This window comes from Labrenzia sp. ATLA3 (genome assembly GCF_057180185.1).
In genome coordinates, this window is record NZ_JBXUKV010000001.1 from 575,373 (window position 1) to 688,578 (window position 113,206).

The 113,206-nt window shown below is 58.1% G+C and carries 112 protein-coding genes, 1 tRNA gene and 1 pseudogene; 54 read left to right on the top strand and 60 right to left on the bottom strand.

The features are described from left to right. Positions 1-175 precede the first annotated feature (175 nt). The 5 genes from AC2A6O_RS02540 to AC2A6O_RS02560 form a co-directional block, all read right to left on the bottom strand. Positions 176-1,357, bottom strand: coding sequence for a cytidylyltransferase domain-containing protein (locus AC2A6O_RS02540; protein WP_498925607.1), 1,182 nt, complete (start codon positions 1,355-1,357; stop codon positions 176-178). 31 nt (positions 1,358-1,388) lie between these two features. Then, positions 1,389-2,138: a class I SAM-dependent methyltransferase gene (locus AC2A6O_RS02545; RefSeq protein WP_498925608.1), complete on the bottom strand. Its 750-nt coding sequence runs from the start codon at positions 2,136-2,138 to the stop codon at positions 1,389-1,391. Positions 2,139-2,201: 63 nt separating this feature from the next. Next, positions 2,202-3,065, bottom strand: a complete 864-nt coding sequence (locus AC2A6O_RS02550) for an N-acetylneuraminate synthase family protein (RefSeq protein ID WP_498925609.1) — start codon at positions 3,063-3,065, stop codon at positions 2,202-2,204. Positions 3,066-3,309: 244 nt separating this feature from the next. Further along, on the bottom strand, positions 3,310-4,122 hold the full coding sequence (locus tag AC2A6O_RS02555) for a ferredoxin--NADP reductase (protein ID WP_148584268.1): 813 nt from the start codon (positions 4,120-4,122) through the stop codon (positions 3,310-3,312). A 213-nt stretch (positions 4,123-4,335) separates the two neighbouring features. Further along, positions 4,336-4,776, bottom strand: a complete 441-nt coding sequence (locus AC2A6O_RS02560; protein ID WP_498925610.1) for a hypothetical protein — start codon at positions 4,774-4,776, stop codon at positions 4,336-4,338. A gap of 108 nt (positions 4,777-4,884) precedes the next feature. Here AC2A6O_RS02560 and AC2A6O_RS02565 point away from each other — a divergent pair. From AC2A6O_RS02565 to AC2A6O_RS02575, 3 genes and pseudogenes are all read left to right on the top strand, one after another. Then, positions 4,885-5,060: pseudogene (locus AC2A6O_RS02565) on the top strand (helix-turn-helix domain-containing protein); the annotation flags it as partial. Between the two features lie 123 nt (positions 5,061-5,183). Beyond that, positions 5,184-5,729: a LysR family transcriptional regulator substrate-binding protein gene (locus AC2A6O_RS02570; protein ID WP_498925912.1), complete on the top strand. Its 546-nt coding sequence runs from the start codon at positions 5,184-5,186 to the stop codon at positions 5,727-5,729. Between the two features lie 183 nt (positions 5,730-5,912). Next, positions 5,913-6,881 (top strand): GlxA family transcriptional regulator, encoded by a 969-nt coding sequence (locus AC2A6O_RS02575; RefSeq protein ID WP_498925913.1) that lies wholly within the window; start codon positions 5,913-5,915, stop codon positions 6,879-6,881. Between the two features lie 238 nt (positions 6,882-7,119). Here AC2A6O_RS02575 and AC2A6O_RS02580 read toward each other — a convergent pair whose 3' ends face one another. Next, entirely contained in the window at positions 7,120-7,887 is a 768-nt protein-coding gene (locus AC2A6O_RS02580) for a sulfite exporter TauE/SafE family protein (RefSeq protein ID WP_148584271.1), read from the bottom strand. A gap of 38 nt (positions 7,888-7,925) precedes the next feature. Beyond that, positions 7,926-8,702 (bottom strand): substrate-binding periplasmic protein, encoded by a 777-nt coding sequence (locus AC2A6O_RS02585; protein ID WP_498925611.1) that lies wholly within the window; start codon positions 8,700-8,702, stop codon positions 7,926-7,928. Between the two features lie 242 nt (positions 8,703-8,944). On the opposite strand from AC2A6O_RS02585, the gene AC2A6O_RS02590 reads away from it, so the two are divergent. Then, a complete protein-coding gene (locus tag AC2A6O_RS02590) occupies positions 8,945-10,162 on the top strand; it encodes a winged helix-turn-helix domain-containing protein (protein WP_498925612.1) in 1,218 nt (405 codons plus the stop codon). A 76-nt stretch (positions 10,163-10,238) separates the two neighbouring features. Here AC2A6O_RS02590 and AC2A6O_RS02595 read toward each other — a convergent pair whose 3' ends face one another. The 6 genes from AC2A6O_RS02595 to AC2A6O_RS02620 all read right to left on the bottom strand — a co-directional run bounded on the left by AC2A6O_RS02595 (position 10,239) and on the right by AC2A6O_RS02620 (position 16,222). After that, complete coding sequence (locus AC2A6O_RS02595) at positions 10,239-11,645, bottom strand: nicotinate phosphoribosyltransferase (RefSeq protein ID WP_498925613.1); 1,407 nt, start codon at positions 11,643-11,645, stop codon at positions 10,239-10,241. A 56-nt stretch (positions 11,646-11,701) separates the two neighbouring features. Then, positions 11,702-12,766 carry an NUDIX domain-containing protein gene (locus AC2A6O_RS02600; protein ID WP_498925614.1) on the bottom strand — a complete coding sequence of 355 codons (1,065 nt, stop codon included), beginning with the start codon at positions 12,764-12,766 and terminating at the stop codon, positions 11,702-11,704. Between the two features lie 54 nt (positions 12,767-12,820). Further along, on the bottom strand, positions 12,821-13,111 hold the full coding sequence (locus AC2A6O_RS02605) for a hypothetical protein (protein ID WP_498925615.1): 291 nt from the start codon (positions 13,109-13,111) through the stop codon (positions 12,821-12,823). A gap of 90 nt (positions 13,112-13,201) precedes the next feature. Continuing rightward, complete coding sequence (tdh, locus tag AC2A6O_RS02610) at positions 13,202-14,242, bottom strand: L-threonine 3-dehydrogenase (RefSeq protein WP_498925616.1); 1,041 nt, start codon at positions 14,240-14,242, stop codon at positions 13,202-13,204. Further along, entirely contained in the window at positions 14,239-15,426 is a 1,188-nt protein-coding gene (locus tag AC2A6O_RS02615) for a glycine C-acetyltransferase (RefSeq protein ID WP_498925617.1), read from the bottom strand. The genes tdh and AC2A6O_RS02615 overlap by 4 nt, the downstream gene beginning before the upstream one ends. 235 nt (positions 15,427-15,661) lie before the next feature. Next, the gene (locus AC2A6O_RS02620; protein ID WP_498925619.1) at positions 15,662-16,222 is read right to left on the bottom strand and encodes a helix-turn-helix domain-containing protein; all 561 of its coding nucleotides are present in this window, start codon (positions 16,220-16,222) and stop codon (positions 15,662-15,664) included. Positions 16,223-16,647: 425 nt separating this feature from the next. On the opposite strand from AC2A6O_RS02620, the gene AC2A6O_RS02625 reads away from it, so the two are divergent. After that, positions 16,648-18,318 (top strand): formate--tetrahydrofolate ligase, encoded by a 1,671-nt coding sequence (locus tag AC2A6O_RS02625; RefSeq protein ID WP_148584280.1) that lies wholly within the window; start codon positions 16,648-16,650, stop codon positions 18,316-18,318. A 289-nt stretch (positions 18,319-18,607) separates the two neighbouring features. On the opposite strand, the gene AC2A6O_RS02630 is transcribed toward AC2A6O_RS02625, so the two are convergent. Next, on the bottom strand, positions 18,608-19,105 hold the full coding sequence (locus tag AC2A6O_RS02630; protein WP_498925620.1) for an anthrone oxygenase family protein: 498 nt from the start codon (positions 19,103-19,105) through the stop codon (positions 18,608-18,610). A gap of 87 nt (positions 19,106-19,192) precedes the next feature. Between AC2A6O_RS02630 and AC2A6O_RS02635 the strand changes: the two genes are divergently transcribed. The 7 genes from AC2A6O_RS02635 to AC2A6O_RS02665 all read left to right on the top strand — a co-directional run bounded on the left by AC2A6O_RS02635 (position 19,193) and on the right by AC2A6O_RS02665 (position 25,939). Continuing rightward, a complete protein-coding gene (locus AC2A6O_RS02635) occupies positions 19,193-19,810 on the top strand; it encodes a TetR/AcrR family transcriptional regulator (RefSeq protein WP_498925621.1) in 618 nt (205 codons plus the stop codon). Between the two features lie 178 nt (positions 19,811-19,988). Continuing rightward, the gene (locus AC2A6O_RS02640; protein ID WP_148584283.1) at positions 19,989-20,693 is read left to right on the top strand and encodes a corrinoid protein; all 705 of its coding nucleotides are present in this window, start codon (positions 19,989-19,991) and stop codon (positions 20,691-20,693) included. Between the two features lie 5 nt (positions 20,694-20,698). Continuing rightward, positions 20,699-21,367: a DUF1638 domain-containing protein gene (locus tag AC2A6O_RS02645; RefSeq protein ID WP_498925622.1), complete on the top strand. Its 669-nt coding sequence runs from the start codon at positions 20,699-20,701 to the stop codon at positions 21,365-21,367. A 113-nt stretch (positions 21,368-21,480) separates the two neighbouring features. Then, positions 21,481-21,783, top strand: a complete 303-nt coding sequence (locus AC2A6O_RS02650) for a virulence factor (RefSeq protein ID WP_498925623.1) — start codon at positions 21,481-21,483, stop codon at positions 21,781-21,783. Further along, complete coding sequence (locus tag AC2A6O_RS02655; RefSeq protein ID WP_498925624.1) at positions 21,776-22,669, top strand: methylenetetrahydrofolate reductase; 894 nt, start codon at positions 21,776-21,778, stop codon at positions 22,667-22,669. The genes AC2A6O_RS02650 and AC2A6O_RS02655 overlap by 8 nt, the downstream gene beginning before the upstream one ends. Next, positions 22,670-23,626 carry a methyltetrahydrofolate cobalamin methyltransferase gene (locus AC2A6O_RS02660; protein WP_148584287.1) on the top strand — a complete coding sequence of 319 codons (957 nt, stop codon included), beginning with the start codon at positions 22,670-22,672 and terminating at the stop codon, positions 23,624-23,626. A 276-nt stretch (positions 23,627-23,902) separates the two neighbouring features. Next, complete coding sequence (locus AC2A6O_RS02665) at positions 23,903-25,939, top strand: ASKHA domain-containing protein (RefSeq protein WP_498925625.1); 2,037 nt, start codon at positions 23,903-23,905, stop codon at positions 25,937-25,939. A gap of 54 nt (positions 25,940-25,993) precedes the next feature. Here AC2A6O_RS02665 and AC2A6O_RS02670 read toward each other — a convergent pair whose 3' ends face one another. Next, positions 25,994-26,818: a DUF1194 domain-containing protein gene (locus tag AC2A6O_RS02670; protein WP_498925626.1), complete on the bottom strand. Its 825-nt coding sequence runs from the start codon at positions 26,816-26,818 to the stop codon at positions 25,994-25,996. Positions 26,819-26,977: 159 nt separating this feature from the next. On the opposite strand from AC2A6O_RS02670, the gene AC2A6O_RS02675 reads away from it, so the two are divergent. After that, the gene (locus tag AC2A6O_RS02675; RefSeq protein ID WP_498925627.1) at positions 26,978-27,799 is read left to right on the top strand and encodes an enoyl-CoA hydratase; all 822 of its coding nucleotides are present in this window, start codon (positions 26,978-26,980) and stop codon (positions 27,797-27,799) included. Positions 27,800-27,834: 35 nt separating this feature from the next. Further along, on the top strand, positions 27,835-28,269 hold the full coding sequence (locus AC2A6O_RS02680; RefSeq protein ID WP_498925628.1) for a DUF3052 family protein: 435 nt from the start codon (positions 27,835-27,837) through the stop codon (positions 28,267-28,269). A 51-nt stretch (positions 28,270-28,320) separates the two neighbouring features. Here the strand turns inward: AC2A6O_RS02680 and AC2A6O_RS02685 are convergent, their stop codons facing one another. Beyond that, a complete protein-coding gene (locus AC2A6O_RS02685; RefSeq protein ID WP_498925629.1) occupies positions 28,321-29,193 on the bottom strand; it encodes an AraC family transcriptional regulator in 873 nt (290 codons plus the stop codon). Between the two features lie 183 nt (positions 29,194-29,376). Between AC2A6O_RS02685 and AC2A6O_RS02690 the strand changes: the two genes are divergently transcribed. The 5 genes from AC2A6O_RS02690 to AC2A6O_RS02710 all read left to right on the top strand — a co-directional run bounded on the left by AC2A6O_RS02690 (position 29,377) and on the right by AC2A6O_RS02710 (position 32,148). Next, entirely contained in the window at positions 29,377-29,907 is a 531-nt protein-coding gene (locus AC2A6O_RS02690) for a CoA-binding protein (protein WP_148584293.1), read from the top strand. Positions 29,908-29,999: 92 nt separating this feature from the next. Next, complete coding sequence (locus tag AC2A6O_RS02695; protein ID WP_148584294.1) at positions 30,000-30,185, top strand: hypothetical protein; 186 nt, start codon at positions 30,000-30,002, stop codon at positions 30,183-30,185. A gap of 135 nt (positions 30,186-30,320) precedes the next feature. Beyond that, on the top strand, positions 30,321-30,449 hold the full coding sequence (locus AC2A6O_RS02700) for a hypothetical protein (RefSeq protein ID WP_286192622.1): 129 nt from the start codon (positions 30,321-30,323) through the stop codon (positions 30,447-30,449). Positions 30,450-30,584: 135 nt separating this feature from the next. Then, positions 30,585-30,710 carry a hypothetical protein gene (locus tag AC2A6O_RS02705; RefSeq protein ID WP_498925630.1) on the top strand — a complete coding sequence of 42 codons (126 nt, stop codon included), beginning with the start codon at positions 30,585-30,587 and terminating at the stop codon, positions 30,708-30,710. Positions 30,711-30,867: 157 nt separating this feature from the next. Then, positions 30,868-32,148: an O-acetylhomoserine aminocarboxypropyltransferase gene (locus tag AC2A6O_RS02710; RefSeq protein WP_498925631.1), complete on the top strand. Its 1,281-nt coding sequence runs from the start codon at positions 30,868-30,870 to the stop codon at positions 32,146-32,148. 130 nt (positions 32,149-32,278) lie between these two features. On the opposite strand, the gene AC2A6O_RS02715 is transcribed toward AC2A6O_RS02710, so the two are convergent. Further along, positions 32,279-33,373, bottom strand: coding sequence for a COX15/CtaA family protein (locus AC2A6O_RS02715; protein ID WP_498925632.1), 1,095 nt, complete (start codon positions 33,371-33,373; stop codon positions 32,279-32,281). Positions 33,374-33,521: 148 nt separating this feature from the next. Here AC2A6O_RS02715 and AC2A6O_RS02720 point away from each other — a divergent pair, with 148 nt between their 5' ends. Continuing rightward, complete coding sequence (locus tag AC2A6O_RS02720; RefSeq protein WP_148584297.1) at positions 33,522-33,737, top strand: DUF2842 domain-containing protein; 216 nt, start codon at positions 33,522-33,524, stop codon at positions 33,735-33,737. Here the strand turns inward: AC2A6O_RS02720 and AC2A6O_RS02725 are convergent. After that, entirely contained in the window at positions 33,697-34,791 is a 1,095-nt protein-coding gene (locus tag AC2A6O_RS02725) for a polysaccharide deacetylase family protein (RefSeq protein ID WP_498925633.1), read from the bottom strand. The two genes, AC2A6O_RS02720 and AC2A6O_RS02725, sit on opposite strands and share 41 nt — an antisense overlap. 205 nt (positions 34,792-34,996) lie before the next feature. On the opposite strand from AC2A6O_RS02725, the gene AC2A6O_RS02730 reads away from it, so the two are divergent. Next, the gene (locus tag AC2A6O_RS02730; RefSeq protein WP_498925634.1) at positions 34,997-36,166 is read left to right on the top strand and encodes a GNAT family N-acetyltransferase; all 1,170 of its coding nucleotides are present in this window, start codon (positions 34,997-34,999) and stop codon (positions 36,164-36,166) included. Positions 36,167-36,200: 34 nt separating this feature from the next. On the opposite strand, the gene AC2A6O_RS02735 is transcribed toward AC2A6O_RS02730, so the two are convergent. After that, positions 36,201-38,729 (bottom strand): exopolysaccharide transport family protein, encoded by a 2,529-nt coding sequence (locus AC2A6O_RS02735; RefSeq protein WP_498925635.1) that lies wholly within the window; start codon positions 38,727-38,729, stop codon positions 36,201-36,203. A 197-nt stretch (positions 38,730-38,926) separates the two neighbouring features. On the opposite strand from AC2A6O_RS02735, the gene AC2A6O_RS02740 reads away from it, so the two are divergent. From AC2A6O_RS02740 to AC2A6O_RS02760, 5 genes are all read left to right on the top strand, one after another. Beyond that, entirely contained in the window at positions 38,927-39,484 is a 558-nt protein-coding gene (locus tag AC2A6O_RS02740) for a polysaccharide biosynthesis/export family protein (RefSeq protein WP_148584300.1), read from the top strand. Between the two features lie 106 nt (positions 39,485-39,590). Next, the gene (locus AC2A6O_RS02745) at positions 39,591-40,820 is read left to right on the top strand and encodes a glycosyltransferase family 4 protein (RefSeq protein WP_286192624.1); all 1,230 of its coding nucleotides are present in this window, start codon (positions 39,591-39,593) and stop codon (positions 40,818-40,820) included. Next, on the top strand, positions 40,820-42,427 hold the full coding sequence (locus AC2A6O_RS02750; RefSeq protein WP_498925636.1) for an undecaprenyl-phosphate glucose phosphotransferase: 1,608 nt from the start codon (positions 40,820-40,822) through the stop codon (positions 42,425-42,427). Before AC2A6O_RS02745 ends, AC2A6O_RS02750 begins: the two co-directional genes overlap by 1 nt. Further along, a complete protein-coding gene (locus tag AC2A6O_RS02755; RefSeq protein WP_498925637.1) occupies positions 42,424-43,728 on the top strand; it encodes an O-antigen ligase family protein in 1,305 nt (434 codons plus the stop codon). The genes AC2A6O_RS02750 and AC2A6O_RS02755 overlap by 4 nt, the downstream gene beginning before the upstream one ends. A 43-nt stretch (positions 43,729-43,771) precedes the next feature. Then, positions 43,772-43,848 (top strand) — tRNA-Pro (locus AC2A6O_RS02760). A gap of 405 nt (positions 43,849-44,253) precedes the next feature. On the opposite strand, the gene rfbA is transcribed toward AC2A6O_RS02760, so the two are convergent. The 7 genes from rfbA to AC2A6O_RS02795 form a co-directional block, all read right to left on the bottom strand. Continuing rightward, entirely contained in the window at positions 44,254-45,126 is an 873-nt protein-coding gene (gene rfbA, locus AC2A6O_RS02765) for a glucose-1-phosphate thymidylyltransferase RfbA (RefSeq protein ID WP_498925639.1), read from the bottom strand. Between the two features lie 37 nt (positions 45,127-45,163). Further along, a complete protein-coding gene (gene rfbD / locus AC2A6O_RS02770) occupies positions 45,164-46,054 on the bottom strand; it encodes a dTDP-4-dehydrorhamnose reductase (protein WP_498925640.1) in 891 nt (296 codons plus the stop codon). Then, on the bottom strand, positions 46,051-47,133 hold the full coding sequence (gene rfbB / locus AC2A6O_RS02775) for a dTDP-glucose 4,6-dehydratase (protein ID WP_498925641.1): 1,083 nt from the start codon (positions 47,131-47,133) through the stop codon (positions 46,051-46,053). Before rfbB ends, rfbD begins: the two co-directional genes overlap by 4 nt. Beyond that, positions 47,130-47,708 carry a dTDP-4-dehydrorhamnose 3,5-epimerase gene (gene rfbC / locus AC2A6O_RS02780; RefSeq protein ID WP_498925642.1) on the bottom strand — a complete coding sequence of 193 codons (579 nt, stop codon included), beginning with the start codon at positions 47,706-47,708 and terminating at the stop codon, positions 47,130-47,132. The genes rfbB and rfbC overlap by 4 nt, the downstream gene beginning before the upstream one ends. Before the next feature lie 160 nt (positions 47,709-47,868). Then, positions 47,869-48,963, bottom strand: coding sequence for a M24 family metallopeptidase (locus AC2A6O_RS02785; protein WP_498925643.1), 1,095 nt, complete (start codon positions 48,961-48,963; stop codon positions 47,869-47,871). Between the two features lie 93 nt (positions 48,964-49,056). Beyond that, entirely contained in the window at positions 49,057-50,643 is a 1,587-nt protein-coding gene (locus AC2A6O_RS02790; RefSeq protein ID WP_498925644.1) for an ABC transporter substrate-binding protein, read from the bottom strand. Between the two features lie 24 nt (positions 50,644-50,667). Beyond that, positions 50,668-51,342, bottom strand: coding sequence for a cupin domain-containing protein (locus AC2A6O_RS02795; RefSeq protein WP_498925645.1), 675 nt, complete (start codon positions 51,340-51,342; stop codon positions 50,668-50,670). 223 nt (positions 51,343-51,565) lie between these two features. Here AC2A6O_RS02795 and AC2A6O_RS02800 point away from each other — a divergent pair, with 223 nt between their 5' ends. The 5 genes from AC2A6O_RS02800 to AC2A6O_RS02820 are packed head-to-tail and all read left to right on the top strand — an operon-like array spanning position 51,566 to position 55,668. Further along, positions 51,566-52,642, top strand: a complete 1,077-nt coding sequence (locus tag AC2A6O_RS02800) for an ABC transporter permease (RefSeq protein WP_498925646.1) — start codon at positions 51,566-51,568, stop codon at positions 52,640-52,642. Next, a complete protein-coding gene (locus tag AC2A6O_RS02805) occupies positions 52,639-53,535 on the top strand; it encodes an ABC transporter permease (protein ID WP_148584311.1) in 897 nt (298 codons plus the stop codon). Before AC2A6O_RS02800 ends, AC2A6O_RS02805 begins: the two co-directional genes overlap by 4 nt. Continuing rightward, positions 53,532-54,377 carry an ABC transporter ATP-binding protein gene (locus tag AC2A6O_RS02810; RefSeq protein WP_498925647.1) on the top strand — a complete coding sequence of 282 codons (846 nt, stop codon included), beginning with the start codon at positions 53,532-53,534 and terminating at the stop codon, positions 54,375-54,377. The genes AC2A6O_RS02805 and AC2A6O_RS02810 overlap by 4 nt, the downstream gene beginning before the upstream one ends. Then, on the top strand, positions 54,374-55,126 hold the full coding sequence (locus tag AC2A6O_RS02815; protein ID WP_498925648.1) for an ABC transporter ATP-binding protein: 753 nt from the start codon (positions 54,374-54,376) through the stop codon (positions 55,124-55,126). The genes AC2A6O_RS02810 and AC2A6O_RS02815 overlap by 4 nt, the downstream gene beginning before the upstream one ends. A 35-nt stretch (positions 55,127-55,161) precedes the next feature. Then, positions 55,162-55,668, top strand: a complete 507-nt coding sequence (locus AC2A6O_RS02820; RefSeq protein WP_498925649.1) for a GAF domain-containing protein — start codon at positions 55,162-55,164, stop codon at positions 55,666-55,668. 67 nt (positions 55,669-55,735) lie between these two features. Here the strand turns inward: AC2A6O_RS02820 and AC2A6O_RS02825 are convergent, their stop codons facing one another. Continuing rightward, entirely contained in the window at positions 55,736-56,809 is a 1,074-nt protein-coding gene (locus tag AC2A6O_RS02825) for a DUF389 domain-containing protein (protein WP_498925650.1), read from the bottom strand. A gap of 164 nt (positions 56,810-56,973) precedes the next feature. Then, positions 56,974-57,201: a hypothetical protein gene (locus tag AC2A6O_RS02830; protein WP_498925651.1), complete on the bottom strand. Its 228-nt coding sequence runs from the start codon at positions 57,199-57,201 to the stop codon at positions 56,974-56,976. A gap of 237 nt (positions 57,202-57,438) precedes the next feature. Between AC2A6O_RS02830 and AC2A6O_RS02835 the strand changes: the two genes are divergently transcribed. The 3 genes from AC2A6O_RS02835 to AC2A6O_RS02845 all read left to right on the top strand — a co-directional run bounded on the left by AC2A6O_RS02835 (position 57,439) and on the right by AC2A6O_RS02845 (position 61,439). Beyond that, positions 57,439-58,674 carry a cytochrome P450 gene (locus AC2A6O_RS02835; RefSeq protein WP_498925652.1) on the top strand — a complete coding sequence of 412 codons (1,236 nt, stop codon included), beginning with the start codon at positions 57,439-57,441 and terminating at the stop codon, positions 58,672-58,674. 77 nt (positions 58,675-58,751) lie between these two features. Beyond that, a complete protein-coding gene (locus AC2A6O_RS02840; RefSeq protein WP_498925653.1) occupies positions 58,752-59,951 on the top strand; it encodes a glycerophosphodiester phosphodiesterase family protein in 1,200 nt (399 codons plus the stop codon). A 108-nt stretch (positions 59,952-60,059) separates the two neighbouring features. Further along, positions 60,060-61,439 (top strand): hypothetical protein, encoded by a 1,380-nt coding sequence (locus tag AC2A6O_RS02845; protein ID WP_498925654.1) that lies wholly within the window; start codon positions 60,060-60,062, stop codon positions 61,437-61,439. A 25-nt stretch (positions 61,440-61,464) separates the two neighbouring features. Here AC2A6O_RS02845 and AC2A6O_RS02850 read toward each other — a convergent pair whose 3' ends face one another. The 6 genes from AC2A6O_RS02850 to AC2A6O_RS02875 form a co-directional block, all read right to left on the bottom strand. Then, positions 61,465-62,058, bottom strand: a complete 594-nt coding sequence (locus tag AC2A6O_RS02850) for a MerR family transcriptional regulator (protein WP_498925656.1) — start codon at positions 62,056-62,058, stop codon at positions 61,465-61,467. A gap of 20 nt (positions 62,059-62,078) precedes the next feature. After that, positions 62,079-62,393, bottom strand: coding sequence for an integration host factor subunit alpha (locus tag AC2A6O_RS02855; protein ID WP_023003819.1), 315 nt, complete (start codon positions 62,391-62,393; stop codon positions 62,079-62,081). A gap of 141 nt (positions 62,394-62,534) precedes the next feature. Beyond that, complete coding sequence (locus AC2A6O_RS02860) at positions 62,535-63,512, bottom strand: beta-ketoacyl-ACP synthase III (protein WP_498925657.1); 978 nt, start codon at positions 63,510-63,512, stop codon at positions 62,535-62,537. Next, positions 63,509-64,573 carry a phosphate acyltransferase PlsX gene (plsX, locus tag AC2A6O_RS02865; RefSeq protein ID WP_148584322.1) on the bottom strand — a complete coding sequence of 355 codons (1,065 nt, stop codon included), beginning with the start codon at positions 64,571-64,573 and terminating at the stop codon, positions 63,509-63,511. Before plsX ends, AC2A6O_RS02860 begins: the two co-directional genes overlap by 4 nt. A gap of 215 nt (positions 64,574-64,788) precedes the next feature. Beyond that, positions 64,789-65,361 (bottom strand): YceD family protein, encoded by a 573-nt coding sequence (locus AC2A6O_RS02870; RefSeq protein WP_498925658.1) that lies wholly within the window; start codon positions 65,359-65,361, stop codon positions 64,789-64,791. Positions 65,362-65,417: 56 nt separating this feature from the next. Further along, entirely contained in the window at positions 65,418-65,966 is a 549-nt protein-coding gene (locus tag AC2A6O_RS02875) for a ubiquinol-cytochrome C chaperone family protein (protein WP_498925659.1), read from the bottom strand. A 113-nt stretch (positions 65,967-66,079) separates the two neighbouring features. Here AC2A6O_RS02875 and AC2A6O_RS02880 point away from each other — a divergent pair, with 113 nt between their 5' ends. Continuing rightward, complete coding sequence (locus AC2A6O_RS02880) at positions 66,080-66,517, top strand: outer membrane protein assembly factor BamE (protein ID WP_006931570.1); 438 nt, start codon at positions 66,080-66,082, stop codon at positions 66,515-66,517. Between the two features lie 64 nt (positions 66,518-66,581). Here AC2A6O_RS02880 and AC2A6O_RS02885 read toward each other — a convergent pair whose 3' ends face one another. From AC2A6O_RS02885 to AC2A6O_RS02960, 16 genes are all read right to left on the bottom strand, one after another. Continuing rightward, a complete protein-coding gene (locus AC2A6O_RS02885) occupies positions 66,582-68,717 on the bottom strand; it encodes a sodium-translocating pyrophosphatase (RefSeq protein ID WP_148584325.1) in 2,136 nt (711 codons plus the stop codon). Positions 68,718-68,935: 218 nt separating this feature from the next. Further along, positions 68,936-70,159, bottom strand: coding sequence for an MFS transporter (locus AC2A6O_RS02890; RefSeq protein ID WP_148584326.1), 1,224 nt, complete (start codon positions 70,157-70,159; stop codon positions 68,936-68,938). A gap of 501 nt (positions 70,160-70,660) precedes the next feature. After that, complete coding sequence (gene thiL, locus AC2A6O_RS02895) at positions 70,661-71,659, bottom strand: thiamine-phosphate kinase (RefSeq protein ID WP_498925660.1); 999 nt, start codon at positions 71,657-71,659, stop codon at positions 70,661-70,663. Between the two features lie 2 nt (positions 71,660-71,661). Further along, positions 71,662-72,183, bottom strand: a complete 522-nt coding sequence (gene nusB / locus AC2A6O_RS02900) for a transcription antitermination factor NusB (protein ID WP_498925661.1) — start codon at positions 72,181-72,183, stop codon at positions 71,662-71,664. Between the two features lie 5 nt (positions 72,184-72,188). Next, complete coding sequence (gene ribH / locus AC2A6O_RS02905; protein ID WP_148584329.1) at positions 72,189-72,638, bottom strand: 6,7-dimethyl-8-ribityllumazine synthase; 450 nt, start codon at positions 72,636-72,638, stop codon at positions 72,189-72,191. A gap of 157 nt (positions 72,639-72,795) precedes the next feature. Then, positions 72,796-73,407: a riboflavin synthase gene (locus tag AC2A6O_RS02910; RefSeq protein WP_498925662.1), complete on the bottom strand. Its 612-nt coding sequence runs from the start codon at positions 73,405-73,407 to the stop codon at positions 72,796-72,798. A gap of 1 nt (position 73,408) precedes the next feature. Then, positions 73,409-74,533, bottom strand: coding sequence for a bifunctional diaminohydroxyphosphoribosylaminopyrimidine deaminase/5-amino-6-(5-phosphoribosylamino)uracil reductase RibD (gene ribD / locus AC2A6O_RS02915; protein ID WP_498925663.1), 1,125 nt, complete (start codon positions 74,531-74,533; stop codon positions 73,409-73,411). 20 nt (positions 74,534-74,553) lie between these two features. Beyond that, entirely contained in the window at positions 74,554-75,030 is a 477-nt protein-coding gene (nrdR, locus tag AC2A6O_RS02920) for a transcriptional regulator NrdR (RefSeq protein ID WP_148584332.1), read from the bottom strand. Positions 75,031-75,058: 28 nt separating this feature from the next. Then, positions 75,059-76,369 carry a serine hydroxymethyltransferase gene (gene glyA / locus AC2A6O_RS02925; RefSeq protein WP_148584333.1) on the bottom strand — a complete coding sequence of 437 codons (1,311 nt, stop codon included), beginning with the start codon at positions 76,367-76,369 and terminating at the stop codon, positions 75,059-75,061. A 408-nt stretch (positions 76,370-76,777) separates the two neighbouring features. Further along, entirely contained in the window at positions 76,778-77,005 is a 228-nt protein-coding gene (locus AC2A6O_RS02930; protein WP_498925664.1) for a DUF6898 family protein, read from the bottom strand. A 127-nt stretch (positions 77,006-77,132) separates the two neighbouring features. Next, complete coding sequence (locus AC2A6O_RS02935) at positions 77,133-78,437, bottom strand: L,D-transpeptidase family protein (protein ID WP_148584335.1); 1,305 nt, start codon at positions 78,435-78,437, stop codon at positions 77,133-77,135. A gap of 358 nt (positions 78,438-78,795) precedes the next feature. Next, positions 78,796-79,311: a transcriptional regulator LdtR gene (gene ldtR, locus AC2A6O_RS02940; RefSeq protein ID WP_148584336.1), complete on the bottom strand. Its 516-nt coding sequence runs from the start codon at positions 79,309-79,311 to the stop codon at positions 78,796-78,798. Positions 79,312-79,464: 153 nt separating this feature from the next. Further along, on the bottom strand, positions 79,465-80,382 hold the full coding sequence (gene mmsB / locus AC2A6O_RS02945) for a 3-hydroxyisobutyrate dehydrogenase (protein WP_498925665.1): 918 nt from the start codon (positions 80,380-80,382) through the stop codon (positions 79,465-79,467). Between the two features lie 73 nt (positions 80,383-80,455). Next, positions 80,456-80,875: a DUF6163 family protein gene (locus AC2A6O_RS02950; RefSeq protein ID WP_148584338.1), complete on the bottom strand. Its 420-nt coding sequence runs from the start codon at positions 80,873-80,875 to the stop codon at positions 80,456-80,458. A gap of 23 nt (positions 80,876-80,898) precedes the next feature. Continuing rightward, positions 80,899-81,936: an enoyl-CoA hydratase/isomerase family protein gene (locus AC2A6O_RS02955; RefSeq protein WP_498925667.1), complete on the bottom strand. Its 1,038-nt coding sequence runs from the start codon at positions 81,934-81,936 to the stop codon at positions 80,899-80,901. A 53-nt stretch (positions 81,937-81,989) separates the two neighbouring features. Further along, the gene (locus tag AC2A6O_RS02960; protein WP_498925668.1) at positions 81,990-83,129 is read right to left on the bottom strand and encodes an isobutyryl-CoA dehydrogenase; all 1,140 of its coding nucleotides are present in this window, start codon (positions 83,127-83,129) and stop codon (positions 81,990-81,992) included. A 274-nt stretch (positions 83,130-83,403) separates the two neighbouring features. Here AC2A6O_RS02960 and hemB point away from each other — a divergent pair, with 274 nt between their 5' ends. The 3 genes from hemB to AC2A6O_RS02975 all read left to right on the top strand — a co-directional run bounded on the left by hemB (position 83,404) and on the right by AC2A6O_RS02975 (position 86,341). Beyond that, positions 83,404-84,399: a porphobilinogen synthase gene (gene hemB, locus AC2A6O_RS02965; protein WP_205514084.1), complete on the top strand. Its 996-nt coding sequence runs from the start codon at positions 83,404-83,406 to the stop codon at positions 84,397-84,399. After that, complete coding sequence (locus tag AC2A6O_RS02970; RefSeq protein WP_498925669.1) at positions 84,396-85,646, top strand: threonine ammonia-lyase; 1,251 nt, start codon at positions 84,396-84,398, stop codon at positions 85,644-85,646. Before hemB ends, AC2A6O_RS02970 begins: the two co-directional genes overlap by 4 nt. 197 nt (positions 85,647-85,843) lie before the next feature. Beyond that, on the top strand, positions 85,844-86,341 hold the full coding sequence (locus AC2A6O_RS02975) for an RDD family protein (RefSeq protein WP_498925670.1): 498 nt from the start codon (positions 85,844-85,846) through the stop codon (positions 86,339-86,341). Positions 86,342-86,352: 11 nt separating this feature from the next. Here the strand turns inward: AC2A6O_RS02975 and AC2A6O_RS02980 are convergent, their stop codons facing one another. After that, a complete protein-coding gene (locus AC2A6O_RS02980; protein ID WP_498925671.1) occupies positions 86,353-86,838 on the bottom strand; it encodes a TspO/MBR family protein in 486 nt (161 codons plus the stop codon). A gap of 200 nt (positions 86,839-87,038) precedes the next feature. Between AC2A6O_RS02980 and AC2A6O_RS02985 the strand changes: the two genes are divergently transcribed. Both AC2A6O_RS02985 and AC2A6O_RS02990 read left to right on the top strand, forming a co-directional pair. Continuing rightward, positions 87,039-88,871 (top strand): SLC13 family permease, encoded by a 1,833-nt coding sequence (locus tag AC2A6O_RS02985; protein WP_498925672.1) that lies wholly within the window; start codon positions 87,039-87,041, stop codon positions 88,869-88,871. Between the two features lie 45 nt (positions 88,872-88,916). Continuing rightward, the gene (locus AC2A6O_RS02990; protein ID WP_148584346.1) at positions 88,917-89,699 is read left to right on the top strand and encodes an arginyltransferase; all 783 of its coding nucleotides are present in this window, start codon (positions 88,917-88,919) and stop codon (positions 89,697-89,699) included. A gap of 270 nt (positions 89,700-89,969) precedes the next feature. Here the strand turns inward: AC2A6O_RS02990 and AC2A6O_RS02995 are convergent, their stop codons facing one another. Next, complete coding sequence (locus AC2A6O_RS02995) at positions 89,970-90,629, bottom strand: uracil-DNA glycosylase (RefSeq protein ID WP_498925673.1); 660 nt, start codon at positions 90,627-90,629, stop codon at positions 89,970-89,972. 14 nt (positions 90,630-90,643) lie between these two features. Beyond that, positions 90,644-91,237: a LabA-like NYN domain-containing protein gene (locus tag AC2A6O_RS03000; RefSeq protein ID WP_148584348.1), complete on the bottom strand. Its 594-nt coding sequence runs from the start codon at positions 91,235-91,237 to the stop codon at positions 90,644-90,646. A gap of 401 nt (positions 91,238-91,638) precedes the next feature. On the opposite strand from AC2A6O_RS03000, the gene rpoZ reads away from it, so the two are divergent. The 9 genes from rpoZ to recO all read left to right on the top strand — a co-directional run bounded on the left by rpoZ (position 91,639) and on the right by recO (position 99,670). Further along, on the top strand, positions 91,639-92,040 hold the full coding sequence (rpoZ, locus tag AC2A6O_RS03005; protein WP_148584349.1) for a DNA-directed RNA polymerase subunit omega: 402 nt from the start codon (positions 91,639-91,641) through the stop codon (positions 92,038-92,040). Positions 92,041-92,148: 108 nt separating this feature from the next. Then, entirely contained in the window at positions 92,149-94,395 is a 2,247-nt protein-coding gene (locus AC2A6O_RS03010) for a RelA/SpoT family protein (RefSeq protein WP_148584350.1), read from the top strand. Positions 94,396-94,506: 111 nt separating this feature from the next. Next, a complete protein-coding gene (gene pyrE / locus AC2A6O_RS03015; protein WP_148584351.1) occupies positions 94,507-95,088 on the top strand; it encodes an orotate phosphoribosyltransferase in 582 nt (193 codons plus the stop codon). A 29-nt stretch (positions 95,089-95,117) separates the two neighbouring features. Beyond that, positions 95,118-95,732, top strand: coding sequence for a DUF2062 domain-containing protein (locus AC2A6O_RS03020; RefSeq protein WP_148584352.1), 615 nt, complete (start codon positions 95,118-95,120; stop codon positions 95,730-95,732). Between the two features lie 71 nt (positions 95,733-95,803). Beyond that, entirely contained in the window at positions 95,804-96,226 is a 423-nt protein-coding gene (gene acpS / locus AC2A6O_RS03025; RefSeq protein WP_498925674.1) for a holo-ACP synthase, read from the top strand. A 115-nt stretch (positions 96,227-96,341) separates the two neighbouring features. Next, on the top strand, positions 96,342-97,094 hold the full coding sequence (gene lepB, locus AC2A6O_RS03030) for a signal peptidase I (RefSeq protein ID WP_148584354.1): 753 nt from the start codon (positions 96,342-96,344) through the stop codon (positions 97,092-97,094). A 36-nt stretch (positions 97,095-97,130) separates the two neighbouring features. Continuing rightward, on the top strand, positions 97,131-97,841 hold the full coding sequence (gene rnc, locus AC2A6O_RS03035) for a ribonuclease III (protein ID WP_148584355.1): 711 nt from the start codon (positions 97,131-97,133) through the stop codon (positions 97,839-97,841). An 87-nt stretch (positions 97,842-97,928) separates the two neighbouring features. Beyond that, positions 97,929-98,855, top strand: coding sequence for a GTPase Era (era, locus tag AC2A6O_RS03040; RefSeq protein WP_205514086.1), 927 nt, complete (start codon positions 97,929-97,931; stop codon positions 98,853-98,855). A 59-nt stretch (positions 98,856-98,914) separates the two neighbouring features. Then, positions 98,915-99,670 (top strand): DNA repair protein RecO, encoded by a 756-nt coding sequence (gene recO, locus AC2A6O_RS03045; protein ID WP_148584356.1) that lies wholly within the window; start codon positions 98,915-98,917, stop codon positions 99,668-99,670. 16 nt (positions 99,671-99,686) lie between these two features. Here the strand turns inward: recO and lepB (AC2A6O_RS03050) are convergent, their stop codons facing one another. After that, a complete protein-coding gene (lepB, locus tag AC2A6O_RS03050) occupies positions 99,687-100,361 on the bottom strand; it encodes a signal peptidase I (protein ID WP_498925675.1) in 675 nt (224 codons plus the stop codon). Positions 100,362-100,737: 376 nt separating this feature from the next. After that, on the bottom strand, positions 100,738-101,169 hold the full coding sequence (locus tag AC2A6O_RS03055) for a hypothetical protein (RefSeq protein WP_498925676.1): 432 nt from the start codon (positions 101,167-101,169) through the stop codon (positions 100,738-100,740). 457 nt (positions 101,170-101,626) lie between these two features. Between AC2A6O_RS03055 and parC the strand changes: the two genes are divergently transcribed. Continuing rightward, on the top strand, positions 101,627-103,879 hold the full coding sequence (gene parC / locus AC2A6O_RS03060) for a DNA topoisomerase IV subunit A (RefSeq protein ID WP_498925677.1): 2,253 nt from the start codon (positions 101,627-101,629) through the stop codon (positions 103,877-103,879). On the opposite strand, the gene AC2A6O_RS03065 is transcribed toward parC, so the two are convergent. Beyond that, on the bottom strand, positions 103,876-104,784 hold the full coding sequence (locus tag AC2A6O_RS03065) for an AraC family transcriptional regulator (RefSeq protein WP_498925678.1): 909 nt from the start codon (positions 104,782-104,784) through the stop codon (positions 103,876-103,878). The genes parC and AC2A6O_RS03065 overlap by 4 nt on opposite strands. Here AC2A6O_RS03065 and AC2A6O_RS03070 point away from each other — a divergent pair. The 3 genes from AC2A6O_RS03070 (at position 104,783) to AC2A6O_RS03080 (ending at position 106,937) form a co-directional block, all read left to right on the top strand. Continuing rightward, positions 104,783-105,190: a DUF2000 family protein gene (locus tag AC2A6O_RS03070; RefSeq protein ID WP_498925679.1), complete on the top strand. Its 408-nt coding sequence runs from the start codon at positions 104,783-104,785 to the stop codon at positions 105,188-105,190. The genes AC2A6O_RS03065 and AC2A6O_RS03070 overlap by 2 nt on opposite strands. A gap of 128 nt (positions 105,191-105,318) precedes the next feature. Then, positions 105,319-106,482, top strand: coding sequence for an iron-containing alcohol dehydrogenase (locus tag AC2A6O_RS03075; protein ID WP_498925680.1), 1,164 nt, complete (start codon positions 105,319-105,321; stop codon positions 106,480-106,482). Continuing rightward, complete coding sequence (locus tag AC2A6O_RS03080; RefSeq protein WP_498925681.1) at positions 106,479-106,937, top strand: acyl-CoA thioesterase; 459 nt, start codon at positions 106,479-106,481, stop codon at positions 106,935-106,937. The genes AC2A6O_RS03075 and AC2A6O_RS03080 overlap by 4 nt, the downstream gene beginning before the upstream one ends. A gap of 188 nt (positions 106,938-107,125) precedes the next feature. On the opposite strand, the gene smpB is transcribed toward AC2A6O_RS03080, so the two are convergent. Beyond that, a complete protein-coding gene (gene smpB, locus AC2A6O_RS03085) occupies positions 107,126-107,605 on the bottom strand; it encodes an SsrA-binding protein SmpB (protein WP_148584364.1) in 480 nt (159 codons plus the stop codon). A gap of 104 nt (positions 107,606-107,709) precedes the next feature. Further along, positions 107,710-108,588 carry a 4-hydroxy-tetrahydrodipicolinate synthase gene (gene dapA / locus AC2A6O_RS03090; protein ID WP_498925682.1) on the bottom strand — a complete coding sequence of 293 codons (879 nt, stop codon included), beginning with the start codon at positions 108,586-108,588 and terminating at the stop codon, positions 107,710-107,712. Positions 108,589-108,866: 278 nt separating this feature from the next. On the opposite strand from dapA, the gene AC2A6O_RS03095 reads away from it, so the two are divergent. Next, on the top strand, positions 108,867-109,796 hold the full coding sequence (locus AC2A6O_RS03095; protein ID WP_498925683.1) for an alpha/beta fold hydrolase: 930 nt from the start codon (positions 108,867-108,869) through the stop codon (positions 109,794-109,796). A gap of 160 nt (positions 109,797-109,956) precedes the next feature. Here the strand turns inward: AC2A6O_RS03095 and AC2A6O_RS03100 are convergent, their stop codons facing one another. Next, on the bottom strand, positions 109,957-111,117 hold the full coding sequence (locus tag AC2A6O_RS03100) for a porin (protein ID WP_498925684.1): 1,161 nt from the start codon (positions 111,115-111,117) through the stop codon (positions 109,957-109,959). Between the two features lie 438 nt (positions 111,118-111,555). Beyond that, complete coding sequence (locus tag AC2A6O_RS03105; RefSeq protein ID WP_498925685.1) at positions 111,556-112,704, bottom strand: porin; 1,149 nt, start codon at positions 112,702-112,704, stop codon at positions 111,556-111,558. Positions 112,705-113,206: the final 502 nt, after the last annotated feature.

Here is a 113,206-nt window from a genome sequence, read left to right on the forward strand (position 1 = left end):
GAGCGCGCACTCTTTCCGCCTGCGGTTCTGCAAGGACTCAAAATGCCATTGTTCGAAAGATCTGCGACCGATAATAGATGACCAAGTTTTCAGAACGCCGAAAGATACACCGACTGTAACCTCATCTCGTCCTGTCGCCTCCATTGCGATCAGTCAAAACGAAAAACTGATCAGATCAAGTGGCGATCATCCCACGCGCGATCAGCAATTCGGCGACTTCGTTCAGGACACCTGCGCCGCCGGCACTTTCCAGAACGACGGTTGCCGTTGCTTTCACCTCTGCCGGTGCATTGCGCGGCGCGATGCTGAGGCCGCAGGCTTTCATGCAATCCAGATCGGCAATGTCCGCGCCGATATAAGCAATCTCGGACCAGTCCAGCCCTTTTTTGGTGCGCCAGTCCGACAGTGTTTGCATCTTGTCGAACAGGTGGTGCTTGTAATCCATGGCAAGTTTGCGCGCGCGCTGGACGGCAAGGCTGTCCTCTTCCCGGTCCAGCATCAGCAGCATCATGCCCCGTCCAAGCAAACGGTCGAGACCGATCTCGTCATAGCGGTTGCAGACGATGGACTCAGTGCCGTCGCGATTGACGAAAATCGTATTGTCGGTGTGCACCCCGGCAAAAGCCGTCACCAGCGCCCGCAACGGAGACGTTTCGGTGTCGGTCAGGAAACCGGTGAAGGGTTCGGAGCGGATGAAGGCTTCCGCCATGTCCCAGTCCTGTGAGGTGTCGATTTCGATCCAGGTCGAATCCACCGGCACCAGGATCGTTTTCCCGCAGTATCGGTTGCCTGCCTCAAGAAACTCCGGCACACGCATGGCATAGACAGCGCCATTTTCCCGGTATCTTGCAGAAATGTCCTGGCGGCGGACGCGCTGTTTTCTGGGGTCGTGGTTCAGGCCCACGCCTTCGCCGTTGGGGCCCACTTCCCAGTAGAAGCCGTGATCGTCAACAACCGAGATGGCGCTTGTCGCTTCCTTGGCCAGCAGGGCCTCCACCACATGATCCACGTGTTGGGCCTGAGTGAAAGGCGCCGTGCACTGAAGGAAGACCAGAACATCCGGCGGTTCGCTGATCAGGGACGGCTCGTTCTGCAGAAGATGGATCAACGCGGATTCAGAGCTCGCAGTCGGCCCGGAAAGTTCCGCCGGACGCAGAACGGATTTTGCACCATATTTCTCACCGACGGTCAAAATCTCCGCAGCGTCGCTCGAAACAAACACCTCGGACACAAAGCGCGATCCGCGCGCGGCACGCACCGTTCGCCCGACAAGCGGAATGCCGTTCAAGGGCCGGATGTTCTTTCCCGGAAGACCGACGGAACCGCCTCTGGCTGGAATGGCCGCTACAATTTTCATTTTATGTTCAACCACCTCGGGAAAGCTGTGTTCACTCGGGTTTGCGCGCGAAGACCGTTACGAAGGACCCCCAGAACGCCGGCGACACATCCGCATCGCCCCGCACCATGCTGTCAAACGTTTCGCTGGTGGCAAAACGTGTTCCGAAATAGGGATACTCGACCATTTCGATGCGGAACCCCGTGTCACGCAGCAGCCTGACAAGAGAATCGTCCGTAAAGAGGCTCACATGAGTTGGGTCATGCAGCAACCGGAAACGGTCCCCATAGACACGTGCGGCCGCACACGCGAAGTTCGGCGTGCCGCAAATGAAATCCCCACCGGGCTTCAGGATCTCGAAGATGGTTTCAACAAAAGGGATGGGCTCGTCGACATGTTCGATGACATGGTTTGCGGTCACCACATCGAACATGCCTTCCGAAAAGGTGCCCTTCTCCAGAACGCCGTGCCGAAGGTCGGCGGAAGACCACTGCCGGGCGACCTCGACAGCCTTTTGAGATGGGTCCAGACCAAAACATTCGTTCTTGCCGGTCACCTGTTCCAGCAATTCGCCAAGGCCAAATCCGATGTCCAGCACCCGACCTGGAGCCCGCGCGTTGACGTAGTCGGCGATGTAGCGAACGTCTTCCTTGCGCTGGGCGCGCTCAGCTTCAATATCCCTGACGTTGCCGTCCGGATCCTTCTTTGCTTCCCAATAGTCCTGTGGAAGCGGCCGGGCCGGGTAAGCCACGTAGTAGCTCTCCCCCCGATAGAGATCCAGGCAGCTGTCAATAATGGACATATAAATCTCTTGAACAAAAAAGGGCCGACCGGTCGCGGTCAGCCCACCAATACATCAGCTGTCTCACGCCGCCTGCAGCGTGACTTTCCGGCGCAGTTTTTCTGCAATCGGCTTCTCGTCTTCATAGAAACGCAGAACGCCGTCACCGCGCACAACCTCAACCCGCCGGATCTGTGCGACCATCTCGGCAACTTCCGACATTTCGAGCGATGCCTTCTGGTCGGAGCCCCAGTCGGAACGGTCCAGCGTAACGTGCCGCTCGATCGAACATGCTCCGAGAGCTGCCGCACAGACGCTTGGCAAGATGCCTTCCTCATGACCGGAGAAGCCGATCTTGAGTTTGGGAAAGGCTTCTTTCAGGGTCGAGATACCGCGCAGATTGATCTCGTCATCGCGGGTCGGGTAGGTGGAGGTGCAGTGGTAAAGGCACGCGATCTCCCCACCAGAGCGCTCAATCACATCGACAAAGCTCTTGACCATCGCCATGTCGCTCATGCCGGTGGAAACCAGCAGTGGCCGCCCGCTGCGTGCGCAATATTCGAGAAAGTCGCGATCCGTGACCATGGCAGACGCGACCTTGATATAGGGCGTGTCGTAGTCCAGAAGGAAGTCCACGGACCCTTCGTCCCAGGGAGAGGCGAACCAGTCGATGCCCAGTTCCTTCGACAACTTGTCGATACGATCGTAGTCGGCCTTGCCGAATTCCAGACCGCGCTTCAGATCACCGTTGGTCGTGCCAAAGACGTTTTCCCGCGGACGCGCCAACTCTTCGGCCGAATAGACGATATCAACTGTGCGCTTCTGGAATTTGACTGCGTCGCACCCGGCCTCCTTCGATTTGCGGATCATTTCGAGGGCTTGATCGATATCGCCATTATGGTTGATACCGATTTCGGCAATCACGTAGGTTCGACTGTCGGAGATCATGGCTCAGTACCTTGATGTTTGGCCTGCAGCGTTCTAGTGGCCCTGCTGACTTGCCATTTTTAAGTCAGATTCTTGCCACCGCCGGTCAGGTCTGTCCACCCGCGAGCCCCATATTAGGGGTTATCGACCCCGCTTTCTTTGGAAAACCCGAAACAGACCCTTAATAAAGCTGCGGGGGCTCGTGTTAAACACGTGCCCCCGGTCAAAGATCTAAGCAAAATTAACAGACTAAGCTTTCGCCGACTCAGCCGACAAAAGCACGTTCGACAACAAACTCTGCAGGTTTGTTGTTGGCTCCTTCCGTGAGACCAGCTTCTTCCAGAAGGATCTTGGTGTCCTTCAGCATGTCCATGGATCCGCAGATCATACCGCGATCGACGGCCGGGTCGAGCGGCGGCACGCCGAGGTCTTCGAACAGTTTGCCAGACTTGATCAAGTCGGTGATCCGGCCCTGACGAGGAAAGTCTTCGCGGGTCACCGAGGTGTAATGCACCAGCTTGTCCTTCGCGAATTCCCCGATCAGCGGATCGTTGATGGTTTCCTGGACAAGGTCCTCACCGTATTTCAGCTCGGACACTTCGCGGCAGGTATGCGTCAGGATCACCTGGTCAAACTTTTCATAGGTATCCGGATCGCGGATCAGGCTGGCAAACGGCGCGATTCCGGTACCGGTAGAGAACATATAGACACGCTTGCCGGGGATGAGGGCATCGTTCACCAGCGTGCCAGTCGGCTTCTTCTTCATCAGCACCGCATCACCGGGCTGGATCTTCTGGAGATGCGACGTCAGCGGACCATCCGGGACCTTGATCGAAAAGAACTCCAGCTCTTCGTCCCATGCCGGGCTGGCGATGGAATAGGCACGGTACAGCGGCTTACCGTCGATCATCAGGCCGATCATCACGAATTCGCCGGACCGGAAACGGAAGCTCGCCGGACGGGTCATACGAAAGCGGAACAGGCGGTCCGTGTAATGCTGGACGGATTTCACTTCCTCGACGAAAGCGCCAGCCGGGGCGGCAGCTTCGAGGTCGGCGGGTTTGGCAAGTACGTTCATGTCGATCAGGGTCCGTAAGTCAGCGCTCTTTATAGATTGTGCCTCATGTAGCACTAGTCCGGCCTTGACTTGAAGCAACTCAGATCCCCTAAACGCGCTTAGTGCAAAAAAATCATTCTAAAAAAGGTCAGGAACCCGGGGCAAGCGCTGTTCTCGTGGGCTCCCGGGCCGCTATCCTTGCATTGCCGGAAGGCAGCCCAAGAGCAAGAATGGTCAGGATCCATCTGAAATCGTCGTCACGGTTTCGCGGAAGAAATCAAGCTTTCCCTCGCTTTCGTGGCTGAGGATATAAGTGACACTTTCACATTCGCACCCTTTGACGGGATAGAAAAACCGCTGCTCGAAGCGGGTAAAATACCACCCCTGCCCCAATGCCTGTGAAGCCATCCCGAGTACGTGCGTGCCCTGTGGGAACACGTCCCGTGCGAGGCGCTGCAACACAAGCGCCATTTCCGCCAGCCCCGAGGCGACTTGCCAGGAAACATCGGTTTCATCGCGATAGTGATCGATACGGAAATCGAACTGATCCGACAGCTCCCCGAATAATTCGGGAGCCCCCTTTTCAAAGAGGTCGAGCACGCGGTGAATGGTGATCGGTTCCGTGCGAGCCAGCGGAAAGGTTACTGACTGAGAAAGAGCGGATGCGGAATTCATACGGGGCTTCCTTCAATACCTGACATAGTCATTGACAGTCAGAGGTGTGCGCCCGCCCCCTTCCATAATATAGTCTTATGTTTCTTATCCTTGATATAGGTAACACCTATGCTTGAACTAACCCCGCTCCGCTACTTTGTCAGCGCCTTTGAAATGGGAACGATCAGTTCAGCGGCTGCCGGGCACGGCATTTCCCAACCCTCCTTGTCGCAAGCCTTGCAGAACTAGAAGACACGTTGGGAACGCCCCTTTTTGTCCGTTCACGTATGGGGTTACGTCCGACACCGGCCGGCAGGGATCTTTATCACCACGCCCAGTCGATCCTTCGTACTGTCGAGGATGCGGAACGCCGATTCCGCAAAGAACCTCCTCTCCATCTGAGCCTTTACATGGCTCCAGATATCCTCTTGTCCGCATATCAAGGCGCGTTTCATGCGCTGCGCACGTCCTGCCCCACGCTTGAAATGCGTTTCGAGCAGGCGGCGGAGGATGCGGAACTCGCGATTGTCGACAAGATCTGCGCCCCGAAGGGGCACAGGTACACGGAACTTTATACAGAGCCCTATGTTGTCGCCGTTGCACGGTCTCATCCGCTAGCGGGACAGACCAAGGTTTCGATCGAGGATCTTCGCTCCATAACGCTGGTCTCCCGCAGGTATTGCCCCAGGCACGATGCATTTCTGGCTGAACTCGCCCTCGCAGATGCCCCTTTGAACATTTCCGCAGAAGCCGTCAACGATCAGCAGGTCCTGGAACTGACCGCACTAGGCTTTGGCGCTGCCATCCTGCCGGCCGGTCATTTGAAGATGAAAAGCGCTCTGACGGGGATTCCGCTGAAGCATGGGGGGCTGGAAAAACGCAGCGTTGGCGTCGCGGTAAAAAAGACGACTTTTGCCGATGAAATGTTACGCACCTGGATGACAGGCTGGGCAACATCACCAATTCGTTTGTAACAATTATTGGAATGTCGGCTTTGTAAGAGTTTTTTATTTGACAGACAAATACAAACTGCAAAAATCGGAGAAAACCAAAGACAAGAAACAATATTACCTTCCACAGAGGCAAAGTAAATGTCTGGACGCACGCACGAAGAAACAGGCCAGAGAATAGCATTCGTGCTCATGGATCGGTTTTCCATGAACGCTTTCGCCGGCGTTATCGAACCTGTCCGAATAGCAAACCGCTTACTGGGGAGAGAATACTACCAGTGGACAACTTATTCGCTTGACGGGAATCCAGTCACGGCGAGTAATGGTTGCGAAGTCGCAGTGAAAAAATCTGTTCGCGATCTGCAAGACGCCGACATTACACTTTTGTGTACAGGCATTGATGTTGAACGCCTGCCGCTGGACGCGGAACTTGGCAACAAGCTGCGCCGGCTGAATGCCATGGGGCGCACATTCGGCGCCATCTGCACCGGCGCCTATCTTCTTGCGCGGTATCATCTTCTGGACGGTCGCCGTTGCACCATCCATTGGGAGAACCTGAGATCCCTGCGTGAAGAATTTCCGGATGTCGAAGTGACCTCCGACATCTTCGCAATAGACCGCAACTGCATGACCTGTGCCGGTGGCATGGCTTCGCTCGACATGATGCTCCGCCTGATCGCGATCCAGCATGGTGCCTATCTGGCTCACGAGGTTGCCGAAGGGTCGCTCTACCAGAACATGCGCTCCGGCGAATCCGCTCAGCGCCACGACATCGAAGCCCGGACCGGCATTTCGAATGCCAAGATCCTCGATGCGATCCGGATCATGGACCTGCATATCGAGGATCCGTTGAGCTGCCAGCAGCTTGCCATGACGGTCAACCTGTCACCGCGCCAACTGGAACGTCTTTTCCGCCGTCATTTCAATTGCACGCCCGGCCAGTATTACCTGCGACTGCGCCTGGAAACCGCGCGGGATCTGTTGCGCCGGACCAGTCGACCTGTTCTGGATGTCGCGCTTGCCTGCGGTTTCGCGTCAACGTCTCATTTTACCAAGTGCTATCGCGAGCGCTTCTTGTGTACACCTACGGAAGAGCGCCAGTCCTATCAGTGGGCCAACACCAAGTCGACATCCGGTGTCGGCACCGCCACCCCCATGCGTCTGGTCGCGAAGTAAGACAAATGCGGCAACGTGCCGAAAGCGAACGCCGCGGTTTCCGCGGCGTTTTTGCTGCATCCTTCCGCTGATACTCCCGGACGTGGCCTGGCCAAGGTCCGACGAACAATCCTACGCAGATGGCAACCGCGGAACCTCCCCGGTTACAGCTTGTGCTTCGCTGGACCCACATGAGGACGGGGAGCAAATACTTCGATTTGGCTTTAGCGCACCACGATTTCGCTTCCCGTTTGAAAAGCTAGAGCAGCCGCCAGAGACCAAGGGGGATGAGATAGAGTCCAAGTGCGAGGATGGCGGCCAGCACGAGACGGCGGAAGCCTATCTCCGACACTTTGCGCCGTGTGACCTGCCCTGCCCAGACACCCGATAGGGCCGGTACGACCAGTGCCGCAGACGCCAGCGCTTCCTGACCACCCATCAGCCCGAAGCCACCAAGAGAAACCCCGAGCGCAATCGTCGATAAAAGAAACAAGAGCCCCATCGCCTGGATCAGTTCGTCCCGCTTGAGCCCAAGTGCCTGCAGATACATGACCCCCGGCACCGAATAGGATCCTGTCAGGCCAGACAGGACACCGTTGATCAGCCCGACGACCACCCCAATCGGAATGACCCGGTTTTCAGGAATGCGCAGAACAACACCCGCCAACATCGGTACGGCATAGAAAACCATGAGAAGTCCGAGCAGCAGATCGGCAGCCCCGTCCGGCACCTTGGTGAGGATGAATGTCCCGGCAGCAAGCATTGCAACAGCGGAAACAAGAAATGGCCAGAGACGAGGTACAAGAACGCGCAGGTGACCTCCGTACACGCTCTGCCAAAGGTTGGTCAGAAATGCCGGCCACAGAATGAGGACCATCGCCTTTTCGACACCGACAAATACCGTCATCAGACCAAGACCGATGGTCGGCAAACCGAACCCGACCAGCCCCTTGATGAAGCCCGCGCAGAGGAATACCACCACGGCAACGATAACCAGCCACGGGCCGGATGCACCCAGATCCGTCACGCGTATACCTGATGCTGCATGTGGGTCTCTTGTTTCTGCTACCCGTCGCCCGTTGGCAGATTGTAGCCTTCGATCAATTCTTCCAACTGGCCGGTCTCCCGGCGGCGAAGCAGTTCTTCGTCAAACGCTTCCAGCATTTTTATACACGGCGTTGCCCGGGAGAACAGGAAATGAAGCGTATTGACCGAAGCATGCCATGGCAAGACCTCGACCTTTCCTTCAACCCCCGCCTCCCTGATCATCACCTCGCCTTCCTGACGAGCGATTATCAGATAATCCGCCTTCTCCTCTGCCACAAGAAGAACATTGGTTTTGAAGTCCTCGAACGGCTGTCTTTCGATTGCTAGATTGGCTGCGGCAAAGTTCTCGAATTCCTCGCCGAACGTCGCTCCAAACGGCGCAACGCCTCTCAGTCCCGCAAGGTCTTTCAATGATTGTGGACGGACAGCGAGATTGGAACGGACAATGACGCTGACTTCTTCCTCCATCACCGGCAGGCTGACACCATATTTTGCAAGCCTCTCATCGGTCAGATATGCCCCGGCGAGAACGTCGATCTGCCCATGCTCCAGCAATGTCAAAAGCCGCTTCCAGGGAAGTTCCGATCCGACCATCAACGGCACACCCAGGGCGTTAAAGACATCCAGGGCAAGGTCTGGAAACACGCCATCAAGACTGCCGTCCGCTTGCCGGCGCATGGAGACCGGGTACCAGACACTTGATCCGTTCAGCTTGATTCTTGAGCAATCATCCGTGTCCGCATAGCTCGCAGGCGTCAGCGAAAAAAGCGCATACGCCAGAGCCGCGATGCACAATCGCCTTCTCAATCGATTGAAAAAATTCATTTTTTGACCGCTCGAACAACGCCTCGATTAAAGCCGGGCAATCAAGTGAACCGCCTTTTGACTGATCGGTCAATCAAAAAACACGTTTTACGTGTATGTACGTTGTAATTGCTGGTTCGCCACTTCTGATGGCAATTACATCATAGTCGATATTGACGATATTCGACTGACAACCGTTTTTATGATGCGAGGAAGATGCTAGCCTCATTAGCATGAATGCAACCTCGCTGCCTCGGCTGCCGAATCGTCTCGCGCGGCGCCTCTTCCTGGACAGACACGGCCTTGCCTCCGCCCCCAAGGGAAGCGGGAAAGGGGATGATCTTGCCGCAGTCATAGACCAGCTCGGTTTCGTCCAGATCGACAGCATCAACACGGTCGCCCGCGCGCACCACATGATCCTCGCCGCCAGAAGACCTGCCTACAAGGAGAAGAACCTCAAGCTTCTTACCGAGCGGGACCGGCATCTGTTCGAACATTGGACCCATGATGCGTCCGTCGTACCAACGGAATTCTTCCGGCACTGGCGCCTGCGGTTCAGCCGGGACAAGGAAAATCTCATCAACAGATGGCGCAACTGGCACCAAAACGAGTTCGAGAGAAAATTCGACGAGATCCTCAAACGGATCAGCGACCACGGTCCCGTCACGTCGGCAACAGTCGGTGAAGATGAAAAACGCAGCAGCGGCGGCTGGTGGGAGTGGCACCCCTCCAAGGCCGCACTCGAGTTTCTGTGGCGCACCGGTGAGTTGTCGGTTTGCGGCCGGAACGGATTTCAAAAGGTCTACGATCTGACGGAGCGGGTCATCCCAGCGCAGCATCTTCACGCCGCACATGATTTCGATGAGACGACCGATTGGGCGGCCCGCTCAGCCCTCGACCGTCTGGGTTTCGCAACCTCCGGCGAGATTGCGGCCTTCTGGGACCTGATCACGCCTCAGGAAGCCAGGGACTGGTGTTCCGAGGCATTGGCAGAGGGCACAATTATCGAGATTGAAGTTGAATGTGTCGACGGATCCTGGCGGAAGGTCTTCGTCTATCCGGAAACGCTCAACACCCTATCGGAGCTTCCAGAGCCCCCTTCGCGCGTGCGCATCCTGTCGCCGTTCGACCCGGCGCTGCGTGACCGTAAACGCGCCGAACGGCTGTTCGGCTTCTGCTACCGGATCGAGATATTCGTGCCCGAGCCAAAACGCCAGTACGGTTATTACGTCTTCCCTGTTCTGGAAGGTGACCGTTTGATTGGCCGGATCGACATGAAGGCTCTCCGAAGCGAGAACAGACTCCACGTGCGGGCCTATTGGCCGGAGCAAGGCATCAGAGCCTCGAAGGGGCGTGAGGCGAAGCTTCAGGCGGAACTCGAACGCACCGCCCGCTTTGCCGGTGTTTCCAACATCACCTACGAGCCGGACTGGCAAAGGACGCCCCTTTAGGGTCTGGTTCCCACGCAGGTGCTTCAGGCGCAGGCGGAGTTGCCAACTCCTCCTGCGCCCTTGATCAATCAGAAGGTCACTCTGCGACCCTGTCCAGCAGATGCTGATGGGACCGCTCACGGACCTCTTCAAAGGTCCAGTCCTTCACCAGCGCGCCATTGCGATAGACCGTCTGCAACTGATCTGGTCTGCTGCCCGCCTCTTCAAAACGAACTGCGGTCAGCATTCCGTTTTCGAGGACGGTCGCCTGTCGTCCGGCCTTGGAAGCCTTGCCCGGATCGGTGACCGGGGTCTTGGAGACATCACGCCAGGTGCCGTCCGCATCCTTCATGGCATTTGCCTTCATGGCAAAGCGCATGGTGTCCCTGTTGAGCCGCTGCAACAGACCGCCGCCCATGCCGACCGCAATGTTGTCGACCGACCAGTTGCGCCGCACCAGCTCCTCCACCAGTTGCCTGATGGTGTCGAGCTTCATGCCGTCGCCCTGAATGACGCGAACCGAGGGATGCAGCACGCGCGCCCCCTTGCTGTTCTCCGAGCCGCCGTAGTGCTGCCACAAGGTTTCCATGACCTTCAGCGGCGTTTCGACGGGATCACCGGAATCCGGGCGAACGACAACCGTTGCTCCCGAGGCGAGCACCTCGTCCTTCAGGCGTCCGCACCACATGTTCTCGACCGCGTTGCCCAGATCGTAGCTGTCGGAAACAACCGCCACCAGCGCATTGGGCCGGGCAAACTGCGCCAGCATGTTCCGGTACGCATCGATTTCCCGCTCCCGTCCCCAACTAGTCATTGTCGAGTGTTCTGCTGCGGGGATCGAAAAGCCAGCGACATCTGCGCCGTACCAGGTCATGGCCGCTTCAAGCGCTTCCATGGTGTCGGTGCCGGCGAAATTGACCAGATGGGCCACGCCACCAAGAGCGGCACTTTGGGCAGAGGAAACACCGCGCGCGCCAAAATCGTGCAGCTTGAACGGGATCTGGCTGTCCGGATCCTCAGAGGTTTCCAGAAGACCGCGATACAGGATCTCCTTGCACATGAAGGAAAGTGTCGCGACCGTCGATGGATACCAGACCGCCCGCAACATGGCGGTCTCCACCCAGGTGGTCAGCCATGGCATGCGTTCGTCGGTGTTTTCCAGCTGAACAAGCGGCACACCGCTCGGCGCAAGCGTTCCTTCCGGCAGCGCCTTGATCTCTAGCGGAAACAGACCGCCATGATCCGTCAGGATCTGTTCCCAGCCTTCCCGGTTGAAGGGGACGCCGTGGGCCGCGCAGATGCGCGCAGCCGCTTCAATGTCCGATGCGGTGATCGGCTTGAGAAGCACGTCCTTCAGGTAGGCTTGCAATCCGAAGAACAGGACGCTGTCCGAAAACGGATTGGGTCTTGCTTCCAGATACGCCGAAATCCTGCGGGCTTCGGGTGGATATTGCTTGAAATGCGACTGCTTGTAGCTGTCGGTCGCCAAAAGTGGGTTTGTCATTGTGAACTCCTCACGTGACAGATGCGATTGTCTGCGGGCCTCCCCCGCAGACGCTGTTACAGGTCCGCCATAAGCTGGATGATGGACCAGTGATCTTCAAAGAACTGCTCAGGGTTCAGATCTCCCAGGCGATGCCAATTGGCTGACATGGCATCGTCCCCCCCCATGACCGAAAACAGTTCGCGCCGTTCCGGCAGGCGAAACAGAAACGCATGGGTGACGATGCGGCCACGCAGCGACCGGTCGGGATGGTCGAAGACCCTTGTCTTGGTGCCGTCGATGAAGGATGCCAGCATCGCCGGGGGGATTTCGCCCTTGTGGTCGCTGATGGCGGTTTCTTCCTTCAATTCGCGGATCGCGGCGTCCTTGATGCTTTCGCTGGGATCAAGGAACCCGCCGGGCAGTGCAAGCAATCCCTTGCCGGGCGCCTGTCCGCGCTCGACCAGAAGAATGTTGCCGGACTGGATGACAACGGCATCCACTGTCACGAACGGGCCCCTGCCCCATTGGCCGGGATAAGCCTCCAGATACTCGGCCTCTTCCAGCAGAGCGCGAAAGGTCTCCGTCAGGGCAAAAGCCTCCAGCCACTCCGCCACGCCGGCAGACAGAACCGAGCGGGAGATAACCGGGATGCGCTGGAACAACTGCCTGCGCACATCAGTCGACGAGAAGGTACCGTGCTGGCTGGCCAACTGGACATTGCCCCACTCGGGAAACAGCTTCAGATAATAGCTCGTGCGGTCCTTGCCGTAGCCGGACAATGCAATCCTGACGTCCTGCAAACCGTGCAGAACGACACCGCCCTTGTTGTAATGGGCCAGCACTGTTTCGTTGACGGCCCGCTGAACCTCTGCGCACCAGGCAGCGTCCGAATAGGGATGATCCAAAACAGGTTTCAGGATCAAACGACCGGTCGTCAGCTCGTGCTTGAACACCTTGGCGAACATTTCTTCGCGCTCGGTGTAGGTGAATGGGTTTCGCGGGGTCCGTGCCTGACAGGAAGATCCGATCAGCACGATCAGCGTATCGACTTCATTCAGCGCCGATCTGATGACGGCCTCATGGCCCGTATGCAGCGGCTGAAAACGGCCGACAAAAACACCGTAATGATATTTAGACATTCGAGACTCCCTCGAACTATTGAGATGCAGCCGAACTCCTCGGCTGCCCCATACCTAATACTCATTTAGAGCATTATCAAGCGAATAATGCTCTAAATGAGTATTATTCGCTTCACGACGTGGAAGAAGTGGCAAGCCCGCCGACGAATTGCCCACTCGATTAGCCGTTATGCCGGAAACAAACACCGGTTCAAATAGCTGCGGCCCAGAAGGTTTCTTGCCTCCATTTCGTAAAGGCCTATCACAAGCGACTGGCTGACGGTCGTGATCCTGGAAAGCAAAATTCTCTTTGAAAACCTTGGCTTTTGTAAAGAAGTGCGACGCCGCAAGAAAATCGTCGCGCACAAAAATATCGCCCTCGATATTATCGATAGCGCTCCCGCGACTTCTGTTTACAGATGCGCTGAGCGAAATCTCTCCCGCCGGACAGCTGGCTCACGTCCAGCTGAGCACCACCTTGCCCGCTTCACCTGACTTCATGGCAGCAAAGCCCTTCTCGAAATCGTCTGCACCAAAGCGGTGTGTGATGACATTGCGCACGTCCAGGCCGTTCTGCAGCATGGCAATCATCTTGTACCAGGTCTCGAAAATTTCGCGGCCGTACACGCCCTTGATGGTGATTGCCTTGAAGACGATGCGCGACCAATCCACCGGCGATTTTCCGGGAGGAATGCCAAGTAGCGCAATCCGACCTCCCATCACGAGGTTCTCAACCATCTGGTCGAGCGCCGCCTGGTTGCCCGACATTTCCAGGCCGACATCAAAGCCTTCCTTCATGCCGAGCTTCTTTTCGATGCTTTTCAGATCTTCCCTGGCCACGTTGACCGGCACCACATCGGCAACCTTCGTCGCCAGGTCGAGGCGGGCCTGGCTGACATCAGTGATAACCACATTCCGCGCCCCGACATGACGAGCCACTGCAGCAGCCATGATGCCTATCGGACCGGCACCGGTAATCAGGACATCCTCGCCGACCAGATCGAAACTGAGCGCGGTATGAACCGCGTTGCCGAGCGGATCGAGAATGGCACCGATCTCGTCATCGATCTCGTCCGGCAGCAAAACGACGTTGAAGGCCGGCAGGCGCAGATATTCTGCAAAAGCGCCCTGCTCGTTGACGCCGATGCCGCGGGTTTCCGGATCCAGGTGAAACTTGCCCGCGCGCGATTGACGGGAGTGCCGTCCAATCAGGTGGCCTTCGCCGGAGCAGCGTTGGCCAATTTCCAGATCGGTGACGTTCTTGCCGATCTCGACGATTTCACCCGCGAATTCGTGACCGGTGATCATCGGTACGGGCACCGTCTTCGCCGCCCAGTCGTCCCAGTTCCAGATGTGAATATCCGTGCCGCAAATACCGGTCTTGTGGATCTTGATCAAAACGTCGTCCGGGCCGATTTCCGGAACCGGCGCACGTGTCATCCAAAGGCCCTCCTTCAGCTCGGACTTGCACAGCGTCTTCATTTCGTTGCTGCTCATGACAGCACTCCCGTCGACTTGCCGGCCTTTTCAAAGGCTTCCAGCGCGCGATCCAGATCGGACCGGGTCAATGCCGCATTCATCTGCGTGCGGATGCGGGCCTGACCGCGCGGCACCACAGGAAAGAAGAAACCGGAGACGTAGACACCTTCCTCGAACAGCTTTGCCGCCATATCCTGCGCCAGTTGGGCTTCCCCCAGCATCACCGGAATGATGGGGTGTTCCCCCGGCAGAAGCGTGAAGCCAAGCGCTTCCAGACCGGCGCGCCAATAGCTGGCGTTTTCGAAGAGGTTCTTGCGCAGATCGTCGCCCTCCTCCACCAGACGGATGGCTTCCAGTCCGCTCATGACCACAGCCGGCGGCAGAGAGTTGGAAAAGAGGTAGGGTCGCGCCCGCTGGCGCAGCAGATCTATGACAGGCTGAGGTCCTGCAATATAGCCGCCTATGCCGCCGCCCAGCGCTTTGCCGAGCGTTCCTGTCAGGATATCGACATCGACGCCAAAATGCGCCGGCATGCCTCTCCCCTTTGGCCCCATGAAGCCGGTCGCATGGCAATCGTCGACCATCACAACGGCATCATATTGCCTGGCCAGCTTGGTCACACCCGGCAGGTTGGCGAGGTAACCATCCATCGAGAAGACGCCGTCTGTGGCAATCATGATGTGACGAGCCCCGGCAGCCCGGGCTTCCTTCAGTTTCGCCTCCAGATCCGCCATATCGGAATTGGCGTAGCGATAGCGCTGGGCCTTGCACAGGCGAATGCCGTCAATGATCGACGCATGATTGAGCGCGTCCGATATTATCGCGTCTTCAGCCCCAAGCAACGGTTCGAACAGGCCTCCATTTGCGTCGAAACAGGCCGCGAACAGAATGGCATCGTCCTTGCCGAGAAACTCGGCCAGACGCTGTTCAAGCTGGCGGTGAATGTCCTGCGTTCCGCAAATGAAACGCACGGACGCCATGCCGTAGCCCTTTGGTTCAAGAGCCTTGCGAGCAGCTTCCTCAAGAGCCGGATGATCGGCCAAACCCAGGTAGTTGTTTGCGCAAAGGTTGATGACTTCGCGCCCGCCGACCGTAATCAAGCCGCCCTGAGGCGAGGTGATCAGCCGCTCGCGCTTGTAGAGCCCTTCGGCCTCGATTTCTTCAAGCGTCTCGGAAATATGCGACAGAAAGGCATCGGACACGGGGCTTCCTCCGGCAAGATGGATATTTCCTCCATCATGTCGGATTTTTGTTCGCAATAAAAGATTCAATTTCCAGTATCACGGATTTTTGCAGCCACCCATCCGCAAGAAACAGGCGGTTGAATCAACCTTTTCGGTCAGGAAGATTGCACAGGTGCAAACGCATGGCTATGACACCCGCCATACGGAAACCAGCATTACGCAAGGCAGAACCGGCGCATGCGGTACGCCACCCTCAGAATTTCACCACCATCAGGATCGCCCGCGCTGGACCGCCCACGGAAGCGATGCAATGGGGCACGTCCGCCGCGTAACGGGCCGTATCGCCCTTGCCGATGATGCCTTTGGCCACGCCGGAGGTAACTTCCAGCTGGCCGTCTTCGGCTATCAGTTGCTCCCGCGTTCCGCGCTCATGGGGTTTGCTGTCAAGCTTGCCGCCTTCGGTGAAGATCAGTTCATAGATTTCGAACCGGCCCGCGTCCTGCGGCGGCGACAGTATGCGGATCCTGCAACCGTCCCCGGCCCTGTCGAGCGCAGGGGTCTGGTGTTCGTGCACGATCTCGACCCGATCCTCTGCAGTTTCCTCCCCCAGCAGACCGGCGAAATCGACATTCAGGGCTCTGGTAAGATTGAGCAGGGTCGCGACAGTCGGGTTGGATTCTCCGCGCTCGATCTGGCTAACCATGGAGCGGGAAACACCCGAAAGTTTTTCAACCGCCTCCAGCGACAGGCCCTGGGCACGCCGCGCCTTCTTGAGGCGGGCTGGCAAGCGGGAAAGAATGTCCGAATCTGTCATGACGGAACTAAAATCCGTTTCGCCAGATATTGCAATTTTCTTTTCCTGTCATCCGACTTGACGAGCCGCGTAAGCGTCGCTTCGGCCAGTTCAAATCAGCCACTCTGCTTACCCTGATCAGGCTTGCGATGATGGGGCTCGTCTTCTGTGCCTGTTACGCCTTTGTCGTCAGACAGCCCTCGCACACCTGTTATCATTCGCTACGGCTTATCGGCCTCCTACCGGCGGTTCTGACCATGCTTCTTTTCCGGGAACCGTGCTGCTCCCCAACGCCGAACAGGCTGCCGTCGCTTCCGGAGCGCATCCTGTCGCTTTCGGAACATTTGCTGCACTGCGCCCTCCCATAGCGTTTCCGCATAAGCTGGGGGCGGTCCATAACCGCATCCGGAAAACAAGAATTCGGAAACGCTTCGGAGAGAAACCCCATGGCCAGCGATATTGAAATTGCCCGTGCAGCCAAAATGAAACCTATTCAGGAAATCGGCAAACGGCTGAATATTCCCGAAGACTCTCTCCTGCCCTATGGGCGCACCAAGGCCAAGATTTCCGCCGAGTACATTGCCAACCTGAACGGCCGCAAGAACGGCAAGCTCATTCTGGTGACGGCGATCAACCCGACCCCGGCCGGCGAAGGCAAGACAACCACGACGGTCGGTCTTGGCGACGGTCTCAACAAGATCGGCAAGAACGCGATGATCTGCCTGCGCGAACCGTCGCTTGGCCCCTGCTTCGGCATGAAGGGCGGTGCAGCCGGCGGCGGCTATGCGCAGGTCGTTCCCATGGAAGACATCAACCTGCATTTTACAGGCGATTTCCACGCCATCACCTCTGCGCACAATCTGCTCGCCGCCTTGATCGAAAACCACATCTATTGGGGCAATGAACTGGGTATCGATATCCGCCGGGTGGTCTGGCGCCGGGTGATGGACATGAACGACCGGGCACTGCGCACTGTCGTCTGCTCCCTTGGCGGCATCGCCAACGGCTTCCCGCGTGAAGCAGGGTTCGACATTACGGTTGCCTCCGAAATCATGGCGATCCTGTGCCTGGCGACCGATCTGGACGACCTGCAGAAACGGCTCGGGGACATCATCGTTGCCTATAGACGCGACCGGACGGCGATCACCGCGCGTGAACTGGAAGCGGACGGCGCCATGACAGTGCTTTTGAAAGAAGCGATGCAGCCGAACCTGGTGCAAACACTGGAAAACAATCCTGCCTTTATCCACGGCGGCCCCTTCGCCAACATCGCACACGGCTGCAACTCCGTGGTTGCCACCCAGACGGCCTTGAAGCTGGCCGACTATGTCGTGACGGAAGCAGGCTTTGGTGCCGATCTCGGTGCCGAGAAATTCTTCGACATCAAATGCCGCAAGGCGGGACTAACCCCGGATGCCGTGGTGATCGTCGCCACCATCAAGGCTTTGAAAATGAACGGTGGCGTCGCCAAGGAAGACCTCGGCACCGAAAACGTCCAGGCCGTCAAAAAGGGCTGCGCCAACCTTGGCCGCCACATCGAGAACATCAAGCAATTCGGCGTTCCTGCGGTTATTGCCATCAACCACTTCACGGCAGATACGGATGCGGAAGTTCAGGCGGTGAAGGACTACTGCGCCGAGTATCGCGTCGATGCGATCCTGGCGACCCATTGGGCCAACGGTTCAGCCGGTACGGAAGAACTTGCTACCCGAGTGGCGGAACTGGCGGAAAGCGGCGGCGCCCAGTTTGCACCGCTTTACGACGACAGCTTGTCCCTGTTCGAGAAGATCGAATCCGTCGCGAAGCGCATTTACCGGGCAGACGAAGTGCTGGCGGACAAGTCGGTGCGCGACCAGCTCAAACGCTGGGAAGCGGACGGCTTCGGCCATCTGCCCGTCTGCATGGCCAAGACTCAATATTCCTTCACCACCGACCCGCAGCTTCGCGGAGCCCCGACCGGCCACAGCCTGCCTGTCCGCGAAGTCCGATTGTCGGCAGGGGCCGGTTTCATCGTGGTGATCTGCGGAGAAATCATGACCATGCCGGGCTTGCCACGCGTGCCGTCGGCCAACCACATCAAGCTGGACGACAACGGCCAGATCGAAGGCCTGTTCTGATCCATCGCGAGCGATGTTTACCCTCAGGACAAGGCGGGTCGAACGACCCGCCTTTTTCTTGTGAATTTGCCTGTCGCGGCACCCCAGTCAAAGAAAACCAACAGCCCCTCGCTCCCCGTCATTGCTGAGCCCAATCCTGCAACCCATACCGTTCCATTGCCTCAGACGGGAGCGTCACGTGCGGAAGCGAAGCGGTGCGAAAGCGAAGCGGTGTGGATGCCATGGTCGAGCCATGGCAGGACGAAGCGGATGGAGGTGTGGCTGGGAGTTTGCAGCACTAGGCGCGGTGCTAGTTTCGTCCCAGCAAGACAAGTCCGGTTGCTGCCATTAGGAGTGCGAGACCAGAGAAGACCGTCCGGGTCTGGTTCCAAAGCTGCCACGGTTCGGAATAGGACCGCCAAAGCGTTGCCGCTTCCTTCAAGTCCTCCGGAACTGGTATCCCGGCAAGCTCCTTGTTCATCGGCACATTGACCAGAATTGTCAGCACCATACCGCCAAGGGCGTAGGTAAGGGCAGCCACGAAAAAGGACACTCCCGCTGCGCGCTGCGCCGACATCAGGCTGAACACCCCGGCAAGCGCGAGAACTAGGGGCGTACCGAAGAAGGCTGGCGCGAAGGTCGCGTTTCGAACCGAGGCGTTCATCGCCTGCATCGCCGCAATCGCGATCCTGGGATCAGCAGCATCAAGGCCCCACATCGTCGAGCAGATCCAGGCGTAAAAGAAACCGAAAATGGCCCCGGCAAACAGCACAGCCAGAAGACCGGTTCCAAGTGCAAGTCGATACATCCTATCCTCCAAAACCGTAATTGTGTGTACGGATTGTAATTTCCGTAACATCAATTACGGTTACAGGCAAGCAATGGAGAGACCGGCATGCGGGCGGAAGCCAGAGAACGAAGAAAAACGGCCATTGAAACGGCAGCAATCGATCTGCTGTTGGCCGAAGGTTATGACAATATGTCGATGCTTGCGGTCGCCAGAAAAGCAAAGGCCTCCAATGAAACGCTTTACCGCTGGTATGGCGACAAGACCGGACTTTTCACAGCTCTGGTGGACCGCAACTCAGAAGACATCCGTGAGGCGCTGGAAAACTGTATCGGCAAAGCCTCCTCTCCGGACGAGGCGATGAAACGCTTTGGGCGAAGCCTGCTGCGCGTCCTCACGAATCCGGCCGCGATCGCTCTCAACCGCGCGGCGGCTGCAGACGCTACGGGTACGCTAGGAGCAGCCCTGGCAAAGAGCGGCCGCAACGCCGTTCTGCCGCTCGTTTGCGATCTTGTCGCGCAAGTGCAGAACAAGGGATTTCTGGCAGACCTTGAAACCGCTGCTGCTGCCGAACTCTACCTGTCCCTTTTGATCGGGGATCTTCAAATTCGGCTGGTGACACGGGCCCTGCCACATGTGGCGGATACCGACATCGAGGCCCGCGCGGACAGCGCCTGGAATGCGGTTCGACTTCTTTCCGGTGGCAGTATCACCACCGTCTCGTAAGTTTAGACAGCTACAAACATTTCCCGTTGGCGTACAAAATTGAAGTTGAATGGCCCGGCTCGATTTACCTGTCGCGTAAACGACTAGCCGTGTCGCTTTGGAGATATCGGCGAATCCGGCTTGGGGCATAAGCTTTTGCACTGAGTTGATGGCCTGTTGCGCCTTGCTGGAGCTGCCAATGTCTGACGAAGACGATATCGATCTCGCCTCCCTTTCTGACGACGAACTTGTCGAGCAGATGCATGACGACCTTTACGACGGTCTTCAGGAAGAAATCCTGGATGCCGTGAACATTCTTCTGGAACGCGGCTGGGCTCCCTACGACATCCTGACCAAGGCTCTGGTGGAAGGCATGCGGATCGTCGGCGTCGACTTCCGCGATGGCATCCTGTTCGTTCCCGAAGTGCTTCTTTCGGCCAACGCCATGAAGGCCGGCATGAGCATCCTGCGCCCGCTGCTGGCGGAGACCGGTGCACCGAAGGTCGGCAAAATGGTCATCGGCACCGTGAAAGGCGACATCCACGACATCGGCAAGAACCTTGTCTCGATGATGATGGAAGGTGCCGGCTTCGAAGTGATCGACATTGGCATCAACAACCCTGTCGAAAACTATCTTGCGGCCATCGAAGAGCATCAGCCGGACATTCTCGGCATGTCGGCCCTTCTGACCACCACGATGCCTTACATGAAGGTCGTGATCGACGAAATGAAGGCCAAGGGCATTCGCGACGATTATATCGTGCTCGTCGGCGGCGCACCGCTGAACGAGGAATTCGGTGAAGCTGTCGGAGCCGATGGTTATTGCCGCGACGCGGCCGTTGCTGTGGAAATGGCGAAAGACCTGATCGCACGCCGCCACAACATGCTGGCCAACAAGGGCTGACGGCAATGTTCAAGGAGGCTGCCGAAATGCTGGTGGGCGAGCCTCTGTTTCCGATTGAGACGGATGGGAGCGCGGACGACAAGGTCGGCCGCGTTCTTGTTATTGCCTGCGGTGCCCTGGCGCGCGAGGTCATCGCCATTCGCGAGAAGAACAACCTCGACCACGTCGACATCACCTGCCTTCCGGCGAAGCTGCACAACACGCCGGACAAGATACCGGATGAAGTCCGCCGAACCATCCTGAAGAACGCGGACACCTACTCCGACATTCTGGTGGCCTATGGCGATTGCGGCACCGGCGGCCTGCTCGACAGGGTGCTGGAGGAAACCGGCGCGCGGCGCATCGAAGGCGCGCACTGCTACGCCTTTTTCACCGGCATTGAAGAATTCGACCAGATGGAAGACGACCAGCTCGGCACATTCTATCTGACCGATTTCCTGGCGCGGCATTTCCAGACCATGGTCATCGAACCGCTGGGTCTCGACTGGCACCCGCACTTGAGGGACATGTATTTCGCCCATTACACCCGCGTTCTCTACCTGGCCCAAACTGATGACCCGGCCCTTGAGGATGCGGCACGGCGCGCTGCGGACAGGCTGGGCCTGCCGTTTGAAATGCGACGGACGGGGTATGGATTGCTGCAGCCGTTTCTGGGCAAGGGCCCGGCGGATTGAGCGTCGCAAAATAGCCTTCGGACAAGTCGGTTTTTCACGTGCTGATGCCGCTATCAGGCGTCCTGGGCCAGCAAGCTTCCGGCAATGATGTTTCTCAGGAGGAAGTTCCGAGAATGGCGCAGAAAATCATCGTTTATTGGCGGGACATCCCGGCACAGATCCTGGTGAAGCAGGGGCGTAAATCCGCCCGGCGGGAACTGCCTGCCATGTTCATGGAAGCCATCGACGCCTGCGCCATGCGGATCGGAGCGAAGGACAGCGATGCCTACATGGCGGAGTGGCGTCGGACCGACCCGGTTTCGGTGACGGACGATCTTGAAACGGAAGCGGACGCGGCCTTGACCGACCTGGTCACTGCCTATCCGAAAGAGAGACTTAAAACCCTGCTTGAAAATGGAGGCTCGGAACATGACTGATCAGCGCCTGTTGGCCAATGGGCGGCTTCCCGCCTCCACCGAAATGTCCCCCAGGCAGGTGGTCGAAAAGACCGAGCTTCTGCAGTTCATCCCCGCGGGCACGCAGATTTATGTCACGGATCTGGGCAACTGCTCGGAAGACATGATCGTCGACGCAGCCCGCATCCTGCGCGACAACAAGCTGACCGCCGTTCCGCATATGGCGGCCCGCCGGTATGCAAGCCGCGAGGACTTCGAGCGCCGCATCACCCGGCTGACGCAGGAAGCAGGCGCCACCGAAGTTCTGGCCATTGCGGGCGAAGCCGAGAAAGCCGGTCCCCTCACCTCTTCTGTCGCTCTTCTGGAAACCGGTCTGTTCGACAAGCTCGGCATCAAGAAGATCGCCGTTGCCGGACACCCCGAAGGCGCACCGGACATCAAGCCGGACGTGATCAAAAGCTTCCTGCAACGCAAGCATGAACTTGCCCGCGAAAGCGATGCCGAGTTCCGCATCGTGACCCAGTTCGGGTTCGATCCGCATCGGGTCAGCCTGTGGCTGGACGAGTTGCGCGAATGGGGCAACGAGTTCCCGGTGCATGTCGGTGTTGCTGGTCCGGCCAAGATGACGACCCTGTTGAAATATGCCGCTTTTGCCGGTGTTGAAAACTCCTTCAACTTCCTGAAAAAGCGTGGCGGCGCCGTCGTCTCCATGCTGTCCGGCTACGACCCGAACACGATGGTCGATCCGTTGGAGACCCGCGTCACCAGCCAGCCCGACACCCAATTGGCTCAGATTCACGCCTACCCCTTTGGCGGTATCCAGAAAACTGCTGAGTGGCTGATTAGCCGCGGGAGTTGGTCTTTTCAGACTTCGTCTTCAATCCTGACTGCCAATGAGAGCTCATAAATGACCCGCACTGTTGTCGCCTCCGCGACCAAGGAAATCATCATCGGTTTCGACCAGCCCTTCTGTGTGATCGGCGAGCGGATCAACCCGACCGGCCGCAAGAAGCTGGCGGCGGAAATGGCCGAAGGCAACTTCGAAACCGTCAAGGCCGACGCCCTGGCCCAGGTGGCCGCGGGCGCAACCATGCTCGACGTCAACGCCGGGGTGACCGCGGTCAACCCGAACGAGACCGAACCCCCGCTGCTCGTGAAGACTATCGAGATTGTTCAAGAGCTTGTCGACGTTCCCTTGTCTATCGATTCATCCGTGACCGCCGCCATCGAGGCGGGGCTTGCGGTTGCCAAGGGCCGTCCGCTGGTCAACTCCGTGACCGGTGAAGAGGAAAAGCTGGAAGCGATCCTGCCGCTCATCAAGAAGTACAACGTGCCGGTTGTGGCGATCTCCAACGACGAGACCGGCATCTCGGAAGATCCGGACGTACGCTTTGAAGTGGCCAGGAAGATTGTCCAGCGCGCGGCCGACTACGGCATTCCCGCGCACGATATTGTCGTGGACCCGCTTGTGATGCCGATCGGTGCCATGGGCACAGCCGGTCAGCAGGTGTTCCGCCTGTTGCGCCGCTTGCGTGAGGAGCTGAAGGTCAACACCACCTGCGGCCTGTCCAATATTTCCTTTGGTCTGCCGCATCGCCACGGAATCAATGCCGGCTTCATTCCGATGGTCATCGGTGCCGGCATGACGTCTGCGATCATGAACCCATGCCGTCCGCAGGAAATGGAAGCCGTGCGCGCTGCCAACGTGCTCAACGGTGCCGATCCCAACTGCCAGGAATGGATCATGACCTACCGTGACCACCAGCCGGCAGCCCCTGGCGCAGTTGCGGCACCGTCCGAAGGCGGAGGCTCCTCAGGTGGCCGCCGCCGTGGCGGACGCGCAGCACGCCGGTCCGCAGGTTGAGTTCCCAGACATAAAAGTTTGCGGTTCTTTCCCGTCTGCAAACGGGGTGGCTTTTCACCAATTTCAGGATGGGATCCCCACCCCAATCCCCTCCCCGCAAGGGGGAGGGGTTTTGCGTGTCGTGGGACACGTTTCAAACCGCCGGACCCGAAGTCGTTGTTAGGATGACTTCGTTGCGGCGGGTACAGCCCAAGTCCTCTTCCCTTTACCGGGGTGGAGCGGGTCGGGGGACATCCCCGCAGAGTTTTGAAAACCGGTAGTGACAGAACGCGAGCCATGACCGAGACCGCTAAACACGCCAAAGTCGTTTTCCAACCGAGCGGACGCAGGGGAACTTTTCCCGTCGGAACGCCCCTGCTCGACGCTGCCCGCTCGCTCGGGGTCTATGTGGAATCGGTATGCGGCGGACGTGGCATTTGCGGGCGCTGCCAGATTTCGGTTTCCGAAGGCACGTTCGCCAAGGAAAATCTGACCAGTAGAGCCGAAAACCTGGAAGGAGCCACCGAAGCGGAAACCCGCTATGCAACCTTGCGCAAATTGCCTGCCGATAGGCGGCTTTCCTGCCAGGCAAAGATCCTGGGGGACCTTGTTGTCGATGTTCCGACCGACGCCCAGACCAACCGCCAGGTCGTGCGCAAACGCGCAGAGGCTCGTACTATCGAAGCCGATAGCCCGATCTCTCTTGTTTCCGTTGCGATTACCGAACCGGACATGGAAACGCCGCGAGGAGACATCGACCGGCTGCGTGAAGCCCTGATTGCCGAGACGGGAATTGCCGATCTTGCAATCGACCCGGTCCTGCTGCCGAGCGTTCAGACGACGTTGCGCAAGGGCAATTGGCAGGTGACCGCCGCCATCCACGAGGATAGAGGCGTCCTGCCGACGCTGGTCGCCCTCTGGCCCGGGGATAAGCCTGCGGTCTACGGGCTTGCCGTCGACATCGGCTCCACAACCATTGCAGCTCATCTGTGTAACTTGCAGAACGGCCGCACGGTTTCATCCGCCGGTACGTCCAACCCGCAGATCCGCTTTGGCGAAGATCTGATGTCACGGGTGTCCTATGTGCAGATGAACCCGTCAAAGCTGCCGGATCTGACAAAGGCCGTGCGCGATGCCATCAACGCGCTGATCGGCAAACTCGTCGGCGATGTCGGCGCGGACCGCACGGATGTGCTCGACGCGACCTTTGTCGGCAATCCGGTGATGCACCACTTGTTTCTCGGTATCGATCCGGTGGAACTTGGCGGGGCTCCTTTCGCGCTGGCGGCTTCCGACGCCATGGTACTGAACGCGCGCGATCTGGATCTGGAACTGAACCCGGGAGCCCGTGTCTACATGCTGCCCTGTATCGCCGGCCATGTCGGTGCCGATGCCGCGGCTGCAACGCTAGCTGAAAGCCCATACAAGCTTGACGCGATCACCCTGCTCGTTGACGTCGGCACGAATGCAGAAATCGTTCTGGGCAACAGAAACCGGCTGCTGGCGGCCTCCTCTCCCACTGGCCCCGCGTTCGAGGGCGCCGAGATTTCTTCCGGACAGCGCGCCGCGCCCGGTGCCATCGAGCGCATCCGCATCGACAAGGAAACCCTTGAGCCGCGCTTCAAGGTGATCGGCGTCGATGAATGGTCGGACGAAGAAGGGTTTGCCGAGAAGGTCGACACCGTCGGTGTCACCGGCATCTGCGGTTCGGGCATCATCGAGGCGGTTGCCGAGATGTATCTGGCCGGGCTCATCACCGAAGATGGCGTGATCAATGGCGCGATGGCCGAGCGGACCCCGCGCGTCAAATCCACCGGCCGGACTTTTTCATATGTGATTGCCAGCGATGGGGTCGAAATCTCGATCCTTCAGACGGACATCCGCGCGATCCAGCTTGCCAAGGGCGCGCTCTATGCCGGTGTCAAACTGCTGCAGGACAAGCTGGGTACCTATGCACTGGATCGCATTCGTCTGGCTGGTGCTTTCGGCAGCTACATCGACCCAAAATACGCAATGATCCTGGGGCTCCTTCCCGATTGCCCGCTGGAGGGTGTCTCCGGCGTCGGCAATGCCGCAGGCACAGGCGCGCGCATGGCGCTGCTCAACCGGGGCTACAGGCGCGAGATCGAACAGACCGTTCGGGATATCGAGAAAATCGAGACAGCCCTGGAGCCAAAGTTCCAGGAGCATTTCGTCAATGCCATGGCGCTGCCCAACAAGGTCGATCGCTTCCCCAATCTCCGGGCCGCTGTCGAATTGCCCGAGCGCAAGGAAGCAGACGCCGGTTCGGATGCAAGCGGGGGCGAGCGCAGACGGAGGCGGCGCCGGGGCTGACAGCCTGAGCGAAAAAGCGGGCAAGCATGAAAGAGCGGCAGAACGGATCCGCCGCTACTGATCCCAGAAATACTGATCCCGCATACGCCGCCAGATCTTTTCGCCCACGAGGCAATCGTATGGTTCCTCGAAGGTGAATTGGGCTGGAATGACTTTCGGCTCTGGAGGAGTGACGCCGCCGATCTCTAGAATGAGCTTGCGGCGGACAGCTTCGGGAAACTGTTCCCAGTCATCCACTGGAATGACGAAGCTGGCGGGCCCGCCGATGACACAGCGCTGATAATAGACGTCGAGATCCGGGATATTGAACTGGAAGCCCATGCCGCCGGTGGTCATCAGTGGCAATCCGTTGATCACCAGCCCGGCCTCCACCGCGGCATCGCGGGCTTGCTCCACAGCAGCGCCCTGGTTGTTGGGACCATCCCCGGAAATATCGATCACCCGCCGGTCCGCCTTGAAGGGGGCGTCGAAAAGCAAGGCCGAGGCATGTCTGATTGCTCCGGAAATCGAGGTGCGCCGCTGCCCGTAGGTGCTATCGGCCATAACCTTGCCGGCGAAGGCCTGAGCGTCCGCAGTGTTCTCGATCACCGACCATCCGACAATCTCGCGCGCGTGGCTTTCGTTGGCCCACTCGAACATCATCAGGGCGATCCGACCATGGGCGCCATAGCCGATGGCGCGCACCACTTCCGGGCTGGCAATGGCGGCCGCATAGCCGCGACGCTGAATCTGAAGCTCTTCTGGCGACATGGAGCGCGAGACATCAACCGCAAGAACCAGAGCGACATCAACCTGTTCCTGCGCGAGCGCCGGACCGAGAGGAGCCAGAAGCAGAGCGACTGCACCTGCAAGTGAGCGGACTTGGGAAAGCCTCCACATGACCAAAGGATAACCGAAACAGGGGGAACCGCCAGCAACTTGGCGCATCGTCAGATAAACCATCTGTGATCGGAAGCGGTCACCAGCCGAAGGAACACTTTCGCCGCCCTGCCCGCCTCGGCTATAACCACAGCAAAGCAAACCCTGGAGGAGCGTTCCATGTCCGAAACCGCAGCAAATGACGAGATCCAGAAACCGATGCTCTCAACGCTTCTTCATGAGGGCGTTTACCGGATCGTGATGCAGCGGCCGGAGCGGATGAATTCTCTGTCGAGCGAGATGATGACCGCCCTTGCCGGGGAGTTGCGCAAAGCCGCTGAAGACCCTGCCGTGCGTATTGTCCTGCTCGGTGCGGAAGGCAAGGTATTCTGCGCGGGGCACGACCTGAAGGAACTGACCGCAGCGCGCGGAGACGCTGACGGCGGCAAGGCGACCTATGAGCGGATCATGCGCCAGTGTTCGGACCTGATGCAGCAGATCGTCCGTCTGCCCAAGCCGGTGATCGCCGTGGTGACGGGCGTTGCCACCGCAGCCGGGTGCCAGCTGGTTGCCTCCTGCGACCTTGCCCTTGCCACCGACACGGCCACTTTCTGTACACCGGGCGTCAACATCGGCCTGTTCTGCTCCACGCCCATGGTTGCGCTGTCCCGCAATGTTGCGCCGAAACAGGCCATGGAAATGCTGTTGACGGGCGAAAGCATCGATGCGTCCACGGCCAAGGATTTCGGCCTGATCAACCGCATCGTCCCGCGTGACTACCTGGAGCAGGTTGTTCAGAAATACGCGGAAACGATCGCTTCCAAGTCCTCCAAGACGCTGAAAATCGGCAAGGAGGCCTTCTATCGTCAGTTGGAAATGCCACTGTCGGATGCCTATGATTTTGCAGCACAGACCATGGTGGACAACATGATGGCGCGGGATGCGGAAGAAGGCATCAATGCCTTTCTGCAAAAACGCAAACCCGAATGGACGGACAGCTGATCCGGCCAGCTATTCAAAGGCCTCAAGGATAAGCCATGCCAGAAGCCGGTTACTCCGGACGTCCGCTGTCTGCAAAGCTCGGGCTGAAACCCGGAATGGTTTGCTGGCGTCACCGGATGCCGGAAGGCATTGCCAAGCTTCTGCAGACCCAAGACCCCGGCGTGGTGACAATCCCCACGCCGGAGCCCGCTCTTGATTGCGCGCATGTGTTTGTTACGGAACGGGCGGATCTTGCCGGCCATCTGGCAGCCATTCGGGACGTGCTGGCCCCGAATGGTATGATCTGGGTGTCCTGGCCGAAAAAGGCCAGCAAGGTGCCAACGGATATCACCGAAGATACCATTCGCGAACTCTGCCTGCCGACGGGCCTCGTGGACGTCAAGGTTTGTGCCGTCGACGAAATCTGGTCCGGTTTGAAGCTGATGATCCGCAAGGAACTCCGGAAGGATCAGGCGGCAAAACTGGCCTGAACCCTACCGGCAGCTCACGTTGCTGCCAGTGAGGTTCAGCGAGGTTCCCCATTATTTCAGCGGCAGGAAAATGTCGGTCTGCGCCTCGTGCTCGGGAACGTCCGGGAAGAAACTGAGGCGTTGAACGAACAACGGATAGTCGCGCAGCTCCTCCCCGCTTTGCGGCAGCCAGTCGCGATACAGGGCGCGGATCGTTTCTTCGGCAAAGTCGAGCGGACCGGAATGCCTGATAACAGCGCAGCGCCCTGCCGGTATCGTTCCAGGTTCCACACCCTCATCATTTTCTGTGACTGGCCCGGTGACAGCACAGCAAACACCGATCCGATAATCCTCAGGCAGCGCCGTCTTGGGGTCGTCATAGAGAATATTGAACGTCGCGCTTCTGGACGGAGGGCTTGCATGTGCTTTTCGCCAAGCGATGAAACGCCGGACGGTCGCTGGTACCTCCTGTGGCGGTCCGCGATGCTCGAGTATGGCGACGGCTGTTTCAGGAAAAGCGACGATCCGGACGGCCGAGACATCAAGGGACTGATCCGACATGAACTGTCCTTTCAACTGCAGTAAGGGGTCGTAGGTTCTGTGCCAGACAGACCAGTCGGGTGTTGACCGGAACGCCGACGGGCTGTGCCCGAAAACGCGTTTGAACGCACGCGAGAAGCTTTCAAGATTTTCATAGCCCGCGTCGAAGGCAATCGCCGTGACCGGCAGTTCCACCCTGAAAGCCAGCTGCTGCCCGGCGCGCTTCAGCTTCAAAAGCCGCCGGTAGTCGGCAACGCCCAGGCCGAAGAACGCCGAGAACTGGCGCTGAAAGTGAAACGTCGAATAGGCGGCAACACCGGCAAGCGCAGAAACGTCAAGCGGACCGTCCAGCGTCTGGTCGATTGCCTCCAATACCTTCTGGAACCGCTTTTTCAATTCACCCATGCGACGCCGCCTTCCGTTTGCCTGTCTGGCCTCTCCTGTTTACCGGTGAACGGTTCGGGGCGCCTGACCGTCCCTGCGCAGTTTCATAAATCTTCAAGGAAGACCGGAATGCGGCACAAGGCCCCTTGCGGCCCGGCGGCATTTCGAATTGGATGACCCGGTAAATCTGAGGATCTCCATTCCATGAATCACGACACTTATGCGGACGCCTATATCAAGGGTATTCTCGACGAGGTGAAAACCATCGCCATGATCGGCGCGAGTGCCAACAATGTCCGGCCGTCCTATTTTGTGCTGAAGTACCTTTTGTCCAAAGGATACAAAGTGTGGCCCATCAATCCGGGTCAGGCGGGCAAGGAGATCCTGGGACAGAAGGTCTATGCGTCTCTGGACGAATTGCCGGCGGTGCCGGACATGATCGATATCTTTCGCAATTCCGAAGCTGCCGGTGCAATCGTCGATGAAGTGATTGCCAGCGGAAAGCTGCCCAAGGTCATCTGGATGCAACTGACAGTTCGCCATGCCGAGGCCGCGGCCCGTGCGGAAGAAGCGGGCATCAAGATGGTGATGGATCGCTGCCCGAAGATTGAATACGGCCGATTATCCGGTGAAATCGGCTGGGCCGGCGTAAATTCCAGAACCCTTTCCTCCAAGCGCCCTGCCCTCAAGGCCGGGTTCCAGCATCGTGGGCTTTCCGGGGAAAAAGACAACTGATTTTCCCCAACGCATCAGCTTCGCACAATGCTCGCGGGTAGCTCGTTTATCGAGACCCGAGCAACCGGATGGCATCAGCAGCGGGAGGCAGCATGACCCAAGACCCGAACCTGTTTACCGCATTTGAGTGGGTCCTCATGGCCATGGCGGGTCTGGTTGCCCTGCTGCTGTTTGCGTTCGTTCACAAGGCTCGACACGGTTCGCCCTTCGCCGATCGCGACGAAACCTGGACCCGCGACAAAGCCGGCTCCGGCGAACGGGAGCAAAGTGGCGAATAAATTGGGGTCAACATATGCGCTCCTGCTGCAAAGCTCTGCTTGTTTCTGCTAGGATAGGTTGATCGAGGGTTGTGGTATTGGCCTGCCTTCTGGCGAGGTTCCGCCTATGAGGGCAGTTTCGAGAGGGCATGGGTCATGATATTCGCTCTGGCGACTGTCGCATTCGTCGTCTGTATCGCAGTGCTGATTCATCTGCAGAAGGCGGCTGCGGAGAAAGCTCGCGATACCAAACGCAACAGAGCCGTTCCATCCGACGAAATCTGAGAATTTTAATTTCTATTTATAAGAGCTTTCACTCAATTTGCCCCGAATGCCCGCGAATTTCTTTCCCTTTCATCCATAAGACATCGTTAACCTTCTCCCTCGCATCGACATTTTTGAGGCTCAAAGGAGGCCGCGTTGTTTGCTGTCCTCGCAGATATGACCTTTCTGGCCTGGAGCCTGCCGCTGCTGGCAGCCACACTGTTGTTCGGTGTCTATTTCGGCGTAAAGCTGGAGAACCGCAACACCCGGTCCGACCATTAGAGGTTTTCGCCAGACCTCGATATACTGCGCACCGGCCAATTCAGCCTAAAGCTTTGACAAACTTAATTTCCTTTAGCTCACAAAACCGCAAAATCGTTCTTTGACCTGCCATGCGGCTTCGGTCAAACTGGCCGCCAATCCAACAGGGAGGTCTTTTATGAGCGACAATATTCCGGGTTTTTCCACTCTTGCGATTCACGCTGGCGCTGCGCCGGATCCATCAACAGGCGCGCGGGCGACACCAATTTATCAGACGACGTCGTTCGTCTTTGACGATGTCGATCACGCAGCTTCCCTGTTCGGTCTGCAGGCATTCGGCAACATCTACACCCGGATTACCAACCCGACGACGGCTGTTCTTGAAGAGCGCGTTGCAGCGCTTGAAGGCGGCACCGCCGCGCTTGCGACAGCTTCCGGCCATTCGGCACAGCTCCTGTGTTTCCACAGTCTGATGCAGCCGGGCGACAACATCGTAGCTGCCAACAAGCTCTATGGCGGATCGATCAACCAGCTGAACCATTCTTTCAAAAGCTTCGGCTGGGGCGTGAAGTGGGCCGACCCGGCGGACATGGCATCCTTCGAAGCGGCCATTGACGACCGCACACGCGCGATCTTCATCGAAAGCCTCGCCAATCCGGGCGGCATCGTTGTCGACATCGAGGCAATTGCGAAAATCGCAAAGACCAAGGGTGTGCCGCTGGTGGTCGACAACACCATGGCAACGCCTTACCTGTGCCGCCCGATCGAACACGGTGCGGATATCGTCCTGCACTCGCTGACCAAGTTCATGGGCGGTCACGGCAATTCCATGGGCGGCATCATCGTCGACGGCGGCAGCTTCGACTGGTCCGCCAGCGGCAACTATCCGTTGCTGTCCCAGCCACGTCCGGAATACCAGGGCATCGTCCTGCACGAAACCTTCGGCAATTTTGCCTTCGCCATTGCGTGCCGCGTGCTTGGTCTGCGCGATCTCGGACCGGCGATTTCGCCCTTCAACGCCTTCATGATCCTGACGGGCATCGAAACCCTGCCCCTGCGCATGCAACGTCATTCGGACAATGCCAAGAAAGTCGCGCTTCATCTTGCTGCCCATGACAAGGTGAAATGGGTGTCCTACGCAGCCCTGCCGGAGGACAAGCACCACGACCTGCAGCAGAAATACATGCCCAAGGGCGCCGGTGCAGTCTTCACCTTTGGCGTGGAAGGCGGATATGACACGGGTGTCGCGCTGGTCAGCAAGGTGGAGCTGTTCTCGCACCTGGCCAATATCGGCGACACGCGTAGCCTGATCATCCATCCCGCCTCCACCACGCACCGCCAGCTCTCGGACGAACAAAAGACGGCTGCCGGTGCGGGCCCGGATGTGGTGCGTATCTCGGTTGGGCTGGAGGATGTCGACGACATCATCGCCGATCTCGATCAGGCGCTCGCCGGATAACAAACATCAGCGAAACAGACGAAAAGCCCGCCAACCGGCGGGCTTTTCTTTGCGATCTCAACTTCGGGGCAACTCGCCTGGCACCGCCTCGCGGCTGCGTGTTTACGCGTGGAAAGGCCTTTTCCGCACACTAGTTGCGGATGGCAAACGGCCCCTTCAGAACAGCTACATAGTCGACGGCAGCCGCCAGGACGACGACCGCGAAGCCCTGATGCACCAACGCGATGGATAGCGGCACCTGCCAGAGCAGCGTCAGAATGCCGAAGAGTGCCTGCAGCAGCACAAATCCACCCACATGCGCGCCTGCCCTGCGAAGCTCCTTGCGCCGGCTCACACGGAACGTGCTCCAGGCCAGCGCTACACCGGTGAACACCAGCACGTAGGCCGTCATGCGATGCTGGAACTGGACCGTCATCACGTTTTCGAAAAAGTTCAGCCAGATAGGCTGAATGGCCAGCATGCCACGCGGGATAAATTGGCCATCCATCAGGGGCCAGGTATTGAAGGTCAAACCGGCATTCAATCCGGCGACGAGACCGCCCAGGAAAATTTGCACGAAGACCAGACAAAGGACCAGTTTTCCCAGCCCCGCGAGACGCTCCTGTTCCGTGCGCTCGGGAGCTGGCAGCGGTGTCAGCCGCCTCGCAATCCAGAAAAGATAGGCGAAAATGAACAATGCGAGCGTGAGATGGGTCGCCAACCTGTACTGACTGACATCCACACGTTCAACCAGCCCGGACGCCACCATCCACCAGCCGACAAAACCCTGAAGGCCGCCAAGCGCAAGGCCGACAAGCAGTCTGGGCTTCAACCAGGGCTCGATCCGCCCCATTGCCCAGAAGGCCACCATCGGCACAAAGAAGGCGACACCGATAAACCGGCCGAGCAGCCGATGTGCCCATTCCCACCAGAAGATGAACTTGAATTCCTCCAGGCTCATGCCCTTGTTGATGAGCTGGTATTCAGGAATTTGCCGGTATTTTTCCAGCTCCTCTTCCCACTCGGCTTCACTGAGCGGGGGAATGACACCGTGAATGGGCTTCCATTCGGTGATCGACAGGCCGGATTCGGTCAACCGCGTGGCTCCGCCGACAACGACCATGGCAAGGATCAGCGCACACACGCAATAGAGCCACCATCGGATAAGAGCCCTGTTCTGCCGCACCTTTTGCAATTTGGCCGGAAGCATCTGCTCGCTCTTCACACCTTCTGCAACTGCAATCATGACCCGCTTCCGGAAATGTTTATCGTGAGTTTGACCTTTGGCTTGCGGAGATATAGGTGCAGAAGCAAGACGGCAAGCGGTCCGGGGCAATTTGCGGCAAAAGGTCCCTCATCGCGGCTTCACACTCGCATTACGGAAACGCCTGACAATGGTTCCCTCGTTTCGCAAGTTTATCGGCATGGTGCTGCTGGTGGTTTTCGTGGTGGTTTATGCCCTCACCGCGATGGTGATCGGCGATCTGACCCTGCAGCAATCGTCGAACACGATCCGCTTCATCTACTTCGGCATCGCAGGACTGGCCTGGGTGATCCCGGCGGGTGCGATTATCTGGTGGATGGAAAGAGGCGGGAAAAACCGGACCTGACACCAAAACCATTGGCGGCCCACCGGGCAACCCGGTACAGCGCGAAAGGTGCGCCTGTCAGATACTGGTCTACGACCGAAGGGTCCTGAAAGCGGCCATTCAGCGAGACACGCGGTAACATCATCGGGTCCCGTGCGTTGACGGATTGAAGCACACCGGGAAGCGTCGTTACAGCCGAAGCAAAGCCGATCTCCCGCAAAATATCCGCGTCGCGCTGGGAGACTGCGTGTGATTTTCCATACGGATATGCATAGTGTTTTGGTCGGCGGCCAAGCTCTTTCTCAAGCCGTTCCAGCCCCTCACTCACGTCTTTAAGGGCAGCGTCTTCGTCCAGCCGTGCCATGGCGAAATGATTGCGGCTGTGAGCACCGATGGTCACCAGCGGGTCGCCAGCCAATTGGCGCGTCTCGTCCCAGGACATCATCTGCCTGTCGGCCAGCGCTCTCAGATCGACACCATATCTTTCGGCAAGCGACCGAATGATCTTGCGCTGATCCAGTTCGGCGACTTCCAGCGTCAGATGATCGACGATTTTATCGAAACACGCATTCTTTTCCGCGACGGTTCTGCACGGGATACCGGTGCTGCCCTGCGCGTCGCTAAAGACCACTTCCTCATTTTCCGCAACGATCTGCTCCAGAGCGAGCCACCACAGCTCACTGGTCCGATCGATCAGACCGCTGGTGACGAACACCGTGAAAGGTGCTTCCAGTTCCTTGAGGACCGGATAGGCAACAGTGAGATTGTCCCGGTAGCCGTCATCGAATGTCAAAACCGCGTAGCGGCGGTGCCCGTAGCCGGACTTGAGCAGATCGACGGCTTCGTCCAGAGAGATGATTTCATAGCCGTTGGCGCGGATACGATCGACCGCAAGTTTCAGAAACTCGGGCGTGATCTCAAGATGACGGTTGGGTTGAAAGGCATCAGAGCGTGCCGGCCGCACGTGGTGCATCATGAACACGGCACCGCAGCCCTGGGTGAACGGTGCCAGCATACGGCCGAGCCCCGTTCCCTTCAGTACACTGAATGCGCGTGTTACCGTTTTTTGCCGCATGCCCATGTGGCCGCAATGCCCGCCTTGCTAGAATGTGCCAGTTAGGCACGGTTTCTTTAACAATTATTGCTAAATCTATCGAGACTTAGCTCGATCTGCCATCGCGGCGTCCAGTCTTTCCTCAATGTTCGTTCAAAATGGTTTATCCAATTTTCAAATGCCGTATCAGCCTGTTCACCAAGCGCACGGTTGTAAGGTGAACACCATGGCCGCAGCCAATCTTGAACTGTCCATTTTCTCGAGGCTTAGCGAAGCGCAGCCCGACTGGCAACAACTAAAGAGTGTGCCGCACAGTAATCCCTACCAGTCTCCCTCCTGGCTCATCAGCTGGTTCGAGACGATAGGCAAAAGCTTGAACTGCGTTCCTGTAATCGTCGTAGGCCGGCGACAGGATGAGCCTCTCTTCGTGCTGCCTCTGCAACTGGAAAGATCCGCGGGCATGTCCACCCTGACCTTTCTCGGCCACCAGAACGGCAACCAGAACACCGGTCTCTGGAATGCAGATTTTTACCGCACTGTCACTCCGGCAGAAATGCAGGACTTGCTGTCTGACGTCTGCCGGCAGATCGGTGCAGACCTCCTGAAACTGGAAAACGTTCCAGACAATTGGCAGGGCCGCGGCCATCCACTGGTCATGGAGTGCGCCACTGCAAGCCCGAGCCCTGTTTTTGCCTCTGCCCTGCCCGATGATTTCGAGCTGTTTTTCAATGCCACACACAGCAAGTCGTCACGCAAGAACCTTCTGCGCAAGGAACGGCACCTGCGTGCCGCCGGTGACTACAGGGTTGTCAAAGCCTCTGACCACGCCGACAGGCAACGCGGCCTGGACGCGTTTTTCGAGCAACGTGCCTTTAGAGCGAAAGCAGCAGGCATCCCCAATGTCTTCTCGCAACTTCCCGCCAGAACGTTTCTCACCACCGCGCTGGGGCTCAACGCAACGGCTGACACACAGGTTCAGGAGCCAAATCCGCTGGACCTCTGGTTTCTGGAAACGGAAGGTCGGATCCGGGCCACTTATCTGTGCGCCGAACATGGAACGACCCTTTACGCCTACAGCAACAGCGTCGCCCACGACGACATGCTGCCCAACAGCCCCGGTCTGGTGCTGATCAAGGAAATTATCGCGCAGGCATGTGTGGACCCAAGGCTCGACACACTTGACCTTGGCCTTGGCGAAGAACGCTACAAGACCGGCTGGGCGGAGCCTGTGTTGCTGAAAGACAGTCTGCTGGCGATGAGCTGGAAGGGAGCGTTGCGCTTGCGCCTGGAGGCAGCACGCTTGAATACGAAGGCCCGTCTGCGCAATTCCGCGACCCTATGGCCGCTGATCCGGCGTCTGAGGAAGTGGAAAGCAGGCATCGGCCAGGGCGGCTGAGGAAAGCGCCTGTCTACTGGTGCAGGCCAGCCCTTCAGGCGGCGTGTCCGTCGCCGTTTCGACGCGGCCCCGGACCAGCGCCATCTGGTATCACGACTTCCACCTTTGCTCCGGTGTTGTGCGCCAGAAGGTTCGCCGCGCTCTGCAGTTCGTGACTGTGGTCTGGGGCAGACGCAGCAATCAAAACCCTGTCCGCAAAACTCAACATGCGGGCACTTGCCAGCGATCCATCAATGGCCCCGAGATCAACGACAACGGTTTCGTATGTCGACTTGATCGCTTCCAGAGCCAGTTTGAAACGCTCCGAATTCACCATCTCGTCCGTGATTGCGACGCGGCCTGCCTCGATGATATGCGCCTTTGACCCTGCATCCCTGTAAACCACCTTGGCGAAGGGAGCTGTGCCGGCAACGATATCGGAAAAGCCTTCCGCACCCTTCGAGTTGGACTGGTCGGGGAAGACCTCCATGATGAGCGAAGACTTGCCACGTCCGGCGGCTTTCCGGATCAGATCGAACGCGAGTTCATGAGACAGGGCTTCGTCGTCCACACTGAGAACAACGACGCGGCCTGCTGCTTCAACATCGTCCGCATGCATCGTCTTCAGCTGTTCTTCAGGCTTGTCACGTCGTTTGGACCTGGTTGCCGCAACAACCGCTGCAGGCATGACGTCCGCTTCCGGGGCGTCCTCGTCGATGTCTTTGGAACCCCGTATGTCGTCGATCGGGTCTTGGCTGTCTGCCACCGGGACCGGGCTGTCTGCAACAGAGGCCTGGCTGACTTCGGCATCCTGGCCGGTCTTTTTTCCACGGCCAAGAAGCTTGCCGGCCAGAATCCCAACGCGGCCCTTCGGTCGAACGGGCTTCTCCGGGGTCTCGGCTTGTGGCTCAGGTGTTTTCTCGGAAACCTTTTCTTCGGTTGGTTCCGGAACGCTCTCTCCGTTTTCAACACTCTCAATTGTTTCAGGCACGTCCGGTTCTGCCGCACGAGGCGTATCGGATGTGTTCCACTCGCCGGGCTCTATCCTGTAGCTGGCGACGGTCTGACCATAGCCGCCGCCCCAGCCAGGGTTTCCAACTCGCGAGGATTCGTCAGGCCCGGTCTGTGGCCGCTCTTCCATGGGCGGGGCAACGCGTTGCCCGGCAGAGGGGCCATCCTGCATCCTGTAAAGCGCGGCTCCGTTCAGGAATTCACGCATGAGCACAAATGCACAGCCGAGAATAAAGGTCACAAGCGCGGCGATGATGGTGCTGGCAATGATCTTTGGCGAATCCGGTTCCACCGGAACGCTGGCCCGCGAGATGATCCTCGCATCGGCGGGCAGAACCTGTGCCCGCAAGCGGGAGTCGGCTTCCTGATAGCTTAAAAGCAACTGATCAAGCTGGGCCGCCTTGGCATTGGCTTCCCGCTCCAGTTCCGTTAGCCGTGCCTGATCGGCGTTGGATTTAGCGGCGGCCTTTTTCAACTCGTCAAGGCGAGCTCCGAGCGCCTTTGCGCGCTGGTCTGCCACCTTGGCATCATTTTCCAGGCCCTGCAGAACCTTGCGCGCTTCCGACCGGATTTGCCGGTCATAATCCCCAAGCTGAGACTGTAGAGCCTTGAGTTGGGGATGGTTGGGCAGCAGCGTGATGGAAAGTTCGGCAATGTTCGACTGAATTTCGACCTGGCGTTCGCGTAGCCGCTGGATGAGCGCGGAGCTCAGAACTTCACTGGCGGTTTCAAGCGATCCACCGGAGTTCAACAGTTCGCGAATGAGATCGGCCTTTGCCTGCGATTCAGCCTTGGCGGACTGAGCTTCGGAATAAGCCGTGCTTGTTTCGGCAAGTTGCTGCTGATTGAGCGGGATGTTGTCGGCGCCTATCAGCAGATCGGCGCGCGCACGGAAATCAGACACCGCCTGCCGCGCCGCCTGAACTTCCTTGCGCAATTCAACGATCTGAGGTTCCAGAGCTGCGGAGGCCCGCTCAGTCGTTTGACGTTTGGCGCTGGACTGAACCGACAGATATTCGTCAAGAATCGTATTGGCGACCTTGGCAGCCAGAACCGGGCTTTCGGCGGTGTAATCGACCGCGATGACGCGGGAACCCTCCAGCCGGTAGATTTCCAGATTCTTGTAATAGTGTTTGAGGACCCGTTCTTCCTGGCTGTTGCCTTCCGTCTTGGTGCCGAGCCCGACCAGAGACAACAGAATGTTCACGAGGCTGCCATCGTCATTGGCATCGAATTCGGGAATCGCAGCAAGGTTGAGCTTGTTCGCAACGCGGCGTGCCAGGTCAGCGGACTTCAGAAGCTGCACCTGGCTGACAACACCTTCACTGTCCAGCAAGGCCCGCTCTTCCTCCTGCCCTCGCGCAGCACCGGGCAAGTTGTCCGTGCTTTCAATGATGATACGCGCTTCGGCCTTGTATTTGGGCGCAACAAACTGAAGCCCCAGAAAAACGGCAACCGTAACGAAAAGCGTAAGCGGCAAAAGCCAGCCCAGGGATCGCGCGATCGTCCGCAACAGACCACCCAGATCCAGCGCCATGTCGTCTTCGGAATGTGTCTGCCGTTCAGCATTCATCACTTGAAACTCCAAAATATCGGCAAACTATGTCGAATTATGGTAAGCGTTCGGTTAAAGCGCATATAGTTTCCCTGGCGGCCCTGTTAAGAAATGCATGCGCATATTTGACAGGGTATCCAGCATGTCTTTTCTGCTCTTCACCCTCAATTAACCATAAAGCGCGATCCTGTCTCCGAATTGTAGGAGAGTCGTTGATGCGAATGAGAGCGCTTGTTGTCCTGGGCCTGTGCCTAGGCCTTGCTGCATGCAGCGGGTACAGACAGCCGCCGACAGCGTTTCATGAAACACTGACCCAGCCTTACCGCTTGGACTCGAGCGATAAGCTGCGCATTATCGTGTTTGGCCAGGACGACCTGTCGAACACTTATGTTGTTGATCAGGCTGGATATATTTCTTTCCCGCTGGTCGGCAACGTCGCAGCGCGCGGCAAGACGCAGCAAGGACTGGCAGCCGAAATTGCAACCAAGCTGCGCAAGGGTTATATCCGCGATCCGGACGTGTCGGTGGAAGTCGACACCTATCGCCCGATCTTCGTCATGGGTGAAGTGCAAAATGCAGGCCAGTATAATTACGTCGCCGGCATGACCGTTCAAAACGCCATCGCAACGGCGGGCGGTTTCAGTGCGCGGGCGCTTCAATCGAATGTGGATATCACCCGGCAGCTCAACGGTGAAATTCTAAACGGTCGTGTTCCTATTTCGGACCCAGTGCGCCCCGGTGACACAATTTACGTCCGCGAACGTTATTTTTAGGCCTCCGCTAAGTTAACGGTGGACTCACTACCCTTTGTTAGGATGCAGTCTCAGGGCCCCACAGGTTCAAAAAGAAACCTGGGGGTGGATACAGGGATATTGCATCATGACAACGACCCCAATGCGGATCGTGCATTGCGTGCGTTCGCCCATTGGCGGCATTTTCCGCCACATTCGGGATCTTGCTATCTGCCAGTCGGAAGCGGGACACGATGTCGGGATCGTATGCGACAGCAGCACGGGCAGTGCGTTCGACAATCAGCTTCTTGAGGAAGTGAAGCCGAAACTTTCGCTTGGCCTTGCGCGATTTCCCATGAAACGTCAGCTCACCATCCAGGACCTGACGGCGACTGTTTCCCTCTACAGGCACATCCGGGATCTCAAACCAGACATTCTACATGGACATGGAGCCAAAGGGGGCGCGTATGCGCGCCTGATCGGCACTGTGCTGCGGTTGCGCGGCCAGAAAACCGCCCGGGTCTATTGCCCGCACGGTGGCAGTCTGCATTACGATCCCAACCGGTTCGAAGGCCGTGTCTATCACTTGCTGGAGCGTCTTCTCGGCCGCATGACGGACGGGCTGATCTTCGTCTCGGACTACGAGGCGGCAGCTTATGAAAGCAAGGTCGGTCTTCCGAGAGCGCGCTCGCGAATCGTTTACAACGGGCTGACAGCAGACGAATTCCAACCCGTTTCCCCCAATCATGATGCCGCCGATTTCCTCTACATCGGCATGCTGCGGGATCTGAAGGGACCGGACCTTTTCATCGAGGCGATTTACAACATTCGCCTGAAAACCGGCACCGCGCCGAAGGCTCACATCGTTGGCGAAGGCCCCGACGAAGAGCGCTATCGGAACATGGTCAAAAAGCTGGGGCTGGAGGGCGCAATTACGTTCCACGGTGCCCTGCCCGCCCGAGAGGCGTTCAAACTTGCGAGAACTGTGGTTGTTCCCTCGCGTGCGGAAGCCATGCCTTACATCATTCTGGAGACCGTGGCCGCGGAACGACCACTGATCGCAACGCGGGTCGGCGGTATTCCGGAAATTTTCGGCCGCTACTCCAACCGCCTGGTGGCGCCGGGTCATATCGGCAAACTCACCACGGCCATGGAAGAAGCCCTTGCAGATCCGGCACAAATGGCTCAGCAGGCAAAAAGTCTGCGCAGCTGTCTTGCCGAAACATTCTCGGTCGACCTGATGAACGACAGAATTACGACCCTCTATCAGGAAATCCAGGGCATCGCTCCGACCGATAGCTCGTCGTCCGCCAGGGTTGAAAGTGTCTCCGCGGCAAGCCACGTGCAGACTGTACTTGCCAGATCGAGCAACCAATAATGAGAAGCCGTGTTTTAAAACCTACAGATCCGTTCGAACCCAATCCCGATTCAGGCGATGCGTCCGCGTTGGGCAACCGGCTGGAAAAACACCTCAGGCAAAGCGTGCAAGGGGCAACCGGACAAACCAACATCAAGGTTCTGTCTGCCGCCAACAGCAGCCTTTCAGCCCAAGCTTATGAAATTGCAAAAGGACTTGGCGGCAAGGGTATTTCCGCCACTGTTCTGACCGGCATGGTGCGCCTGACGGATGTCCTGCTGATTGTTGGCACGGCCCTTGTCGCAAGCATCAGCAGCCCGGAAGCCGCGGGCTTCGGACTTGGCAATCTGTTTGTCACCAGCGCCGCCATCCTTTTTGCGCTCGCCTTTTTCCAGGCGGCTGATGTCTATCAGGTGCCGGTCATGCGCCAGGGCCTGTCGCAGATCGGGCGCGTTGCTGCCGGCTGGACCCTTGTGTTTGCCATGTTTGCACTTCTGCGAACCATGACAGGCGTGGGCACGGAGGTTTCTGAAACCTGGATCGGCGCGTGGTTCGCCGCAAGTCTGACGGGCCTTTGCCTGTCCCGGTTCATTGTTTACCGGCTGGTACGGCACTGGATGAAATCGGGCCGCCTGGAAAGGCGCGCCATCATTGTCGGTGGCGGCACGGCCGCACAGGAGCTGATCCATGATCTGGAAGCACAGCCAGACAATGACATCCGTATTTGCGGTATTTTCGATGACCGGAACAACGACCGGTCACCACCGGTCGTGGCCGGCTACCCGAAACTCGGCAACATCAGCGCCCTTGTGGAGTTCGCAAGGCTTGCACGCATTGACATGCTCATTGTCTGCATTCCCTTGCGCGCAGAGAAAAGGGTTCTCGAGCTTCTAAAAAAACTATGGGTCCTGCCGGTCGACATCCGGTTGTCGGCCCACACGGACAAGGTTCGCTTCCGTAACCGTGGATCCAGTTTCATCGGCACGGTTCCCTTCGTCGATGTGGTCGAAAAGCCGATTGCCGACTGGGATATGGTGGCCAAACGCGTCTTCGACCTGGTCTTTGCCTCTCTGGCCATCCTCACGCTGTTTCCGGTCATGATCGCCGCTGCCATCGCCGTGAAGCTGGAAAGCAAGGGACCGATCCTGTTCAGGCAGAAGCGCTATGGTTTCAACAACGAGATCATCGAAGTTCTGAAATTCCGGTCCATGTATACGGACATGGCCGATCCGGATGCGAAAAAGGTGGTCACGAGGGGCGATCCGCGCGTCACACGGGTCGGGCGATTTATTCGCAAAACCTCTATTGACGAACTGCCCCAGCTTTTCAACGTTCTGGGCGGCAGCCTGTCGCTCGTCGGTCCCCGCCCCCATGCGGTGAACGCCCACACCGACAACAAGACCTGGGACGACGTCGTCGACGGTTATTTCGCCCGCCACAAGGTGAAGCCCGGCGTTACCGGCTATGCCCAGATCAACGGCTGGCGCGGCGAAGTCGACAGACCGGAAAAGATCCAGAAACGTGTAGAGTGCGACGTCTACTACATCGAAAACTGGTCGATCCTGTTCGATCTGAAGATCCTTCTTCAAACGCCATTTAGGCTGCTCAATACGGAGAACGCCTATTGAGCCTTGCGATCGAACCTTTCGGCGGTACGCCCCATGCACGCGCGCCCATCGGTCTTCAGACGAAGAGTCTGGGCAACGGTGCGCTTTGGCTTGCTGCCTTCCTTTCGGGATTCGTGATCAAGGAACCTGCGCCTTATGAACTGTACATGGCGCTTCTACTGGTCGTCTGGCTGGCCTGCGGCCTTAAACTTCGGCGTGAATTCGGTCCGCTGATCATCTGCCTGATGCTTTATATCGCCGGCGGCATAGCCTCCATTCCCATGGCCGAGGAAATGGGCGATGCGATCATGTATACTGCCGTTTCCGGCTTTCTGGCAATCACGGCCATCTTTTATGCCGCCATCATTGCGGAAGACCCCGGCCGGTTCCGGGTCATCCAGAGCGGCTACATCACCAGCGCCGTGCTGGTGGCGGCCATCGGGATCGCCGGTTATTTCCACCTCTTCCCCGGTGCATCCTATTTCACGCTGTATGACCGAGCCCGCGGCACTTTCCAGGACCCCAACGTGTTCGGTCCGTTTCTTGTGCTGCCGGCGTTGCTCCTGATCCAAAAGCTGCTTCGCCAGTCTGTCCTGCGCAACCTGCATCTGCTGGTGCCGCTCGCCATTTTGATGCTTGGCGTGTTCTTGAGCTTTTCGCGCGGTGCCTGGGGTGTCCTCACGGCATCGGTCCTGATGGTGTATTTTCTGGCGCTTGTCACCGAAAAGGCCGGCCCGCGCCGAGTGCGCCTCGTTATGCTCGGGGCACTCGGCATTCTCTCAGTGGTCGCCCTGTTGGGCGCGGCGCTGTCCATTGACACGGTCGCCGATATGTTCGCCGAACGCGCAAAGCTCGTGCAATCCTATGATGGTGCCCGCCTTGGCCGCTTCGCCAGATACTCGCTCGGGTTTCAAATGGTGATGGACCGCCCCCTCGGACTTGGGGCGCTGGAGTTCCACAAGTATTTCCCGGAGGACGAGCACAACGTCTATCTGAAAGGCTTCACCACCTACGGCTGGCTTGGCGGCTCGGTCTATATTCTGATGGCGCTTTGGACATTCTGTGCCCTTGTGCCGCTCCTGTTCAAATCACGTCCGTGGACGGCCTTCACGCAATGTGTCTTTTCAGTTTTTGTGGCACATCTGATCCTCTCCGCAATTATCGACACGGACCACTGGCGGCATATGTATATGCTGTACGGACTTGCGTGGGGCCTGATCGCCGCCGAAAAGCTGGGCCACGGGCGCCCTTCACTATCCGGCGGCGCGGTCTTTGGCCGGACTTTACAGAAGTCTGGAAAAGCTCCTCTCCAGACGCAATAACCTGCTTGCGCTTGTCATGCGAACAAGCTAGGTAGGGTCCGTTCGGGCAGTAGCGCAGCCTGGTAGCGCACTTCACTGGGGGTGAAGGGGTCGTCGGTTCAAATCCGGCCTGCCCGACCAACACCAACTTCCCCAAATCATTTTTTGATTGTTGAGTAGGTTACGGCTGTTTCTTCGCCGTACCTTCGGCCATTTGGCTGCCCTGCAATGTGCACCGAGTTTTCCAGTCAACCACATTCAACGGCCAAAACTGCTTTGCCATCGGATTTGATCTTTGCAGATCTTTCAATTTCAATTGAAAATCCAGGCGCTAAGAAAACTGTGACAGATGCTCTTCAGGTCTTTTCCTCGCCCTTCGTTCTTAGACGAATTGATCAATACTCACTAAAAATCTTTTCTTATTTTCCTTTTGATCAAAGACAAATCAACGTGATACTATTTCTAACATTCAATATTATAAAATTTCTCATTTTTTTCTTCTCTCCATTAAAAGTATTCCACCTAATCTTCATCTGATAAAATCCATCAAAATCTTCTGGAAACGATTTTCCGCAAATAGTCCCCATATCCGCTGTTGGAAAAATCTTCACTCAGGCGTTCCAGATCGGTCGCACTGATCCAGCCGTTCTTGAACGCAATTTCTTCCGGTACGGCGATGCGGTGTCCCTGTCTTTTTTCAATGGCCTGTACGAAGGTGGCGGACTCGATGAGACTGTCGTGCGTACCCATGTCAAACCAGGCAAATCCGCGACCGAGTTGTTCGACATGGAGGTCTCCGCGTTCCAGATAGCGGGCGTTCACATCCGTGATTTCCAGCTCACCCCGTGCGCTCGGACGAATGTCGGAGGCAATGTCAGTGACGTCCTTGTCATAGAAGTATAGCCCCGTCACGGCCCAGGAGGAGCGCGGGGTTTTTGGCTTTTCCTCTATCGAAGTCGGTTTTCCGGAGGCGTCTAATGCCACGACGCCATAGCGCTCCGGCTCGGCAACCTCATAACCGAACAGGGTCGCGCCGGACTTTCGTTGCGAGGCCCGCGCGAGCATTTCCGTCAGGCCATGGCCATAGTAGAGATTGTCCCCCAGGATGAGGGCGCATTCCTGACCGGCAAGAAAGTCATCGGCTATCAGGAATGCCTGCGCGATGCCGGCCGGTTCCGGCTGCACCGCATAGCGTATGTTCACGCCCCATTGCGTACCGTCTTCCAAAAGGCTCTGAAAGGCCGCCGCATCACGTGGTGTCGTGATGATCAGGAGATCTCTTATCCCGGCGAGCATCAGGACACTCAATGGATAATAGATCATCGGTTTGTCGTAGACGGGCAACAGCTGCTTGGAGATGCAACTGGTAACCGGGAAGAGACGTGTTCCGCTTCCGCCCGCAAGCACGATGCCTTTCATTTTCCAACTCCACTTCCGTCCACATGACTAATTAAAATCAGGCATTTCGTTCCAGTTGATCCAGCATGTCGCGCAGTGCGGCCTGCCACTGTCTCATGGCAAGGCCATGGACCCGCGCCAGTTTTGAGCAATCAAGCGCCGAGTTTACCGGCCGCCTTGCGGGTGTCGGAAATTCAGACGCCGGAATGGCGATCAGCTCGGGCTTGTTGCCGAAGCGCTCGCCGGCAAGCTCGAATATCTTGTCCGCAAACCCATGCCAGGTCACCTCGCCCTGACCGGCACAGTGAAACGTTCCGTAACCGTCCTGCCCAATCTGATTGTTCAAAATCCGTTCGGCCAGTCGCAGCACGACTTCCGCGAGATCCGCTGCATACGTCGGGCATCCGCGCTGGTCGTTGACAACGCGAATTTGCCCCCTCTCCTGCGCGAGCTTCAGCATTGTCCGGACAAAGTTGGCGCCTTGAGCGCCGTAGACCCAAGAGGTGCGCAGGATCAGGTGACGGTCGGTCGCGGCGCGGATGGCCGTTTCACCCGCCTCCTTGCTTTCGCCGTACACACCAATGGGGCCAACGTCGTCCTGTTCGACATAAGCATGATGTTGTGTACCGTCGAAGACATAGTCCGTGGAAAAATGCATCAGGACCGATCCGTGCTTTTGCGCGGCTTCCGCAAGATTGCGGGCTCCATCGCAATTGACCGCAAAGGCGGCCTGCCGGTCGGTTTCCGCGCGATCAACAGCAGTGTAGGCAGCCGTGTTGACGATCAGATCGGGCACAAGCTGCCCGACAACCTCCGCAACAGAAGTGCGGTCTGTAATATCCAATTGCGATCTGTCCAGCGCTGCGAGATCGAGCCCCTTTTCCAGGCCTTGCCTGGCAACCTCATGGCCAAGTTGGCCGTTCGCCCCGGTGAGTAGAATGCGTGTCATGATGCACCGGCCGGTAGATTTGATACCCCATTAGTCCCAAGCCCCAGCCTGTTGCCGGCATAGCGGCCGGTGCGAACCTCTTCCCACCAGTTGCGATTGCCCAGATACCAGTCGACCGTCTGACGCAATCCGCTTTCAAAAGAATGCCGGGGCCGCCAGCCCAGTTCGGCAGAAATCCGGGAAATATCCATAGCGTAACGCGCATCGTGGCCGGGTCGGTCAGACACGAAGGTAATCAACTCTTGCCGGGGTTTACCGACAGGCACCAGCTCATCGAGAAGATCGCAGATCAGGCGAACGACGTCGATATTCTGACGTTCGGCATCGCCGCCGATATTGTAGACCTGCCCTGGCGTTCCGCGCGTCAGTACCTGCCACAACGCATCCGCATGATCGTCCACATGAAGCCAGTCCCGAATATTGGCTCCCGCTCCGTAAACCGGCAGCGGCTTCTCCTCAAGGCCGTTCAGGATCATCAAGGGGATCAGCTTTTCCGGAAACTGGTAAGGCCCATAATTGTTGGAACAGTTGGTGGTGACCACCGGCAGTCCATAGGTATGGTGCCAAGCCCTGACCAGATGATCTGATGCAGCCTTTGAGGCGGAATAAGGCGAATTCGGCGCGTAGGCGGTCGTTTCCTTGAAGGCTCCCGTCGGCCCGAGACTGCCATAGACCTCATCTGTGGAAACGTGATGAAACCGGAAGGCCTCCTTGCGCGGCAATGGCAAGCCGGACCAGTAGGTTCGCACCGCTTCCAGCAAGGTGTAGGTGCCCACGATGTTTGTATCGATAAAGGCAGCCGGGCCATCTATTGACCGGTCGACATGGCTTTCGGCGGCCAGATGCATCACCGCGTCGGGTGTTTCCGTTTCCAGGAGACCGGCCATTGCCTCAGCGTCGCGGATGTCAGCGTGCACAAAGCGGTGCTGAGGCGCCTCCATGACTGGCGCGAGAGAGGCCATGTTCCCGGCATAGGTCAGGGCATCGACCGTGACGACGTCCGCAAGCTCCTGCGACACCAGCTTTCGGACGACCGCGGATCCAATAAAGCCGGCACCACCCGTAACGAGAACCTTCATCCTTCCGCTGCCTCCGGACAAGAGAAACAGGCGCCGATTTCGCCTAACCGTGGCAGGCCCCGATCCTTGGCGGAGAGGATGGCATCGGCTTCTGCCAGGCCCCAATCGATAGCGAGGTCGGGATCGTTCCACAGGATGCCCCGGTCGTGCTCTGGTGCGTAGTATTGCGATACCTTGTAGAGAACCTCGGTGTGCGGTTCCAGCGTCGCCAATCCATGGGCAAACCCGGAGGGAACAAGGATCTGCTTCCCATTTTCAGCGGAAATGACCGACGACACATGCCGGCCGTAGGTTGGCGAGCCCAGTCTCAGATCGAGAGCAACATCCAGTATCGCGCCGCGCACCACACGCACCAGCTTGTCCTGCGCGAAGGGCGGCATCTGGAAATGCAATCCGCGAACCGTTCCCTTTTCCGCGGAATAGGCGTGATTGTCCTGCACGAAATCGATGTCAATTCCGGCATCACTCAGCAGAGCTTTGTTGTATGTTTCGGAAAAGAAACCACGGCTGTCGCCGTGCCGCTTGGGGCAGATAATCTTGACTTCGGGAATGTCCAGTTCAATTACTTCAAGCATGAATCCATTTCGGTCTTCACGGTCAGGTTTCGCGAAAGACCAAGCTTCAAAGCTGGCCTTCCGCGAAGCTCTATAAGAGTTTCGTGCTTCTTCAATGACGAAGAAGCGGCAATCCGACCCCGTTCCCGAAACACCTTCGTGCCCATCTATCGCCGAGCGTTCACCTTACCACCGCCACGCGCGGCAAGTCGGAGAGGATTTCCGGTCCATCGGCGCGCAGGATGACAATCTCCTCAAGACGCAGGCCAAATTGACCGGGAAGATAGATCCCAGGTTCGATTGAAAACACCATACCTTCATCCAGTACGGTTTCGGAAGTCGCCGTCAGATATGGAGGCTCATGTATGTCTATTCCAAGGCCGTGACCTGTCCGGTGTGTGAAAAAATCACCATAGCCTGCCGCTGAAATGACATCCCGGGCTGCCTTGTCGATTGTTTTCGCGGCGACACCTGGCCTTGCAGCCGCAAGAGCGGCTTCCACGGCCTGGTCCACAATCGCATGGACCTTTTCAAATTCCGCTGTCGGTGTTCCGAAGAAACCGACCCGGGTCATATCAGATGGGTACCCCTCCAGACGGCCGCCCGTATCGATCAGCACCGCGTCACCGTCCTTCAGCTGCGTCTCGCCGGTGTGATGATGCGGAAAGGCGCCGTTGCCGCCGAAGCAGACCGAGGTGAAAACCGGTGTCGCGCCGGCCTGCTTGTAGACATCGCGGATGGCGGCGGCGATCTCGAGTTCCGTAATGCCGGGTTTCAGCGCGTCGAAGCCGGCCATGGCAGCCGTATCATTGAGCACGGCACTGGCCTTCAAGCGTCGGTATTCATCGTCATCCTTGCGAGATCTCAGGTGCCCGACCGTGTCACCGGTGAACCGGCGTGAAGCGCCGGGAAGCGCGTCGAGCAGCAGCAGGGCAAAATCGGCGCGCATGGTTTCGTCAATAACGACGCTCGGCGCTTCCGGCAGGTCGGAAACGGCCAGCAAGGTGGCGAGCGCGGCGTCCGGGCCATCGTCATCGCGCCAGGGGAAAAACGGCAGGTGGGTCTTCCGGCGAGAGCTGTCGACATTGAGCGCCGGCATCAGGAATCCTGCGTGGCTTTTCGAAACCAGCAGCATCACGGGCCGCTCGTCGCCATGGGGATCGAGACCGGCCAGATACATCATGTGACTGGACGGACCGATGGCGACAAGATCGGTTCCGGTCGCGGACATACGCTCGCGCAGCGCGGCAAGACGCTGATCGGAAAGGGAAGACATTTCAGGAAACTCCGGAAGGATTGGTCAATCAGCGAACGGCTGTCAGCAATAAAAAGCCGCCCCGGGAGAACCGGGACGGCTCGGTGTTCAGCGTCAGTTCTTCGTCACCAGACGATAGTAGACGAAGTCAGAGGTGGCACCGTTGACGTAGCCCTCGACCTTCGGGTCCATGGCAACCTGATAGGCTGCCTGGAACATGATAACGATCGGCGACTTGGCCTGAACTTCCTTCTGCAATTCGACATACATCTCGTTGCGTTTTTCAGGATCGCTCTCGGCAAGCGCTGCCTTGGTCATCTCGTTCATCTCCGCCGGAACAGCCCAGGCATTCCGCCAAGTGGTGGTTGCCTGATAATTGTCGTCGGAGTTGTCGCTGTTATACGCAAAGGCCTTGGCGTTGGAATGCGGGTCCATGAAGTCCGGCCCCCAGTACAGCAGCATCGCCTCGTGGCTGCGCTCACGGTACTTGGTGATGACCTGCGAGCCTGTGCCCGGGATGATGTCGAAGTTGATCCCGGCTTCGGCAAAGCTTGCCTGCAGCGACTGGGCCATGTCCGTGAACGGCGTGGAGTTGATCACGTCGAGCGTTACCGTGATCGGCGTCTCGATGCCGGCGTCGGCCAGGATCTGCTTGGCCTTTTCAGGATCGTAGGTGTAAGGCGTCTCGTCGTAGGAGCCCGGGAAGCCCTTTGGCCAGAACGCCTGATGAATTTCCATCTGGCCTTTCAGGAAGCTGTCGGTCATGCCCTTGTAGTTGACGAGGTAACGGGCAGCGTCCCACACCGCTTCAGGCTGCAACACATCCTTTTTCTGGTTGAAGGAAAGGAAGTGCACTGCTGCCTGCGGATAGGTTTCGACCTTGATGGCGTCGCCATCCATGCCGGCGATCTGGTCCGGCGTCAGGTTGCGGGCCATGTCGACATCGCCGGACTGAAGCAGCAACTGCTGGGTAGCAGCCTCGGCAACGTGACGGATGATGACGCCTTCAACCTTCGGAGCACCCTTGAAGTAGTCGGCATTGGATTTGTAACGCACCAATTCGCTCGGGCGGTAGGTCTGCAGCTCGAACGGGCCGGAACCGGCAGAGTTGGCGTTGAGCCACTTGTTGCCCATGTCGCCGTCTTCTTCATGCTCCATCACCGTCTTTTCATCGACGATGGAGGCTGGACGGGAAGCCAGGACGTTGAGGGCGAAAGCCGGCGAAAAATCACCTTCGTATTTGACGATGACCTTGTTGCCGTCCGCCGTGACCATGTCCTCGACATTTTCAGCCGTCCAGCCGAGCTGGGCCAGGATGAAAGCCGGGGTGAGGTTCAGCTTGATGACGCGTGCGAAGGAAAACACGACGTCTTCCGCACGAACCGGATTACCGGAATGGAACGTCGCATCATCGCGCAACGTGAACGTGATGGTCTTTGCATCGGCATCGGTCTGCCACTCGGCTGCAAGGCCCGGGGCCAGAACTGTCGGGTCTTCGGCATCATATTGCACAAGCCGGTCATAGACATTGGTCACGAGTTCGCCGGAGGAAAACTCGTAGGCCTGTGCCGGATCAATGGCGACAATGTCATCGATATTCTGCGCCACGACCAAAAGGTTGTCCGGCGTCGCGGCACTGGCAGGTTGCGCAATCGGCATTGCCAGGGCGGCAGCCAGAAGTGCGGTCCTTAAAAGCTTCATTCCTTCGTCTCCGTCTGTCAGGGGTTAGGATTTGTTCTTGTTTTTGGTGCGGCCAGGCGACGCCTTCACCGCACTCTTGTCCGGCGACACCAGCTCGATACGGCTGGTTTTCTCGTCACCTGCGTTGAAAATCGTCAGAGTGCCGGTCCACAGGAGCTTTGCCGGCTCGTCGTTCGGGTTGGACCAGGCATGGGGTGTGTTTCCCCGGTAATGCAGGCTGTCGCCAGCGGTCATCACCATCGCCTCCCCGTCGAGATACTGGGTGATGGACCCTTCCAGGATAAAGATCAGCTCTTCACCCTCATGGCTCACCGTTTCCGAGGCATATCCTGGCGGCACGGTGAGAATGAAAGAGGAGAGCTGGTTTCCCGGAAACTCGGTGCCCAGCCGTTCATAGCTGACTGCGGAACCGGAAATGGAGAAATTCGGCCGTGTCGCAGCGCGGGTCAGCGCATCCTGGGCACGCGGCTGCGCGACGAAATAGTCCAGCCCGACACCGAGCGCCCGGGCAATGCCCGCCAGAGACCCGAGTGTCGGTGTTGCGTGATCCCGCTCGACCTGACTGAGATAGCTGACTGACAGGTTTGAAGCGTCGCTCAGCTGTTGCAGGGTGAACCCCAATTGCCGCCGCCGCGCCCGTATCAGCGCGCCAACCTTCGTATCGGCATCGGAGGCGGCACGCGCCGTCGAACTGCTCAAAGATTTTTACTCCCATCAAAATTTTTTTGATGTAACCAGATTTTTTTGTATGCTCCAAGAACTTTTTTAGGCAGCTTTGGAAAAGCCTCACCGGAGGCAGTTTCTGAAAGATGTTTAAAAACAACATCCTGAAAGCTCTGCTTCAGAAATTGAGTCACACGAGCGTGGAGAGCCGACTTGAAGAAACCGGTTGAACAGGGAACGGCGACATGCCGATACCGGCATGTCTTTTGAGCCGTCCGAGAGTGCGACCGATGCGCGGGAAGGCCTGTTGACGAGCCAGCTTCTGGGCAGCGCCACAGCCGTGCTGCGCTTTTGCCTCGTGACGGTTGCAACGTTCCTCGGCCTGCTTGCGATCACGTTTTTCATCGGCCGCGTGGTGCCGATCGATCCGGTGTTGGCGGTTGTCGGCGACAGGGCTTCAAACGAGGTTTATAACGCCGCACGGCAGGCGATGGGTCTCGACCGTCCGCTTGTCATTCAGTTTTTCTCCTATGTGGGCGACGTCTTCACCGGAAATCTCGGCATGTCGATTTCCACCGGCCGGCCGGTTGCTGAAGATCTGGCGCGGTTCTTTCCAGCGACCCTGGAAATGGCAACCATCGGCATCCTGATCGGCGTTCTGCTTGGCGTGCCGATGGGGGTATTGGCGGCAACACGTCAGGGCACCTGGATCGACCAGTTGATCCGCGTGCTCGGGCTGCTGGGCTATTCGGTTCCCGCCTTCTGGCTTGGCCTTGTTGGCCTCGCGGTGTTCTACGCAGGTCTTGGCTGGGTTGCCGGCCCGGGCCGCATCGACATCTTCTATGACGGCATCGTTGAACCCGTCACCGGGCTTTACCTGATCGATAGTCTCGTCGCCGGCGAGTGGGATATTTTCTGGAATGCGCTCGATCACCTCATGCTGCCGGCCTCGATCCTCGGGTTCTTCAGCCTGGCCTATATCGGGCGCATGACCCGTTCCTTCATGCTCGACCAGCTTGGCCATGAATATGTGACCACCGCGCGGGTAAAGGGCGTGCCGGAACGCCGTGTCATCTGGCGCCACGCGTTCTATCCGATCCGCATCCAGTTGATCACCGTGATCGGCCTTTCCTATGCCGCGCTTCTGGAAGGATCGGTGATGATCGAGACCGTGTTCTCCTGGCCCGGTATCGGCAACTATCTGACCAATGCCCTGCTCAATGCCGACATGAACGCCGTGCTTGGCGCGACCCTTGTCATTGGCGCTGTCTTCATCCTCATCAACAAGATATCCGACGTGCTCTACCGCATTCTCGATCCGAGGGCCCGCAAATGATCGATTGGCTTCTCGATGACAGCCCCTCCTCGCGCCTGCAGGCAAACCTTGGCCGCGCTTGGCATGTCTTTGCCGCGCTCCTGCGCAATCCGCTCGCCGTGGTGGGTGGCTTCATCATCCTGGTGCTGATCGTGATGGCGATCTTCGCGCCCCTGCTCGCGCCCTACTCGCCCATCGGCCAGGATCTCGCCAACCGCTTGATGCCACCGTCCGCGGCCCACTGGATGGGCACGGACGAGTTGGGCCGGGACATCTATTCCCGTGTCGTCTATGGGGCACGGATCACGCTGATGATCGTTACCATGGTGGCCGTCATTGCCGCACCCATCGGTCTCGTCGTTGGTGCAGTGTCCGGCTATTTCGGAGGCTGGACTGACCGGGTGCTCATGGGCGTGACCGATATCTTCCTGTCGATGCCGAAACTGATCCTTGCGCTTGCCTTCGTGGCGGCCCTTGGACCCGGCATCGAAAACGCGATCATCGCCATCGCGATCACCGCGTGGCCCGCCTACGCACGGATCGCCCGGGCGGAGACGATCACCTTCCGCGATGCGGAGTTCATTGCCGCGGTGCGCCTGCAAGGCGCCTCCTCCGCTCGCGTCATCCTGCGCCACGTGCTGCCGCTCTGTGCGTCTTCCACCATCATTCGCGTGACGCTGGACATGGCCGGCATCATCCTCACGGCTGCAGGTCTCGGCTTTCTCGGCCTGGGCGCGCAACCGCCCCTGCCGGAATGGGGCGCAATGATCTCGCGTGGACGCAATTTCATTCTCGACCAATGGTGGGTCGCCACCATGCCGGGCTTTGCCATCATTCTGGTGAGCCTCGGCTTCTGCTTCCTCGGTGACGGCCTGCGTGACGTGCTCGATCCCAAGCAGGGAGACAAGCAATGAACGCCCCTCTTCTTGAAATCGATGGCCTGACCGTCACCTTCCCGACGGCGCGTGGCCCGGTCGATGTAGTCAAGGGCATTTCCTTCACACTTGGCCGGGAACGGTTGGGGATCGTGGGTGAATCCGGTTCCGGTAAATCCATGACCGGCCGGTCAATCCTGCGCCTGATCCGCAAACCCGGCAAAGTCACCGCCCGGCGCATGACTTTCGACGGCGTCGACCTGCTCAGCCTCAACGAACGACAGATGCGCGATCTGCGTGGGGCGCGCATTTCCATGGTCATGCAGGACCCGAAATTCTCCCTCAACCCCGTCATGACCGTTGGCGAGCAGATCGCCGAAGCGCTCGTCACGCACAAGAAGCTGCCGCGCCAGGAGCTGAAGGAACGGGTGCTGGCCATGCTGGAAGCTGTGCGCATCAACGATCCCTCGCGTGTTGCAGGGCTTTATCCGCATGAGGTTTCCGGCGGCATGGGCCAGCGCATCATGATCGCCATGATGCTGATCCCGGAACCGGACCTGCTGATCGCCGACGAACCGACCTCCGCGCTTGATGTTTCCGTGCAGGCACAGGTGCTGGACATCATCGATGATCTGGTCACCGGCAAGGGCATGGGGCTGATCCTGATCAGTCACGACCTCAACCTGGTGTCCCGCTATTGCGATCGCATCCTGGTGATGAACAGCGGCGAGATCGTCGAGCAATGCAAGGCGAGCGACCTGCACAACGCACAGCATCCCTATACCCGTGGCCTGATTGCCGCGATGCCACGCATGAATGAAGACCGCGATGAGCTGCCCGTTCTCGACCGCAGTACCTGGACCACGGGAGCCGGCACATGACCTACGCCGCCATCCATCTTGAACATCTCACCGTCAGCTACGGCGATACCACCGTGGTTCATGATGTGTCGTTTGACGTTGCCGAAGGCGAGAGCTTTGCCCTTGTCGGGGAATCCGGTTCCGGCAAATCGACAATCCTGAAAGCCATTTCCGGACTCGCTCCAGAGTGGACGGGAACCATTTCCGTTGAAGGTAAAGCCCGCGGCCATTCCCCGGACCGGGCCTTTGCCGAAACCTGCCAGATGGTGTTTCAGGATCCCTATGGCTCACTGCATCCGCGCAAGACCGTAGACACCTGCCTTGCCGAACCGCTGGCCATTCACGGCATCGGCGGACGGGACAGCCGGGTCAAGGATATGCTGGCCGCGGTCGGCCTGGATCAGCGGTTCCGTTTCCGTTTTCCGCATCAGCTTTCCGGCGGCCAGCGCCAACGCGTTGCCATCGCGCGCGCCTTGATGCTGGAACCGCGGGTGCTGCTGCTGGACGAACCAACGTCCGCGCTGGACGTTTCCGTACAGGCGGAAATCCTGAACCTCTTGAAGAAGCTGCGGCGCGAACAGGGACTGACCTATCTGATGGTCACCCATAACCTGCCCGTGGTCTCGTTCCTTTGCGACCGGCTGGCTGTCATGCGCCATGGCCGCGTGGTGGAAATCGCGGGTGTCGGCGCCCTCAAGTCGGGCCAGCTTTCCCAGCCGTATTCCCGCGAACTTTATGCTGCCAGCGGCGGCACTCTGCAATCCGCCTGAACCACTTCAACCCGATTTGTCCGAGACTTCGATTAATGACCGATTTCGCAGGCCCTTTGGCCACGTTTGACCATGCCCTGTCCATCGCAACCACACCGGATGCGCCTTTTGATGCCCTGCTGAAGCTGACACAGGAAACCGTCGGCGTGAAGCTGTTCACCTTCATGACAGCCGACATGAAAACCGAATTGGCTCAGCGTTCCTATACGTCGCACCCGGACGACTATCCTGTGTCCGGCACCAAGCCGATCACCTATGACAGCTGGTTCGAAACCGTGCACAAGGACCGGAAAAGCTTTGTTGCCAACACGCTAGCCGAGATTGCAACCGTATTTCCCGATTACGAGCTGATCGGCCGGCTTGGCTGCGGCTCGGTCATCAACCTGCCTGTCGTTCTTGGCGATACGCTGGTCGGTACGGTCAACATGCTTGATGAGGAGCATCACTACACGCCGGAACGCGTTGCCCAGGCGCAAGGCTTGCTTTCGCTGCCGGCCAAGGCCGCCTATCTCACCAGCCGGGCACTGCAGGCGTCCGCCTGAGGCCGAAATGGATACGCAGTTGTTTAAAGCCCCGCCTTTCCAGCGGGGCTTTATTTTGCCGTGATCGTCAATCCTCCTGCACGGCATCGACTGAAGGAGCAATATCAATCGCTTGCGTAGCGAGATCCACCTGCCAGGCGATACGTGTCTGATACCTGACGACCACCTTGTAGTCTTCTCCCAGAACTTCGCGGGCGGCTTCCCTGAAAGGATGCTCCTTCATCGCTACCGGCAGAAAGTCGTCAAGCGAGCCGATCTTGTATTGCGCGTCAGATGGCAGATCGAGGAGAACCCAGATCTCCGCTATCTTGGTGCGCGCATGCACATCGACCCGGATGATTTCGACGGGGGTATCCCCTGCCCATTCCTTGGTGCGTTGTGCCAGGATGGCCTCTGTTCCGGTTTCGATGTAGCGCAGGTACGTTGCTGCCAGAAGCTGCACCAGAACGACGGTCAGGAACGCCAGCGTGACTGCCATGCCGAGTGTAAACTTGAGGCCCCGATGTGCTTTGCGGAAGAGCCGCTCCCGAGGACCAAGGATGATATAGACCAAGCTGGCGGAGAAGATGATTGCACCGAAATTGGTGGCAAACAGCAGCGTCGCCTCGTAGGCCGCTTCCTGTTCGCCGAAGTAAAACAGGATTCCGGCAGCAGCAAGCGGGGGAACAAGCGAAACGCCGATGGCTGCACCGGGCAGAAGACTGATTTCCGACTTTCGGATCTGCACGTAAGCGCCCGCGATGCCAGCCGCCAGCGCGACGACCATGTCTTCCGCACCGGGGTTGCTCCGGCTCAGCACCTCGTCGGGCAACAGCAAGGTCGAAGGAGCGTCCGCGATCCAGACAATAAGCCACGAGATGACAATGCTGCAGCCGGCCGCGAGCCAGACTGTCAGCATCAGGAAAAGCGCCCTGCCGACCCAGCCCATCACGATGGATGAAGCGATGCCAAGGATCGGGGTCATCAAGGGAGCGACAAGCATGGCTGCGATCACAACCGCGCCTGAATTCCGCAGAAGTCCCATCGTTGCGATGATCACCGCAAGCGACAGGAGCAAAGCGAATTTGCGCCAATAAGCTGCCTTGTTGGCGCCCTCGAACTTCAGAATTTCCTTGGTGGTGGAGAACTGACTGATAGACATGACACAGCTGCTCCGCACGGTGCTCCGTCCTAGTATGCTCCAAGCTGTGTCGCTCGTCATCTAAATTGCAATAGCTCCCCTTACAATCTGAAGTGGGAGCTTTGGTCTTATTGAAGTAACTGCCAATGCGAAGACAATGACCTCGTCCGGTCAGCGCCTTGCCGTTACGCCGCAGCTTTTTTCGCGCGCTCGATCTTGCCGATAAACTCGGAAAGCCAGGCTATTTCCTTCAGGTAGACTTCCATCGACAGCGAGGCGAGTTCCATGAGGAGTGCTTGCGGATCAGGGTTGTCCAGGCCCGTTTCCCGCAAGAAGGTTTGATACTCGTCATTGAAAGCCTTTGGCACACGCATTACGGCCTCACGCACACTCTGTTCTGCTGGTTGGTGCAAGCAGGCCTCCCGGCCCGCGTTTAGAAATTGTTAAGATTTCAAATCCTCTGCCGATATCGTCAGAAATGTCATTTCCTCACAATCCCCAAGAGCTAAAGGTGTTGCTTGGGATAACTTTCCCAAAGACAACAAATTGGCCCATAGCTCCCGCTTTTCGCTTGCACTTGGCCAGCCAAATCTTCGACCCTGCCAAGAATCACAATTCTACCCCATCCAAACCGACCTCAAGAGCCCTTCATGAGCCCGTCCACAGACCTTTCCTTCGCGCCGTTATCAGATGCCTTCGCGCAAGATCCCTACCCGTTCTACGCCGCACTGCGCGGACGCAAGGGTTTGACTTACTTCGAGGATTTCGACATCTGGCTGGCCGCAAGGTTCGATGACGTTTCGGAAATCGTGCAAAACGGCAAGATGGTCAGGTCCATGGACCACATCGCCGACGCGAACGAAATCGCGGCGATGAAACGGGCCCAGAACTGGCACGACATGCCGCACCATTCGCGCTTCGTGCAGTTCTCGCTCCTGGACAGCGACGGAGAAATCCATGACCGACTGCGCAAGCAGGTGTTCAAGCTGTTTACTCCGGTGATGGTCGGCAAGCTGCGTGACGACATCCAGGCGTATGTCGACCGCCTGTTCGACAGTTTGGCGGACCGCACCGAAATCGACTTTATCGAAGATCTCGCGGCCCATGTTCCAGGCCATATCATCGGTCGCGTTCTCGGCGTTCCCGACGAGGACTGCCCGCAACTGCGTGTCTGGTCGGAAAACATCGTCCAGTATTTCGACATCGACCGGACGGATGAGCGCAAGGAACTGGCCGAACGCAACACGACCGAGTTTTACCGCTATCTGCAAGGACTGAAGGCAGAGCGCGAACGCGCGCCGAAGGACGATCTTCTGTCACTGATGATCGAGGCTGAACGGGCCGGTCAGATGAACGAGGACGAATTTATCTCGACCGCCATGCTCATCCTGATGGCCGGTCACGGTTCGACCATCGACGTGCTCGGCAGCGGCATGCATGCTTTATTGAAATTTCCGGATGAGCTGCAGCGTCTTCGGCAGGACCCGTCGTTGATGAAAACAGCGGTGCAGGAAATGTTCCGCTATGAATCGCCCCTTCCCTTCTTCCACCGCTATTCCACCGAAGACATGACGGTTTGCGGTGCCGACTATCCGCGCGGCACGAAATTTGGTGTCCTTTACGGGGCCGCCAACCGCGATCCGGCCCAGTTTCCCGATGCCGACCGCTTCGATGCCGGCAGGGTGCCCAACTGGCACATAGCCTTTGGCCGTGGCGCACATTTCTGCCTCGGCAACCACCTTGCGCGCCTGGACATGGACATCATCTTCTCCACACTGCTCAGTAGGTTCAAGTCGATTGAACTTGCGCAAGACAGTGTCTCCTACAAGCGTGGCCTGTCGGTGAGAGGGCCGGAATCGCTCAGACTTGCCTGGCGACCCGCCTAGTTGCAGGAATTACTCTTGCTCCAACCCTTTGCGCCGCTAGTTATTTCCCTTCATTCCATCAAGCCATTGGATACCTCATGCGCCTCAAACCAGTTCTTTTCTGCCTGACCGGGCTTTGTGCCGCCTTGCCTGCCCAAGCGGAGACGGTCGAGCTCGGGCCCCGTCCCGCCTATCTGGTTTCCCAGATGGCGGATGGTCCGCTGAAGGACACGTTGATGGCCTGCATCGGCGAACCGGCAAAGCGCACCCAGTTCTCGATCAGCCATCGTGGTGCGCCCTTGCAGTTTCCAGAGCACACGGAAGAAGGCTACCGTGCCGCTGCGCTGATGGGAGCCGGTATCCTGGAATGCGACGTCACCTTTACCAAGGACAAGGAACTGGTCTGCCGGCACTCCCAGAACGATCTGCACACGACCACCAACATTCTGACGACCGATCTGGCCGGCAAATGCACGCAGACCTTCACTCCCGCATCTGGTGACACGCCTGCGTCGGCAGAGTGCCGGACAAGCGATCTCACCCTTGCCGAATTCCAGTCGTTGCAAGGCAAGATGGATGGTGCTGACAAGACTGCCGCCACTCCTGAAGCCTACCAGAAAGGGACTGCGCCCTGGCGCACCGAACTTTATGCGGGCACGGGTACACTGATGACCCACGAAGCCTCGATCCGTCTCTTCAAGGACCTTGGCGTGAAATTCACTCCGGAACTGAAAGCTCCTGCAGTCGACATGCCGTTTGAGGGCTTCACCCAGGCCGCCTACGCGCAAAAGCTGATCGACGCATACAAGGCCGCAGGTATTCCGCCGGAAGACGTCTACCCTCAGTCGTTCAACCTTGAAGACGTTCTCTACTGGATCGAGAACGAACCGGACTTCGGCAAGCAGGCCATTTTTCTGGAAGGCCGCCGCGATATCGATCCTGCGGACCCGGAAACCTTCTCCCCCTCCATGGAGGAGTTGAAAGCCATGGGCGTCAACTATCTCGCGCCGCCGCTCTTCGTCCTGCTCGCGGAGGAAGACGGCAAGATCGTTCCCTCGGCCTATGCAAAGACGGCAAAGGAAGCGGGTCTCGAGTTGATTGCCTGGAGCCTTGAAAGATCCGGCCCCTTATCTTCCGGCGGTGGCTGGTACTATCAGACAGTCAACGATGCCATAGACGGCGACGGCAAGCTTTATGAGATTGTTGACGTGCTGGCGCGTCAGGTCGGCGTCAAGGGCATCTTCTCCGATTGGCCGGCAACCACCAGCTTCTACGCATCCTGCCTCGGACTGGAATGAACAAGTGCCCGGGGTATGGCAACTGAACTGGAAATCCGGCGATAATGCCTTTTTCACCAAAGTTGCCTAACCTGTGGTCCATCTTTCCAACCACATGTGGTCAAACAATTGAAAACGCACCCGCTTCCAAGCGTCGATTCCCAAATTCTCTACAAGCGCTACCAGCCGCTTGACGGTGAAGAGATCAAGGCTGTCATTCTGGCAGTCGCGGAGAAAGCGGGTGTGCCGCAGAGCGCCTGTCAGTTGCTGAACACGTCCGACGAGATCGACAAGCGCTACTTGTGCGGCAAGTTCCACATCCTCGTTACGCAATCAGAGCCTTTCGAGCAGACGCCGCTGATCGATGCTGCACTCGAGACATACTATGCGCGAACCGCCTTTCCGGAGGCGGTTGATCTTATGTACGACATTGCGGCCTGTACGCAGGTTTCGGTGAGAAAAAGCGTCATTCCAACGGATTCGCTGCCCGACAATCTGAAGACTTTTTCCGGTGTGGAAAATATAGCCTTCTGTGAGCTTGAAGAAACCTTGCAGGCGATGGAGATCGCCAGGTTGATTACGACGATCATCGTGGAAAGATCACAGCCGGACGCCGTGCTTTGGGCGCCAAGCCGTTTCTTGCTGAAACCGGACGCCTTCTCTGCCCTCTCCCGTGCTTCGAATTTCGACGACCTGTACCTGTTGCCCAACCCTTTCGCGCAGCAGGATCCGGAAACCGACGAGCGGCTGATCGGCATGGAGGGAATCGGGGCTCAGTGGCTGACCGGGCAGCGGGTGAAAGTCCTACCCTGCGGACTGCCACCCGAATATCTTGCCGAGATCATCGTCGCCTTTGCGAAGGTTACACGGAAAAACGACCAGATGATCAATGACGGCGACGTATTCGGCCGGAATGAAAACGAAAAGATTCAGGTGATCTACCATGACGAGGACGATGATGACCTGAGCACGATCGAGCTCAAGGTCGTCCACAATCCCGATTATGGCATCATCCGCGAAAACGCATCGGCGATATACGAGTACCATGAAGGGGCCAGCAAGGAGACAGGTCCCCAGACCATTGACAGCGAGGGCGCCGGGCTGGATCCGAACGACCCGGTGGATGCTGCTATCCTGGAACGCTTGCAGGACATGAAGGACGAGACGCCTGCTCCGCAGACCGCTGAAGGTCCGGACGAGGAAACCCTTGAGCTGGAAATGTCGGGACTGGATCTGCCTGAGCAGTCCTCGGCACCGGCTCACGCCGACGCGTCTGAGACTGTCCCGCCCTCAACCGCGCAGGATCTCCGTGAGACCATCGCCGAGGCATCTGTCCGGTTTGAAGACACTGGTGCTGCCAGAAAGCCTTCTCCCCCGACCAATCGGATGTCGCTTGCTGAATTGCGCGAATTCGCAAAGCAGGCACAGGTTTCAACCACCCCTCCGGGGAACGCCGGTAAATCACCGGGCTTCCTGTCAAAGCTGTTCAAACGGAAGGCAGACAGATAAGGCGTAAACGTTCAGCGCTCAGCCGTCAGCGCGCCTGATCCAGCGTGCGCTTGCATTCCAGCAACTCAAAAAGGGTCGCTTGAAGGCGGCGAATGTCTTCTTTGGTTACGGAGGATTGTGATCCCGCGCCCTGCGCCGGTTTTTCTCCGCGCAGACGGCCAAGGATGCTGAAGTGACCATGGGCTGAAGCTGGATCCGGTGCATCGTCAGCCAGGACACCATTCGGCAGCGGGCCATAATGGCTTTCATGCTGGCCGTTCTGGGCAACTGCGACCGGTGCGGGTGCCGGCTCTGCGGGAACCGGTTCGGACGCTGCAACCGCCTCCAGGGTCGACATGTCTTCATGCCGGATCTGCATAACGAAGCGCGGCCCCTGCTCCTTCAGGATGCGCTGCACGCCCTTGATCGTGTAGCCTTCACCGTAAAGCAGATGACGGATGCCCTTCAAAAGCTCGACATCGTCCGGACGGTAGTACCGCCGGCCGCCCCCCCGCTTCAGCGGCTTGATCTGCGAGAAGCGTGTCTCCCAGAACCGCAACACGTGTTGCGGCAGATCCAGGTCTTCTGCGACTTCGCTGATGGTACGAAAGGCGTCGGGGCTTTTTTCCTGCGAGCTCATTCGGTCTTAATGTTTTCTTACTATTTGCTGGCCTGCCCTGTCAGCGCATCATTGATCCGCTGTTTCAAGACGTTGGACGGTTTGAACACCATCACGCGGCGCGGTGAAATAGGTACTTCCTCGCCGGTCTTTGGATTGCGGCCGATACGCTCCCCCTTGGAGCGGACCACAAAAGACCCAAAGCTAGATAATTTTACTGATTCTCCTGTCACAAGACAGTCGGAAATTTCAGAAAGTACGCGTTCGACCAACTCAGAAGATTCGGTCCGGGACAGACCAACTTTCTGATAAACAGCCTCACACAGATCAGCACGGGTAATAGTCCGATTGCCCATAACCCCTCCTCAACGACGCCATCATCTGGCTGATTTTGCACAAGAACTCCAATGCAACGCCATACGGTACGGCCTTGCGGCGAGCCGGTCAACCGGAACTCTTGGTGGAAATCAGATTTGTCGTAGAGCGTAAGGCGAGGCTTACCAGCGCAAAAGGACAGAGCCCCAGGTGAATCCGCCGCCCATTGCTTCCAGCATCACGAGATCGTTCTTTTTCACACGCCCGTCCTTTACGGCCGTATCCAGCGCAAGCGGAATGGACGCAGCGGAAGTGTTGCCATGATGCTGAACGGTCGTCACGACCTTCTCCGGTGCGATCCGGAGTTTCTTGGCGCTGGCGTCGATGATGCGCTTGTTGGCCTGGTGCGGAATGAACCAGTCGAGGTCTTCCGATGTCGTACCCGTAGCCTTGTAGGCATCCTCGATCACGTCGGTGATCATGCCGACGGCGTGTTTGTAGACCTCGCGGCCTTCCATCCGAAGGTGACCGACTGTCTGGGTTGCGGACGGACCGCCGTCGACAAACAGCTTTTCCTTGTGGCGGCCATCCGAGCGCAGGTGAGATGTCAGAACACCCCGGTCCGCCGTCGTGCCCTCACCTTCACCAGCTTCAACGACGACAGCACCCGCGCCATCGCCAAAGAGAACGCAGGTCGTGCGATCGGTCCAGTCGAGAATTCGCGAGAAGGTTTCTGCGCCGATGACCAGGCAGCGCTTTGACAGGCCGGCCCGGATGTAGGCGTCAGCGGTCGTCAGAGCGTAGACAAAACCGGAGCAGACGGCATGCACGTCGAATGCGGCGCCGTGATAGATGCCCAGATTGGCCTGCACGGTGACAGCCGTTGCCGGAAAGGTGTTGTCCGGTGTGGCGGTTGCCAGAATGATGGTGTCAATCTCCTGAGCGTCCCTGCCGGCGCTTTCCAGCGCCCGCCTGGCAGCTTCCAGAGCGAGGTCCGAGGTCACCTGTCCTTTGGCGGCAACGTGGCGCTGCTGGATGCCAGTGCGCTGAACGATCCATTCGTCAGACGTGTCGACCATCTTGGAAAGATCGTCATTTGTCAGGATTTTTTCCGGCAGGAAGCTTCCGCAGCCGGTTACGGTGGAACGGATTACGCTCACAAATCACCTTCCGATGTCGGCGCGGCTTCAGCGAAGCGGCCGCGATGATAATTCACAAGGTCCTGGGCGATCTTGTGTGTCAGTTCGTTTTTGACCATGTCGTAGGCAAGGTCGATGGCCGAGGCATAGCCCTCGGCGTCCGTCCCGCCGTGACTTTTGATCACGATGCCGTTCAGTCCCAGGAACACGCCGCCGTTGACCTTGCGCGGGTCCATTTTCTCGCGCAGCAGATCAAAGGCGCCTTTGGCGAAGATATAGCCGATTTTGGACATAAAGGTCCGATTCATGGCCGAACGCAAGTAACTGCCGATCTGCTTGGCGGTACCTTCCGCGGTTTTGAGCGCGATGTTACCGGCAAAACCTTCGGTCACGACCACATCGACCGTGCCTTTGCCCAGATCGTCGCCCTCCACGAACCCGGCATAATGCAGCGAGCGCAGTGGCGTTTCGCGCAGGAGCCGGCCAGCGGTACGAACTTCTTCCAGACCCTTGACCTCTTCCACGCCAATGTTCAGCAGGCCGACGCTTGGCTTTTGAACGCCAAACAAGGCCCGCGCCATGGCGCCGCCGAGAATGGCGAAGTCGATGAGCTGCTGTGCATCGGCGCCAATCGTCGCGCCGACATCAAGCACGACGGACTCCCCGCGCATGGTTGGCCAGATGGCCGCAATGGCTGGCCGTTCGATATTGGCCATCGTTCGCAGGCAAAACTTCGACATGGCCATGAGCGCGCCGGTGTTTCCGGCAGAAACGGCCACAGAGGCATCGCCGGTCTTCACGGCTTCGATGGACCGCCACATGGACGAACGCCAACGACCCTGGCGCAGCGCCTGGCTGGGCTTGGTGTCCATGGCAATGGAGACATCGCAATGATGGAAGGTCGAAGCGTCGCGAACTCTTGGATACTTCTCCAGAAGAGGCAGAACGACCTTTTCGTTACCGAACAACAGAAAGCGGATGTCGGGATGACGGACAAGCGCGATTTCCGCCCCGGGAATGACGACGTCAGCCCCATGATCGCCACCCATGGCATCCAGAGAAATCGGAATAGTTTTCGCCATCTAGAAGGTCTTTTGACGTTTCGCTACCAAGAACAGCACCGAGCGGTGCTTCCAGACAAAGTCCTGCAGGTCCGGCAAGGGCCTAGAACGGGCGCGAACATAACGGTTTTGGCAAGACTGACAACCGTTTTCCTGATCGCGAAGAGTTCTGACGTTGAAAACCTGCATGAAGACCCTGTCCATATCGTTCGGGCAACTGTGAATACGATGACCAATCAGCTGTCGGACTGATCCTTGAGCGCCTGCAACGCAGCGAAAGGCGACGGTTTGGCCTCTGGCTCCTCGTCAGCACTTACGTCCTCGCCATCGCCTCCCTCGAACTCTACACCCGGCTTGCGCGGGAACGGGTCGAGCGTCAGCGCCAGTTCCTCGCAGATGACAGCTCCCAGGTCGAGAACACCATCCAGAATCACATCGGGCGGATCGAGCGTTTCAAGATCGATCTCGATCTCGCCGTCATCATTGAGATCGCTGACCTTCCGCGGGCGGCTGGACTGGGGTTCGAAAGTGCGGTCGACATCGATCTTCAGCTGGCTTTCGAAGGGTTCCAGCGACACGACACATGTCTGTTCCAGCGTAGCGGTCAGCGGACCGACCACACGCAATCCCGCCTTGCGATACGGCTTCAGCAGGAAATCTGCCTTGAGGTCACGAATGCCATCCAGCTCATAGGTTTTCGCGATGGCTTTCAGAGCTGCCTCATCCGGCGTGACCGCGACGCGTTCGTCCTTGTCGACAACGCGGGCGGCGTTGATCTTGTAGGAATAGGGGAAAGTTTGTTTTTTCATTTCTTGTTTTTACCTTGGCACCTTTGTCGCGGCCTCTTTCACCACCGGCTTGGCTCTCAGACCGGCAATGCCTTGAATTTTTCAGGGTCGGGCCAGACGATGCTCCCGTTCATCAGTGCTTCCACCGTCTGCCCCTCAAGGCTTTCGGCTGCTTCCAGCATATAATACGCCAAACGCTTCTGCGCGACTGGTTCCGGTGCATCGGGATAGATGTTGCGACCGAGTGCCTCGGCCAACTCATCAACTCTTTTTGTTTCGATCGCCGGAATATAGGCATCCGCGCGGCCATAAAAAGCTTCACCCATGACTTTCACCTTCTTTGGCACACGCGTGTCGCTGACGCCCATTTCGCGCAACGAGGCATCCATGTCCTGAAAGAACAGGTCGAAAACGTTCTGTGTGAACTCCGAAACCTTTTTGCCTTCCCCGCGCATCCGGCGGAAATACAGCACTGCATGGGCCACGATCATGTCAAATCGGCCGTCAACACTATCAGGCACGTGAAAGTCAGTATAAAAGACTGGCTGCCGTGCTTGAGCCACGATTTCACAATAAACCTTGTGCTCGGCATCGCGGGTCCGTCGGCGGAACAGGCCAAACAGCATGGCATCTCCTTTTAAGTCAGGTGTTGCCTTGTGCCCTATCCCACGATAGTGACTTTGCCAAGCAACGAAATTCAAGAGCAGCCAGACCGGTCTGGCGAAACGGGAATTCTTAGATGAACTTCAAGGCAAGCGCCCTGATCCTTCCGCTTCTGGTCACCTTACCGCTCGGCGGCTGTTTTACATCCACGTATACGCACGGGCATGTCATCACCAGCGACATGCTGAACCAGGTTCAGGTCGGCTCCAGCCGCGAACAGGTTGAGCTCGTTCTGGGAACCCCGTCAACGACGTCCAGCCTCAACGGCGATGCCTACTATTACATCTCGCAAAAAACCGCGACGACCGCTTTCATGGCGCCGGATATCGTGGAGCAGCGCGTGGTTGCGGTTTACTTCGACAAGGACGGCTACGTCCAGGATCTCGGCAACTACTCGCTGGAAGACGGCAAGATCGTCGACATCGTCACGCGCAAGACCCGGACGGGCGGCGCCGACTACGGCTTCCTGACGCAGATCCTGCGCGGTGCGACCAACCCGAGCCTCGGCCTCTAAGGCCAAAGCTGCAAGCAAATGATAAAGCCCCGGCCAGCGGCCGGGGCTTTCTTTTTCTGCCCCTTCAGTGCGCCAGGATCGCTAGCAGCAGCAAGGCCACGATGTTGGTGATCTTGATCATCGGGTTCACGGCCGGACCGGCAGTATCCTTGTAGGGATCTCCCACCGTATCGCCTGTCACCGAGGCCTTGTGGGCCTCGCTGCCCTTCTGGTGGGTTACGCCGTCCTTGTCGGTGAAACCGTCTTCGAAGGACTTCTTGGCGTTGTCCCAGGCACCGCCACCGGCCGTCATGGAAATCGCCACGAAGAGACCCGTCACGATCACACCGAGCAGCATCGCCCCGAGCGCCGCGAAGGCGTCCGCAGGTGTCGCCACGGCCTTGACCAGAAAGAACACCACGATGGGCGACAGCACCGGCAGCAGCGAGGGGATGATCATCTCCCGGATCGCCGCCTTTGTGAGCATGTCCACTGCACGGCCGTAATCCGGCCGTTCCGTCCCCTGCATGATGCCTGGCTTTTCCTTGAACTGGCGGCGAACTTCTTCCACCACCGCACCGGCCGCCCTGCCGACGGCGGTCATGGAAATGCCGCCGAAGAGATAGGGTAACAGGCCACCGAACAGGAGCCCCGCAACCACATAGGGGTTGGACAGCGTGAACAGGGTACTGACGTCGATACCGTAGAAAATCGATCCTTCCGCAGCATTGCTGGAGAAGAATTTCAGATCTTCCGTATAGGCGGCGAAGAGCACCAGCGCTCCGAGGCCTGCAGACCCGATGGCATAGCCCTTGGTGACCGCCTTGGTGGTGTTGCCAACCGCATCGAGTGCATCCGTGGTGGAGCGCACTTCAGCCGGAAGGTCCGCCATTTCGGCAATGCCGCCAGCGTTGTCCGTCACCGGGCCGAAAGCATCCAGCGCGACCACCATGCCCGCCAGCGCCAGCATCGTTGTCACCGCAATCGCGATCCCGAAAAGGCCCGCGAAGGCGTGCGTCACCAGAATACCGGCAATGATGATCAAGGCCGGCAAGGCTGTCGCCTCCAGTGACACGGCAAGACCCTGGATCACGTTGGTGCCATGACCGGTGACCGAAGCCTGTGCAATGGACCTGACCGGACGGTACTCGGTACCGGTGTAATACTCGGTCACCCAGATGATCAGCCCGGTTACCACCAGCCCCACGAGACCGCAGACGAACAGGTCGAAGCCGGTGAAGGTCGTTCCACCCGACGTGGTGAATTCCGTACCCGCGCCGATCCAGCCGAAGATGATGATCCCAAGGGCAACCGCGGACAGCACCGACGTGGCGATGAAACCCTTGTAGAGCGCTCCCATGATCGAGTTGTTGCTGCCAAGCTTGACGAAGAACGTTCCGATGATGGACGTCACCACGCAGCTTGCACCGATCAGCAACGGCAGATGCATCAGATCAATGGCCTGGCTGCTGGTGAAGAATATCGACGCCAGAACCATCGTGGCGACAACCGTCACCGCGTAGGTTTCGAACAGGTCGGCCGCCATGCCCGCACAGTCGCCGACATTGTCGCCGACGTTGTCGGCAATGGTGGCCGGATTGCGTGGATCATCCTCCGGAATTCCGGCTTCCACCTTGCCAACCAGGTCGCCGCCAACGTCAGCCCCCTTGGTGAAGATACCGCCGCCGAGACGGGCGAAGATGGAAATGAGGGATGCACCGAATCCAAGCGCGACCAGCGCGTCGATCACGGTCCGGTCGGTCGGGTCATAGCCCATCATGCCGGTGAGGATGGCGAAATAGACGGCAACGCCAAGCAAGGCCAGGCCAGCAACCAAAAGGCCGGTAACTGCACCGGCCCTGAACGCAATCTCCAGCCCTGCCCCAAGGCTTTGGCTGGCCGCCTGGGCGGTGCGGACATTGGCCCGGACAGAAACCATCATGCCGATGTAACCGGCAGCTCCCGAGAGGATGGCCCCGATGGCAAAACCGATTGCCGCAGTGCCGGACAGCAGTAGCCAGGCGAGCACGAAAACAACGGCCCCCACAATGGCAATGGTCGTATATTGACGGTTGAGATAAGCGCTAGCCCCTTCCTGGATCGCCTCGGCGATCTCCTGCATACGCGCGTTCCCTGCATCCGCTGCCATAACGGACTGGATAGCCCATGCCCCATAGGCAAGGGACAAGAGGCCACAAAAGATGACGACAAGCTCGATCATACTTCCTCCCAAAGCTGCGGCGGATTGATTTTCTTGTCGTTTTTTCCGCCTGACGGCCCTACACACCAATTCCTCGACGTTAGGGAAAGTCACGATAGCAGCAAAGCGGAGCGTCTCGTCAAGCTCTTACATTGTTTAATTTAAAACTTCCGTTGCGTTATTTTTTGGTGCGATGCAGTATTTATGCTGCGCTGACGAAATGGATTTTAGACGGTACTTTAAGCAGTTGTATCCACTCTTCTTTCTGCAACCGAGAGCCAGACAAGCAAACCGATGCACAGCACCACGAAGGGAAAGACCAGCGTGGTGACAGTGTCCCAGCCGTACACGTTCAACAGGGCACCGGATGAGAAAGAGGCAGCGGCCACAAAGCCGAAAACCAGGAAATCATTGACCGCCTGCACCAGGTTCCGCTCCTCGGGCCGATAGGTGTCAGTCAGCATGGCGGTGGCGCCAATAAAGCCGAAATTCCAGCCAAGGCCGAGCAGGATCAGAGCGATCCAGAAATTGGCGAGATCCACACCCATCAGTGCGACGGTTGAACACCCGGCCAGCAGCAACAGGCCGATGGAAACGATCCTCTCCTTGCCAAAGCGGGCAATGAGGTTGCCGGTGAAGAAGCTTGGGCCGAACATGGCCAGCACATGCCATTGAATGCCAAGCGTGGCGTCGTTCTGAGACAGACCGCAACCGATCATGGCCAGCGGCGTTGCCGTCATCACCATGCTCATGAGCGCGTAGGAGCAGATGCCGCAGGCAGCCGCGACAATGAAACGGCGCTGCGTCATGATCTGAAGCAACGGACGTCCCCCCGCTTGGGCATGGCTCTGCCGTTTCGGCTTGGGAACACGAAGGAAAGACACCAGGAAGAAGGCGATCAGCGACAAGGCCGCCTGAGCCAGATAAGTGCCGGCGAACAGGATCGGTGAAAACAGATCCTTGGTTGCGATAACCGTTTGCGGACCGACAATGCCGGCCAGCACGCCCCCCGCGAGCACCCATGAGATAGCCTTGGGTTTGAAGGCATCACTTGCGGTATCGGCTGCAGCAAAGCGATATTGCTGCACAAATGCGCCGGCAAACCCGCTGATGCAGCACCCAAGGGCGAACAGCAAGAACGCATCCTGAAAAACTGCGAACGATGCCAAAAGCCCCGCTATGGCACCAAGAAGCGCCGCCCCCATGAACCCGGCGCGGCGGCCATAGCGCCGCATGATCATGCCTGCAGGTATGGTTCCAAAAGCGGTTCCCAGGACCATGGCCGAGACCGGCAAGGTCGCCAGCGACTTGTCCGTTTCCAGCATCGCATAACCGACAATAGGCGCCGTCGCGATCACGATAGACGCAGAAGCCCCGCCAATCGCCTGGGCCAGAGCCAGAAGCAGCGCGTTTCGTTTTGCCAGACTGTCGTCGACAAAGCTATCGGGGGTGGTCACGGTCATTCGAATACTTTCAGGAGTGCGTAAGTTTACATGGCACATACCACGCCAAGGGCTGAGCGGGAAAGACCAGAAGTTTCATTTGTAACTTGAACCAATACCGGAAGCCGCGACGTCTTCAGGCGATGTCCAAGGCCTGGCCCCTGCCAAAACGTGATGTGCCTCATCAGCAAGACTTTTCAGTTTCGGTGATCGCTCCCTTTCAGGAAATCACTCGCCAAAAGCGCCGACCGGCGAAAGCGCAACGTCATTGTGCAGCCATTGATGTCGCGAGCACCACCTGCACGAGCAAGAGGCTAAAAACCCCCCCCCCCCCCCCCCGCAAGAGAGGCTCAGCAGACCCTGCGTGGGAAATAGATTTTTTTACAGGCACTTATTCCCGGCCTCTTTCCAGGAAAAACCCATCATCACCGGGCGTATTATTGCGCGGCACGGCCGCAAAGACAGCCACGTCGAAAGACTGCAATCGTCTCGGCCAGTGCTTTAGGCTCGGACATTGAGCGGTCAGAAGTGACTGAAGCCCGCAAAGCGGCCGTAGTCGACAGGCTGGCCGGCATCCACAAGCCGGAGCCCTGCCTCCCCTGTCCGGACATGGCCGATTTGCGTGACAGGACAACCGGCCAGTTGAGCTGCTCGGCGCAGCGTTTCGGCGCATTCTTGCGGCACTGCCATCAGGATTTCGTAGTCGTCGCCGCCGTTCAGGCACCGGGCAAGGGTCTCGGGCGACTTGGCCTTGAGGTGAGCAAGCGCTGGTGACAGCGGAACGCGGTCCAGATCGATCGTCAGCTCCAAAGCGGACGCTCTGGCCATGTGGGCACAGTCGGCAATCAGGCCATCCGAAACATCCATGGCTGCCGAAGCATAGTCGGCCACAGCGCCAGCAATTCGCGTACACGGTCTCGGCAACAGGTAGCGGTCCAGGATGTGCGCTTCTTCGCTCTCGGTCAGATCGTGATTGCGGCAGAAGTCGGGGTTAAGGCGTGCCTGCAGACCGGCGGCAGCGTCGCCGATGGTTCCGGTGACGAACAGAAGATCCCCCGGCAGCGCGCCCGAACGCCGGACCGCCCGGCCGGTTTCAACCTCGCCAATGGCCGTGATCGACACCTGCAGTCCATTGCCGGAGCGAACGGTGTCTCCACCATAGAGGTGGAAATCATAGGCTGCCTGGTCGGCGGCGAGGCCGTTGCAGAACCGCTCCAGCCAGTCGACCGTCCAGTCCGACGGCAAGGACAGGCCCATCAGGTAGCCGCGCGGACAGGCCCCCTTCGCAGCAAGGTCCGAAAGATTGACTCTCAAGGCCTTGGCAGCGATCGCCTCTGGCGCATCTTCAGCAAAAAAGTGAATATCAGCCGCAAGCACGTCCTTTGTCAGAACGAGGTCATAGCCCTGATTGGGCGTCAGCACCGCGGCATCGTCGGTCAGACCGAGGCTGCCCGGGTCTTTTGCCAGAGGGGCAAAGAAACGCCGGATCAGCTCGAATTCGCCTGGCCGGTCAGCGTCCATGATCAGGAAGCGCCGTCCGTTTTCTTTTCTTCGAATTCACCGCCGCGCAGTTCATGCGCAAGGCGGTCGAGGACACCGTTCACGAGCCCCGGCTCGTCGTCTTCAAAGAAGGCCTTCGTGACGTCGATATACTCGGAAATGATCACCTTGGCCGGAACGTCCTTACGGCGCAGAAGCTCGTAGGAGCCGGAGCGGAGGATCGCTCGCAGCAGGCTGTCGATCCGCTTCAGAGGCCAGTCCTCGACCAGCGCAGTGTGGATATAGGGATCCAGAAACTTCTGGTCCTCCACAACGCCGGCAAGGATCTGCTTGAACCATTGCTCGTCAGCTTCGCGATATTGCTCGCCGTCGATTTCCTTGCCGAGACGAAAGGCGGTGAATTCGCTAACCACACTGGTCAGCGGTGCACCACCCACGTCCATCTGGTAAAGAGCCTGCACGGCAGCAAGGCGCGCCACGCCGCGTTTGTTGGCAGGTCGCACAGTTTTTCCAGCCGGTTTTTCCGGGTCGGCCTTTCCGGTCATTCTTCTTATACTCCAAGCCGCTCGCGCAGGGCGATCATGTCGAGGGCAGCACGGGCAGCCGCACCGCCTTTATCCTTGTCGTCCACCTTCGCGCGCGCCCACGCCTGCTCATCGTTTTCAACGGTCAGGATACCATTTCCGACGGCCAGATCCGCATCGACGATCAAATCCATGATCACCCGGTTCGATTCATTGGCGACAATGTCGTAATGGGTGGTTTCGCCGCGGATGACGACACCCAGCAGAACGAAGCCATCATAGAGCACGCCTTCATTTTCCATTGCCGTCAGAGCCATGGAGAGGGCAGCCGGAATTTCCAGAACGCCCGGTACGGCGATCCGGTCATAGCTTGCGCCGGCAGCCTCAATGGTCTTGATCGCGCCTTCTGCAAGCGCATTGGCCAGGTCTTCGTAGAAACGGGCTTCGATGATCAGAAGTTTCGGTGCAGCGCTCATGGGTTTTCGTTCCTATGTAAGGCCGCGACAGGAACCACGTCTGCCCCGGTTTGTCCAGTCTCATTCGTGAAGGACCGCGACATCCCGGTGACGAGTTCGTCCCGTGGTTAAGGCGGCAAGCGATATTGGCTCTTTTAGAAGGTGTTGGGACTGTCCCCTATCCGGTCTTGGAGAATTCCGCAAGGCGGGCGGCGTAGCGGGCCATCATATCCACCTCCAGGTTGATCTTGTCACCGACGTTCCGGTCCGACCAGGTGGTGACTTCCAGAGTGTGCGGGATCAGGAAGACGGAAAAGAGCAGACCGTCGACCTCGTTCACAGTCAGAGACGTGCCATCGAGCGCGACCGAACCCTTCTTGGCAATGAAGGGAGCTGCCTCCTCGGGTGCCTCGAACTGAAAATAGACCGAATCCGGATGATCTTCCCGCTTGGTCACCGTCGCCAGTCCGTCGACATGGCCAAGGACCAGATGTCCACCCAGTTCGGCCCCCATCGTCAGCGAGCGTTCCAGATTGAGTTTCTGGCCGACCTTCCAGGAGGCAACATTGGTCAACGCGAGGGTTTCGGCTGCCGATTCCACCTCGAACCAGTTGCCGTTGGAGCCATTGTCCTTGGCCGTCACCGTGTGGCAGACGCCTGCGCAGGAAATCGACGCTCCGATGTCGAAGCTGTCCGTGTCATACACGGTGCGTATCCGCGTCCGCATCCCGGCAGGGATCTTGTCGACGGCGAGGATCTCGCCAAGGTCGGTCACAATTCCGGTGAACATGTCAGGCTCCGCGCCGTCTGAGATAAACAAAACTGTCAGGACCGAACCGGCCGGCGTCGACCCGCTCGAATTTGGGGTCTTTGAGAACATCTGCAAGGTCAAGACCGTGCAGAGCTGATATGCCGCCCTCGCCAATGACGATATCCCCGGTGACGACGCACAGGTCGTCCACCAGGTCGGCCTTCAGGAAGGACGATGCCAGACGGGAGCCGCCCTCCACCATGACCCGCGTAACGCCGCGCGTCGCCAGCGCACTGAGCATGACCGAGGGCTTGATGCCGTCCTCTTCCGAAGGAACGCGGATGACGTTGACACCGGCCGCTGCCAGATCCGCGATCTTGTCGGCATCCGCAGTGTTGCTGCAGACAAGCCAGACTGGTACATCCGCGCAGGTTCGCACCAGTTTGGACGTCAGCGGCAACCTGGCGCACCGGTCGATGATAACACGCACGGGCGAACGATCTGCCAGGCCAGGCAGCCTGCAGTTCAGCTGCGGGTCATCGGCAAGTGCAGTGCCGGAGCCGACCAGAATTGCATCGCATTCGGCGCGATAACCGTGCACCTTACGCATCGACAGGGGTCCGGAAATCTTAATCTGGCCTTCGCCCGCCCGGCCGATGAACCCGTCCCGGGAGACCGCAAGTTTCAGGAACACCACAGGGCGCTGTTTCAACTGCCTGTATGTGAAGCCTCGATAGAGCGCTTGCATGGCCTTCTCGCGCTCGCCCACTTTCACCTCGATGCCCGCGTCGCGCAGCATGGCAACGCCCCGACCCGCTACGCGCGGATTGGGGTCCAGCATGCCAATGACGACACGTTTCACTCCGGCTTCGATGAGAGCCTTGGCGCAGGGCGGTGTCCGGCCATAGTGAGAGCATGGCTCCAGGGTGACATAGCAGGTCGCCCCTTGCGCCCTTTCCCCCGCCTGATTCAATGCGTTGACTTCCGCATGCGCCATGCCGGGACGCGAGGTGACACCCCTGCCAACAACAACGGCACTCCCCTCTTCGCAACGGACAATGAGGGCGGCTACGGACGGATTGGGCCACACCCGGCCCAGACCACGACGGGCAAGGCGCTCTGCGGCCGCCATGAAACGGGCATCAAGATTGGAAAGCTCGGACATGAAAAACCGGATACTGCGGGTCAGGGATTTTTGAGCGGATGTCCGTCAGGATCGCTCAGCTCATCGAGAAGGGCTTCGAAATCCTTCGCCTCGCGGAAATTCTTGTAGACGGAGGCAAAACGAACATAAGCAACGTCATCAATGGCCTTGAGGCCTTCCATGACGTGGTTGCCGATGGTTTCCGCAGTGATTTCCGTTTCGCCAGAACTTTCAAGCTGGCGAACGATGCCGGAGACCATGCGTTCGATCTTGTCCGGATCTACCGGCCGCTTGCGCACCGCTATCTGCACGGACCGCATCAGCTTTTCCCTGTCGAAGGGAACGCGGCGTCCGGAGCGTTTGAGCACCAGGAGCTCGCGCAGCTGCACGCGCTCGAAAGTGGTGAACCGGCCGCCGCAGGTGTTGCAGATCCTGCGGCGGCGGATGGCTGTATTGTCCTCGGTCGGGCGGGAATCCTTGACCTGGGTTTCCTCGCCCCCGCAAAACGGACATCTCATGTCTTAAAGCTCCTGACCGAGCCCGCGATTAGCCCCCGTAGATCGGGAACCGGGCCGTCAGTGCTTCTACCTTGGCTTTGACCGCCGCTTCAACTGCTGCGTTGCCCTCTTCACTGTTTGCGGCCTTCAAACCGTCCAACACTTCCGTGATCAGCAGGCCAACTTCGCGGAATTCCGCAACGCCGAAGCCGCGTGTGGTCGCAGCCGGAGTGCCGAGACGCACGCCGGAGGTGACAAACGGCTTTTCCGGATCGAACGGAATACCGTTCTTGTTACAGGTGATGTTGGCACGGCCGAGAGACTTTTCAGCCACCTTGCCGGTGGCGTTCTTCGGACGCAGGTCCACCAGCATGAGGTGGTTGTCGGTGCCGCCGGAAACGATGTCCAGGCCCTGCTCTTTCAGGACTTCGGCCAGTACCTTGGCGTTTTCCTGAACAGCGCGGGCGTAAGCCTTGAATTCCGGCTGCAGAGCTTCCTTGAAGGCAACAGCCTTGGCAGCGATCACATGCATCAGCGGGCCGCCCTGAAGACCGGGGAACACGGCCGAGTTCATCTTCTTGGCAATCGCTTCGTCGTTGCTGAGGATCATGCCGCCGCGCGGACCGCGCAGAGACTTGTGGGTGGTGGTGGTGACGACGTGCGCGTGCGGCACCGGCGACGGATGAACGCCACCTGCAACCAGACCAGCGATGTGCGCCATGTCGACCATCAGATAAGCACCGATGCTGTCAGCGATTTCGCGGAAGCGCTTCCAGTCCCAGATACGGGAATAGGCTGTGCCGCCAGCCAGGATCAGCTTGGGCTTGTGTTCGTTGGCAAGGCGCTCGACCTCGTCCATGTCGAGCATGTGATCGTCTTCACGCACGCCATAGGAGACGACGTTGAACCACTTGCCGGACATGTTGACCGGAGATCCGTGGGTCAGGTGACCGCCGGAGTTCAGGTCCAGGCCCATGAACGTGTCGCCCGGCTGCAGCAGCGCCAGGAACACGGCCTGGTTCATCTGGCTGCCGGAATTCGGCTGAACGTTGGCAAACTGGCAGCCGAACAGTTCCTTCGCACGCTCAATTGCCAGCGTTTCGGCGATATCCGCAAACTCGCAGCCACCATAGTAGCGCTTGCCCGGATAACCTTCGGCATATTTGTTGGTGAAGATCGAGCCCTGTGCTTCCAGCACTGCGCGGGATACGATGTTTTCCGAAGCAATCAGCTCGATTTCATGCTGCTGACGGCCGAGTTCCTTGCCGATCGTGTCGAAGATATCCGGATCGGCCTCAGCAAGGCTGCGGGTGAAGAAACCGGACTGCAGGGACTGATCGGAGCTTTCCATCAAAGACATAGCGCCATCCTTGTGTTCTTTTGATAGATCAGGAGCATCGGCGGCCAATGTCCTGAAGGACGCGATCGACCGTCATGCCTGTGTGAGGCGAGGAATTAACACACACCCCGGCCATAACCAAGAGGCATACCGACGCGTCCAGCTTGGAAAACGACACCGCCGGCAAATCTTGAAGAACCAAAGTCTTCACCGCCAGGGGCAGGACATAGTCGGACAGGTAAACAGGTTACACTTGTAACTTTGCAGCCCTTTACACCCTCAACTTAGCGTGAGGCGGAAATATTCGCTGAAACGATCTGAACTCTTTTACCGAAAAGCGCGTTTCCGCTCCGCTGATTTCTGAAGCGATGTGACTGGATATCTTGTTCACCGCGAACGAATTCGTTTGCGGCCGTTTCGGACTTCCCCTCAATAAAGGGTCGGGTCAGGCCTGTCCTGGGCGGTCAGGGCTTCCTGTTCGATGCGGCGGCGGAGCTTGCGGACGGCAAGGCGCTTGAGATCTTCCTGCGCGGCTGAGGATGGGCCAAAAACCGACACTTCAAGTCCCGTGTCCGCGTCAATCGCAGTAACTTTGACCTGCTGCCCGATTGGCCGGAACTCAAGATAGATTTCACCACGCCGCTCGTCGCGACTCATTGCCGTTCTCCTGATCCAACATCCCGTCTTCGAACAGGTGTGCGAATGGAGCTAGAATCCATGAAACGCCGGCCTGATCAAGACCGGCGTTTCACAACAAGAAAAACTGCGTGATGCTGAGCGCCGCTTACAGGCGCGCCTGCTCACCCGTTCCATAGAGATCGTCGCGATCGTAGATATCATCGCGGAAATGCACCACGCCGTCGGCATTCGCCCAGGCGGTGATGTAGGTGAGATAAAGCGGTATCTGCGACTTCAGCTTCACATCTTCCCGCTCACCGGTGCGGATGACGCTGTCAACACGGCCGCGATCCCAGTCCGGAGTGGTCGACTGCAACAGCCAGGTGACCAGTTCGCGCACGTTCTGGACACGTACGCAGCCCGAGGAGTGGAACCGGTTCGCTTCACCGAACAGGGTCTTGGACGGCGTGTCGTGCAGATAGACCTGATGCTTGTTATGGAAGTTGATGCGCACCGAACCGAGAGAGTTTTCAGCGCCAGGATCCTGGGTGAACCGGTACTGGGTCGCCTCGTCGGTGTTCCAGTCGATCTGCTGCCAGGTGAGCTCGTTGTTGCTCCAGTCGAAGATGCGAATGTTGTTCTTCGCGAGATACTGCGGATCCTCTTTCATCTTCGGGATCAGGTCCTTGCGGATGATCGACTTTGGAACTGTCCAGTATGGATTGAAGTTCAGCTCGTAAATCTTGCTGTTGAGGATCGGAGTCTGACGGTCGATCTTGCCAACAACGGCCGTGTGGCGCGAGCGGACCATGCCGTTTTCAACAGCTTCGATCTCCGCAGCCGGAATGTTGACCATCACATAGCGGTCCCCCAGGAAACCGGACATGGAACGCATGCGGATCATGTTGGTTTCGAGCTGACGGAGACGTACGTCGGCCGGAATGTTCAAGGCGGTCACGGTGCTGTCGCCCATTACCCCGTCCGGAATCAATCCGTGACGAAGCTGGAAGCGGCGCAAACCTGCGTCCACATAGGAATCAAACGTATCCGACAGGCCTGCCTGCTGTTCCAGATCGCCGGACACTATCAAACGGCGGCGCAGTTCGACAACGCGCGGATCCTTGGCACCGATGCGCAGCGCCTTGCCACCCGTGGAGACGGTTCCCCATCCACCAGCCTGGACGATGCGCTGATAGCGATCGATGGCCGCAGCGATGTAGTCGGCCGTCTGAGGCGACAACGTCGGAGCGGAAGACTTCACTTCGGTGATGTGGTCTGTCGCGATATCGAAGTTATCCGTCCATTCAACCTGCTGGTTCTGGGCGAATGTCATCGGGGCCGTCTGTGCCTGGGCAGCACTTGCAACCATGGCCGGCGTTGCCACGCCAAGCACGATCATGCTCTTGAGCGTTTTTCCAGCAGTCCACTTCAAGTGACGCTTTATCCCGAACGATCCGGATAAAAGGTTCATCGCCGACCCCATGTTGCAGCGCATTTCCGCGCAAATTTTCTTCATGTACTCGGGATCAGCCCAACACAATAGGACCACCCCGGCGGTTCCTGCCCCCAGTCCTATCGGAAGGGAGTTAACAAATCGCTTGATTTTTTAACCATCTCGGTGTCAGGAGCACCGCACAAAGCCATTTCAATGTGACCACAAGATGTCAACGCAGCGTTAGAAGACGAAACCGCTGACATCATAACTTTGATTTTCCGCCGCAAGCAAATTGCGATGCGACAATTTGTGTGTAGCCAGCAAATTCAGGCTCAAAAAGAAAAAGCACCGCCCGCTGGACGGTGCCATTTCATTTGAAAGTGCCGTGACTGTCTTACAGTCGGTACAGGATCTGATCGGTCCAGAACCGCTCCAGGCGGCGCAGGGACTTGTTCAGTGCCACAAAGTCCTGCGGGCCGATTTCGCCGACCTGTTCGACGGACAACATGTGACGCTCATAAAGATCGTTCACGATCTTGGCGACTTCCGTTCCCTTTTCCGTCAGGCTGACGCGGACGGACCGACGGTCCATGCGCGAACGCTGATGGTGGATGTATCCTGTCTCAACCAGCTTCTTCAGATTGTAGGAGACATTCGACCCCAGGTAGTAGCCGCGTGTCCGCAGCTCACCGGCCGTCAGTTCGCTGTCGCCGATGTTGAACAGCAGCAGAGCCTGCACGCTGTTCACATCGGACCGGCCCATACGGTCGAATTCGTCCTTGATGACGTCGAGCAGACGGCGATGCAGTCTCTCAACGAGTGTCAGAGCCTCGAGGTAAAGCGGCTTGATCTCAAGCTCTTCCCCTTCGTTCTGCCCAACAGTATCAACTGCCCTACTTGCGGTGATCATGTGATTGCGCCTCTTATAGTACCTGTCTTTGGACGGATATTTTCCCGCCTTGTTTCGCAATCTAACCGAGCGATTCTAAAATCCGCTTAAGAGACACGCTGAATCATCCGTTAACTTCTCAGGGCCGTTTTAGACTTCCCTTTAACTTGTTGTTCATGATGTTCCCCGCAGGAACTTCACAATCCCAGAGAAATCCTGGGTTTCGCCACCCGAGTTACAGAAGAGAGAGTAGAGCGCCGCGGCTTCCGCGCCCAAAGGCGTTGCCGCGCCTGCCGAATTTGCTGCTTCCTGAGCAAGTTTTAAATCCTTGAGCATCATCGCGGCTGCAAACCCAGGTTGATAATCCCGGTTCGCCGGCGAGGATGGCAGCGGCCCCGGCACCGGGCAGTAGGATGTCAGGGACCAGCACTGGCCGGAGGCCGTCGACGAGATATCGAACAACTTCTGCTTGTCGAGACCCAGCTTCTCGGCAAGCACGAATGCCTCCGACACGGCGATCATGGAAATGCCGAGGATCATGTTGTTGCAGATCTTCGCCGCCTGACCGGTTCCCGCATCGCCGGCATGAACGATGGTCTTGCCCATGATGTCGAGATAGGCCTTGGCCTCTTCGAACGCTTCCACCGCCCCCCCGACCATGAAGGTCAAGGTGCCACCGGCGGCGCCGGCAACACCGCCGGAGACCGGTGCGTCGACCATCTTCATGCCTTTCGCCTCTGCCGCCGCGCTGACCGCCCGGGCGCTGTCGACGTCAATCGTCGAGGAATCGATCATGAGAGTACCGGGTTTGGCATTCTCGAGGATGCCCCCCTCGCCTTCATAGATCTGGCGAACATGTTTGCCGGCCGGCAGCATGGTGACGATCACATCGGCTGCGGCAGCCAGTTCGGCAACGCCGGCGGCCTTTTCACCGCCTTCCGCCTCGTGCGCCGCGATGGCCTTATCGGACAGATCGAAGCCGAGGACCCTGTGCCCAGCCTTGACGAGATTGATCGCCATCGGTCCACCCATGTTGCCGAGGCCGATAAATCCGATAGTGCTCATGATGGTTTCCTCCCAGAAAGATTTCATGTTGGTTTTGAATCTGTTGGCTGGCCGTCTTGAACCGCCGTTCCAGCCTCTTCAAAAACTGATTCAACTGCGGTCAGATGGCATTGGCCTTGTTCTCCCTGTCCATCAGGAACGCCAGCGCCGCATAAATCGCGATTGTCAGCAGATAGAAGGCGATCTCATAAGGACGTCGTCCATAGAGATCTGAGAAGGCGGTGTGCATGACGATCTGGCAAGCACAGCGGAAGATCCACATGACCGTGCCCCACGAAACGGTCAGCCAAAGACCGGTCGCTGCCACAAGATCCAGCACAGCGAAAAAGACGATGGCACCCTGCATGGCCACGGGCATGTCCCAGAACCACAGGCCGCGCCATTCGACAATGCCAATGATGCGCGCCCAATAGATAACGCCACCGCCAATGAGAATGATCGCGATGCCGCGCAGATACCAGATCAGAAGCGTGCTCCAGGGCGGGCGGGAATCGATCAGGTCCTGAAAGCTGGTAATCATGGAATGTCCGGGTCAGATTGGGCTTAGCCGAGCGGCAGGTCTCCGTCAGCAGGTTCCTCGAAATACGACGCCAGATCGGCGCTGTCCACTTGGCTAATCTGGGAAGGCGACCATTTTGGCGTCTGATCCTTGTCGACAAGCACCGCACGTATGCCCTCGTAGAACTCCGTTCCCTGCAGGATGCGGGACACGATGCGATACTCAAGCTTCATGCATTCGTTGAAGGAAAGCTGGCTGCCTCGTTTCATCTGTTCGAAAGCGAGAAGAACACTTGTCGGAGATTTTTGCCGGATAGCACCCAGTGTCTTCGCGGCAAAGTCTGTGTCCGATTTTTCCAGGCGCGACAGAATGTCTTCCACCGCCGCAGCCGAAAAAACCTCGTCGATGACGTCGAGATTGTCCGACAGAGGCCCCTTGTCCGGCGTAACGAGATAAGGGGCGAGCACGGCGCCGACATCGTCTGCCGTTTCCAGGTCCCGTTCCAGATCAACAAGGCTTTCTTCGGATATGGCATGGGTCAACACACCTGTTGCCAGCGCATCGCCCTGTTTCAACCTGCCTGCGCTGAGCGCACAGTAAATTCCACTGTTCCGAGGCATGCGCGGCAGGAAGTATGTTCCGCCGACGTCGGGAAAAAAACCGATCCCGGTTTCAGGCATGGCAAACAGCGTCTTTTCAGTGCCGATCCGGTGGCTGCCATGAACCGACACCCCAACGCCGCCGCCCATGACGATCCCGTTGATGAGCGCGACGTAAGGCTTCGGATAGGCCTTGATCTGTGCATTGAGAATATACTCGTCACGGAAAAAGGCACTCAGTCCATCCGTCTGCCCGCCCATGCGCGCATCATAAATGCTGCGAATGTCGCCCCCTGCGCAAAAGGCCTTGTCGCCAGCGCCTGTGACGACGATGTGAGCGATTTCCGGATCTTCCGCCCAGCGCGTCAATTGTTTGGCCATGGCTTTGACCATGGCATGATTGATCGCATTCAGTGCCTTGGGCCTGTTCAGAATGACAAACCCGGCCTTGCCACGCTTTTGGAAAAGAATGTCGTCGCTCACTGGCGCCTCGCAAAAAGAAGAGTCGTTTCAACGGAGTGGATCGGAAAACTCCATCAGTCCTTCAGCAACTGCCGCGCAATGATCAGCCGCATGATCTCATTGGTGCCTTCCAGAATCTGGTGCACCCGGACATCGCGGAAATAGCGCTCGATCGGATAGTCGCGCAGATAACCGTAGCCACCATGAAGCTGTAGCGCTTCGTTGACCACCTTGAAGCCGGTGTCGGTAGCAAGCCGCTTGGCCATGGCCGCGAGTTTGGTGGCGTCATGAGATTTCGCATCCACCGCCGAAGCTGCCTTGTGCAACAAAAGCCGGGCTGCTTCCAGCTCGGTCGCCATATCAGCAAGGCGGAACTGAAGTGCCTGAAAGTCTGCAATCGGACGGCCGAACTGCTTGCGTTCCTGCACATAAGCCAGGGCGTGGTCCAGGCAGGCCTGTGCGGCCCCCATCGAGCAGGCGCCGATATTGAGGCGGCCGCCATCAAGCGCGGCCATGGCGATCTTGAAGCCTTGGCCTTCCGATCCGATCAGGTTCGACTTCGGCACCCGGCAATCCTGAAAATTGACCTGGGCCGTCGGCTGGCTTTTCCAGCCGAGCTTCACCTCGTTGGCACCGAAGCTGAGACCGGGGGTCCCCTTTTCAACCAGAACACAGGAAACGCCGGAAGGCCCCTCGCCGCCCGTGCGGACCATGACCGCATAAAGATCGCTGACGCCGCCGCCGGAGATAAATGCCTTGGAGCCGTTCAGGATATAATGGTCACCATCATCCTTGGCGCTGGTGCGCAGACTTGCCGCATCCGATCCGGACCCAGGCTCGGTCAGGCAGTAGCTTGTGAGCAGCTCCATGGTGCAAAGCCGGTGGAGATACTTCTGGCGCAGCTCTTCCGAGCCGTAGGTGTCGATAATCCAGGCCACCATGTTATGAATGGAGATATAGGCCGCCGTCGACGTGCAGCCCCTGGACAATTCCTCGAAGATCAGTGTCGCATCCAGCCGGGTAAGAGCCGAACCACCGACATCTTCCTTCACATAGATGCCGCCAAAACCAAGTTCTGCCGCCTTGCGCAACGTGGGTATCGGGAAATGGCTTTCTTCGTCCCACTCCTTGGCGAAAGGCGCGAGTTCGTCGCGCGAAAAGCTTGCCGCCATGTCCTGAAAGGCGCGCTGATCTTCGTTCAGTGAAAAGTCCACGGATTATCCTCCCTCAAGCGGTGGCGACGCGATTCCTCCCCCGGAAAGGTCTGCGTCCTGACTTCGCGGCAGCACTAAAGCATATTTGACGCAAACGTCAAACAATCTCTTTTTCCATATTAAATTCAGTTGTTTTTCAGAATATTTGATTGCGTCAATCTGCGTGATAGATTGGCGGCTCACTTCCATCAGAATACGCCTTCCAACGTCGATTAGCGAACAGACAGGGCCCATGTCGTCAAAATCCCCCCTTCCGCAGATCACCTCCGACCACATGGACACCCTCCTGGCCGGTACCCGCATGCGTCGCAACCGCCAGAGCGACTGGTCGCGCCGTCTGGTGCGGGAAAACAATCTCACGGTCGATGATCTGATCTGGCCGATCTTCCTCGTGGACGGCGAGAATATCCGCCAGGCAGTGCCGTCCATGCCGGATGTCCTGCGCCTGTCGGTGGACGAAGCCGTGCGCGACGCAGAGAAGGCGGCAAAGCTGAACATTCCCGCACTGGCGCTGTTTCCCTATACCGATCCCGGTCTGCGCGACGAAACAGGGTCCGAGGCGCTCAATCCGGAAAATCTGACCTGCCGTGCCTTGCGCGCCATCAAGGCGGAAGGACTGAACCTCGGCCTGATGACGGACGTCGCGCTCGACCCATACACCAGCCACGGTCATGACGGGCTGATGGACGGCGACACGATCCTGAATGACGAAACTGTCGATCAGCTCTGCCGGCAAGCATTGGTGCAGGCGGAAGCGGGTTCGGATGTCATCGCCCCGTCCGACATGATGGACGGCCGCATCGGAGCCATTCGCCAGGCTCTCGATTCACAAGGGCACCGTGGAACGCAGATCATGGCCTATTCGGCCAAATACGCCTCTGCCTTCTATGGTCCGTTCCGCGACGCCGTCGGTTCGTCCGGCACCTTGATCGGCGACAAGCGCACCTACCAGATGGACCCGGCCAACACCGACGAGGCCCTGCGAGAAGCCGAACTGGATATTACAGAAGGCGCCGACATGGTGATGGTCAAGCCGGGCATGCCCTATCTCGACATTGTCCGCAGGATCAAGGACGAGTTCCAGGTTCCAACCTACGCCTATCAGGTGTCCGGCGAATACGCGATGATCAAGGCGGCCGCTGGAAACGGCTGGCTGGACGGAGACAAGGCCATGCTGGAAAGCCTGCTGGCCTTCAAGCGCGCAGGCGCCGACGGTATCCTGACCTATTTCGCCCCCAAGGTGGCCGAGATGCTGGCAGGCGGGAAATGACCTCTGCCGAGGTCAGCCGTGCTGACGAAGTCACGTTTACCAGGGTTCAGGAGGCGGCCGCCCTTTTGCGCGGCGCCGTAATCGAAACCCCGTGCCTGCCTGCCCCGCGTCTCTCGCAACTGACCGGAGCCGATGTCTTCGTGAAATACGAAAACATGCAGGTTACCGGCGCTTTCAAGGAACGCGGGGCACTGGTGAAACTCTCCAGTCTGACGGCGGATGAAAAGAAACGCGGCGTGATCGCGGTCTCCGCAGGCAACCATGCCCAGGGTGTTGCCTATCACGCCGGACGACTCGGCATACCGGCAACCATCGTCATGCCGGTCCTGACGCCATTCGTGAAAATCTCGGCAACCCGTAACCACGGGGCAGAAGTCGTTCTGGCCGGCAACACGCTGGCCGAGGCAAAGGAAGAAGCCGACAGGCTGGCTGAGCTGAACAATCTCGTCTGGGTGCACCCTTACGACGATGCCCATGTCATTCATGGCCAGGGAACTATCGGCATTGAAATGCTGGCGCAGCAGCCGGATCTCGATGTCCTGGTCGTGCCTGTGGGCGGCGGCGGGCTGATCGCAGGAATTGCCACTGCAGCCAAGGCCATCAAGCCCTCAATCGAAGTGATCGGCGTCGAGACGACGCTTTATCCCGGCATGTGGGGGGCTTTCTACGGCAAGGACGTGCGCTGCGAGGGCGCAACCATCGCCGAAGGCATTGCGGTGCGCGACATCGGCGTTCTGACAACCGAAGTCGTCAAAAGAGCTGTCGATGATATTCTGTTGGTTTCGGAAAGCAGCATCGAACGTGCGATCAACGCCTATCTGACCTTGCAGCGAACCATTGCCGAAGGCGCTGGCGCTGCCGGTCTTGCAGCGTTGCTGACAGATCCCGAACGGTTCGCAGGCAAAAGGGTTGGTCTTGTCCTGTGCGGCGGCAACATCGATCCTCGGCTGCTATCGAAGATAGTGGTCCGTGAACTTGCCCGTGATGGCAAACTGGTGTCGATCCGGATCGACACCCCGGACCGGCCGGGTGTTCTCGGCGAAATCGCGACCGTCATCGGCGACATGCAGGGCAATGTGGTCGATGTGGAACACCATCGTCTGTTCCTCAACGTTCCTGCCAAGGGGGCAACGCTGGACGTCACTTTCGAAGCCTTCGACCGTCCGCATGGCGAGCGAATCATCGCGGCCTTGCGCGAGCGCGCTTTTGTGGTGCGTTACCTGGAAATCGGCGAGCGGATGGATTGAGCCGGGGCACCGTCGTGTCTTCCTGTTGAACTGTATGCACGCCTCCCGCTCATCCCGAATTGGACCGTCAGGTTCGTCATGAAGGAATGGGCCAGGTGTGGGTGAATTGCAGACAACGATAGCGGCGCGCGGCACATAATTGCGAAACGTGCCGCCAATCCCCACATTACAGACAACGAACCCAAGGGAGCCGCGCCATGTCTGCAGAAACCACCTCCGATTATGCCCGTCAGGACGTTTTCGATCCTGTGAGCAATCCGGAGCTGTTTTCCGGTGTGCGCAGTCGGCGCATCTTTGCGTTTTTCATCGATCTGATCGTGATAACGCTGTTCACCTTCGGCGCAGGGATCGTCGTGTTCTTCCTGGGCGTCTTCACTCTGGGCCTTGGCTTTCTGCTTTATGGCATCCTGCCGACGGCTGTTGCGCTGCTCTATGTTGCCTTCACCCTTGGTGGCCCGCAGGCATCAACCCTCGGCATGCGCGCCATGGGGCTGGAAATGCGCCTCTGGTATGGAGCCAAGCCCTACCCGCTTCTGGCAGCCGTCCATGTCATCCTGTTCTGGTTTTCGATCTCTCTGCTGACACCGTTCGTTCTGCTGGTGTCTCTGTTTTCCAACCGAAAACGCTTGTTGCACGACCTTGTTCTGGGAACGGTGGTGATCAACTCCGCCTACCATCAGGACCACGCGCGCTGACAGATGTAACGTCAGTTCAAGAGCGCGAGCGACAGGTTCAACAGGCCAGCGAATGTTGTCCAGAGCGCATAGGGAATGAACAGCAGCGCGGACAAACGGTCCGCGCGCCAATTGCCTCCGATGAAATTCAGGATCAGATAAAGCATCACCGCGATGACGGCTGAGGCCGTCCACATGAAGTGCAGGGTGAAGAACAGCGGCGACCAGATCCAGTTGAGGATCAGCTGCCCGTACCAGATTTGCATGATACGGCTGTTGCCCGCACGCAGGTATGTTCGCCAGCCCGCAATCGCGATCATCACATAAAGAATGGTCCAGACAGGCGCGAATACCCAGTTTGGGGGATTGAACGGTGGCTTTGTGAGAGCTTCGTACCAGGCGCCCGGCGTGTTCAGGATGCCGATCGTTATGCCCACCCCCAAAACGATAGCCAGAAACAAGACCAGCAAGGGAAGATGTCTCGTTAGCGACGGCGAACTTGCATTTTCTGAACTCATGACTTCTTCAACGCGGCTTGACTTCAAGGGTTCCCAATCTTGGGACCAAATCACAATATCTGGCAGTTCAACATTAAAAGTGTCATCTCGTGACACGAATATATCAACGGCAATATTGTCTTAAGGCTCTTCCATTGCCGGGACCGCCTGCTTTAGAGTGTGGTTTCTTGAAATTGGCCGAGCTGGCTTTGGGCAGGTGAATGCACTCAGTTGATATTGCAATGGCGCTGACCTTCGTGGTGATCGCGTCCACTGTCGTCCTTTACGCCCTTGAGCGTTATGCGATTGAAACAATCGCCCTTGGCTCGGTTTCCGCCTTCATTGTAATTTTTGCGCTGTTTCCGGTTCAAAAGCCGGATGGGTCTTTCATAGCCACCGGCGACTTCCTGTCCGGCTTTTCCAACCCGGCGCTGATTACGGTCATTTGTCTGCTGATCATCGGCCAGGGCCTGTTCCAGACCGATGCCCTGGAAGGACCGGCGAAGGCCATCGTGAAAATGACACGGGGACGGTCGCTGCGAGCTGCGATCCCCGTTCTGTTGACCGTGGCCGCCCTCAGCGCGTTTTTGAACAACACCCCTGTCGTGGTCATGTTCCTGCCAATCCTGACCGCCGTTGCCGCCACGGTTGGTCAGTCCCCTGCCCGGGTTCTGATGCCGCTGTCCTATCTGGCAATTCTTGGCGGCATGACGACGTTGATCGGGTCGTCCACAAACCTGCTAGTGGCGAATTTCGCCGCGCAAAGCTCCGATCTGCGGCTGACCTTCTTCAGCTTCACTCCAATCGGGCTGATCATGGCCGGCGTCGGCTCGATCTATGTGCTGTTCATCATGCCGAAGCTGCTTCCGGTGCGCAAAACCATGGCGGAAGAGTTTCAGAGTTCTTCCGGAAAGCAGTTCATCGCGCAGATCGAGATCACCTACGGCCACCCTCTGGTGGGTGTAGAATCCGTGTCCGGCATGTTCCCGCAATTGAAGGACATGACCGTAAGACTGGTTCAGCGTGGTCAGAAACCTGTTCTGCCGCCGTTTGAAAACGTTGTGCTGTCACCCGGTGACACGGTGATTGTGGCTGCAACGCGCACCGCCCTTGCCAATGCCTTGGCCCGCAGGCAGCCGCTGATGGAAGCCGATTCCGATGCGAACGGCTCAGGCCGCGAGACACAGGCCCCGGCAGGCACAATCAGCCTGGCGGAAACGGTGGTGGCCCCCGCCTCCCGCCTTATGGGGCGCACCCTTCCCCAGTCGGCCTTCTACACTGACACAGGCTGCCTGGTGATGGGCATCCAGCGCCGCAGCCGCATGCCGCGCATGGCAATGAACGACATTCGCCTGGAAGCCGGCGACGTGCTTCTTGTGGCCGGTAGCGAAGAGGCGATTGCGCGCCTCCGCGGCAATCGCGACGTCCTGTTGCTGGACTGGTCGATGGCCGAGGTGCCGCGCAAGCGTTACGCACCGCGGGCGCTCGTCATTTTTGCCTTTGTCGTCGCACTGGCCGCCAGCGGCCTCGTCCCGATTGTCACCACTGCCGTGGCCGGTACGTTTGCGATGATCGTTTCAGGCTGCCTCAACGTTCGGCAGGCCATGCGCGCCATCGACAGCCGCATCTTCATGCTGGTGGGGGCATCACTGGCTGCCGCCGTTGCGCTTGAGGGAACAGGCGGAGCAAATGCCATTGCCACCGGACTTGTTCATCTGCTGGCCGGGTCATCGCCGACCGTGATGCTGTCGGCCCTGTTCTTTATCGTGATGATCCTCACGAACTTCCTGTCGAACAACGCGGCCGCCGTTCTGTTCACTCCGATTGCGATCAATCTGGCGAATCAGATCGACGCAAATCCGGAAGCGTTCGTCGTCTGTCTGATCATTGCGGCCAACTCGTCGTTCGCGACTCCCATCGGTTATCAGACCAACCTGATCGTCATGGGGCCAGGTCACTACAAGTTCAACGACTTTGTGCGGGCTGGTACCCCGCTCGCGCTCATTTTATGGTTGACCTTCTCACTGGTCGCGCCATGGTATTACGGACTATAGGACCCGGAATAGAGAACAAATCAAAAGGTTTCGCGGGACAAGACGGTGACACGGCACCCCACAGATCATCCGCAGTTCTATCTGACTGCGCCCGCACCTTGCCCCTATCTTGAGGGGAAACAAGAGCGCAAGGTCTTCACCCATCTTGTCGGCCATGGCGCCGGTGCGCTCAACGAAGTGCTCACGCAAGGCGGTTTCCGACGCAGCCAGAACATCGCCTATCGCCCGGCCTGCGAACGTTGCCAGGCCTGTATCTCGGTGCGTGTGCGGGTCGATGATTTCAAGTGGACCAAATCCTTCAAGCGCGTCTGGAAATCAGGATCCGATATCGTTGGCGCCTGTCTTCCGCCCAGCCCGTCAGCGGAACAGTACGATCTCTTCCGCGACTATCTGGAGGCTCGCCATGAGAATGGCGGCATGACGGAAATGAGCGTTCTTGATTATGCGATGATGGTTGAAGACACCCATGTCGAAACGCTGGTGCTGGAATACCGGCGACGCGGTCCGAACAGCTTCATTACCGGCGCTGGCGAAGGGCCGTTGCTGGGCGTCGCGCTTACCGATCAGCTCTCGGACGGATTGTCGATGGTCTATTCCTTCTATGATCCTGATTACACCAAGACGCCCCTCGGCACCTATATGATCCTCGATCACATCGAGCGTGCCCGCAAGATGAGCCTGCCTTACGTCTACCTGGGATACTGGGTCAACGGCTCTCAAAAGATGGCCTACAAGGCCCGTTTCAAGCCGCAGGAGCATCTCGGCCCCAATGGCTGGCTGATTGCCGACGCTGAGGCCTATCAAAAGGCACCGCACTCGGAAGAGTGATGGCAGGATATCTGGTTAGCCTGAAGCTTTGAGTATTTTGGTAATCCGCACCTGATTAACTCATGCTGAGGAGACCTTCAGGTCTGTCTCGATTATGGCGGTATACTCAGAAGCAGAAACAAGTGGCTCATCTTTCGAGACAGCGTTCACGCGCTTCCTCAGGATGAGGCAGAATATGTGGCGCGCTCCCGAGAGCAGCCTTGTCTTTGCCGGGATACTGACCGCCCAAAACACCAATCGGCTGAAACGTCGCCGAAGGCCCTCCCCCACTCAGGGAATGAACGAGCGGATCTGCCTGAATACTGAGTGGAACATTTCCTCGGTCAGGCGGCCGGTGTTGGTGTTGTAGCGCGAGCAGTGATAGCTGTCGAAAAGTGTCAGTCCCGTTCCGGGAAGCTCGTGCTGTGCGCCATGCGCAAAGGGGAATGATGCCCTGCGTTGATCAAGGGCCGTCAGGAAGGTTTCATGCGCGATGCGGCCAAGCGCGAGCACAGCCTTGATCGAAGGATTGGCATCAAGCGTCAACAGCAGATACGGGCGGCACGTCTTGATTTCAGCGCCGGTCGGCTTGTTCTGCGGCGGCAGACAACGCACTGCGTTGGTGATCATCGCCTCTTTCAGCCGCAAACCGTCGTCCGGCCGGGCCTGATAGGTGCCTTCGGCAAAGCCGAACTCGATCATCGTCTGGTAAAGAAGGTCCCCGGCATAGTCGCCCGTGAAAGGACGGCCGGTGCAGTTGGCCCCCTTCATACCCGGCGCAAGGCCGATGATCAGCAAGCTTGGAGACGCGTCTCCGAATGAAGGCACCGGCGCATTATGCCAGTCGGGATGAACAGCCTTCAACTCCTCGCGCAGGGCGACGAGGCGCGGACAGGCCAAGCAATCCGGCGGCGGATCGACCGGCCAGCTATCTGCAATACGCTCGGACATTGCCCGGATAAGCCTCAGTAATCGTCGTCGTCGTCGTCTTCATCAACGTGCGCGGGCGTTTGCGGGCGGGCTGGACGTTCCGAGGGATCGCGTCCGATCTTGTTTGCAAGGCTCGCCAGATCGATGAAGTGATCGGCCTGACGGCGCAGATCATCGGCGATCATCGGTGGCTGGGTCTTGAGCGTCGAAACCACACTCACCTTGCGGCCCTTGCGCTGCAACGCTTCAACCAGAGAGCGGAAGTCGCCGTCACCGGAGAAGAGGACCACATGGTCGACGGATTCCACCAGTTCCATGGCATCCACAGCCAGCTCAATGTCCATATTGCCCTTCACCTTGCGGCGGCCGGCGCTATCGACAAATTCTTTCACCGGTTTGGTGATGACCTTGTAGCCATTGTAGTCGAGCCAATCGATCAGCGGACGTATGGAGGAATATTCCTGATCTTCAATCAACGCGGTGTAATAATACGCGCGCAAAAGATACGCCTGTCCCTGGAACTCTTTCAGCAAACGTTTGTAGTCGATATCAAAGCCAATCGCTTTGGCCGTTGAGTACAAGTTCGCCCCATCAATGAACAAAGCAACTTTTTCTCGAGCGTCAAACATCTTATTTGAAACCTTTCCGAGTCATATACGCCGCTCTTGAAATTTTGCGTTGGAGGAACCAGTTTCCCGCGACCTAATTCCAGGCAGACACTATAAGGCGACGTATATTTTGCTGTAAGTTTACCGCGTATACCGCGGCGTCACACAGCTTATCGTTTTGTTTTGTCAACGGCCTTCTGATTCTGGAAAGGGCCGTTACTAGTGGACTACACCATAATATTGGAGCGCCGCAATGCAAAAGCGAATAGGCTGCGCGAAATGAGACAAAAAAACATCGGATTTTTTGTCTGTGCGTTCCAATACCAGCGATAGTCCTCTCAAATATGACAAGGGGTTGCTTTTTGGAAACGTGAACACTATACGCTGGTTCTTCAAGTTCCTTAAGCCTATGGAGACGTCGAATGGCGCGCGTGACCGTCGAGGACTGCATCGACAAGGTCGAAAACCGGTTTGAGCTGGTGCTGCTTGCTGCGCATCGCGCTCGCATGATCTCAAGCGGTTCGCCGCTGACCATTGACCGTGACAACGACAAGAATCCCGTTGTTGCGCTTCGTGAGATTGCCGAGCAGACCGTCAGCCCGGAAGACATGAAAGAGGACCTGATCCACTCTCTGCAGAAGTATGTGGAAGTGGATGAGCCTGAGGCCGATGCCGTGCCGATGGTACCGTCCCCCAACCAGCATCAGATGACGCAGGTCAACAACGTTGACGACAGCGCTGTCGAGTTTGACCGCATGTCCGAAGAAGACCTGCTGCGCGGCCTGGAAGGCCTCGTTCCGCCGGAGCGGACCGACGACGTCTGATTTGAGTTCACAGGTTCGTCTGAAGCGCGGCGGGAACGCCCCGGCGCTTCAGACGGCTTTTGTCTGTCGCGCTGATGTCTCAGCCGTTTGCCAGGGTCGGTTGCGGCCATGATGCGTCAATACGAACTCGTTGAACGGGTTACGCGCTACAATCCGGACGCCGACGAGGCCTTGCTCAACAAGGCTTACGTCTATGCCATGCAGAAACACGGCTCTCAAACGCGTGCGTCTGGCGACCCCTACTTCTCCCATCCTCTCGAAGTTGCCGCGATCCTTACGGACCTGCGCTTGGACGACGCCACTATTGCGGTCGCCCTGCTGCATGACACCATCGAGGACACCGATGCGACCCGCGCCGAGATCGACTCCCTGTTCGGTGAGGAAATCGGCAAGCTGGTCGAGGGTCTGACCAAGATCAAGCGACTGGATCTGGTCTCCCAGAAAGCCAAGCAGGCTGAAAACTTCCGTAAACTTCTGCTTGCCATTGCCGATGACGTCCGCGTGCTTCTGGTCAAGCTCGCCGACCGCTTGCACAACATGCGCACGCTCCACCATATGCCGGAGCACAAGCGTGGGCGCATTGCCGAAGAAACGATGGAAATCTATGCGCCGCTTGCCGGGCGCATGGGCATGCACGACATGCGCGAGGAGCTGGAAGACATTGCCTTCCACACGCTCAATCCCGAAGCCTACGAGACCATCACCGACCGTCTGGTCGACCTGCGCGAACGCAACCGTGACCTGATCCTGGACATCGAGACAACGCTGACGGAACGCCTCAGCGAACGGGGCATGGCCGCCCTGGTGAAGGGGCGCGAAAAGCGCCCTTACTCGATCTTCCGCAAGATGCAGCGCAAGGCCATCGGCTTCGAGCAGCTCTCCGATATCTACGGGTTCCGCGTCACGGTTGGCACCGTGGAAGCCTGCTATCGTGTGCTGGGCGTCATTCACACGACCTGGCCGACCGTCCCCGGTCGGTTCAAGGACTATATCTCCACGCCCAAGCAGAACGACTACAAGTCGATCCACACCACGATTGTCGGACCGTCCCGCCAGCGCGTGGAACTGCAGATCCGGACCATTTCGATGAACCGGGTCGCGGAATACGGCATCGCCGCACATGCACTCTACAAGGATGGCGAGTTCGGCGGTCGCAATATTGCCCGTCACACGGAAGACTGCCGCGCCTTCGAATGGCTGCGCAGAACCACCGAATTGCTGGCGCAGGGGGACACACCGGAAGAGTTTCTGGAAAATACCAAGCTGGAACTCTTCCACGACCAGGTCTTCTGCTTCAGCCCCAAGGGCCGGCTGATCGCCCTGCCCCGGGGCGCAACGCCGATCGATTTTGCCTATGCGGTTCATACCGGCATCGGCAACACCTGTGTTGGCTGCAAGGTCAACGGCAAGATCATGCCGCTGGTGACCGAGTTGCATAACGGCGACGAAGTCGAGATCATTCGTTCGCCCGCGCAAACGCCGCCGCCAGCCTGGGAAGCGATTGCCGTTACCGGCAAGGCGCGTGCCGCAATCCGCCGCGCCACCAGGGAGTCGGTGCGCAAGCAGTACGGAGCCCTCGGAGAACACATTCTGAAGCGCGCCTTTGCCCGGGCGGACAAGGCTTATTCGGAAGACCTCTTGGAAGCCATTCTCGATCTTTTGCACCAGGCCAGCGTTGCCGATTTGCTGGCCGCCGTCGGTCGCGGCGATCTTTCGGCCCAGCTGGTTCTGAAGTCAGCCCATCCGGACTATCAGGACGAGCGCGTGGCCCTTTCCGGCCCGCCGCTGGAAGAAGGCTGGTTCGGCTTGAAACAGGGTCACGGCCTGAAGTTCCGCATACCTCCTGGAGAGATTGATGCAGACAAGGCCGCAGCAAACGCCAACGGCGAGGCCGAAGAAGGACCAGCCCTGCCGATCCGCGGTCTGTCCGGAGACATTCCGGTTACCTTCGCACCCGATGGCGGAGCTGTTCCCGGTGATCGCATCGTCGGCATCTTGACCCCGTCCGAAGGACTGACCATCTATCCAATACAATCGCCGTCCCTGAAGGAATTCGATGACCAGACAGAGCGCTGGGTCGACGTTCGCTGGGACATTGACGTCAACAATCCGGAACGGTTCCCTGCGCGCCTGGACATATCTGCTGCAAACGAACCCGGTTCCCTTGCAACCATTGCCCAGGTGATCGGCGAAAACAGCGGCAATATCGACAACGTCAAGATGATGCAGCGCGCTTCGGACTTCCATCAGATGATCATTGATCTTGAAGTCTGGGATCTGAAACACCTGAACAGGATCATAAACCAGCTGCGTAGCAAGCCTAATGTTTCCAGCGTCAGTCGTGTGAATGGCTAGGCTGCCAGTGGCAACCGGCACAAAACGACAAAGCCGCTTTCGAGTGGACAACACCGCTGATAAACCACAGGCCGGCGCGCAGCCGCCGAAGAATTTTGAGGGGATCTGATAATGACACGCGATGAAGTTCTGGCCGTATTCCGCGAGGCCGGAGCCTTTCTGGAAGGCCACTTCATTCTGACCTCCGGTCTGCGCAGCCCGGTCTTCCTGCAGAAGGCTCGCGTGTTCATGTATCCGGACAAGACGGAAAAGCTCTGCAAGGCGCTTGCCGACAAGATCCGCGCCTCCGACCTCGGCAGGATCGATTACATCGTTTCCCCTGCTCTCGGTGGCCTCATTCCGGGTTACGAAACCGCCCGTCATCTCGATGTTCCTGCCATGTGGGTGGAGCGGGAAGACGGTGAATTCAGACTGCGCCGCTTCGAAATGCCGCAAGGCGCCCGAGTCATTGTTGTGGAGGATATCGTTACGACCGGCCTTTCCAGCCGTGAAACGGTAACCTCGTTGAAAGCTCTTGGTGCTGAAGTCCTGGGTGTTGCCTGCCTGATCGACCGATCCGGTGGCGAGGCAGATGCCTCGGTACCGGTAATAGCGCTGGCAGAATACAAGGTTCCGGCCTATGAACCGGACAACCTGCCGCCAGAACTGGCCGCTCTGCCTGCTGTCAAGCCAGGCAGCCGCGGATTGAGCTGAACAAAAAACACGGGATTGAGCCTTAGACCATGCTGTTTCGCCGGAGAAATAGGCCAACACGGATTGAGCGACTGCGCGTCGCCGTCTGGCCCCGGAACAGTTGGGCGCGCTCAACCCGTTATTTTGGCAAGCGGGTATTGCGCCTGACTGCGACCCCTCACGCGATCGCCCTGGGCTTTGCCGCGGGAGCCTTTGCCTCCTGCACGCCCCTGGTCGGGTTCCATTTTCTGACGGCGTTTGCACTTGCCTACGTGGTACGCGGCAACCTGATCGCTGCCGCGCTCGGAACATCCGTCGGCAATCCGCTGACGTTCCCGTTCATCTGGGCCTTCACCTTCAAGATTGGGCAGTGGATACTCTACGGGCGCGCGCCGCACACCGATACGCACCAGGTACACCAGCAGTTTCAGCATGGCCTTTTCGAGAAGTCGCTCGATGCGCTCTGGCCAATGCTCAAGCCGATGTTTATTGGCGCTGTGCCACTCGGCCTCGTCGTCGGGACGGTGTCCTACGTGGTCGTTTACAAAAGTGTCGAAGTCTATCAGCGGCGGCGCAGAAACAAACTCGCCGACAAGGGCGCTGGCAAACATGGCCGGTTGTTTCCCGCCCCGGGCAACACCGTTGAAGAAGACGGCAGCGCTTGATTTTGCCGGCTGCCCAGCCCAACTAAACTGAGATCCCGGCTCTCATCCCGCCGTAACCTGGAAAGCAAGGCATGATCCCTGGAATTGGCAGCGATCTGATTGATATTCGTCGTTTCGAGAAAACTCTCGAACGGTCCGAAGAGCGCTTCACCTACCAGGTCTTTACCGAAGTCGAGCGAACCAAATCAAACAAGCGCGCCGCCTCCTGCGCCAAACGTTTCGCGCTCAGGGAAGCCTGCTCGAAGGCACTTGGCAGCGGCATTCGCATGGATGTCGCCTTGCGAGAGACGGGCATAGCGAAGCTGGCATCCAGCAAGCCGGCCATAGCCCTTATGGGTGGCGGCACAGAACGATTGCAGGCGGTGGGGCCTTCTGGTTTCAGGACTGCCATCAATCAGATAAATACAGACGATTACCCACTGGCGCAGGCCTCTGCCGTAATTTCGGCCCGGCCGGGCGACCGGCCTGAACCTCCAAAGGCGGATTCCTCCTGAAAGCCCAGCCTTAAGGGCCTTCCTCTCATTGCGTCAACAGGCGCTAGCGGATAAGAGTCCGGCTGTAAGTGGCAGTGCCGAACAGAATGCCGGACAAATTTGATCAAGGGACAACATGAGCGTGACGGAAAACAAGAAGGATAAGGACGGCGGCCTCGTTGAAACCGTCAAGGTTATTGTCCAGGCGTTGTTGCTTGCCCTGATCGTGCGAACATTCCTGTTCCAGCCGTTCAACATTCCATCCGGTTCGATGAAGGATACATTGCTGATTGGCGACTATCTGTTCGTCTCCAAATTCAGCTATGGATACTCTCGCTTTTCCTTTCCCTTCGGCCTGGGCCCCTTCAGTGGCCGTATCTGGGCTTCCGACCCGGAACGGGGCGATGTCGCCGTCTTCAAGCTGCCGAGGGATACCTCCATTGACTACATCAAGCGTGTGATCGGCCTGCCCGGCGATACAATCCAGGTCATCGACGGCGTGGTGCATATCAATGGTGAACCGGTCAAACGTGAGCGGATCGACGATTACATCGAACAATCACCGTCCGGCCTCGTGCGCCGCGTGCCGCGCTACCTGGAAACCCTGCCGAACGGCGTTTCCTACGAGACCCTGGATCTCACCACACACGGAGAGATGGACAACACCCGCGAGTACAAGGTGCCCGAAGGCCATTACTTCATGATGGGCGACAACCGGGACAACTCTGTCGACAGCCGTTTTCTGGACAGGGTTGGCTACGTGCCGTTCGAAAACTTCATGGGCCGTGCCGAAATCCTGTTCTTCTCCATCAAGGAAGGAACGCCAGCCTGGCATATCTGGTCCTGGCCGTGGAGCGTTCGCTGGGACCGGATTGGCCGAACACTCTAACCGGGGCTTTGGCGACAGGTCGCCCAAGCAGGCAGCATGAAAAGACAACATCATCAACCAGGGCCGGTTTCGGCCCTGAAAAGCGCGCTGCAATATGAGTTCCGTGATCTGGAGCTGTTGCGGGTAGCGCTGACTCATGCCAGTGCCCTGCCTCCGTCCGAAACGGTCGCGGGAAGTTATCAGCGACTGGAGTTTCTCGGCGACCGTGTTCTCGGCCTCGTGATTGCCTCCATGCTGCACAAGCATTTTCCCCGGGCAGATGAAGGCGAACTGGCCCGGCGCTTCAACCATATGGTCAAGCGTGAGACGTGTGCGGAAATCGCGCAGGAGCTCGGCGTTGGCGATGCCATGCGAATCGGACTTGCAGAAGCTCAAACCGGTGGCCGCAAGAAGACCGCCCTGCTTGCCGACATCTGTGAATCGGTCATCGCGGCGATCTATCTGGACGGTGGCTTCGAGGCGGCCGAAAGCTTCATCACGCGCCTTTGGGAACCGCGTATGCTATCCTGGTCGGGACCGCTGCGCGATGCCAAGACAACGCTCCAGGAGTGGGCACAGTCCAGGAGCCTGCCGACGCCGCGATACGACGTGACCACCCGGGACGGACCGGACCACGCTCCGAATTTTACCGTGTCGGTTACCGTTCAGGGGCTGCCGCCTGGCGAAGGCAAGGGCGGCTCCAAGCGGATTGCAGAACAGAATGCGGCTGAAGCCGTGCTGCGCCGGGAAGGCGTTTGGAAGGAATAGAACAGGTTGAGTGACGACACCACCAATGACGGTCCGATGGACGAGGACGACGACAACGGCTTTCAGGCCCCGACCGGCCGTTTCGACATGCCGCTTCCCGAGCCATTGCCGGAGATGCCGACCGATACCAAGGCGGGTTTCATTGCCCTCATTGGCGCGCCCAACGCCGGTAAATCGACTCTGATCAATCAGCTTGTCGGCACCAAGGTATCCATTGTCACGCACAAGGTGCAGACCACCCGCACGATCGTGCGCGGCGTGGCCATGCATGGTGCGGCGCAGTTGGTGTTCATCGATACGCCAGGCATTTTCAAACCCAAGCGCCGGCTCGATCGCGCCATGGTTGATACCGCTTGGGGCGGTGCGCGCGATGCCGATCTGATCGCGCTTCTGGTTGATGCCCGAAAAGGTTTGACCGAGGAAGTGGAGAACATCCTCAAACGCCTTTCCAGCCAACAGGCGCCCAAGGTCCTGATCCTCAACAAGACCGATGTCGCCAAGCGCGAGAAACTGCTGCAGCTGGCGCAGAAGATCAATGAAATCGTCCCGTTTGAAGAGACCTTCATGGTGTCCGCTCTGACCGGCGATGGCACCCAGTCCATTCTGGACTATTTCGCGTCCAAGGTTCCGGACGGTCCCTGGCTCTTTCCGGAAGACCAGCCGTCGGATCTGCCTCTTCGCATTCTTGCCGCCGAGATCACCCGTGAGAAGCTGTTCGAGCGCCTGCACGAGGAACTGCCCTATATCTCCACCGTGGAGACAGAACAGTGGCAGGCCCGCAAGGATGGATCGGCCAGGATCGAGCAGACCATTTACGTGGAACGGGATAGCCAGAAGTCCATCGTGCTCGGCAAACGCGGCCAGACCATCAAGGCGATTTCTCAAGCCGCCCGCGAAGAGCTTTCGGAAATCATCGAAGCTCCCGTTCATCTGTTCCTGTTCGTGAAGGTTCGGGAGAACTGGGCGGACGATCCGGAGCGCTACCGGGAAATGGGGCTCGAATTTCCGAAATAATTTGCGCGGATCTCCGAATCCGCCAAACTCCCGGCCAGATGTGAAACGGGAAACGGCCCTTGGAATGGAGCGGACGCGGCGTGGTGCTGACCACCCGCAAACACGGCGAAAACGATGTCATTCTGGAGGCCATGACGCTGGATCATGGCCGCCACCTCGGCCTTGTGCGTGGTGGTCGTTCCCGGCGGCACCGGCCTGTCCTGCAGCCTGGCAATGAGCTTACCCTCACCTGGAAGGCACGCCTTTCCGACCATCTCGGCCAGTTTCAGATTGAGCCGGAAACGCTGCGGGCGGGTGACCTCATGACCAGCAGTCTCGGTCTGGCAGCGCTCCAGCATCTGGCCTTTCTGCTTCGCCTCCTGCCCGAAAGACATGCCTACCCGAGATTGTTCAATGCGCTGACCGTGGTTCTGGATCATCTGGAGGCTTCGGACGCGGCAGCCGCGCTTCTGATCCGCTTCGAGCTTGAGGTCTTGCGTGACCTCGGTATCGGTCTTGATCTTTCATCCTGCGTCGCCACCGGCAGCAACGAAGACCTTGCCTATGTCTCACCGAAATCCGCCCGTGCAGTCTGCCGGGAAGCCGGCGCGCCCTATCATGACCGCTTGCTCCCCCTGCCCAGCTTTCTTCTTGACGGGCAACGGCAGGCAGGCAGTGAGCTGACCTGGGCCGATGTCACCCAGGGTTTCGAATTGACGAGCTTTTTCCTGAACAGATACGTGCAGGAACATGAGGCCAGGGACGGCGGCACACGAAACCAGGTGCTCACCGCCCTTGAAAAGCGTTACCGAACCGAATTCCCCTGGAATTTCTGAAACTCCAGAAACATGCCTAATTTGCTTCCGGCTGCACCGGCTGCCAAAGCGAACTGCTCTCGCCCTTGCGAAGAAGGATCGTCTCAACGACACCGGTAACTTCGTTCAGCGGTACATATCCGACGTAATCCGTGTAACGGCTGTCGACCGAATTGTCCCGATTGTCGCCCATTCCAAACAGATGACCGTCGGGCACGACATATTCTCTTGTCGTGTCCATTTCTCCTTGCGGATTGAGATCCAGAACCTCGTAACTTCTGCCGTTCGGCAAAGTTTCCCTGTATCGCGGAGCAGAGACCTCAGTACCGTCTGAAGCCTCGTAGCGATAGTCTGCAAGGGCCTGACGTGGAACAGGCACATCATTGATCAGCACCACGCCGTCCTGAAGCCGTATGCGCTCGCCCGGCAAGCCGATGACCCTTTCCAGATAATCGTTTGCCCCTTTGGCAGCGATATTGAAAACGATTACGTCTCCGCGGACTGGCTCATAGTGCTCGCCCATTGAGGGGAAGATTTTTCTCCCAAGAACAACTTCACCGACCTCCAGGGTCGGACGCATGCTGCCTGAAGGAATGGAATAGGTTTTCAGGCGCAACAGGTAAAAATCATTCCAGGACACCACTACAGCAGCAAGAACCAGCGCCACCAAACCGACCAAGAGCCAACGAAAAGATTTGCGTTTGGAAGCCATGAACCCGCCTGAAAAAGCGCCGCGCAGTTTTGCGTGACTGAAATAAACTCGGCGATCAACTAAGGGATGGTGCTGATTCTCACAAGCCCTTCACGCAACCTGAGGTTTTCACCTGCTTGCCTTCATCCTGTTTGGGCTTGGGTTTCTCGGCATGGCGTTTCAGGTCCCTGCCAGTGCGGATCAGCTTCACGAAGTCGCGATGGTGATTGTACAGCCGGCCACGCGTGACGCATGGAAGCCGGTCACATAGGCACTTGCTCTACGCCGTGCGCCTTCTGATCTCCGGAGCCCGGTGATATCCGAAGCCTTGCGCGCGCTTCAAGACATGCGCGCATCGTCAACGGCAAGTCCGCAGTCTATGACGATGCTCCTTGTCCTAAAGACACGGGTCCATCGCCGGCAGGCGTGGAACCAACAGCAGGTCGTCGACCTTCGCTCTGAACTCCTCGTCGGAGGTTTCGTCAAACGCAGACACCAGACGCGCAGGGAATTGCACGCGCTCGGGAACGTCCGCCTTGCAGCTCTTCAACTTTCCAGATGCATCCGGTCCTCTCAGATCGTCGCGGAGTTTCCTGAGCTTTGCCTGATTATGCTCCTTCAGTTGGCTCATCGTGACAGGCTCGATCGAATTGGCGAGGATGAAACGATCCATCCGCTCAAGCGCCTCGTCCACAAGACACGATACGCGCTCGTTTTCAACATCCTGACAGCTGTCGAGCGCTGCCCGCGCCAGTTGATAGATCCCCTTGACGCAGAGCACCGCACCATGGCCGCTTTGATCAAAGGTGGCGATCTGTATTTTCGCCATCCTTGCGCTCCATCTCCAGCAGAACATCGCCTGGAAGCATCACTTTCCGGATCTCGGCCCCATCGGACAAAACCTCGAACTCAGGTGCCAAGTCCGGCCGGTCGAAGTAGGAATCGTAAGGCGTGTTCCATGGTGCGGATTGCGCGAAAGCGGCCAATGGAGAAAAAAGCAGGAGCGCGAAAGCAAGACTGCTTGCGGCAAAGAACAGTTTTATCGCCCGTTCATTCTCCGAACGAAATGGGCCCTGCCGAGCTTTCAGCACCTATCCAGGATTGCATTGATGATTTCGGATTTGCCTGTAAAAGACAACCGGGAACAGCCGCAATAGGTTTCTTCGCCCGCCATCGCCAGCCACGCCTGCCTGGACCTACCGATTTCCGTTGAAAATCGGCCAGTTCCGGCCCTTTCCGCGTGCAAGCGAATTGAACCCGCCCGCCGAACAGGTTAGCAGATATTCATGGGAAAAGAGACGACACCGCCGCCAAGCGGCATTGAGAGCATTAATCTCAAGAATGCGCTGGAAGAGCGCTATCTGGCCTATGCACTGTCGACCATCATGCACCGGGCCTTGCCTGACGTGCGCGATGGTTTGAAACCGGTGCACAGGCGCCTGCTCTATGCAATGCGCCTTTTGAAACTCGACCCCGGATCTGGCTTCAAGAAATGCGCCCGCGTTGTCGGTGACGTCATCGGTAAATACCACCCGCATGGCGACCAGGCGGTTTACGATGCGCTCGTTCGTCTTGCCCAGGACTTCGCGCAGCGCTATCCGCTGATCGACGGCCAGGGCAACTTCGGCAACGTCGACGGCGATAACGCGGCGGCCATGCGTTACACCGAAGCGCGCATGACCGATACCGCCAAGCGACTGCTGGACGGGCTGGACGAGAATGCCGTCGATTTCCGTGAGACCTATGACGGTGAGGACAAGGAGCCGATCGTTCTGCCGGGCGGCTTTCCGAACCTTCTCGGCAACGGGTCGTCGGGCATCGCCGTTGGCATGGCGACGTCAATTCCGCCGCACAATGCGTTCGAGCTTTGCCAGGCGTGCCAGCACCTGATCAAGAACCCGAATGCGGAAACCGGCGAATTGCTGGAATACATCAAGGGCCCGGATTTCCCGACCGGTGGTCTTCTGGTGTCGGATCAGGGTTCCATTCGCGAAGCCTATGAAACCGGACGCGGCAGTTTCCGCATCCGTGCCCGCTGGGAAGTCGAAGACCTCGGCCGTGGGCAGTGGGCGATTGTCGTCACGGAAATCCCCTACCAGGTTCAGAAGTCGCGCCTGATCGAGAAGATCGCCGAACTGCTGACGGCGCGCAAACTGCCGCTTCTGGACGATATCCGCGATGAATCGGCAGAAGACATTCGCATCGTCCTGGTGCCGCGTTCGCGCAATGTCGACGCCAACATCCTGATGGAGTCGCTGTTCAAGCTGACGGACCTGGAAAACAGGTTCTCCTTGAACATGAACGTCCTGTCCATGGGCAAGGTGCCCATGGTGATGGGCCTGAAGCAGGTCCTGCGTGAATGGCTTGACCACCGCAAGGAAGTGTTGATCCGCCGGTCCGAATACCGGCTTGGGCAGATCAACCACCGTCTGGAAGTTCTGGAAGGCTATCTTGTTGCCTATCTGAACCTGGACGAGGTCATCCGCATCATCCGTGAAGAGGACGAACCCAAAGCCGAACTGATGCAGACTTTCGAGCTGTCGGATGTTCAGGCGGAAGCCATCCTCAACATGCGCCTGCGGTCCTTGCGCAAGCTGGAAGAGATGGAAATCCGCAAGGAACACGACAAGCTGTCGGCGGAAAAAGACGACCTGACCAAACTGCTCGGTTCCGACGCGCGTCAGTGGACCAAGATCTCCAAGGAGATCGCGGATATCTCCAAGGTCTATGGCCCTGAAACCGAAATCGGCAAGCGCCGGACCGACAAATCCGAAGCCCCGGAAACGGATCTGATCGATATCCAGCAGGCGATGATCGAAAAGGAACCGATCACCGTCATCATTTCCGAAAAAGGCTGGATCCGCGCGATGAAGGGTCACCAGACGGACCTTTCCGGCGTCGCGTTCAAGCAGGGCGACAAACTGAAATTGTCGTTGCATGCGGAGACCACCGACAAGATTCTGCTGTTCTCGACCGGCGGCAAGTTCTTCACGCTTGGCGCGGACCGTCTTCCCGGCGGGCGTGGCCATGGCGAACCGATCCGCCTGATGGTGGAGATGGACGAGGCGCAGGATGTGGTGAACGCTTTCGTTCACAAGCCTGGGCGCAATCTGCTGCTGGCGACCACCGAGGCGCGTGGATTTGTCGTCAGCGAGGACGACGTCGTTGCCAACACCCGCAAGGGCAAACAGGTGCTGAACCTCAGTGCGCCGGCAGCGGCCTCAATCTGTGTGGAGGCAGCCGGCGATCATGTGGCCATCATCGGCGAAAACAGAAAACTCCTGGTGTTCCCGCTGGTGCAGATCCCGCAGATGGGCCGTGGCCGCGGCGTTCGACTGCAGCGCTACCGGGATGGCAACATTTCGGACATTCGCGTCTTCAAGAGCGAAGACGGCCTGACCTGGATCGACAGTTCCGGCCGCAGCTTCACTCGGTCGCTGGAAGAACTCGCCGATTGGCGCGGCGAACGCGGCCAGGCTGGCCGCCTGCCCCCCACAGGGTTCCCGCGGTCAAACAAATTTGGACCGAACAAGCTCTAAGCCATACTGGCGGCGCACAGCCGCCGCCAGTGACCGGGCGTCATTCCGAATGTGCGCTTGAAGTGGCGGGTCAGATGACTTTGATCCGCAAAACCACTGGCAAAGGCCGCATCGGCAAGGGACGCTCCCTGGGTCAGTTCTGTCTTGGCCCTCTCAAGACGCCGCATGACGAGATAGCGGTGTGGGCTCGTTCCAAATATATTGCGGAATTGTCGGGACAGGGAGAACCTGTCCATCTGCGCCAGGTCTTCCAGCTCTTCCATACTGATCCTGTCGGCGCAGCCGTCTCTCAAATACTCAGCGCAAGCCCTCAGAGACGACCAGTTCAACGTGATGTTGCCCTCCTTGCGGACATCGGCGTGACGGGCCAGACAAGCGGCCAGATCCGTGACAAGGCAATCACGCCGGAAGGCTCCCATTTCTTGATCAATGTCGGACAGGGCATCTGCCAGATCTTTTCTGAAGCCCTCGTCTGAGATAACCGGTGAGCCGATAAACGGCAGACGCGCATTGCCCGAGACCGCCAACGCTTCACTGATCAGCTCCGGCGGAATGTAGAGCATGCGGTAGCGGAGCCCGCGCTCGGTTCCCGCACCGCCATCATGCAGTTCGTCCGGATGGATGACGATCACCTGTCCCGGCAATGAAGCACGTCTCTCACCGCGATAACTGAAGGTCTGCACACCGCTGATGGTCAAACCGATGGCGTATGTATCGTGCCGGTGCGGCGCAAAGCCATTGCCGTGAAACCGGGCCTCAATGCGCTCGATCCCCTGTTCCGGTGGCGCAACGAGGATCGTGTCCGCTTCAACGGCGCACAAACGTTCAAGACCACTCGGCTTGCTCTCCGCTAGATCCTGCTCTTCCGCTTCAAGATGAAATCCCCGTGTGGAGTTGAAAGTCATGTTCGAAACCAAGTTCGTCGTTGTTGTTCGAGAAGATCTCGCTGTGTGGCAGAAGCTGAATGTGACCGCGTTCCTGTCAACCGGCGTTGCCGCGGCAAAGCCCGGCATAATCGGCGAAGCCTATAGCGATGCAGCAGCCAATGTCTATCACCCGATGAGTGTTCAGCCGATCATCGTCCTCAGTGCTGACGCGGAGACACTTAGCAAGATCCACAGGCGCACGCTGGACCGTTCGGTTCCGGCAAGCCTTTACATCGAGGAAATGTTCACCACCGGACATGACAGCGCGAACCGGGAGGTCTTTTCACGCTTTGGGCCGGAGGATGCGAAGGTTGTCGGCATCGCGTTTCATGCGGACAGGAAGATCGCAGACAAGGTTTCAAAAGGCGCGAAGATGCACGCCTGAACCACTATCGACGCTGGAGTTCGTGAAGACGTGGCACGCCTCATCTTCCTCAAAAGTCGGATCAATCTTCTCTCGACTGCGCATGTCTTTTCCTGCCACTGTGAAGCAAACAGAACCCGGGAGGACTTATGATAGCGGCGTTCACGTTCAACACCAGTCAGCGCATTGTCTTCGAAAATGGCGCCGCTGAGGCCCTGGCAAGCCACGCGGCTTCTTTTCTGGGGCCCCGCCCCTTTCTCGTAACCGATCCGGGAATTGTTTCCCTTGGCCTGCAAGCGCCCTGCGAAGCCGCACTGACCGGGGCCGGGCACGACTTGGCCCGGTTCAGTGACGTCGTTGCCGATCCGCCAAGGTCACTCGTTGATGCTGCCGTGGACGCAGCCCGCGCTCACGGGGCCACGTCCGTCATCGGGTTCGGTGGTGGGTCGTCGCTTGATGTCGCCAAGCTCGTCGCGCTGCTGCTTGGCAGCAAAGAGGACCTGGACGATGCCTGGGGCATCGGAAACGCCAAGGGCCCGCGTTTGCCGCTGATCCTTGTTCCGACGACCGCAGGAACCGGATCGGAGGTCACTCCGATTTCGATCATCACGGTTGGAGAAGAAGAAAAACGCGGTGTCGTGTCGCCGCTCCTTTTGCCCGATCTTGCGATCCTCGACCCGTTGCTGACCCTTGGCCTGCCAGGACCGGTAACAGCGGCGACAGGCATTGACGCGATGGTTCATGCCATTGAGGGCTACGCCTCGAAATCCGCGAACAACAACCCGGTGTCCAGAACCTTGGCCATCGAAGCTTTGAAGCTGCTGGGCGCCAATATCGAAAAGGCGGTATTTACGCCTGACGACACCGACGCACGGGGGGCAATGTTGCTGGGCTCGATGCTTGCCGGCATGGCCTTTGCCAACTCACCTGTGGCGGCGGTTCATGCCCTTGCCTATCCCATCGGCGGTACGTTTCACGTCCCCCACGGATTGTCTAACGCGCTGGTTCTGCCGCATGTCCTGAAGTTCAATAACGCCGTTGCCTCAGAGACTTATGCCGAGATCGCGCCAACCGTATTTCCGGAGCTTAGTGGCGTAAGCGATGCGCGGGCCCGGTCTGATCTATTCGCGGAACACTTGGCGGACCTTGCCGTAAAACTCGGTCTTCAGACACGCTTGCGCGATGTCGGTATCAGTGAGGCCGATCTGCCCAAACTGGCGAGCGACGCCATGAAACAGACCCGTCTACTGGTCAACAATCCTCGGGAAATGGGCGAAACGGACGCGTTTGATATCTACAAGGCAGCGCTATGAATTTCACAGCTAATCCCCAAGCAACCAGACCGGAACCTTTGAAACGGTCCGAATTCAAAGCTTTTCTACATATCCCCACAAGGTGGATGGATGTGGACATCTACGGGCACGTCAACAATGTGCAGTATTTGAGCTATTTCGACACTGCCGTGAACAGCTGGTACGTTGACAACAAATTGCTCGACCCGATCAGCAGCCAGGAAATCTTTCTGGTGGTGGAAACCGGTTGCAATTACTTTGCCGAGCTGACCTTTCCTTCCGTCGTTTCCGCAGGGTTGAAGGTCGAGAAACTTGGCTCAACGTCTGTGGTTTTCCGGGTCGGGCTGTTTGCAGGCGAAGACCAGACAACAGCAGCTCATGGTCGCTTTGTGCATGTTCATGTAGACCGTGAAACGCGCAGGCCTTGCCCCATTCCCGACTGGAAACGCGATATCCTGGAAAGTTTGACGGCTTAGAGGAAGATGAGTGCGCAGAAAGACTTTTTTGCTACGGTCTTACACAGGCAATTCACGGGAAAAGCCCGGGATTGGCAATTTTGCTACCCACAGCCAGTGCACAGCTCTTCCACACCTTATGCGCCAGCCCTCCACAGGTTACGCAAAGTCATGGAGTTGAGGTTTTGTGCTGCTGTGGATAGACGCAGTTAGCTCAAGTTCTTCATCAACCGGGATTTTTCCCGCTGCCAATCGCGCTTCTTTTCAGTCTCGCGCTTGTCGTGCAGCTTTTTCCCGCGGGCCAGCGCCAGTTCCAGCTTTGCCCGGCCCTGCTCATTGAAATAGAGCTTGAGCGGAACAATCGTCTTGCCGTCCTTCTGGACCGCGCCTGCGAGTTTGCCGATTTCCCGCTTGTGCAACAGCAACTTGCGCGGACGGCGCGGCTCGTGGTTGAAACGGTTGGCCTGCAGGTATTCCGGAATATAGACGTTGTAGATCCAGATCTCGCCCTTGTGCTCGGCAGCGTAGGACTCGGCTATGTTCGCCTTGCCATTGCGCAAAGACTTGACCTCGGTGCCTTTCAGCTCGATTCCAGCTTCCAGCGTATCTTCAATTTCGAAATTGAACCGGGCTTTCCGGTTGTCGGAAATGATGGTCCGCCCCGGATCGCCCCCTTTTCTCGGAGCCATTTTTATCCTTCCGGCGTCAGCGCCATGGATCTGAGTTCGTCTCAAACAGGCAAACACTTAAGACGAACGTCAGTTCCCGGCGGCCTGCGCCATTCCTTTTCCGATCAGTTGATCAATCCGGCATGTGCCATCGCAGCACGAATCTCGGCTTGCGCGGCCTCGCTTACCGGCAGAAGCGGCAACCGAAGCTCCTCATCTGCCTTGCCAAGCAGGGAGAGCGCGTATTTTGCACCACCCGGGCTCGGCTCCAGGAACATGGCCCGGTGCAGCGGTGCCAGACGATCCTGATACTCAAGTGCCTTCTTGTAATCCCCCGCGAATGTGGCTGCCTGGAATTCGGCACACAGGCGCGGCGCAACGTTGGCGGTTACGGAGATACAGCCGACACCGCCATGCGCGTTGAAGGCAAGCGCGGAGATGTCTTCACCTGACAGCTGGACGAACTCCGGGCCACACAGCTGGCGCTGACGGCTCGCCTTGGCCATGTCGGCGGTCGCATCCTTCACGCCCTTGATGTTTTCGCAGGTTTCAAACAGTTCGGCCATCGTTTCCGGCAACATGTCGACAATTGAACGTCCCGGAATGTTGTAGATGAAGATCGGAATACCGACTGCATCGTTGACGGCCTTGAAATGAGCCTTCATGCCGGCCTGGTTTGGCTTGTTGTAATAAGGCGTTACGACCAGCAAGGCATCGGCACCTGCCTTTTCGGCGTGCTGCGCAAAGTCGATAGCCTCGATCGTGTTGTTGGAGCCTGCACCCGCCATGACAGGAACGCGGCCGGCAGCGGCCTCCACGCAAAGCTCCACCACCCGCTTATGTTCGTCGTGGGTCAGCGTCGGGCTTTCCCCGGTCGTTCCCACAGGTACGAGACCGGATGAGCCTTCGGCAATCTGCCAGTCGACAAACTCCTGGAACCGTTTCTCATCAAGCGCTCCGTCCTTGAACGGGGTAATCAGCGCTGGAATTGAACCTTTGAACATCTCGGTTTCCTCTTGGATGATTGTCGCGGTTCCGACGGGCGGAAGGGTATCTGTTTCAGATGGAGGCGCAACATACTCATCTGCTGAACAAGGGGCAATGGTTCCAAGGCCATAGAACCGATGCTTTTCGACTTTTCTTGCCTCAACTGCGCTCTTCCAGCGACACCCGTCGCCTTGTTTTCAGACCTGGATAAGAAGTCTTCCTATTGGCAGCCTTCCGCATTCCACCCTATCTTTGAAAAAACAACCTTTGGATGGAAACGTAACGGGAGACACTCATGGCTTCTGCGCCACAAGAGGCGCTCTTCAGCGCCGGCACTGCTCCAGATCACGCGGCGGTCGAGTTTACATGGCAAAGCCCGGACGGCCTGACCCTTTCCGGGTGCGAGTGGCCAGTGGGGACGGCTGCACCGGAAGGGACACCATCCGCCATTCCGGTTCTTTGCTTGCCTGGTCTCTCCCGAAACACACGAGATTTCAATGAGATCGCGCGTTTCCTTCAATCTCGCGGGCATAGGGTCATCGCTCTCGACTATCGGGGGCGCGGCAAGAGCGACTGGGATCCGGACTGGCGCAATTACGCACTGACCGTAGAAGACAAAGACATCGATGCTGCCATTGCAGAATTGCATCTGGAGCGTTTTGCCGTGCTTGGAACGTCACGTGGCGGCCTACACGCCCTGGCTATGGGCTTGCGATATCCGGCTTCCCGAATGGCTGCCGTCATCTTCAATGACGTCGGTCCGCATATCGAGATGCGAGCGATCCACCGAATTGCTTCCACACTTGGCCACCAGATGAAAAGCGCTTCTCATGAGGAGGTCGCGGAAAAGCTCGAACATGCGCTCGGATATCAGTTTCCGGCTTTCATAAAGGCGGACTGGCTCAGACTGGCCCATCAGCTCGCGTCGGAACGCGACGGCCATGTGGTCATGGATTATGACCCCGCCCTCGCCCATCAACTGGCAAGCCTGGATGATGCCGCGCCCTCGCCTGATCTTTGGCCGCTCTACGAAAAGCTGACCGACCGCCCGGTTCTTGTTCTTCGCGGAGAACATTCCGATCTGCTGAGCCCGGACACCTGCCGTCGCATGATGGAGAATCACCCGAACGCGGCCGTGAAAACCGTTCCAGGCCAGGGACACGCCCCGGTTCTATGGGACGGTGAAACGCATAAGACGATCTCGGAATTTCTGCAAACCGTCTGACCTGGCCACCCGGCCACGGACTTTTACGCTTCTGTGTTGATGAGCGTTTGAGCATCAGCATCGCAAGCTGCGTTGCTCCTTGCAGATTTTTCCTGCAACAAGACAAAAGAAAACCCGGCGTTTCCGCCGGGTTTTCCATCAAACCTCGAGTGAGGGATGATTAGAAGGTGCGCTGCATACGAACACCGAAGAGGAGTTCGTCAACGTCAGACGCAGAGCTCGGGTCGGTGTTGGCGTAACCAACGTCAGCACCCATCACGAAGCCAGAGACCGGCTCCCACTGTACGGAACCGTCGATTGCCCAACGGGTCAGATCGGTTGCGCCAGCCGGCTGATCGATGTCCATGTAGGAACCGTCGAGAGCAAGACCGATCGTGGAAGTTGCCTGGATGTAAGCACCAGCCGACAGGGAGTAGCCGGTGGAGGTGCCGCTGGTCGGGCCGTAATCGGAGACTGCTACGCCGCCAACGGTGCTGTTTGCGCCGATGTAGGACAGAGCGCCGTCTGCGTAGAAGCCCTGGAAGTAGATGTTGGAACCCGGAGAAGCCATCGGCAGGTTCACAACGACGCCACCGCCGATTGCCCAACCGAGGGAATCGTCAGCACCGTTGTTGGTTGCGCCGGTCTGGTGTGCAGCTGCACGATCCGGGTAAACCTGGTGCAGAGCACCGGACAGCTGTGCAGAACCCCAACCCTGGGAAACGCCGAGAGCAGCGACCAGGTCCGGTGCACGAGTGCCGCCGTAGACGCCAACTTCACGGTTCGAACGATCTTCCAGAGCGATCGTAGCGGAGAAACCGTTACCGAAAGCTGCGGTGTAAGCGATCTGGTTGGTGGTCTGGTCGGACCAGTTACGGTCAACAACACCCATGAAGGTCTGACCGGTGAAGATGTCGAAGTTAGACGACAGGTAACCAGCTGTCAGGCCGCCCCACTGGATGTAAGCGTTGTCCAGCGTGGTAGAGCCGACACCGTTCGTGACGGTGGAGTACATGGAGACGTAAGCACGCAGGGTACCGAATTCGGTTGCGGTGCGAGCGTCCAGGTACAGGTAGCCGCGAGACAGCCAGGAGTAGCCGTCAGAATCACGGTTGCCCCATGCGCCGTTGTCCAGCGTGTTGTTGACGATCACCTGGGTACGAACACGGCCGCCAACGCGGAGGCAGGTTTCGGTGCCCGGGATGTAGTAGAAGCGTGCGCCGTAAGCGTCACAGACGCGAACGTAATCAACCGGCTCCGGAGCAACCGGAAGATCGGCTGCCTGTGCGGTGGTGGCGGCAGCAGCAGCTGCAGCGCCGAGCATCAAGCTCTTGAGTTTCATATCTGACCTCCAATCAGTCATTTCAATTGGCACCAAAGATAAGCGCCATTGTCCCCGCGAATTGTGTCTGAGTTTGTCACCGACCGGAGGTTGGACGTCCGAGGCAGACAAATCAGTGCGGCTCGAAGCCGCTCGCATGGATGACCATACGCATACATTTCCCCGGTTCAACACAGAATACGGTCCAGACCTACCGCAGCGGCTGTTTTCAAAAACCGGTGTTGCGTGAATGTCACAAAAATGGATCGGATATTTAGAAACTGTTAGGATTCTCGGCAAAACCGCCGTTTTGACCGGCCCTTGGCCGGGAGGCTCGAAGCCTCACCCCATGCAAATTCTCAGGGAATCAAAATGGGGACGGCCCGGCAGATTGAAGCCTGCCGGGCCGCGTGACTGACTGGAGTTCAGAGGATCACAGCCAGAATTCTAATCAGATGATTAGAAAGTGCGCTGCATACGAACACCGAAGAGGAGTTCGTCAACGTCAGATGCAGAGCTCGGGTCGGTGTTGGCGTAACCAACGTCAGCACCCATTACGAAGCCAGAGACCGGCTCCCACTGTACGGAACCGTCGATTGCCCAACGGGTCAGATCGGTTGCGCCAGTCGGCTGATCGATGTCCATGTAGGAACCGTCGAGAGCAAGACCGATCGTGGAAGTTGCCTGGATGTAAGCACCAGCAGACAGGGAGTAACCAGTGGAAGTGCTACCGGTCGGGCCGTAATCGGAGACTGCTACGCCGCCAACGGTGCTGTTTGCGCCGATGTAGGACAGAGCGCCGTCTGCGTAGAAGCCCTGGAAGTAGATGTTGGAACCAGCAGAAGCCATCGGCAGGTTGAAGACGACGCCGCCGCCGACTGCCCAACCGAGGGAGTCTTCACCACCGTTATTGGTGCGGTTGAATGCTGCATCCGGGTAAACCTGGTGCAGAGCACCGGACAGCTGTGCAGAACCCCAACCCTGGGAAACGCCGAGAGCAGCGACCAGGTCCGGTGCACGAGTGCCGCCGTATGCGCCAACTTCACGGTTCGAACGATCTTCCAGAGCGATCGTAGCGGAGAAACCGTTACCGAAAGCTGCGGTGTAAGCGATCTGGTTGGTGGTCTGGTCGGACCAGTTACGGTCAACAACACCCATGAAGGTCTGACCGGTGAAGATGTCGAAGTTAGACGACAGGTAACCAGCTGTCAGGCCGCCCCACTGGATGTAAGCGTTGTCCAGCGTGGAAGAACCGACACCGTTCGTGACGGTGGAGTACATGGAGACGTATGCACGCAGGGTACCGAATTCGGTTGCGGTGCGAGCGTCCAGGTACAGGTAGCCGCGAGACAGCCAGGAGTAGCCGTCAGAATCACGGTTGCCCCATGCGCCGTTGTCCAGCGTGTTGTTGACGATCACCTGGGTACGAACACGGCCGCCAACGCGGAGGCAGGTTTCGGTGCCCGGGATGTAGTAGAAGCGTGCGCCGTAAGCGTCACAGACGCGAACGTAATCAACCGGCTCCGGAGCAACCGGAAGATCGGCTGCCTGTGCGGTGGTGGCAGCAGCAGCAGCTGCAGCGCCGAGCATCAAGCTCTTGAGTTTCATATCTGACCTCCAAAAGTCAATTTTCATTGGAACCAAACCTGACCCTCAAGGACCTGGTGGGTTCCATCCCCGCGATTTCGTACAAAAACCATTCAGCAGAAAAAGCCAGAACCGTTTTTACTGGCGATTACTCGCCGTCGCAGAAGCTAAGAACCAAACTCGACGCGGCGCAGCAAGCCCAAACTGCCAACCGGCAACACAGCCGGGCACCTGTGTGCTTTTTCTGCAACATACTGTTTTACAACCAATTTCCCTTTCCCCAAGGGAATACTTGGGCAATTACTCGGCAGAAACCCTACAGAAATGATGGATACGCGGGTTTGGGCCCAACCCCATACCGGCGCGACATAACAAAGAAAAAGCGATTACGTTTGAGGCTTTAGATAACTCCCCAGCAAAAATAGTCACCTACTTTGAGTTTTCGAATGTATATTTCTACTTATTCTTTCAATTTTTCTTTATTTATTCTTTTTTAACAAAATAAACCAGAAAAAGATAAGAA

Excerpts from the sequence above, each read along its gene's own strand:
- AC2A6O_RS02540 (WP_498925607.1), bottom strand. The coding sequence starts at position 1,357 with ATGAAAATTGTAGCGGCCATTCCAGCCAGAGGCGGTTCCGTCGGTCTT.
- AC2A6O_RS02545 (WP_498925608.1), bottom strand. The coding sequence starts at position 2,138 with ATGTCCATTATTGACAGCTGCCTGGATCTCTATCGGGGGGAGAGCTAC.
- AC2A6O_RS02550 (WP_498925609.1), bottom strand. The coding sequence starts at position 3,065 with ATGATCTCCGACAGTCGAACCTACGTGATTGCCGAAATCGGTATCAAC.
- AC2A6O_RS02555 (WP_148584268.1), bottom strand. The coding sequence starts at position 4,122 with ATGAACGTACTTGCCAAACCCGCCGACCTCGAAGCTGCCGCCCCGGCT.
- AC2A6O_RS02560 (WP_498925610.1), bottom strand. The coding sequence starts at position 4,776 with ATGAATTCCGCATCCGCTCTTTCTCAGTCAGTAACCTTTCCGCTGGCT.
- AC2A6O_RS02575 (WP_498925913.1), top strand. The coding sequence starts at position 5,913 with ATGAACGCTTTCGCCGGCGTTATCGAACCTGTCCGAATAGCAAACCGC.
- AC2A6O_RS02590 (WP_498925612.1), top strand. The coding sequence starts at position 8,945 with ATGAATGCAACCTCGCTGCCTCGGCTGCCGAATCGTCTCGCGCGGCGC.
- AC2A6O_RS02595 (WP_498925613.1), bottom strand. The coding sequence starts at position 11,645 with ATGACAAACCCACTTTTGGCGACCGACAGCTACAAGCAGTCGCATTTC.
- AC2A6O_RS02600 (WP_498925614.1), bottom strand. The coding sequence starts at position 12,766 with ATGTCTAAATATCATTACGGTGTTTTTGTCGGCCGTTTTCAGCCGCTG.
- tdh (WP_498925616.1), bottom strand. The coding sequence starts at position 14,242 with ATGAGCAGCAACGAAATGAAGACGCTGTGCAAGTCCGAGCTGAAGGAG.
- AC2A6O_RS02620 (WP_498925619.1), bottom strand. The coding sequence starts at position 16,222 with ATGACAGATTCGGACATTCTTTCCCGCTTGCCAGCCCGCCTCAAGAAG.
- AC2A6O_RS02625 (WP_148584280.1), top strand. The coding sequence starts at position 16,648 with ATGGCCAGCGATATTGAAATTGCCCGTGCAGCCAAAATGAAACCTATT.
- AC2A6O_RS02630 (WP_498925620.1), bottom strand. The coding sequence starts at position 19,105 with ATGTATCGACTTGCACTTGGAACCGGTCTTCTGGCTGTGCTGTTTGCC.
- AC2A6O_RS02635 (WP_498925621.1), top strand. The coding sequence starts at position 19,193 with ATGCGGGCGGAAGCCAGAGAACGAAGAAAAACGGCCATTGAAACGGCA.
- AC2A6O_RS02640 (WP_148584283.1), top strand. The coding sequence starts at position 19,989 with ATGTCTGACGAAGACGATATCGATCTCGCCTCCCTTTCTGACGACGAA.
- AC2A6O_RS02645 (WP_498925622.1), top strand. The coding sequence starts at position 20,699 with ATGTTCAAGGAGGCTGCCGAAATGCTGGTGGGCGAGCCTCTGTTTCCG.
- AC2A6O_RS02650 (WP_498925623.1), top strand. The coding sequence starts at position 21,481 with ATGGCGCAGAAAATCATCGTTTATTGGCGGGACATCCCGGCACAGATC.
- AC2A6O_RS02655 (WP_498925624.1), top strand. The coding sequence starts at position 21,776 with ATGACTGATCAGCGCCTGTTGGCCAATGGGCGGCTTCCCGCCTCCACC.
- AC2A6O_RS02660 (WP_148584287.1), top strand. The coding sequence starts at position 22,670 with ATGACCCGCACTGTTGTCGCCTCCGCGACCAAGGAAATCATCATCGGT.
- AC2A6O_RS02665 (WP_498925625.1), top strand. The coding sequence starts at position 23,903 with ATGACCGAGACCGCTAAACACGCCAAAGTCGTTTTCCAACCGAGCGGA.
- AC2A6O_RS02670 (WP_498925626.1), bottom strand. The coding sequence starts at position 26,818 with ATGTGGAGGCTTTCCCAAGTCCGCTCACTTGCAGGTGCAGTCGCTCTG.
- AC2A6O_RS02675 (WP_498925627.1), top strand. The coding sequence starts at position 26,978 with ATGTCCGAAACCGCAGCAAATGACGAGATCCAGAAACCGATGCTCTCA.
- AC2A6O_RS02680 (WP_498925628.1), top strand. The coding sequence starts at position 27,835 with ATGCCAGAAGCCGGTTACTCCGGACGTCCGCTGTCTGCAAAGCTCGGG.
- AC2A6O_RS02685 (WP_498925629.1), bottom strand. The coding sequence starts at position 29,193 with ATGGGTGAATTGAAAAAGCGGTTCCAGAAGGTATTGGAGGCAATCGAC.
- AC2A6O_RS02690 (WP_148584293.1), top strand. The coding sequence starts at position 29,377 with ATGAATCACGACACTTATGCGGACGCCTATATCAAGGGTATTCTCGAC.
- AC2A6O_RS02695 (WP_148584294.1), top strand. The coding sequence starts at position 30,000 with ATGACCCAAGACCCGAACCTGTTTACCGCATTTGAGTGGGTCCTCATG.
- AC2A6O_RS02700 (WP_286192622.1), top strand. The coding sequence starts at position 30,321 with ATGATATTCGCTCTGGCGACTGTCGCATTCGTCGTCTGTATCGCAGTG.
- AC2A6O_RS02710 (WP_498925631.1), top strand. The coding sequence starts at position 30,868 with ATGAGCGACAATATTCCGGGTTTTTCCACTCTTGCGATTCACGCTGGC.
- AC2A6O_RS02715 (WP_498925632.1), bottom strand. The coding sequence starts at position 33,373 with ATGATTGCAGTTGCAGAAGGTGTGAAGAGCGAGCAGATGCTTCCGGCC.
- AC2A6O_RS02720 (WP_148584297.1), top strand. The coding sequence starts at position 33,522 with ATGGTTCCCTCGTTTCGCAAGTTTATCGGCATGGTGCTGCTGGTGGTT.
- AC2A6O_RS02725 (WP_498925633.1), bottom strand. The coding sequence starts at position 34,791 with ATGCGGCAAAAAACGGTAACACGCGCATTCAGTGTACTGAAGGGAACG.
- AC2A6O_RS02730 (WP_498925634.1), top strand. The coding sequence starts at position 34,997 with ATGGCCGCAGCCAATCTTGAACTGTCCATTTTCTCGAGGCTTAGCGAA.
- AC2A6O_RS02735 (WP_498925635.1), bottom strand. The coding sequence starts at position 38,729 with ATGAATGCTGAACGGCAGACACATTCCGAAGACGACATGGCGCTGGAT.
- AC2A6O_RS02740 (WP_148584300.1), top strand. The coding sequence starts at position 38,927 with ATGCGAATGAGAGCGCTTGTTGTCCTGGGCCTGTGCCTAGGCCTTGCT.
- AC2A6O_RS02745 (WP_286192624.1), top strand. The coding sequence starts at position 39,591 with ATGACAACGACCCCAATGCGGATCGTGCATTGCGTGCGTTCGCCCATT.
- AC2A6O_RS02750 (WP_498925636.1), top strand. The coding sequence starts at position 40,820 with ATGAGAAGCCGTGTTTTAAAACCTACAGATCCGTTCGAACCCAATCCC.
- rfbA (WP_498925639.1), bottom strand. The coding sequence starts at position 45,126 with ATGAAAGGCATCGTGCTTGCGGGCGGAAGCGGAACACGTCTCTTCCCG.
- rfbD (WP_498925640.1), bottom strand. The coding sequence starts at position 46,054 with ATGACACGCATTCTACTCACCGGGGCGAACGGCCAACTTGGCCATGAG.
- rfbB (WP_498925641.1), bottom strand. The coding sequence starts at position 47,133 with ATGAAGGTTCTCGTTACGGGTGGTGCCGGCTTTATTGGATCCGCGGTC.
- rfbC (WP_498925642.1), bottom strand. The coding sequence starts at position 47,708 with ATGCTTGAAGTAATTGAACTGGACATTCCCGAAGTCAAGATTATCTGC.
- AC2A6O_RS02785 (WP_498925643.1), bottom strand. The coding sequence starts at position 48,963 with ATGTCTTCCCTTTCCGATCAGCGTCTTGCCGCGCTGCGCGAGCGTATG.
- AC2A6O_RS02790 (WP_498925644.1), bottom strand. The coding sequence starts at position 50,643 with ATGAAGCTTTTAAGGACCGCACTTCTGGCTGCCGCCCTGGCAATGCCG.
- AC2A6O_RS02800 (WP_498925646.1), top strand. The coding sequence starts at position 51,566 with ATGTCTTTTGAGCCGTCCGAGAGTGCGACCGATGCGCGGGAAGGCCTG.
- AC2A6O_RS02805 (WP_148584311.1), top strand. The coding sequence starts at position 52,639 with ATGATCGATTGGCTTCTCGATGACAGCCCCTCCTCGCGCCTGCAGGCA.
- AC2A6O_RS02810 (WP_498925647.1), top strand. The coding sequence starts at position 53,532 with ATGAACGCCCCTCTTCTTGAAATCGATGGCCTGACCGTCACCTTCCCG.
- AC2A6O_RS02815 (WP_498925648.1), top strand. The coding sequence starts at position 54,374 with ATGACCTACGCCGCCATCCATCTTGAACATCTCACCGTCAGCTACGGC.
- AC2A6O_RS02820 (WP_498925649.1), top strand. The coding sequence starts at position 55,162 with ATGACCGATTTCGCAGGCCCTTTGGCCACGTTTGACCATGCCCTGTCC.
- AC2A6O_RS02825 (WP_498925650.1), bottom strand. The coding sequence starts at position 56,809 with ATGTCTATCAGTCAGTTCTCCACCACCAAGGAAATTCTGAAGTTCGAG.
- AC2A6O_RS02835 (WP_498925652.1), top strand. The coding sequence starts at position 57,439 with ATGAGCCCGTCCACAGACCTTTCCTTCGCGCCGTTATCAGATGCCTTC.
- AC2A6O_RS02840 (WP_498925653.1), top strand. The coding sequence starts at position 58,752 with ATGCGCCTCAAACCAGTTCTTTTCTGCCTGACCGGGCTTTGTGCCGCC.
- AC2A6O_RS02850 (WP_498925656.1), bottom strand. The coding sequence starts at position 62,058 with ATGAGCTCGCAGGAAAAAAGCCCCGACGCCTTTCGTACCATCAGCGAA.
- AC2A6O_RS02855 (WP_023003819.1), bottom strand. The coding sequence starts at position 62,393 with ATGGGCAATCGGACTATTACCCGTGCTGATCTGTGTGAGGCTGTTTAT.
- plsX (WP_148584322.1), bottom strand. The coding sequence starts at position 64,573 with ATGGCGAAAACTATTCCGATTTCTCTGGATGCCATGGGTGGCGATCAT.
- AC2A6O_RS02870 (WP_498925658.1), bottom strand. The coding sequence starts at position 65,361 with ATGAAAAAACAAACTTTCCCCTATTCCTACAAGATCAACGCCGCCCGC.
- AC2A6O_RS02875 (WP_498925659.1), bottom strand. The coding sequence starts at position 65,966 with ATGCTGTTTGGCCTGTTCCGCCGACGGACCCGCGATGCCGAGCACAAG.
- AC2A6O_RS02880 (WP_006931570.1), top strand. The coding sequence starts at position 66,080 with ATGAACTTCAAGGCAAGCGCCCTGATCCTTCCGCTTCTGGTCACCTTA.
- AC2A6O_RS02885 (WP_148584325.1), bottom strand. The coding sequence starts at position 68,717 with ATGATCGAGCTTGTCGTCATCTTTTGTGGCCTCTTGTCCCTTGCCTAT.
- AC2A6O_RS02890 (WP_148584326.1), bottom strand. The coding sequence starts at position 70,159 with ATGACCGTGACCACCCCCGATAGCTTTGTCGACGACAGTCTGGCAAAA.
- thiL (WP_498925660.1), bottom strand. The coding sequence starts at position 71,659 with ATGGACGCTGACCGGCCAGGCGAATTCGAGCTGATCCGGCGTTTCTTT.
- nusB (WP_498925661.1), bottom strand. The coding sequence starts at position 72,183 with ATGACCGGAAAGGCCGACCCGGAAAAACCGGCTGGAAAAACTGTGCGA.
- ribH (WP_148584329.1), bottom strand. The coding sequence starts at position 72,638 with ATGAGCGCTGCACCGAAACTTCTGATCATCGAAGCCCGTTTCTACGAA.
- AC2A6O_RS02910 (WP_498925662.1), bottom strand. The coding sequence starts at position 73,407 with ATGTTCACCGGAATTGTGACCGACCTTGGCGAGATCCTCGCCGTCGAC.
- ribD (WP_498925663.1), bottom strand. The coding sequence starts at position 74,533 with ATGTCCGAGCTTTCCAATCTTGATGCCCGTTTCATGGCGGCCGCAGAG.
- nrdR (WP_148584332.1), bottom strand. The coding sequence starts at position 75,030 with ATGAGATGTCCGTTTTGCGGGGGCGAGGAAACCCAGGTCAAGGATTCC.
- glyA (WP_148584333.1), bottom strand. The coding sequence starts at position 76,369 with ATGTCTTTGATGGAAAGCTCCGATCAGTCCCTGCAGTCCGGTTTCTTC.
- AC2A6O_RS02930 (WP_498925664.1), bottom strand. The coding sequence starts at position 77,005 with ATGAGTCGCGACGAGCGGCGTGGTGAAATCTATCTTGAGTTCCGGCCA.
- AC2A6O_RS02935 (WP_148584335.1), bottom strand. The coding sequence starts at position 78,437 with ATGAACCTTTTATCCGGATCGTTCGGGATAAAGCGTCACTTGAAGTGG.
- ldtR (WP_148584336.1), bottom strand. The coding sequence starts at position 79,311 with ATGATCACCGCAAGTAGGGCAGTTGATACTGTTGGGCAGAACGAAGGG.
- mmsB (WP_498925665.1), bottom strand. The coding sequence starts at position 80,382 with ATGAAATCTTTCTGGGAGGAAACCATCATGAGCACTATCGGATTTATC.
- AC2A6O_RS02950 (WP_148584338.1), bottom strand. The coding sequence starts at position 80,875 with ATGATTACCAGCTTTCAGGACCTGATCGATTCCCGCCCGCCCTGGAGC.
- hemB (WP_205514084.1), top strand. The coding sequence starts at position 83,404 with ATGGACACCCTCCTGGCCGGTACCCGCATGCGTCGCAACCGCCAGAGC.
- AC2A6O_RS02970 (WP_498925669.1), top strand. The coding sequence starts at position 84,396 with ATGACCTCTGCCGAGGTCAGCCGTGCTGACGAAGTCACGTTTACCAGG.
- AC2A6O_RS02975 (WP_498925670.1), top strand. The coding sequence starts at position 85,844 with ATGTCTGCAGAAACCACCTCCGATTATGCCCGTCAGGACGTTTTCGAT.
- AC2A6O_RS02980 (WP_498925671.1), bottom strand. The coding sequence starts at position 86,838 with ATGAGTTCAGAAAATGCAAGTTCGCCGTCGCTAACGAGACATCTTCCC.
- AC2A6O_RS02985 (WP_498925672.1), top strand. The coding sequence starts at position 87,039 with ATGCACTCAGTTGATATTGCAATGGCGCTGACCTTCGTGGTGATCGCG.
- AC2A6O_RS02995 (WP_498925673.1), bottom strand. The coding sequence starts at position 90,629 with ATGTCCGAGCGTATTGCAGATAGCTGGCCGGTCGATCCGCCGCCGGAT.
- AC2A6O_RS03000 (WP_148584348.1), bottom strand. The coding sequence starts at position 91,237 with ATGTTTGACGCTCGAGAAAAAGTTGCTTTGTTCATTGATGGGGCGAAC.
- rpoZ (WP_148584349.1), top strand. The coding sequence starts at position 91,639 with ATGGCGCGCGTGACCGTCGAGGACTGCATCGACAAGGTCGAAAACCGG.
- AC2A6O_RS03010 (WP_148584350.1), top strand. The coding sequence starts at position 92,149 with ATGATGCGTCAATACGAACTCGTTGAACGGGTTACGCGCTACAATCCG.
- pyrE (WP_148584351.1), top strand. The coding sequence starts at position 94,507 with ATGACACGCGATGAAGTTCTGGCCGTATTCCGCGAGGCCGGAGCCTTT.
- AC2A6O_RS03020 (WP_148584352.1), top strand. The coding sequence starts at position 95,118 with ATGCTGTTTCGCCGGAGAAATAGGCCAACACGGATTGAGCGACTGCGC.
- acpS (WP_498925674.1), top strand. The coding sequence starts at position 95,804 with ATGATCCCTGGAATTGGCAGCGATCTGATTGATATTCGTCGTTTCGAG.
- lepB (WP_148584354.1), top strand. The coding sequence starts at position 96,342 with ATGAGCGTGACGGAAAACAAGAAGGATAAGGACGGCGGCCTCGTTGAA.
- rnc (WP_148584355.1), top strand. The coding sequence starts at position 97,131 with ATGAAAAGACAACATCATCAACCAGGGCCGGTTTCGGCCCTGAAAAGC.
- era (WP_205514086.1), top strand. The coding sequence starts at position 97,929 with ATGCCGCTTCCCGAGCCATTGCCGGAGATGCCGACCGATACCAAGGCG.
- lepB (WP_498925675.1), bottom strand. The coding sequence starts at position 100,361 with ATGGCTTCCAAACGCAAATCTTTTCGTTGGCTCTTGGTCGGTTTGGTG.
- AC2A6O_RS03055 (WP_498925676.1), bottom strand. The coding sequence starts at position 101,169 with ATGGCGAAAATACAGATCGCCACCTTTGATCAAAGCGGCCATGGTGCG.
- parC (WP_498925677.1), top strand. The coding sequence starts at position 101,627 with ATGGGAAAAGAGACGACACCGCCGCCAAGCGGCATTGAGAGCATTAAT.
- AC2A6O_RS03070 (WP_498925679.1), top strand. The coding sequence starts at position 104,783 with ATGTTCGAAACCAAGTTCGTCGTTGTTGTTCGAGAAGATCTCGCTGTG.
- AC2A6O_RS03065 (WP_498925678.1), bottom strand. The coding sequence starts at position 104,784 with ATGACTTTCAACTCCACACGGGGATTTCATCTTGAAGCGGAAGAGCAG.
- AC2A6O_RS03075 (WP_498925680.1), top strand. The coding sequence starts at position 105,319 with ATGATAGCGGCGTTCACGTTCAACACCAGTCAGCGCATTGTCTTCGAA.
- AC2A6O_RS03080 (WP_498925681.1), top strand. The coding sequence starts at position 106,479 with ATGAATTTCACAGCTAATCCCCAAGCAACCAGACCGGAACCTTTGAAA.
- smpB (WP_148584364.1), bottom strand. The coding sequence starts at position 107,605 with ATGGCTCCGAGAAAAGGGGGCGATCCGGGGCGGACCATCATTTCCGAC.
- dapA (WP_498925682.1), bottom strand. The coding sequence starts at position 108,588 with ATGTTCAAAGGTTCAATTCCAGCGCTGATTACCCCGTTCAAGGACGGA.
- AC2A6O_RS03095 (WP_498925683.1), top strand. The coding sequence starts at position 108,867 with ATGGCTTCTGCGCCACAAGAGGCGCTCTTCAGCGCCGGCACTGCTCCA.
- AC2A6O_RS03100 (WP_498925684.1), bottom strand. The coding sequence starts at position 111,117 with ATGAAACTCAAGAGCTTGATGCTCGGCGCTGCAGCTGCTGCTGCCGCC.
- AC2A6O_RS03105 (WP_498925685.1), bottom strand. The coding sequence starts at position 112,704 with ATGAAACTCAAGAGCTTGATGCTCGGCGCTGCAGCTGCTGCTGCTGCC.